Genomic DNA, 114,033 nt, shown 5'->3' with positions numbered 1-114,033 from the left:
GAAACCAATAACTACGTGGACATCTTTGACGGCGGGCCGACGATGCATGCCCGGGTCGCGAACATCCGCTCGATCATTCACAGCCGCTCGGCCGTCGTGCGTCCGAGCCAGCAGGTTGACGCCACGGGGCGCTACCTGGTGAGTAATGATGGCCTGGGTAATTACCGGGCCATTATCGCCGACCTGGACCTTGACGCCGCAGGCTTCGTGCGCCTGTCCCCTGACATGCTGGCAGCGCTTGAGGTTGCCGACGGTGACCGGGTCCGGGTGGTCAGCCTATGAACTGCAATCGATTGCACATCGTGCGACAGCGTCCCGCCCGGCCTGTAGAAGGAGGCGCTTCGTGGTAGTCCGCCCGGTTGCCCTGACCGACTTGCCCGCATTGATGGACCTCGCCCGTTGCGCCGGCCCTGGGTTCACCAGCCTGCCGGCCAACGAGGAGCGCCTGGCGCACCGGGTACGCTGGGCCCAGCGCACCTTCGCCGGACAGGTCGAACGGGCGGACGCCGACTATCTGTTCGTGCTCGAAGACGATGACCGTCAGGTACTGGGTATCAGCGCTCTCACTGGCGCAATCGGACTGCGCGAGCCCTGGTACAACTATCGGCTCGGGGTCACGGTCAGCTCGGCGCCCGAGCTGGGCATCCAGCGGCATATTCCGACGCTGTTCCTCAGTAACGAGATGACCGGGCAGTCGGAAATCTGCTCGTTGTTTCTTCATCCCCAGCACCGTCGCGGCCATAACGGGCGCCTGCTGTCCCTGGCGCGCCTGCTGTTCGTGGCGGAGTTTTCCGGGCTGTTTGGCGATAAGCTGATCGCCGAATTACGCGGCCACGCCGATGAACAAGGTTGCTCGCCGTTCTGGGACAGCCTGGGACGACACTTTTTCCAGAAGGACTTCAGCCACGCCGACCAGTTGTCCAGCATGGGCAATAAATCCTTCATCGCCGAGCTGATGCCCCGCCAACCGCTGTACACCTGCCTGCTCACCGAGCAGGCCCAGGCCGTGATCGGCAAGGCTCACCCCAACACCGAACCGGCCTTGAAGATCCTTGGCGATGAGGGTTTTTCCCATAAAGGGTACGTGGATATCTTTGACGCCGGCCCGGTGATCGAAGCGCCGGTATCGAACATCCGCAGCGTCCGCGACAGCCAGTCGCTGACGCTGACCATAGGCACCCCGGACGAACGGGCGCCGGTCTGGCTGATTCATAACCGGCGCCTGGAGAACTGCCGCGTCACCAGCGCCCGGGGGCACCTGCACGGCCAGGGCCTGGTGGTCGATCGCCTGACTGCCAAACGCCTGCAAGTACAACCGGGTGACACGGTGCGCGCCGTGCTGCTGTTCAAACAGGATCGCCAGGCGGTGGCGGCATAGCGGCGCGGCGCCTGCCATATCTCATGGGATCGACTTCGGCCAGCCTGTCCCTGTAAATTCGTCATCATCCTTGGCCGTCCCGCGTGATAGCTTTCCATCCTTAGGCGTTGACACTTTTGCTCAAGCCCTTCCATTCCATTGGTGGAACTCATATGTCCAGGCTTTCCCATCAAGATTTGCGTCGAAATTTCCGCCAATTGCTGGCTTCCACAAATTGCTACCACACAGCTTCAGTGTTCGATCCGATGTCGGCGCGCATTGCCGCCGACCTGGGTTTCGAGGTAGGCATCCTTGGAGGCTCGGTGGCGTCACTGCAGGTATTGGGCGCGCCGGATTTTGCCCTGATCACTCTCAGCGAATTCGCCGAGCAGGCCACCCGCATCGGACGTGTCGCGCAACTGCCGGTGATCGCCGACGCCGACCACGGCTACGGCAACGCACTGAACGTGATGCGTACCATCATCGAGCTCGAACGCGCCGGCGTGGCGGCGCTGACGATTGAAGACACCTTGCTGCCGGCACAATTTGGCCGCAAATCCACCGACCTGATCAGCGTGGCCGAAGGCGTCGGCAAGATTCGCGCGGCTCTGGAGGCGCGAGTCGACTCGGAAATGGCCATCGTCGCCCGCACTAACGCGGGGATTCTGCCGGTCCAGGAGATCATCAGTCGCACCCGGCAATACGAGCGCGCCGGCGCGGACGGCATTTGCATGGTAGGCGTGCAGGATTTCGAGCATCTGGAGCAGATCAGCGAGAACCTGAACGTACCGCTGATGCTCGTGACTTATGGCAACCCGCTGCTGCGCGACGATAAACGCCTGGCTGAACTGGGCGTGCGGATCACGATCGACGGCCACGGCGCGTATTTCGCCGCGATCAAGGCTACCTACGACAGCCTGCGGGAACAGCGTCAGATCTTCACCCAGGCGTCAGACCTCAGCGCCACGGAACTGACCCACACCTACACCCAGCCCGAGGAATATATCCGTTGGGCCGAGGAGTATATGAGCGTCAAGGAGTGAGCTGATTCATCGACCTGGAGGCCGCCATCGCGAGCAAGCTCGCTCCCACAGGGGCTTGCGGTGAGCGCCAATAATGCGTCCACCGCACAAACTCTGTGGGAGCGAGCTTGCTCGCGATAGCAGTCTCAGCGTGAACGAGCTTCAGCGCCCGCTACGCAACATCTCCTTGGGCACATACTTGCCGATCTCGAACTTGCCGATAGCCGCCCGATGGACCTCATCCGGACCATCGGCCAGGCGCAGCGTGCGCTGCATGGCATACATGTAGGCCAGCGGGAAATCGTTGGAAACCCCGGCCCCGCCGTGGATCTGGATCGCCCGATCAATGACTTTCAAGGCCACGTTCGGCGCGACGACCTTGATCTGGGCGATTTCGCTCTTGGCCACTTTATTGCCGACCGTGTCCATCATGTACGCCGCCTTCAAGGTCAGCAGGCGCGCCATGTCGATTTCCATTCGCGAGTCGGCGATCTTGTCGATGTTGCCACCCAGGCGCGCCAGCGGCTGGCCAAATGCGGTGCGACTGATAGCGCGCTTGCACATCAATTCCAAGGCACGCTCGGCCATGCCGATGGAGCGCATGCAGTGGTGAATCCGGCCCGGCCCGAGGCGACCCTGGGCAATTTCAAAGCCGCGTCCTTCGCCCAGCAAGACGTTTTCGTACGGCACCCGCACGTTATCGAACAGCACTTCGGCGTGGCCGTGAGGTGCATCGTCATAGCCGAACACCGGTAGCGGCCGGACGATTTTTACCCCGGGGGTGTCCACCGGCACCAGGATCATCGAGTGCTGGGCGTGACGAGGTGCGTCGGGATTGCTCAGGCCCATGAAGATCAGGATCTTGCAGCGTGGGTCGCAGGCGCCCGAGGTCCACCATTTCTTGCCGTTGATGACCCATTGATCGCCGTCACGCTCGGCACGGGCAGCCATGTTGGTGGCGTCCGACGAAGCAACGTCCGGTTCGGTCATGGCAAAGGCCGAACGAATCTCGCCCCGCAGCAGCGGTTCGAGCCAGCGCTGCTTTTGTTCCTCGTTGGCGTAACGCACCAGCACTTCCATGTTGCCGGTATCCGGCGCCGAACAGTTGAACGGCTCCGGGCCCAGCAGCGAACGCCCCATGATCTCCGCCAGCGGTGCATATTCCAGGTTGGTCAGGCCGGCCCCCAACTCGGACTCGGGCAGGAACAGATTCCACAACCCTTCGGCTTTGGCCTTGGCCTTGAGCTCCTCCATGATCGCAGTCGGCTGCCAACGGTCGCCTTCAGCCACTTGCCGTTCGAACACGGCCTCGGCCGGGTAGACATAGGCATCCATGAACGCCGTGACGCGCTCACGCAGTTCCTGAACCTTGGGGGAGTAGGCAAAATCCATGGCAGCACCTTCTTGGCAGAGGTTGTTTTTAGGTCATGAAATCGATGCTAGTTCAGCTACGAAAATTTACCTAACCTATTCTCAGCGTGTATTAACATTCATCACCGATATATGGTTCACTGATTCGCATCGCCTTCCGGCACCTCACAACAAGCCCAAGAACAAGAGTGCAGCGCCATGAATCTGAGCAAGGTCGACCTCAACCTTTTCATTGTCTTTGATGCGATCTACACCGAAGCCAACCTGACCCGGGCCGGGCAGATCGTCGGCATCACTCAACCGGCGGTGTCCAATGCGCTGGCGCGTTTGCGCGAGACGTTCAACGACCCGCTGTTCGTGCGTACTGCCCAAGGCATGGTGCCCACGCCGATGGCCCAGAATATTATCGGGCCGGTGCGCAACGCCCTGTCGCTGCTCCGGGTGTCGGTGCAGGAAAGCCGGATCTTCAACCCGCTGCAAGCCGTGAAGACCTATCGCATCAGCATGACCGACCTCACCGAGGGCGTGATCCTGCCGCCGCTGTTCCAGCGCCTGCGCCGCCTGGCGCCGACCGTGGCCATCGAGAGTTTCCTGTCCAAGCGTCGGGAAACCACCAAGGAGCTGGCCGCCGGGCGCCTGGATTTCGCGGTTGATGCTCCACTCAATACCGATCCGCAGGTGCGCCACGTCAAGCTGATGGAAGATCGCTACGTGTGTGCCATGCGCAAGGGCCACCCGTTGGCGGGCAAGGAAAAACTCAGCCTGGATGATTACCTGGCCCAGACCCATGTACATATCTCCAGCCGCCGCAACGGCCTCGGTTATGTCGACCTGGCATTGGGCAAGATGGGCATCCAGCGCAAGATCGCCCTGCGCTCGCAGCATTATCTGATGGCTTCCCAGGTGCTCCAGCAGACCGACATGGTCATGACCGTTCCCGAACGTTTCGCCCGTCGCCACGACCTGCATGCCTTCCTGTTGCCCGTCAACGATGTGCCGCCGGTGGAAACCCATCTCTACTGGCACGAAAGCACCGACCAGGACCCGGCCAACCGCTGGATGCGCGAGCAGATGATCGAGCTGTGCCAGCAGGTGACGGCGCATGAGAAGAAGCTTGATAAGGTTTAGCCGATCAAACGGGTCTGATCCCAAATTGTGGGAGCGAGCTTGCTCGCGATGGCGGCGGTTCATTCAACATTGATGCAAGCTGATCCACTGCTATCGCGAGCAAGCTCGCTCCCACAGGTTTGCAGGGGGCCTGCTTGACGTGAACGTCAACCTGCCATTAGCTTAGCGCCAACCCCTTTCGTTTCGAGCGCTTCCATGAGCAGCCAGACCTACAGCATCTCCGACCTCGCCCGCGAACTGGATATCACCACCCGCGCCATCCGTTTCTATGAAGAACAGGGTCTGTTGCGCCCGGAGCGCCGTGGTCAGGAACGTATCTACTCGCCGCGGGACAAGGTCAGCCTGAAACTGATCCTGCGGGGCAAGCGCATCGGTTTCTCTCTCGCCGAGTGCCGTGAGTTGATCGAACTCTACGACCCCAGCAGCGGCAATCAGAAACAACTGCACAGCATGCTGGCGAAAATCGCCGAACGGCGCGAACAGCTCGAACAGCAGTTGCTGGATATCGAACAGATGAAGCTGGAGCTCGACACCGCCGAAGAACGTTGCATCCAGGCGCTGGAACAGACGATCAAAGGCGAGGAAAACGTCCAGTAACACGACACGTCCCTTGTGGGAGCGAGCCTGCTCGCTCCCACAAGGGTTCGTCATTGGTCCCGGATAGTTGGCAACTCACCACAGGTCAATCCCCATGTCCCTCCCGTCCTTTGTACGTTTGATTGAAGTCGGCCCCCGCGACGGCCTGCAGAATGAATCCCAACCCATCAGCGTGGCGGACAAGGTGCGTCTGGTTGACGCCCTGAGCGATGCGGGCCTGGGTTACATCGAAGTCGGCAGTTTTGTCTCGCCCAAGTGGGTGCCGCAGATGGCCGGTTCGGCCGAGGTATTTGCGCAGATCCAGCGCAAGCCTGGCGTGACCTATGGCGCCCTGGCACCGAACCTGCGGGGTTTCGAGGATGCACTGGCGGCGGGGGTCAAGGAGGTCGCTGTATTCGCCGCGGCGTCCGAAGCGTTTTCCCAGCGCAACATCAATTGCTCGATCCAGGAAAGCCTGGAACGCTTCGCACCGATCATGGAGGCGGCGAAGCACAGCGGCGTCAGCGTGCGCGGCTACGTGTCCTGCGTGCTGGGCTGCCCCTATGAGGGCGAGGTCAAGCCCGAGCAGGTCGCGTGGGTCGCCCGGGAGCTGTACGCCATGGGCTGTTACGAGGTGTCCCTCGGCGACACCATCGGCACCGGCACCGCCGGTGCAACGCGCAGGATGTTCGAGGTAGTCGGCGCGGACGTGCCCCGGGACAAACTGGCGGGACATTTCCATGACACCTATGGCCAGGCCATGGCCAACGTCTACGCCAGCTTGCTGGAAGGTATCGCCGTGTTTGACAGCTCAATCGCCGGCCTGGGCGGCTGCCCTTATGCCAAGGGCGCCAGCGGTAACGTCGCCACGGAAGACGTGCTGTACCTGCTCAACGGCCTCGGCATCGAGACCGGCATTAATCTGGATGCACTCATCGCCGCGGGCCGGCAGATCTGCGACGTGCTGGGTCGCTCGACCGGTTCGCGGGTGGCCAAGGCGCGCTTGGCGCGGTGAGGTGTTACCGCCCCGCTTGTAACGGGGGCGAAACGAGTAACACGGAAACAATTTGTCTGGAATCGTCGTACCGAGTTTTCAGCCAAATAACCTAATCCATTGATTTAAAAGGATTTCTAAAAGTTGGCACGGCACCTGCTATATCTCCAGCACAACAAGAATAAAAAAAAGCGACAAACCCAATAAAAACAAGACGAAACGACTCTGACATAACAAAAACAACACGGCAGAGACGCAGCTAACAGATTTTTTTGGAGAAGATGTGCTTTTCAGGGTGCTTCCAGGAGCAACCCGCAACCGGGCAGAGAATAATAAAACTACCTCCAGGTAGCTCCCGAATCGGTTGGATCGCAAGGCGAAAAAGCAGATCAGCGCTCAAAAAAATACGTTTGCTCTTGATCCCGGATGGGGATCGCCAAAAACAGCGGTAAAGGGTCACGGCTGCCAAAAACAACAACAGGCCGCCCCTCAATAATAAAAAAAGAGCACGCGACGACAAAATTAAAGGGGAGCTTCGGCTCCCCTTTGTGCTGTCTGGGGTTTGGTTTCCTTCCATGGGCTCAGAAGGCGATGTGTCACACCATGGCAGCTTGAATGACACACCGCTTTCGCGAGCAGGCTCGCTCCCACACTAGGATTGTGGTTGGCCCTGGTGATTGCGCAGCTCTTCGATACTGATTTCGCGCATGCGAAATTTCTGGATCTTGCCGGTAACCGTCATCGGGAACTGCTCGACAAATTTGAAATGACGCGGTGTCTTGAAGTGAGCGATGCGTTCCTTGCACCACGCTTGCAACTGCTCCTCGGTGACGCTGTGGCCGGGATGGAGTTTGATCCAGGCCACGATCTCTTCACCGTAGCGCGGGCATGGAATGCCGATCACCTGCACATCTGCCACTGCGGGATGGGTGAAAAAGAACTCCTCCAGCTCCCGGGGATAAACATTCTCGCCGCCACGGATGATCATGTCCTTGTTCCGTCCGACGATACAGACGTAACCCTGCTCATCCATGCTCGCCAGGTCGCCGGTGTGCATCCAGCCCTGCGCATCGATCGCCTCGGCCGTGCCCTTGGGGTTGTTCCAGTAGCCGACCATCACGCTGTAACCGCGCGTGCACAATTCGCCGATGGTGCCGCGAGGGACAACCTCGCCGTTCCCGTCGATGATCTTGCTCTCCAGTTGCGGCTGGGTACGCCCAACGGTGGTGACGCGCAACTCCAGTTCATCCGTGGGACCGGTCTGCAACGACACCGGGCTGGTTTCCGTCATGCCGTAGGCAATCTGCACTTGGGCCATGTGCATCTCGCTGATGACCCGCCGCATCACCTCGATCGGACAGGTGGCTCCGGCCATGATCCCGGTGCGCAGGCTGGACAGGTCGAAATCCCCGCGCTGCGGCTGGTCCAGCATGGCGATGAACATGGTGGGGACGCCGTACAGCGCGGTGGCTCTTTCTTCGGCCACGGTCCGTAGCGTCAGCAACGGATCGAAGGCATCGTTGGGGTAGATCATGGTACTGCCGTGGGTCATGCACCCCAGGTTACCCATGACCATGCCGAAGCAGTGATACAACGGCACCGGGATCACCAGACGATCGCCGGCGGTCAGGCCGAGGCTTTCACCGACCATGTAACCGTTGTTGAGAATGTTCTGGTGACTGAGGGTCGCGCCCTTGGGAAATCCGGTGGTGCCGGAGGTGTACTGGATATTCACCGGCTGCTCGAAATGCAGGCTGTCCTGGCGCTCGGCCAATTGCCCAGGCGAGATGGCTGCACCGAGGTCGGCCAGCTGCGACCAGGGCAGGAAGCCTGAAGGCGGCTGGGAATCGAGGCTGATCACGCCGCGCAGATCCGGCAAGCGTTCGCTTCGCAGCTGGCCGATCGATTGCTCTGCCAGTTCCGGCGCCAATGCCTGCAACATGGCGTGGTAATCCGAAGTCTTGAAAGCCCCCGCACACACCAGCCAGCGGCATCCGGACTGCCTGAGCACATACTCCAGTTCCGAGGCCCGATAGGCCGGGTTGATGTTGACGAGGATCACGCCGATCTTCGCGCTGGCAAACTGGGTAATGCACCACTGCGCGCAATTGGGTGCCCATATGCCTAGCCGATCGCCGGTTTCCAAACCCAGCGCGAGCATGGCCCGGGCGTGCAGATCGACCGCCGCGGCCAATTCGCGCCAGCTGTAGCGCAATGATTGGTGGCGAACCACCAGCGCTTCGCCGTCAGGAAAGTCGGTCACCGTCTGGTCAAACGCCTCGCCGATGGTTTGGGCCAGCAAGGCCTTGGCCTGGGAACCGCGGGTATAGCTGAGTTGCGAATGCGAACCGGGTTGATCCATGACGCCCCCTGTTGTCTTTATTAGTGGGTGTATCGGTGGAATCTCACGACTTCGAAAGCTGTTCAAGCGGCCTTACTCTGGCCCAAGTTGACGTTAACGTAAAGAGCGATTGACAGCCATGGGGCGCGCGCTTACGTTAACGTAAAGGTGAGAGCGCTCCCGCCGCTCCCCGCACCCGACAAAAAATCCAAAAGGTGTCCCATGAGCTACCCATCCCTGAATTTTGCCCTCGGCGAAACTATCGATATGTTGCGCGACCAGGTGCAATCCTTCGTCAAGGCAGAGTTGGCGCCTCGGGCGGCGCAGATCGACATCGACAATCTGTTCCCCGCCGATATGTGGCGCAAGTTCGGCGACATGGGCCTGCTGGGCATCACAGTCCCGGAAGAATATGGCGGCGCTGGCCTGGGTTACCTGGCCCATGTGGTAGCGATGGAAGAAATCAGCCGCGGCTCGGCCTCGGTCGCCCTCTCCTACGGCGCCCACTCCAACCTGTGCGTCAACCAGATCAATCGCAACGGCAACCATGAGCAGAAAACCAAATACCTGCCCAAGCTGATCAGCGGCGAACACATCGGCGCCCTGGCCATGAGCGAACCGAACGCCGGCTCCGATGTGGTCTCGATGAAACTGCGCGCCGACAAACGCGGCGACCGCTACGTTCTCAACGGCAGCAAGACCTGGATCACCAACGGACCTGACGCCAACACCTATGTGATCTACGCCAAGACCGACCTGGAAAAAGGCGCCCACGGCATTACCGCGTTCATCGTCGAACGCGACTGGAAAGGCTTCAGCCGCAGCAACAAGTTCGACAAGCTCGGCATGCGCGGCTCCAACACCTGCGAGCTGTTTTTCGACGACGTCGAGGTGCCGGAAGAAAACATCCTCGGCGTACTCAATGGTGGCGTGAAGGTCCTGATGAGTGGCCTCGATTATGAACGCGTGGTCTTGTCCGGCGGCCCGACCGGAATCATGCAGGCCTGCATGGACCTGATCGTGCCCTATATCCATGATCGCAAGCAGTTCGGCCAGAGCATTGGCGAATTCCAGCTGATCCAGGGCAAGGTTGCGGATATGTACACCCAGCTCAACGCCAGCCGCGCCTACCTGTATGCGGTGGCCCAGGCCTGCGAGCGCGGCGAAACCACGCGCAAGGACGCCGCCGGGGTGATCCTCTACAGCGCCGAACGCGCGACGCAAATGGCCCTCGATGCCATCCAGATCCTGGGCGGCAATGGCTATATCAATGAGTTCCCGGCCGGGCGCCTGCTGCGTGACGCCAAGCTGTATGAAATCGGCGCCGGCACCAGTGAAATCCGACGGATGCTGATCGGCCGCGAACTGTTCAACGAAACCCGCTAACGGAGCTGACCATGGCCACGCTGCACACTCAGCTCAACCCACGCTCACCGGAATTCAGCGCCAACCGCAACGCAATGCTCGGCCAGGTCGAGGCGCTGCGTACCTTGCTCGCCCACGTCCAGCAAGGCGGCGGAGCCAAGGCCCAGGAACGGCATACCTCACGGGGCAAATTGTTGCCCAGGGAACGCATCAATCGCTTGCTCGACCCGGGTTCGCCGTTCCTGGAGATCAGTCCGCTGGCGGCTTACGAGGTGTACGGCGAAGACGTTCCGGCCGCCGGCGTGATCGCCGGGATCGGCCGCGTGGAAGGCGTCGAATGCATGATTGTCGCCAACGACGCGACCGTCAAAGGTGGTTCGTATTACCCGCTGACGGTGAAAAAACACCTGCGCGCCCAGACCATCGCCCAACAGAACCGTCTGCCCTGCATCTACCTGGTGGATTCCGGCGGTGCCAACCTGCCGCGCCAGGACGAGGTGTTCCCCGACCGTGAGCATTTTGGCCGGATCTTCTTCAACCAGGCCAACATGAGTGCCCAGGGCATCCCGCAAATTGCCGTGGTCATGGGTTCCTGCACCGCTGGCGGCGCGTACGTGCCGGCGATGGCGGACGAGGCGATCATGGTCCGCCAGCAGGCAACGATTTTCCTCGCCGGCCCGCCGTTGGTAAAAGCGGCGACTGGAGAAGTGGTCAGTGCCGAGGACCTGGGCGGCGCCGACGTGCATTGCAAGATTTCCGGTGTCGCCGACCATTACGCCGACAGCGATGAACACGCACTGGCGCTGGCCCGTCGCAGCGTGGCCAACCTCAACTGGCGCAAGCTCGGTGATGTGCAGCGACGCACGCCCATCGCCCCGCTGTATTCGAGTGAGGAGCTGTACGGCGTGGTTTCGGCCGACGCGAAGCAGCCATTCGACGTGCGGGAAGTGATCGCACGTCTGGTGGACGGCTCGGTGTTCGATGAGTTCAAAGCCCTGTTCGGAACGACCCTGGTGTGCGGTTTCGCCCACTTGCACGGTTACCCGGTGGCCATCCTGGCCAACAACGGCATCCTGTTCGCCGAGGCCGCACAAAAAGGCGCGCACTTTATCGAACTGGCCTGCCAGCGCGGCATACCGCTGCTCTTCCTGCAGAACATCACCGGCTTCATGGTCGGTCAGAAATACGAAGCCGGCGGCATCGCCAAGCACGGCGCAAAACTGGTGACCGCGGTGGCCTGCGCCCGAGTGCCGAAATTCACCGTGATCATCGGCGGCAGTTTCGGCGCCGGTAACTACGGCATGTGCGGCCGCGCCTATGACCCGCGCTTTTTGTGGATGTGGCCGAATGCGCGGATCGGCGTGATGGGCGCCGAACAGGCGGCCGGCGTGCTGGTGCAGGTCAAACGCGAACAGGCCGAACGCAGCGGCCAGCCGTTCAGCGCAGTTCAGGAGGCCGAGATCAAGCAACCGATCCTCGACCAGTACGAAGAACAGGGGCATCCCTACTATTCCAGCGCGCGGCTGTGGGATGACGGCGTCATTGACCCGGCGCAAACGCGCGATGTGCTGGGCCTGGCCTTGTCCGCGTCGCTGAACGCGCCCATCGAACCGAGCCGCTTCGGCGTGTTCAGGATGTAACCGGGGAACGCCCATGAATCATTACAACACGCTCCAATTGCAGATGGACCCGCGCGGCTTCGCCACCTTGTGGCTCGACCGCGAGTCGAAAAACAACGCGTTCAACGCCGAGATGATCCGCGAGCTAATCCTCGCCCTGGACCAGGTCGGCAGCGATCCGACCCTGCGTTTCCTGCTGATCCGTGGTCGTGGCAAACACTTCAGCGCCGGCGCCGACCTGACCTGGATGCAGCAATCCGCCGAACTCGATTACCACACCAACCTCGACGACGCTCGGGAACTGGCGGAGCTGATGTACAACCTGGCCAAGCTGAAGATCCCGACACTCGCCGTTGTCCAGGGCGCGGCATTCGGCGGCGCGCTGGGTTTGATCAGCGCCTGTGACATGGCCATCGGTGCCGATGATGCGCAGTTCTGCCTGTCCGAAGTACGCATCGGCCTGGCGCCGGCCGTGATCAGCCCATTCGTGGTGCAGGCCATCGGCGAACGGGCGGCACGGCGTTACGCCCTGACGGCTGAACGTTTCGGTGGGCAACGGGCGAAGGAAATCGGTTTGCTGGCGGACAGTTACCCGGCCGAGACCCTGGATGATCAGCTCGGCAAGTGGATCGACAACCTGCTGCTCAACAGTCCGGCGGCCATGCGCGCCAGCAAGGAACTGCTGCGCGAAGTCGGCAACGGTGCGTTGACCCCGGCGTTGCGGCGCTACACCGAAAATGCCATCGCGCGGATACGGGTCAGCCCTGAAGGCCAGGAAGGCCTGCGGGCGTTCTTGCAAAAAAGGCCGCCGAGCTGGCAAACCGAGTCCAATAACAAGGAGCCGCGTCGATGAGCGCCCCTGCCCTCACTACCCTGTTGGTTGCCAACCGCGGCGAAATCGCCTGCCGCGTCATGCGCACAGCCAAGGCCATGGGCCTGACCACCGTTGCGGTGCACAGCGCCACCGACCGTGACGCGCGTCATAGCCGGGAAGCCGACGTGCGTGTCGATCTGGGCGGCAGCAAGGCCGCCGACAGCTATCTGCAAATCGACAAACTGATCGCTGCGGCGCAAGCCAGTGGCGCCCAGGCTATCCACCCAGGCTACGGTTTTCTTTCCGAGAATGCCGGGTTCGCCAGGGCCATCGAAAATGCCGGGTTGATCTTTCTCGGCCCACCCGCCTCGGCCATCGAAGCCATGGGCAGCAAGTCCGCCGCCAAGGCCTTGATGGAAACCGCCGGTGTGCCACTGGTGCCCGGCTATCACGGTGAAGCCCAGGATCTGGAGACGTTCCGCGCCGCCGCCGAGCGCATCGGTTATCCGGTGCTGCTCAAGGCCACGGCAGGCGGCGGCGGCAAGGGCATGAAGGTCGTCGAGGAGGTCAGCCAACTGGCCGAGGCATTGGCCTCCGCGCAGCGCGAGGCGCAGTCGTCGTTCAGCGATGCGCGAATGCTGGTGGAAAAATACCTGCTCAAGCCACGCCACGTGGAAATCCAGGTGTTCGCCGACCGACACGGCAACTGCCTGTACCTCAACGAACGCGACTGCTCGATCCAGCGTCGCCATCAGAAGGTCGTGGAGGAGGCACCGGCGCCGGGCCTGAGCCAGGAATTGCGCCGGGCGATGGGCGAAGCCGCCGTACGGGCGGCCAAGGCGATCGGCTATGTCGGCGCGGGTACGGTGGAGTTTCTGCTGGATTCGCGAGGCGAATTCTTTTTCATGGAAATGAATACCCGGCTGCAGGTCGAGCATCCGGTGACCGAAGCGATTACCGGGCTCGACCTGGTGGCCTGGCAGATCCGCGTCGCCCAAGGCGAGCCATTGCCGATCACCCAGGAGCAGGTGCCGCTGCTGGGTCACGCCATCGAAGTACGTCTGTACGCCGAAGATCCGGCCAATGATTTTCTTCCCGCCACGGGGCGCTTGTCGCTGTATCGCGAGTCGGCCGAAGGCGCGGGTCGCCGGGTAGACAGTGGTGTTGACGAAGGTGATGAGATCTCGCCCTTCTACGACCCGATGCTCGGCAAGTTGATTGCCTGGGGGGAAAACCGTGAACAGGCACGTTTGCGGTTGTTGGCCATGCTCGACGAGTTCGCCATTGGCGGGCTGAAAACCAACATCGGTTTTCTCCGCCGTATCATCGCTCACCCCGCCTTCGCGGCGGCGGAACTGGACACCGGTTTCATCCCGCGTTACCAGGCGCAATTGCTGCCGGAGCCCGGCGAATTGGATGACGATTTCTGGCGCGCTGCGGCCCAGGGTTTCGCCTTGAGCCTGACGCCACGTGTCCGCGCCGATGACAGCAACTCGCCATGGGCCGCTACCGCCGGGCTGCGCCTGGGGCGGCCAGCGGAAATCACCCTGCACCTGAGTTGCGATGGCCAGGACCGCGCCATGACCCTGGATGCTGCTGGTCGCGGCGCCGAGCTCAGGGGCGAGCACTTGATCATCGAGCACAACGGTGTGCGCCGCGAACATCGAGCCATTCGCCACGGCGACAGTCTCTACTTGCAATGGAAGGGCGATCTGTATCGAGTCGACTCCTACGACCCGCTGGCGGCGGCCGAGGCCAGCCACAGCCAGCAGGGCGGCCTGGTCGCCCCCATGAATGGAAGCATCGTTCGGGTGCTGGTGAGCGCTGGCCAGGCGGTGGAAGCCGGCGCGCAACTGGTGGTGCTGGAGGCGATGAAAATGGAGCACAGCATCCGCGCGCCCAAGGCTGGCGTGATCAAGGCGGTGTATTGCCAGGAGGGAGAGATGGTCAGCGAGGGCAGCGCGCTGGTGGAACTGGAAGAATAGACATTCGGCCCGGTTTCCGGGCCGATCCAGTCAGAATCTGATGGTTGCCTGTACGACCACGCCGATGATGCGGCACTGGTCGGTAAACAGGGTTTTCGGATAAGTCGGATTGAGCGGAACCAGGTAACGCTGCCCGCTCTCTTCCATCAGCTTGCGGAAAGTCGCTTCGCTGCTGCCTGGCAATCGGGCAATCACCAGTTTCCCGGGCACCGCTTCGATCGCCGGATCCACCAGGATCGACATGCCCTCGGGAATGCTCAAGCCGCTTGGCGCCGTCATCGCATCCCCCATCACCACCAGCCAGAACGCGTCGCCCCGTGCATGGTAATCCGTCAGCTCATATCGCGGCTGGCCGTAGTCCGCGACATTCTCTTCGCGAACGAGACCGATGTCGCGCCAGTCACTGACCGGGTAGCGAAAGTACGGGTTGTACTTCTGCGCCAGGGCCATCCCCTCGTCGGTGGAAGTGTCCGGCTCGCGGATCACCATTGCCACCTCGAGGAACTCCAGCCCCAGCTCCTGCAGCACCCGGTTCATGTCTCCAAGACTGGGTTGTCGGCGCTTGGTCAGCCAATGGCCGACCCCACCCTGAGACATCCCCAGACGCTCTGCGAGCACCACTTGCGTGATGTGCTGCTCCTTCATCCTGGCCTTGACCAACTCTATCCATTTATCCATGAGCGGCACGATACGTGGCTGACGCCGTCCAGCAAAACACAAGTTGTAGTATTTAAATTATCGTCACAATTACGCCGAGTACTAAGCTGGGATCAGGATTTCCAAACCCGCACGGAGAAACTCGACATCATGGACAAGCCCAACAACGATGAGCCCGCAGCCCCCTCGAACAACCCATTTTTGTCGCTTCAGGATTGTCCGGCAGCCAAACGCGCCCTGGACCACTACCTGAAACCGGATATTGCCGACAACCCGGCGGAACATCGCTTCTTCGACGTCAACCGAAACATCAGTGGGGAGGAAGCCCTGGTTCATGCTTGCGACCTGCTACGTTGTGCAGCCGCTACCGCCCACGAATCCGCCAGCCGATTGAACGGCCCGAGCCGTGACCTGGCATTTTCGGTGGTGCATATGATCGATCTGGTCAAGGTCATGCTCGACCGGACCCTGGACGGCTATCCGGCACGCTAGCCGCAACGCTTGAATGACGCCGCGAACGCGGGCCACGAGAAATAATTTCCAATTGAGGCAATAAAAACATTTGACTTGCAAATGATAATGATTATTATTGCATCAGCTGGTCGCGAGATCAGTCGATAGCCCAGAGGACCTTAGGTCGGACCTCTGGAATATCTCCTCATCAGGCTAATCACGGTTTTTGACCCGGCTTTTTGCCGGGTCTTTTTTTGCCGATTTTTCGGCTTATGGCTTCAGGCTAATGAAGTCTCTGGATGTTGCTGATTCGATGACGGCGATGATAGCAAACGCACTTCGCTCGCCAAAGCACCTGCGCTGCAACAGAGTGAATGAACGACAGGCAGCACTTGAGAATCATTCAGGGACTGTCTAATCTGCTTCTGCGTCCAGGGAGGGCGCCCCCTTCTTTTCATGGCGCTAATCGTCCCGGTTCGCCCGTCCTGCGTGTAAAGTAACGGCCACAAGATCCTCTACCGGAACCGTGACCGTGGCTAAATCTTCCTTTGATATCAGCGCCAACTTCGACAGTGGCAATATTGACGTCGTGGACATCAGCAACCCGTTGCAGTCGCTGCTGAAAATCAGGCCAGACACCCGTAGCGCGCATTTCCAGTGGTTTCATTTCAAGGCCAGTGGCCTGCGCGTCGGCCAGGAATATTCCTTCCGCCTGCTCAACGCCAGCCAATCGTCCTACAACAAGGCGTGGACAGGCTACCAAGCCGTAGCGTCCTACGATCACGTCAACTGGTTCCGTATTCCTACGCAATTCGAGGGCGACGCCCTGCGCTTTCATCTGGAAGCCGAACAGCCCCACGCCTGGTTTGCCTATTTCGAACCCTACAGCCGCGGCCGTCACGACTGGCTGATCGAACAGGCGCAGCACAAGGCCGGTACCGAACTGCTGGCGACCGGCAAAAGCGTCGAGGGCCGTGATCTTCAATTGCTGCGCAAAGGCAGCGGTGCCGAGGGCCGACGCAAGATCTGGATCATTGCGCAGCAGCACCCCGGCGAGCACATGGCCGAGTGGTTCATGGAGGGAGTAATCGAACGTCTCCAGCACCAGGACGACGCCCAGCTGAACCGTTTGCTCGCCAAGGCCGATCTGTACCTGGTGCCGAACATGAATCCGGATGGCGCGTTCCACGGGCACCTGCGCACCAACGCGATGGGCCAGGACCTCAACCGGGCCTGGCAGAGCGCCAGTCCGCAAATCAGCCCCGAGGTCTATTTCGTACAGCAGCAGATGGAAAAGTACGGCGTCGATCTGTTCCTTGATGTCCATGGTGACGAAGAGATACCCCACGTCTTCACTGCCGGTTGCGAAGGCAACCCGGGCTATACGCCGCGCATCGCCGGACTCGAAGAGCGCTTTCGCAGCCACCTCAAGCACCAGACCAAGGACTTCCAGACCGCCCATGGTTACACCCGCGACGAACCGGGCCAGGCCAACATGACCTTGGCCTGCAACGCGGTTGGCCAGAAATATGATTGCCTGTCCCTGACCCTGGAAATGCCGTTCAAGGACCACGACGACCACCCGAACCCACGCACGGGCTGGTCCGGCAAACGCTCAATGCAACTGGGCAAGGACGTGCTGAGCACGGTCGAGGACATCATCGACGAATTGCGCTGATATTCCCCGGCGCCCCGCTCCCCGTGGCGAGGGAGCTTGCTCCCGCTGGGTGGCGTAGCCACCCCGAATGGATTGATGCAGTTTTTCAGACATATCGCGTCAGCCGGTTTTACGACGGCTGCGCCGCCGAGCGGGAGCAAGCTCCCTCGCCACGGGTTACGCGTCAGACCTTGCCGCGCAACATGCTGCCCAACACCTCATCCCGGCGCACCCACCCATGGAACAGCGCCGCCGCCAGATGCACCAGCACGGTCAGGAACAACAGATAGGCCAGGTAGCCATGGGCCTTGCGCAGCCACGCAAAAGTCTGGGCATCCGCTGGCAGGATGGAGGGCAACCGCAGCGATTCGCTAAGCATCACCGGGTCGCCTGCTGCCGAAATCATGCTCCAGCCCAACAGCGGCAGGATCAGCATCAAGGCGTACAGCAAGACATGCGAGGCCTTGGCCGCCAATACCTGCCACCCCGGCAGATCGGCTGGCAGCGGCGGCGTACGGCGAGTGAAGCGCACCACCAGGCGCACGATCACCAGCAACAGAATCGCGATGCCCAGAGGTTTGTGCAGTTGGAGCAACCATTCGTGGCGCTCGGACACCGAGGCGACCATGCCTGCGCCGATAAACAGCATGGCGATGATCATCAGGGCCATCAGCCAATGCAGCAGCCGAGCCAGCGGTGCGAAGTGTCGAGGGGCGTTCATTGACGGGACTCCTGGGTAGCGGGCAATTGGCTGACTTCGCTGGTGCGCCGCAGATAGGAACTGGCATAGGCTGCCGAGCGGGCGGCCAGCAGCGGATCACCCGAGCCTTCGATGCCACTGGGCAGGATCAGCGGGTCATAGTTGATGTCGCGGCAATCCCCGTTGTCCTGCGCCTGGGCGCGCTCCAGTACCAGGGTACCGGCGTTGAGCGCCTTGCGGTCGCCGGGCCAGGCCTTGCTGGCGTCGTTGACCGGGTCGCCCGGATTGGCCAGGGTAATGTTCAGCTGCCAGCGCAGTGGCCCGGCAGCCAGGCGTTTCGTCAGGTCCTGCTCAAGGAAGTCAGCGCCTTGGGGCGGCGTGGTCTGAGCCGCGTCCTGGCTCGTTGGTACTACCGCCCAGCGCACCGCCTGGCGCTCCCCCGAGGGGTTGACCAGATAGAACGCGTTAATCCCGTTATAAGTTTCGGTGGCATAGCTGGCCGAGGGTTTTGCGGTCTTGATCCATTGCAGGAACGGCATCGCCTCGGGATGCGCGGCAAAAAACGCCGGCACCGCCGCCGGGTTCGGTTTACCCGTGGCCGGATCCGGCGACTGGGCCTGTTGAAGCTGGAAGAACGCCTCGGGCGTCCCCACCGGGAAAACCGGCATGCTGTTCATGCCCGTGCGCCATTGCTGGCCATCGGACTGGGTAAAACGCAACGCCAGGCTGCGGATCGGCACGCTGCCATCGGGTGCGTAGGGGTTGCCGCTGGGCAGTGCAAAACGACCCACCACCGGCGTCCGCGCATCGTTGAACACCTGCGCGCTGGAGTAGGCTCGCGCCTCGCCGCTGTTCTCAAAATAGCCCGCAACGCAGACACCTTTGGAGTGATTGCGCCGAAAACCCGGATGAACCCCGTTATTGGTTTCCAGCACGTTGACCAAGGCCTTGGGCGTCAGTCGTTGCGGGTCCAGGGTACCGTTCACGTAAGCGAATGCCCCGGCCAGCGCGGCGACGACCGCGGCGATGCCGGTCAGGCGCAACGCCAGGCTGGCAGCGCTCAACGGCCGCCGACTCGATTCAGAAGAAGGGTCAACCATTTGCAGACTCCAGGGCACACGGCCATCTGTGGAAAGGACCCGTCAGACGAAAGCCCGACGGGTTTATTCCCACGTCGCGTATTTATTTTTCCTGCGCTGGAATAATCTCGTTCCCGGGTCGTCTTTCCAGTCCCAACTCAGCGATTGCCCAACGAAGCTGCCCGCCCATGAACGAACTCGACGACCAGTTGCGCCTGCTCATCCCACGGCTACGACGTTTTGCCGTGTCGCTGACCCGCAATCCCAGCAATGCCGATGATCTGGTGCAGGCATGCCTGGAACGGGCCTTGTCGAAATGGACCGACAAGCGCCCGGACGGCGACCTGCGGGCCTGGCTGTTTTCGATTCTCTACCGGCAGTTCCTCGATGCCCATCGCCGCTCCCGACGTTATGCGCGGATGCTCGAACTGTTCACCGGCCGCGACGATGCGCACCCTTCGGCCGAACGCAGTGTCATCGCCCAATCGTCACTCCAGGCCTTCGATCAACTGCCCATCGAGCAACGTGCGCTGCTGTTATGGGTCTCGGTGGAAGGCTTGAGCTACCAGCAAGTGGCCGACATCCTGGACGTGCCGACGGGCACCGTGATGTCGCGTCTGTCCCGTGCGCGCCAAGCGTTGCGTCAACTCAGCGAAGGCGAAATCGCCCGCCCTGCCCTGCGGATACTCAAATGATCAGCATGCCCCCCAGCGACAGCGACCTGCACGCCTATGTCGATCGCCAGCTCAGCGAAGACGACCAACGCCAGGTGCAGATCTACCTCGACAGCCATCCCGATGTCGCCGCGCGGGTCCGCGGATGGCAGCAAGACACCCAACAATTGCGCGCGGCCATGAGCGCGGCCCTGCAGCAATCACCCAACCCTGGCCTGGATCCGGCGATCATCCGGCAACGCCTCAGACATCGATCCCGACGCCAGCTGGCCAGTGCGGCGGTGCTGGTGCTGGCGGTCGGGGTCGGCGGATTCGGCGGATGGCAGGCACGGCAAATGACCCTGCTCAGCGCCGCAGCGCCCATGGCTGATGCGCTGCAGGCCTACCGCTTGATTGCCCAGCAGGGCGTCCTGCCCGCGGACTACCAGACGGGCGACGAGCAAAGCATGCAAGGCTGGCTCGACCGCTACTTCACCCAGGCCGACCGCCTGCCGGATCTCTCGGCGGCGGGCTTCAAGCCAGTCAGCGGACGATTGCTCAGTACTGACCAAGGCGCCGCGGCGATGGTGGTCTATCAGGACCCGAGCGGCCTGAAGATCAGTTTCTACGTGCGCCCACCTGGCCCGAAAAACTACCTGCTCCCCCGTGGCAGCCGGCGCGACGGTGAATTGCAGGCCGAATACTGGTCCGGGCCGGGATACAACTATGCGATGGTCATCCCGAGTGATATGCCGGCGGCGCAGAAGCTCAAGCAAACCCTGAAATTTTAACAGCGCCAATCCCTGTGGGAGCGAGCTTGCTCGCGATGACGGTGGTTCAGTTGGAAATAATCTCGACTGACCCACCGTCATCGCGAGCAAGCTCGCTCCCACAGAGGATATGGGCTGTTCTTGGGATTGTACTCACCCCTGCCTGAACACCTGCGAAGGCCTGCGCAGCAGCGGGTCGAACGGGTTGATGCGCGGGCCGATCGCCGCGGCTTCGCGCTTGAGCATCTCCACCACCGTCGGCAGGCGATCCGGCCCGAGCCGGTCGCTGATGGTCGCCACGCTCAGCGCTGCGACGGCCCGGCCTTCACGATTGAGAATGGGCACCGCGACCCCGGCCATGCCTTGCAACACACCCGTGTTGCGTCCGGCGTAGCCCAGTGTCCGCACGTTCTCGACCTCGGTGCGCAGGAAGACTTCATCGTACAAATGAAAATCCTTGAGCCGCGGCAGGTTGTAATGGATCACCGTGTCGCGCTCCTCCTCTGGCAGGAATGCCAGGATCGCCAGGCTGCCCTGCCCCACGCCCAGTGCCACGCGGCCGCCGATGTCGCCGGTGAACGTGCGAATCGGAAACGGCCCCTCGCTGCGATCCAGGCAGATGGCATCGAAACCGCAGCGCGCCAGCAGAAACAGCGAATCCCCCAGCGACGCCGACAGCCGCAACATGGCGGGCCTGGCCAGTTCACGCAGGTTACCGGTATTGCCGGCACGGGCAGCCAGGGCAAAGAAGTCCAGGCTGAGCCGATAGCGTTTGCTGCGCGCATCCTGCTCGACCATGCCCTCGTCCATCAGGTTGCGCAGCAAGCGGTGCGTGGTCGGCTGGGACAGGCCGATGCGCTGGGCCAGTTGCGTCACGCGCTCACCGCCTTCAACGGTCTCGCCCAGGCTGCGCAGCACCGCGAACAGCCGTGAGACCGAGCCGACCCCAACTTCATCTTTATCTATATTCCGCTCAGTGGAATCAGGCATGTCATTTCTCTTAAGATAATTTACTCACCGGATGAAACTGAAAATAGTCGTCGTCTCAGTGAAATAGTCCATTGAGCCCATCCTATTCTTCGTCCTACTCTGCGTCCATACAGGGGCGATTCGAACAACAGCGGCAGCCGACTTGATCTCGAGCGCCAACGCACCCCGCGACATCCTTTCGTATCTGCCCATACAAAAAAGCGCGCCTCGCGGCGACGCATAACAATCTCAGGTGGAGCGCAGTCATGGCTTTCGTGCAACTTGAAAACTTGAGCAAACGTTATGGTGACCTCGACGCTGTGGTCGCCACCAACCTCTCGGTGGAAAAAGGCGAGTTCGTCTCCCTGCTGGGGCCATCAGGTTGCGGCAAGACCACGACGCTGCAAATGATTGCCGGCTTCGTCGAAGCCAGCAGCGGGCGCATCCTCCTCGACGGTCGCGACATCACTCACGCCAAGCCGGCCAGCCGGGGCCTGGGCGTGGTGTTCCAGAGCTACGCGCTGTTCCCCCACATGACCGTCAAGGACAACGTTGCCTTCGGCTTGCGTATGCGCAAAGTGCCGAGCACCGAATTGCAGACACGGGTCGATCGGGTACTCAAGCTGGTGCGCCTCGACCAGCACGCCGAGCGCTACCCGCGTGAACTCTCCGGCGGCCAGCGCCAGCGCGTGGCTTTGGCCCGGGCGCTGGTGATCGAACCGCCGGTGCTGCTGCTCGACGAACCATTGTCCAACCTCGACGCCAACCTGCGCGAGGAGATGCAGTTCGAGATCCGCCGCATCCAGCGCGAGGTCGGCATCACTACGTTGATGGTGACGCATGACCAGTCCGAGGCGCTGTCGATCAGCGACCGGGTGGTGGTGATGCAGGCCGGTCGGATCACCCAGATCGACGCGCCCTACACGCTTTATGAACACCCGCGCACCGAGTTCATTTCCGGTTTTGTCGGCAAAGCCAACCTGCTCCCGGGCCAGCGGGACAGCGCCGGCGTCGTGCAAGTCTGTGGCGCCGGTCAAGGCGAGCTGACCCTGAGCCTGCGCCCGGAGAAAATCGATCTGTGCGCCGCCGGCGCGGGGCGGCTGCAAGGCACTGTCACCAGCCGTTTTTTCCTCGGCAGTCAATGGCTGTACGGCGTCGACACCACCCTGGGCGAGCTCAGCGTGGTGCGCCGCAACGACGGCTCGGCGCCCCTGACCGAAGGCACCGCCGTCGGCCTGGACTGGGATCCGGCGCTGCTGCGGGTGCTGAGCGTGGACGAGGTGTCGGCATGAAGCTGATCGATGCCATCAAGCGCGGCCGCCAGGGTTACCTGATGTCGGCCCCGGCCCTGGCCTTGTACCTGAGCCTGCTGGTCATTCCCCTCGGGTTGACGCTGGTGTTGTCGTTCAACGTCTTCGACTACGGCTCGGGCATCAACAGCGAGGCCTACACGTTCGAGCATTACACCAGCCTGCTGGGCGATCCGTACTTTTATGAAATCTTCCTGCGCACGTTGTGGATCAGCGCCCTGACTACCGTGCTCTGCGTGCTGATCGGCGTGCCCGAGGCCTACATCCTCAGCCGCATGGGCGCGCCCTGGCGCTCGATTTTCCTGATTCTGATCCTCACGCCGCTGTTGATCTCGGTGGTGGTGCGGGCCTTCGGCTGGAGCCTGCTGCTCGGCGCCGACGGCCTGGTCAACCAGACGTTGCAGGCCCTTGGCGGCTCGCCGATGAAGCTGCTCTATACGCCGTTTGCCGTGGTCATCGCCCTGGTCCATGTGATGTTGCCGTTCATGATCATTCCGGTGTGGACCTCGTTGCAGAAACTCGACCCGGCCGCCGAACAGGCCGCGCTGTCCCTGGGCGCGAGCCAGTTCACGGTGATCCGCAAGGTCGTGTTGCCGCAGATCATGCCCGGCGTACTGTCCGGCACCCTGATTGTGTTCGGCCTCGCCGCCAGTTCTTTCGCGATACCCGGCCTGCTCGGCGGGCGTCGCTTGAAGATGGTCGCCACGCTGATCTACGACCAGTACCTGTCGGAACTTAACTGGCCCATGGGCGCGGCCATTGCCGTCGCGCTGCTGCTGCTCAACCTGCTGATCATGCTCTCGTGGAACCGCATGATCGAAGGCCGCTACAAGAAATCATTGGGGTAATTCTTCATGTCCAGGAACGGTCCTTTCGCCCTGTTGTTTCACGCCCTGGTCGTGGTGTTCATGCTGGCGCCACTGGTGGTGGTCTGCCTGGTAGCCTTCACCCCGGAAAACACCCTGAGCCTGCCCACCACGGAGTTTTCCCTGCGCTGGTTCCGTGCCGTGTTCGAGCGCGCGGATTTTGTCGATGCGTTCTACAACAGCCTGGTCCTGGCGTTCTGCGCGGCGTCGCTGGCGGCATTGATCGCGGTGCCGGCGGCGCTGGCAATCACCCGGCTGGAGTTTCCTGGCCGGGATTTTTTCAATGGTCTGTTCCTGTCGCCGATCATCATTCCGCACCTGGTGCTGGGCGTCGCGTTACTGCGCCTGTTTGCGCTGATGGGCGTGAACGGCAGTTTTACCTGGCTGATCTTCGCCCACGTGCTGGTGATCACGCCCTATGTGCTGCGCCTGGTGCTGGCGTCGGCCATCGGCCTGGACCGCAGCGCCGAACAGGCTGCGCAATCGCTGGGCGCGGGGCGCTTCACCCTGTTCCGGCAGATCACCTTGCCGATGATTCTGCCGGGCGTGGCCGGAGGCTGGTTGCTGGCGTTCATCAACAGCTTCGATGAAGTCACGCTGTCGATCTTCGTCACCTCGCCGGCCACGCAAACCCTGCCGGTGCGCATGTATGTGTACGCCACCGAATCCATCGACCCGATGATGGCGGCAGTGTCGGCGCTGGTTATCGGGCTGACTGCATTGACGATGATTCTGCTCGACCGGGTCTATGGCCTGGATCGGGTCCTGGTGGGCAAACAATGAGGGCGCCATGGCTCTGCTGAAACGACTGGCCGAGCGCGATCGCCCGGCCCTGGACTTCACGCTCGACGGCTTGCCTGCCAGCGGTTTGCTCGGCGATACCGTGCTGACCGCCGTGCTGATCTGCGCTGAGCACTTGCGCGGCAGCGACTTCAGCGCCGAGCCCCGGGCCGGTTTCTGCCTGATGGGCGCCTGCCAGGACTGCTGGGTGCGATTGGGCGACGGCCGCCGCGTGCGCGCCTGCTCGACGCTGCTCGAAGCCGGCCAGCAGATCAGCCGCGAACCGGGGCGCAAGGTATGAATACTGCCAACCCATATGGCCCCATCGCGAGCAAGCTCGCTCCCACAGAGGGGCTGCTGCGTGCACAAAACCAATATACACAACTGATCACATGTGGGAGCGAGCTTGCTCGCGATGACGGCTTTGATAACGCAACAAATCCCCCGGCCCCGCCAGCGAGGTGGCCATGAACCCCATAGCCATCATCGGCGCCGGCCCCGCCGGCATCCGCGCTGCGCAAACCCTGGTTGCCCATGGCGTGTACCCGGTCCTGCTGGACGAGGCGGCACGCGGCGGCGGGCAGATCTACCGGCGCCAGCCGGCCAACTTCACGCGCACGCCGAACCAGCTCTATGGCTTCGAAGCGCACAAGGCCAGCGCCCTGCACCAGACCGTGGATGAATTGCGCGAGCAGATCGACTATCGCCCCGACACGCTGGTGTGGAACGCCGAGGGCGGGCTGCTGGATACCTTGCATGAAGGCCGCGCCGCGCGCCTGGCGTATGCCAGCGTGATCGTCGCGACGGGCGCCACCGACCGGATCCTGCCGGTCCCCGGCTGGACGCTGCCCGGGGTGTACAGCCTGGGCGCGGCGCAGATCGCCTTGAAGTTCCAGGGCTGCGCCATCGGCGAGCGAGTGGTGTTCGCCGGCAGCGGGCCGTTGTTGTATCTGGTGGCGTACCAATACGCCAAGGCCGGCGCCCATGTCGTCGCGGTGCTCGACAGCTCCCCCTTGAGCGCCCAGGCCCGCGCCCTGCCCGGCCTGCTCGCACAACCGGCCACCCTCGCCAAAGGCCTCTATTACCGCGCCTGGCTCACAGCCCACGGCATCGCCGTACAGCAAGGCGCCAGCCTTTCGCGCATCGATGGCGAACGCCGGGTGCAGTCGTTGTCATGGCAAAACGGAAAAGGCCAGCACCGGCTCGATTGCGATGCGGTCGCCTTCGCCCACGGCTTGCGCAGCGAAACCCAACTGGCCGACCTGCTCGGTTGTGAGTTTGCCTGGAACCCGCTCAACCGAGCGTGGCTGCCGCAGCGCGACCACGCCGGGCGCAGCAGCTCGCCAGGGGTCTACCTGGCCGGCGATGGCGCCGGGATCATGGGCGCCGATGCCGCCGAAATGGCCGGCGAACGGGCAGCCCTGGCATTGCTCGAAGATCTCGGCTACCAGGTCGACCCGCAACGCTGCGCCCAGCTGGAACAATCCCTCGAACGCATCGGCCGTTTCCGGCAAGGCCTGGAGCGCGCCTTTGCGTTTCCCGAGGACTGGGCGGACCGCGCCGCTGATGGGCTGATGATTTGCCGCTGCGAAGAAGTCAGCGTCGGTGACATCCGCCAGGTCGTCGATGAAGGCCACTGGGAGATCAACCGGGTCAAGGCCCATTGCCGGGTCGGCATGGGCCGCTGCCAGGGGCGGATGTGCGGTGCCGCGGCGGCGGAAATCATCGCTCGGGAAAGTGGACGCAACGTTCAGGAAATCGGCCGTCTGCGGGCACAGGCGCCGATCAAGCCGGTCCCGTTTGGCCTGGAGGTCGAGTCATGATCGAAGTGGATGCGCTGGTCATCGGCGGCGGTATCGTCGGCGCCTCGGCGGCGTTGTTCCTGAGCCAGGCCGGGCGGAGCGTGGCGCTACTGGAGCGGGACTTCTGCGGTTCGCATTCCAGTGGCGTGAATTACGGTGGCGTACGGCGCCAGGGGCGGCCATTGTCGCAACTGCCGTTGTCGCAACGCGCGCATGAGATCTGGGCGCGATTGCCGCAACTGATCGGCATCGACGGTGAGTATCAGCGTAGCGGTCATCTGAAGCTGGCCCGCAGCCTCGATGACCTGCGTGCGTTGCATGATTATGCCGCGAGCAGTCATGGCTTCGGCCTGGATCTGCAATTGCTCGATCGCGATGAACTGCGCAGGCGGTTTCCCTGGGTCGGCGACGTCGCGGTCGGCGCCTCGCTGTGCCCGGACGACGGTCACGCCAATCCGCGCCTGGTCTCGCCGGCATTTGCCCAGGCGGCTCGCAGGCATGGCGCAAAGGTTTACGAACAATGCCCGGTCAACCAGGTGACGCACAACGGCCAGCGCTTTGTCGTGCGCACCGAGACAGGCCTTGAACTGCGCGCGCCATGGCTGCTGAACTGCGCCGGGGCCTGGGCGAGTCGGTTCGCCGCGCAGTTTGGCGAGGCCGTACCGATGCACGCCGGGCACCCGGCCATGCTGGTCACCGAGCCGCTGCCGGTGGTGATGGACGCCAGCACTGGCGTGGAAGGCGGCGGCATTTATGCGCGCCAGGTCGCCCGGGGCAATTGCGTGTTGGGTGGCGGCCAGGGTTTCGCCCTCGATGACGCCCGCGCCCGCCCCGGCCAGAGCGCCGTCATCGAGATCCTGCGCCAGGCCGTCGAACTCTACCCGTTCCTAGAGGGCGCCCAGGCGATTCGCACCTGGAGCGGCACCGAAGGTTACCTGCCCGATCGCCAACCGGTGATCGGCCCGAGCAGTACCCAGTCCGGTCTATTGCATGCGTTCGGCTTTGCCGGCGCCGGTTTCCAGATCGGCCCGGCGGTGGGCCAGGCGCTCACTGAGATCATCTGCTGCGGCGCATCAACGACGCCGCTGGATGCGTTTTCCATCACCCGGTTCCACTCCATCTCCGTTGCTTGATAGAGGAAGGTCGCGCCAATGAATAACGTCAAACGCAGTGCACTGTTCGGTTTCTGCTCGCTGGGTTCCGCTTGCCTGGGCGCCCTGCTCCCGGTCACCCAGGCGTTGGCCGAGCCGACGCTTTACCTGGGCATGAACGGCGGCACCATGGAGCGGCTGTATGCCGACAAGGTCCTGCCGGCCTTCGAGAAAGCCAACAACGTCAAGGTAGTGATCGTGCCGGGCACCTCGGCCGACATCCTCGCCAAGGTCCAGGCCAGCAAGGGCAACCCGCAGATGCACGTGATGTTCCTCGACGACGGCATCATGTACCGCGCCATCGCCATGGGGCTGTGCGACAAGCTTGAAGACAGCCCGCCCCTGGCGCAGATTCCGGCCAAGGGCCGGATCAAGGACCAGGCCGTAGCTGTCAGCCTCGGAGTCACCGGGCTCGCGTACAACACGCGGCTGTTCAAGGAAAAAGGCTGGAGCACGCCCACCTCGTGGATGGACCTGGCCGACCCGCGGTTCAAGGACAAAGTGGTGTTCCAGTCCATGGCGTCGTCGACCTTCGGCCTGCACGGTTTCCTGATGTTCAACCGGATCCAGGGCGGCAGCGAAACCGACGTCGAACCGGGTTTCAAGGCCTGGCCGAACACGATCGGGCGCAACGTGCTGGAGTACATTCCCAGCTCGGCGAAAATCTCCGAAATGCTGCAAACCGACGAAGCCGCGCTGTTCCCGCTGACGCCGACCCAGGTGACCGCCTTGAAACTCAAGGGCATGCCAGTCGAGTACGCACAACCGAAGGAAGGCGCAGTGGTGCTCAACGTCGCGGAATGCGCGGTGGCCCACAACAGCGAACCCGAACTCGCGCAGAAACTTGCCGCGTTCCTGCTGACGCCTGAAGCCCAGGCCATTGCCCTGGAGGAAGGCGACCAGATCCCGTCCAACCCCAACACCCCGACCACTGACAAGACTCGTGGCCAGGTGGAAGCGATGAAGCAATACCTGGAAACCGCGATCGCGGTGGATTGGGACCAGGTCAATGAGCAACGTCCGGCCTGGAACGCGCGGTGGAATCGCAGCATCGAGCGCTAGGTTACGAAAACAGCCGAAACCAATTTGAATGAACCCCGCCGTAACGAGCACTCAGTAACAGAGGACCGCTTGATGCTAAATGGCGTCCTGTGAGTGCTCTGTTCTGGCGCTCCCTGGCGCCACATCCCTCAGCGCCTGGTTCAAGGGCAAATTTTCTCAACGTTTCGTGACTTGCACAATCACGGAATGTAAAACCAACAGCGTAACATCATTGAACGGATGCTCGGCTGGTTGGAGCGAAAACCGCCGCATCGTTACAATTTCCGACAAGCTTGCGATAAGTATACGGCAATGGTCTCGCTGGGCTGCGCCATGCGGTGTTTACGACATTACCTTTTGTACATCGCCTAAGCATCGTAGAGTCCAGATTTCTCTGGCTGAGACAGGAACGACTCGGCTAGAATTCCGCAGCTATAGGAAAGGACCTCGGAGCCTCAATGCAAAATATAAAAGGCGGCTATCGCTCGGATATCGATGGGCTACGAGCAGTAGCTGTAATCGCAGTGATACTGTATCACTTCAAGATCGGCTCAATCACTGGAGGGTTCGTTGGTGTAGACATCTTCTTTGTAATCAGTGGCTACTTGATAACTCGAATCATAACCGAGCAATGGAAAGAACATCAGCGGGTTAATCTCGGAGAGTTTTACCTACGTCGCGTCAGAAGACTATTACCAGCACTTATCGTTACGATTGGCGCATCCTATCTTACGGCTCTATTTTTATTCTCGCCATCAGACTTCAAGTCGATGTCGGGATCAGCCGTTTACGCACTTGCAGGCATACCTAACATATTTTTCTGGCTTGAAAGCGGATACTTTGATTCAAGCGCTTCTATAAAACCACTCCTGCACACATGGTCATTGGGCGTAGAAATTCAGTTTTACCTAATATGGCCTATCCTATTACTAGGAATACTGAGGAAAACCACACACATCAAAGTCACCCTGCTTGCACTCATAGCCCTAGGCGCGACTTCCGCCGTACTTTTTTTGAAATCAGATGCGTCCGGGGCTTTTTTCCTAACACCCTTCAGAGTTCATGAATTCCTGCTAGGTGGACTGGTGACTTTTATAGAACGACATAAGTTTAACAAGCTTGTCTCGAACGCAGTTTATGCGACAGGAATGATTTTAGTCGCCTACGCCATCTTTGTCTTTAGCAGCGAAACAACTCTATTTCCTGGTTTAGCTGCTCTCGTGCCCGCTGCTGGCGCTGCTTTGATGATCCTTGGAGGCCGAAACTCGACGTTGGCGTATCCGCTTTCATCCTGGCCGGCGGTGAAGATTGGAGAAATCAGCTATTCACTTTATCTGGTCCACTGGCCGGTTTTTGTCTTTACCAGCTACACACTCATGGGAAACGTCAGCCCCCTTCATAAACTCTGGCTTATCTGCTGCACTCTCGTTTTAGCCACCGCGCTTTACTATCTGGTCGAGAAGTTTTTCCGACATCAACAAGCTGCTCTCCTGAGCGGCCCAGCGTTTTCGTTAGCGACAGCCTTGGCCTCCATAGTACTTATTATTCCCGCTGCTAGTAGCTGGACTCAAAATGGATGGACATGGCGAATACCGGCCGAGCTTCGAGAAATCGGCAATATTGACATGCGCTCAGCCTCGATCTACGCTTTCGAACTGATCAAACGTCTCAATGAAGCAGAGGGCTTCGATACTTCCTCAAAGAAAGAAAAGATCCTTGTCATTGGAGACTCTCAAGCAGGAGATCTGATGAATATCCTCAACGAAGATGACTACCTTTCGAAATTCAACGTTATTTCACGCCTCATAGATAGCGCTTGCGGCACTCCATTACTAGAAAAAGACAAACAAGATAACTTCTTTAAAAAAATCAACCCCATAACCATGAGACTACCCGAATATATAAAACGATGCGAAACGGGTATGGCTAGAGCAGACGACCAGAAACTTCTCCTCGAGGCCGACAAGATATTTATAGCCTTTTATTGGCGCGACTTCGCGGAGCCATACTACCTGGATGCAATCAATAAACTGGCATCTCGGACCAAGGCAGAAATTTATATCTTTGGCAGGAAGGACCTACTGAAAGACAGCGCTTTCATCGCGACTACCTTGGGAAGGAGCGCGGGGCTCAGCCATTATGGGGCGACATACAAAAGCCCAGAAACAGAAAAGATCAATGCGCCGCTGAGGCTGATAAGGAACGTCAAGTACATCGACATGATGCAAGCGACCTGCCCAAGTGCCGATCAATGCCTTGTCATCGATGACAATAATAAACCCGTATTTTTCAACGCGACGCACCTTTCAAAAGAAGGGGCAAAAATGTACGGCCCCGTTACACGACGCTTGTTGGACGAGGCTATGATGAGTCCATCAGCACGAATGGCCGGCGGCTGAGTTTGCCAGGTAGCCGTACTGGCGGCCTCCCCTGGAAACGGAACCTCTGGATGTTTCAGTTCTCGGCTGCGTTGAGTACCCCCATGTTTGCATGAGGCGAAAACCCATACGTGGCGAGGCTTCGACCCATAGGTTATTGATGCCATTATACTGGCCTACAACACTTTGGCTTCTTATCACATGAGCTACAATTTCCATACAAAAACCATTGACGCGCTGCGAGGAATCGCCGCCGCCGCCGTTTTTTTTGCTCACTCAGACACGTCCGGGCTTGCAACTAATGCATGGCTTTCTGCCCACAAGGGCCTCCTCGGCGAGTTTGGAGTGTATGTTTTCTTTTGCTTAAGTGGATATCTGATTTGGCAATCGGGTACGCGCATTATCGGAACACCCGGCGGGATTAAGCTCTACGCAATCCATCGCTTTACTCGCTTAGTTCCGCTATACCTCATAAACTTACTTGTCGTTACGGTCGCAATCAGCTATATCGGCAGTCGCTGGACTCCTACTTACGATGCATGGAGCCTATTCAGACACCTCACTTTCTCTCAAGACTTATACCCTTCGGTTGCAAGAGACATCAACCCTATTCTGTGGACACTCACCCATGAAGCAATGTTCTACCTCCTGGTTCCCATAATATTAATGGCAGGTATCCGCAACAAATATATCATCCTGATTTCATCATTCGCACTGTTCGGGGCTTTCTGGGCATGCGGCTGGCTGGGATACTTCAAGTTTGCACAAATTTTTTACGCCTTTGCTCTGGGAATCTTCATTGCTGAGGCCAGCAACAGAGCAAGACTAGTTATCTGCCTTTTGGTTACTGCATTGGCGGTATACGCATGCCTGGGCGATATGCTGCATGCCCAAGCTGGACGCATCATAGCTATCGCTTTTGCGTTGTCCTGCATTTCCCTTACCAAAGACAAGGAGTGCAATCAGATATTCGCATGGTTAATCTCACCATTTGCATTCCTTGGCACAATTTCTTACAGCATATATATTTGGCACTATCAGATCATTAATGTCGTTGAATATCACTACTCATTCTTTAATCGACACATACCCGGATGGTCGCAATATGGCTTGGTCAGCGGAATAATCCTGTGCTCCATCTGTATAATCTTCTCTTACATTTCTTATAGGCTGATTGAAAAGCCTTCAATGAAAGAACTTCGAATCGCCATGGAGAAAATGATCGGCGGACGAACTGCTCTTGCTTAATGCACCCTCGTCATAGCCTTCGGTATCGGGCAGCCAATTGGCCGTTTCCGGAGGCATCGCCCAGCGCAGGGATACGCCCGGATGCTTGCATAGGTACCTGTGCTAGATCTGAACGATATCAGTAAGGCTGATAAACTGATTAACTGTCGGGCCCCAGCGCAGTGCCCGTTTCTTGGTAACAGCGACCCCGCCCATGCACACCCTCACCCAACTGCGCACCGGCCAGCTGTCAGGCATTACCCGACTGAAGCTCTCGTGCGGCCTGACGGAGTTTCCCCGGGAAATTTTCAACCTGGCGGACTCCCTCGAAATTCTCGACCTGAGCGGCAACCAGCTCGATACGCTGCCCGACGACCTGTATCGGCTGCCGCACCTGCGCGTGCTGTTCTGCTCCGACAACCGTTTCACCGAACTGCCCGAATGCCTGGGACGCTGCAGCGCGTTGACCATGATCGGCTTCAAGGCCAACCGCATCGAGCACGTGACCGCTCAGGCTTTGCCGCCACTGCTGCGCTGGCTGATCCTGACCGATAACCGCGTCAGCCAGTTGCCGGATGAACTGGGCCATCGCCCGCACCTGCAAAAGCTGATGCTGGCGGGCAATCGTCTTCAGCAACTGCCCGAGAGCCTCGCCCAATGTCATCGCCTCGAATTGCTGCGCATCGCCGCCAATCAACTGACCGAATTGCCGTCCTGGTTGTTGGAGCTGCCGAGCCTCAGTTGGCTGGCCTACGCCGGGAATCCCTTGGAAGCCCAGGCCGAGGCCGCCGCGCTGCATGCCGCCACGCCTGTCGACTGGCCGCAACTGAGATTGCAACACACTCTCGGCGAAGGTGCTTCGGGGGTGATCCATCAAGCGCTGTGGCAAGCACCGGGCCGCACCGCGCGAAACGTCGCGGTCAAGCTGTACAAAGGCCAGATGACCAGCGATGGCTCGCCACTGCATGAAATGCATGCCTGCATCACAGCCGGCAAGCATCCTAACCTGATCGAAGTATTGGGCCAGGTCAGCGGTCATCCCGGGCAACAGGCCGGGCTGGTGATGGCCCTGATCGGACCCGATTACCGCAACCTGGCCGGGCTGCCGAGCCTGGCGTCCTGCACCCGCGACGTCTACGACGACGAGCTGCGGCTGAGCGCAGCGGCGGCCTTGCGCATCGCCCAAGGCGTTGCGTCGGTGGCGGCGCACCTGCATCGCCAGGGCATCACCCATGGGGATCTGTACGGCCACAATATCCTTTGCAACGACCAGGGCGATTGCCTGCTCGGCGACTTCGGCGCGGCGTCTTTCCATGCCACGGCTGACACGCCACAAACGCGCGCCCTGCAACGCATCGAGGTGCGGGCGTTCGGGATTCTGCTGGGGGAGTTGCTGGCGCGGATCGAGCCGGCGCTCGCGGATGAGACGCTTGAGCGGTTGCGACAGCTGGAGACGCGCTGCTGTCAGCCGGACGTACTGGCGCGGCCGGGGTTTGACGAGATAGCTGGCTTGTTCGGCGACCGTGGCGAGGGAGCTGCCTCCCTTACCACAAGGTAAGTCGCTTAACCGGCCAGGCCGACAAACATGTCCTGCACATCGTCATGGTTGTCGAGGCCTTCCAGGAACGCCTCGACTTCGGCCATCTGCTCGTCGCTCAGGCCGCTGACCGGGTTTTTCGGCTGATAGCCCAATTTGGCCGACAGCACGGTGAAACCCTGCTCCGGCAATGCTTTCTGAACGGCGTCAAGGTCGGCAGGTTCGGTGATGAAAAGCGTCGCCCCGTCTTCGCCCGGCTCGAAATCCTGGGCACCGGCCTCGATGGCGGCCATTTCCGGATCGGCGTCAGGGCTGTCCGGCGCAGCTTCGATCATGCCGACATGGTTGAAATCCCAGGCGACCGAACCGGAAGCACCCAACTGGCCCTTGCGGAACGCGACACGGATTTCGGCGACGGTACGGTTGATGTTGTCGGTCACACACTCAACGATCAGCGGCACCTGATGGGGCGCGAACCCTTCGTAGGTCACGCGATGATACTGAACGGTTTCACCGAGCTGGCCGGAGCCTTTCTTGATCGCGCGCTCCAGGGTCTCGCGGGGCATCGAGGCCTTTTTCGCCTGTTCAACCACCAGGCGCAGGTGCGCATTGGTAGCGACATCGACGCCGTTACGCGCCGCGATGGTGATCTCCTTCACCAGCTTGCCGAAAATCTTGCCTTTGGCGTTGGCAGCCGCTTCTTTGTGTTTAACCTTCCACTGTGCGCCCATTACTCACTCTCTTGTCTGACGCGCCGAGACATCTGCCGGCCGGCGCTGTGGCGCCAAGTTTATACGGCCTAAACCGGCTGATCGACCAAAAAATCGCGCTGGCCGGATCGACATTTTCACAATCTGATGTAGGGGATTTCTGAAAGTGCCATTCGGATACACCGTAGTGCACAGCGGTTTCGTACCCTCAGCGCCCTCTCCCAGTAAATAAGAGCTGCGATGCGCAACGACACGGATTATTCCTTCAGCCTCACACTCACCGAAAGCAACCTGCAGCTTCACGTCCAGAGATTTGGCGGCCGAGAAGCCCTCAACCAACCTTTTCGGTTCGACCTCGACTTGCTTGGCCTGACGCCGCCGATCGACCTCGATATCATTCTCGGCCAACAGGCGTTCCTGCACCTCAGTGCCGAGTCGGGCGTGCATGGGATCATCGCCAGCGTCAGCCTGACCTCCCATGCCCGGCAATGCATAGGCTATCGCCTGACGCTGGTGCCTTACCTGCAGAGACTGGAGCAGAGTCCGCGACGCCGGGTCTTTGGCCGGCTCAGCGCAGTCCAGGTGCTGCAACACTTGCTGGAAGAACACCAACTGCCCACCCACAGTTACCGGTTTGAATTGCCACACGGGCACTACCCATGCCGGCCGTTCTGTGTCCAATACAACGAAAGCGATCTTGCACTGTTACAACGGCTGTGTGAGGAAGAAGGCATCCACTATCACTTCGAGCACGCCCCTACCGGCCATGTGCTGGTATTTGCCGAAGAGGCGACAAGTTTCCCTGATCAGCCGGTCGGGTTGAACCTGCATCAGGAGGAAGGCCGGCGGCCAACAATAGCGCGACTGTACCAGCGCCATCACCTCACGCCACCGGCGTTGCCGGCCAACGCCAGGGATCGGACGTCGGCCGCGATTTTTGAAACCTCGGCAGCTAACCACCCTTTCATCGGCCCCCCGCAGGAAGCCGCCTGGCACAACGTTGCACATACCCAGCAGGCGGGTCGCCGGACCCTTGAGCGGCTGCGCTGCACATACAGCGACATCCACGGCCAGAGCAGCCAGCCAACCCTGCGCAGCGCCGTCATCGTACAGATCGAAGGCCATCCGATATCAACGTTCAACGATCAATGGTTGGTTACCGAGATCACGCATCGCGGGCGGCAGCCTTCGATCCTCGACGCCCCGTCTTCCTTCCTTCCTGCGTCCCGACACTATCGCAATCGGTTCCTGGCGATCCCATGGTCGACGGTGTTCAGGCCAGCCCTCAAGCACCCGAAACCGCGAATCGCCGGCAGTCATCTTGCCTATGTGCACGGCCAGCATGGGCATGGCCAGGTTAACGTCAGCCTTTGGACCCGGGAGGGCGAAGTCATCACATTGCCTCTGTCGCGGTTGACCTTGCATGACAGCCAGGTGCCGCTGGCTGGCAGCCAGGTACTGGTGACTTTTCTCGACGGCGATCCCGACAGGCCAGTGCTATGCCCCGGAATATTCAGCCTCCCGGGCTCCGGCGCCGGCGACCTCGGCGGGTCAATCGTCGGCCCTTCCACACCGCCCGCTCGTGATACTGGATTATTGCTGGATTGGCTGCTGAGCCCTCCTGATCCGACCCCTTGAACGTCCGGGCCGTTGGCAGCCGCGCCCTTCGGTAATGCCAACTCGACGCGCCAGTACCGCCCCGGCTCAGTCGCTAAAAGTCATGACTGCATCAATTGATTTTGTGGCCGTCTTTATCCAGCCAATCTCCATCGGAATACAACACGCTGCCATCCGGATATTCAGTTTGGCCGTTGGCAAAAACAACACGTCCGTCAGGATATTTCACTGTTCCGTCATCGTACTGAATAATTCCATCCGGTCGCGTCACCGAATTGTTTTCTGCATTAATGACACTGCCATCGGTTAAAGAAGTTGTTCCGTCGTTGTTCTGGACACTTCCAGGTGCTTTGATGAGGGTATAGATGGCAAGAGGATCAACAGCGACATTAAAAACAGGCCAAGGGATTGGTGCGGGTGTCGGCTGGGGGTTTGGATTAGGCTTGGGCTGGGAAGGCGCTGGTGGTGCGTCGTTTGGCTTGGGCCTGGGTATTGGCCGGGGGGCCGGCTTGGGTTTGGGTTTTGGCACCGGCTTCGGGGTTGGTTCGGGCACCGGCTTCGGGGTCGGTTTAGGCACTGGTTTAGGCACTGGTTTAGGCGTCGGCGGAACGACCGGCTTGGGGGCTGGTTTCGGTCTCGGCTTCAAGGGCGGCCCTATTGCCATCAACTTTCTTGCGATGCCTTTGCAGCCGTCTCTACCACATGACTTATTCATCTTTAAATTCCCTTTAAGAAACAAATACGATCCGGCCAAGCCGAATCGTTAGTTCGCCAATCCAGCGAACTTGCGGACAACAATAAATAAATCCCCCGCCCCCTACAAATTATAAAAAGCGTACAAATATGATTTCAGCCAAAACCGGCACTCCTCAACAGCATTTGCTACCGATGATGCCCATATGTAATTGACGGTCGATCACTCAAACCCGCGGCGACCTTGCAAGCCACCGGTATGAACAAAAATCAAGCGAGTGCCGGCGCCAAAGACTCCGGCCTCGACCCGGGCCTTGAGCAGCATCAGCGCCTTGCCGGTATATAGCGGCTCCAACTCGATAGCGCTGGTAGTCTCGATGAACTCGCTGAGCCCGGCATCCACCCGGGCAAAACCGCCACGGCTGCCGTCAAGCAACTCATAAGCTGGATTGCCCAGCCCCGCCTCCACCAGAATGCTTTCAACATGTTGCAGCACCCCATGGTCTCCAGGCACCGCCAGGACACCATGAACCGGATGCTCGCCCGCTTCAGCCAGAACCAGCCCCGCCAGCGACGTCCCGGTGCCGCAGGCCAACCACCAACCGTCATAATCCTCCCAACCCAACGTGGCCAATTGGCTGCGAGCGGTCGCTACCCAGGACATGCAGCCTTGCGCGCCGGGCAACCCCGAGCCCCCTTCAGCTATCGGCCATAAATGCGGGTACTGTGCCTGCCAGAGAGCCCAGAACCCCGGCTCATGCCGCTCTCGATACCCGCCGTAACCCAACCAGTGCAAGGTCATGCCGAACGTCTGTAGATCAAGCGTCGTAGGCGTCTCCCGGGGATGGCCGCGCAATAACCCCACCGTCTGGAAACCGAATCGCTGCCCCGCCGCAGCCAACGCATGCAAATGATTGGAATAGGCGCCGCCGAGGCTCATCACGCCCTCCGCACCGTTGGCATGGGCAGCACGCAGATGATGAAGCAGCTTGAACCATTTATTGCCGCTGATGAGCGGATCGATACGGTCCAGGCGCAAGACCGCCACCTCGATACCGGCCCGCGCCAGCCAGTCGAGGTGAAGGGGTTCGAGGCGCGGTTGAGGATGCCAGTCGAGGGCAGACAAAAGCATTGCAGCAGACCGGATGGGAAGGTGCCGGGATCTTATCAGCTTGGTGGCGGGCGGTATGAGGATCCGGATACACCCCCGTCACCCTGTGGGAGCGAGCTTGCTCGCGATAGCGCCAGGTCAGTCGACACTCATACAAATGACTGACCGCTATCGCGAGCAAGCTCGCTCCCACAAGGGCAAACCTTTCCCGGAAGGCTGAGCGCTACAACTGCGCCGCCAACCGCGAGCCCTGGTTGATCGCGCGTTTGGCATCCAGCTCCGCCGCCACATCCGCGCCGCCGATGAGGTGGACAGTCTGCCCCGCCGCCTCCAGGCCTTCCTGCAACTCGCGCAACGGATCCTGGCCGGCACAAATGACCACGTTGTCGACGGCCAGCACTTGTGGCTCGCCCGTTTCGCCAATGCGAATGTGCAGGCCTTCGTCATCGATCTTCAGGTATTCGACGCTGTTGAGCATCTGCACCTGTTTGTTCTTCAGGCCGGTGCGATGAATCCAGCCGGTGGTCTTGCCCAGCCCGTCGCCGACCTTGGATTTCTTGCGCTGCAACAGGAACACCTGCCGCGCCGGTGCATGAGGTTCGGGCTTGATTCCAGCCACGCCGCCGCGAGCCTGCAGCTGGGTGTCGATGCCCCACTCCTTCCAGAACGCCTCACGGTCCTGGCTGGTGGCAACCCCCTGATGAACGAGAAACTCCGACACATCGAAACCGATCCCGCCGGCCCCGATCACGGCGACACTGCGGCCCACCGGCTTGCGTTCAAGGATCACGTCCAGGTAGCTCAGCACCTTGGGATGCTCGACACCCGGGATCGCCGGTAAGCGCGGGGCGATGCCGGTGGCCAGGATGATCTCGTCAAAACCGCCGGCCACCAGTTGCGCCACATCGACCCGGGTATCGAGGCACAACTCGACGTGGGTAGTCTGCAACTTGCGTTTGAAATAACGCAGGGTTTCGAAGAACTCCTCCTTGCCCGGAACGCGCTTGGCGACGTTGAACTGGCCGCCAATTTCGCTGGCCGAATCAAACAGCGTCACTTGATGACCGCGTTCGGCCGCCACGGTGGCCGCGGACAATCCGGCAGGACCGGCGCCCACCACGGCGATTTTCTTCGCCTGGGTTACGGGCAGGTAATTGAGTTCGGTTTCATGGCAGGCCCGCGGGTTCACCAGGCAACTGGTGAGCTTGCCCCCGAACGTATGGTCGAGGCAGGCCTGGTTGCAGCCGATGCAGGTGTTGATTTCGTCTGCGCGGCCAGCGGCGGCCTTGTTGACGAACTCCGGGTCCGCAAGGAACGGCCGCGCCATGGACACCATGTCGGCGTCGCCTTCGGCGAGGATCTGCTCGGCCACCTCAGGGGTGTTGATGCGGTTGGTGGTAATCAACGGAATACTCACCGAGCCGCGCAGCTTGGCGGTGACTTTACTGAACGCCGCCCGCGGGACCTTGGTGGCGATAGTGGGAATACGCGCCTCATGCCAACCGATACCGGTATTGATGATAGTTGCGCCGGCCTGTTCGATGGCCTTGGCCAACTGGACGATTTCATCCCAGGTGCTGCCACCTTCAACCAGGTCGAGCATGGACAGGCGAAAGATAATGATGAAGTTCGGCCCCACCGCTTCGCGTACGCGGCGCACGATTTCCACCGGCAGACGCATGCGGTTTTCGTAGCTCCCACCCCAGCGGTCGGTACGGTGGTTGGTATGCGCAGCCAGGAACTGGTTGATGAAATAGCCTTCCGAGCCCATGATTTCGACACCGTCGTACTCGGCCTTTTGAGCCAATACCGAACAGGTGACAAAATCGCGGATCTGTTTCTCGATGCCCTCTTCGTCCAGCTCCTTGGGCTTGAACGGGTTGATCGGCGCCTGGATCGCGCTTGGCGCCACCTGCTTGGGGCTGTAGGCATAACGTCCCGCGTGGAGGATCTGCATGCAGATCTTGCCCCCCGCTTCGTGCACGGCCCGCGTGACGACCTGATGCTTGAGGGCCTCTTCCTCGGTGGTCAGCTTGGCCGCGCCGGAGTACACGCCACCTTCATCGTTCGGCCCGATTCCACCGGTGACCATCAGGCCGACCCCACCCCGGGCCCGCTCGGCGAAGTACGCCGCCATGCGCTCGAAGCCGCCGGGCTTTTCTTCAAGGCCGGTGTGCATCGATCCCATCAGGGTACGGTTGCGCAACGTGGTGAAACCCAGGTCCAACGGGGCGAGCAAATGCGGGTAATGAGGGGCGGTCATCGATAACTCCACGGGCGATCACGGAAAAATGCGGAAGCTCTGCGGCTTCCATCAGTCATGACCGACAGCGTAAGAGTCGGGATGCGAGCGCTCAATGGCCGTAACTGACAACTTGATGATCGAAATGCACAGAGGCCGCGCCGGCAGACGGGTCCCGAAGTGCACGCACGCGCCCTTTCGCTAAACCGTTGTTTTACCGTACCCTGCCGCGTGACTTCTGATGAAAATCACGAACCTGTACGCGGCCATCGACTGTCCCCATGCGCAAATTTCTGTACCTGCTGTTCTCATTGGCCCTGACGGCCGTCCTGATCACTTATGCACTGTGGACAGCAGACCGTCCGGCGGGCCATTACCTGTCAGACCTGCGGATCAACCTGGCGGTCGACCGGGGCACGCCGGCCGACCGAGGCAACCTGCTGGGCATCCAGCCGGAATTGTTCCCCACCGACTACCAGAGCCCCGAACGCCTGCATCGCAAGCTGGCAGCGTACCTGCAGACTGCCCGCGACCAAGGGTTCGTCAACGAAAAAACCGTCGTGGTCCTGCCCGAGCATATCGGCACCTGGCTGATGGTCAGCGGCGAAAAGGACGAGGTGTACCAGGCCACTACCTTCAAACAGGCCATGAACTGGCTCGCCATCAGCAATCCGCTGGCCTTTATCCGCGCATTGGCGGACGCCCAGGGCGACAGCCGGCTGGACGATGCGTACCTGCGCATGAAGGCGGACAGCATGGCCCATGACTACCAGGCGCTGTTCGGTGGGCTGGCCAAGGAGTTCGGCGTAACGCTCGTGGCCGGCTCCATCGTACTGCCCGAGCCCAGCGTCAGCGAAGGCGAGCTGAAAATCGGTCGTGGCGCGTTGTACAACAGCAGCCTGGTGTTCGGTCGTGACGGCCGGCCGATCGGCCAACCACAACGCCAGCGACATCCGGTGTTTGACCAGCAGGACGTGCTTGGGGCCGAACGGCCGGACGTCACCCACGTCATTGACACGCCGGCCGGGCGCCTGGGCGTGCTGATCGGCAGCGACAGTTGGTATCCGCTTCATTATCGACAACTTGACGAACAAGGGGCCCAACTGATCGCCGTGCCCGCCTTTGTCATCGGCCGCGACGCCTGGAACAAGCCTTGGGCCGGCTACAAAGGCCTGTCCACGCCAAGCGAAGTGAGCCTCAAGCCCGGTGAGGTGAGCGAGGGGCAGGCCTGGCGTCGACTGACGTTGACCAGCCGGTTGCCCATCAGCCAGGCCCGCGGCGGCGTCAGCGTATTCTTGCGTGGGCAGTTCTGGGACAACGGCAGCGCTGGCCAGAGCTTCATCAGCCACAACGGCGAGCAATTCACCGATGGTGAAGCCCGTGGCGCACGCCTGCTGAACTTGTGGCTTTAGATATGCAAAAGCCTATGCGCCTGGGTAACCTGTCCGTAGGTTTCGTCCATAGCCTGGCGGACGCAGTGGCCAGTCACGGCCATGACCCACAGCCATTGCTCGAACAATACGGCCTCGATGCCGCGCGCCTGGCTGAGCCCGGGGCGCGCCTATCGATCCCGCGCTACATGCGCCTGGGCCATGCCGCCATCCAACTGACACAGGATCCGGCCCTGGGCCTGCGCATGGGCCAGCTCAGTCGCCTGAGCCAGGCCGGGCTGGCCGGCGTCACCGCGGCCCAGGCGCCCACCGTACGCGAAGCCGCACGCTGCATGATCCGCTTCGAGCCGCTGTATGGTTCCAATTACCGTGGTCAATCGAGTCTTCACGAGGACGCCCGGGGCGCGTGGCTGCGGTTCTACTCCATCAGCCCGTATAACGCCTACAACCGCTTCGTCGTGGATTCGATCATTGCGGGCTGGCTCCAGCAACTGTCCAGCGTCTGCGACGTGGTGTTGCGGGCCGAACGTATCGAAATCGAATTCGAGGAGCCAACTTACCTCGAAGCCTACCGCAGCCTCGGCGAAGGCCCGATCCAGTTCGCAGCCGAGCAGAACCAATTGCGCCTGGGGCTGGAAAGCCTCGCCCTGCGCAACCCACAGCATTGCCCAAGCACCTGGCGCCATCTGGTTCAGTTATGTGAACGGGAACTGGAACAGCTGACTCGCACCCGCACCCTGCGCGAGCGCATCATTCAATTGCTGGGGCCGTTGCTCAACGGCGGACGGGAGCCGGATCTGGAAGAAGTGGCGATGCGCCTGAAGCTGCCAACCTGGACACTGCGCCGCAAGCTGGCGGAAGAAGGTACGCAGTTCCGGGCGATCCTCAACGACACTCGCCGAGACCTCGCCATGACGTACATCCGCGACACGGAGCTGGCCTTTGGCGAAATCGCTTACCTGCTGGGGTTCGCCTCGGCCGAGGCATTCCAACGGGCTTTCAAGCGCTGGAACAACCAGACGCCGGGAGAATTCCGGCGTAGCCGTAGAGCGACTTGAAGACCAGGCTCCCGGCCTGCACTGTAATGTCTGCTACCTACAGTTCCGTGGCGTCTTCGGCAGGTTCCAGGGGGTCCAGTTCATAAGCCTGATATTCGAGCAGCTCTTCCTGATAATCGTCCATTGCCTGTCCTTCCCAATAATCGTTGAAACCGGTGCCTGATGGCCTTGGAATCAGCATAAAGCTGCTTGATGAACAAAACATGAAGCCAAGGCTTCATAAATTAAACGTAGCACAGCATTGGGAATTTAATCAGCGCAGGTGTGGCAAGGCGTTACCGCCCCACCACAGGCTCAGGATGCAGGAAGCGGCTGGATCGGCTCGGTTGGCGCCGGCAAGGAACTGGGCGGTGGCGGAGTAATGCTCTCTGTCGACGGGGGTGCGTAGGACTCCGGCTCGCTGGGAGCGATTGGCGCAGGCTCGGCAGGCGGCGCGACCGGCTCGGAAGCGGCCGGCGCGGTTTCGACAGGTGCTGGAGCAGCCTCTTCGACCGGCGCAACGGGAGCAGGAGTCGGCTCGGGTGCCGGGATTGTCGCAGGCGCTGGAGTTGCGGCGGGAGCCAGGGCAGCCGGCTCCACCTTCGGCTCTGGAATGCCCAGTTCGGCTTTCGGTTTGTCGACGTTTCCAGCGGCTTTTTTCGCTTCGGGAGGCAGGAACACCTCCACCAGCGCAAAGAAACGCTCATAGAATTTAGCTGCGGACACCGTTTCGCTGGCGACCTTGACCATCGAATCGTCCGACGAGCCAATCGGCATCGACACCGACCCCAATACACCCACGCCCAGGCTGGCGGAGTTATTGGTCTTCTTCAGGGCATACCGGTCCTGTAGAGCGTTGGCAAAGATCGTGGCGCGGTGGCCCGGACCGCCATCTTCGGCACAGACCAAGTTGAAACTAATCTCCATGTGCGTGTCGCCGGTCTGCTGGAAACTCTTGTGGCCGCTGACCAGCTTCGGATCGCTGCTGGTGATGATGTACCCCTGGCTCAGCAGCGCACGACGTCCTGCTTCACAAGTCGCCACGTCAGTCACCGGATAGGTACGCGAGAACGTGCCCGAATCATCGAAGTTCTCGTGCTCGTAAATGGCCGCTTTCTTTGAAGAGCAACCGGTCGCGACGACCAGCAGCAATGCCAGCCCAACGGTGCGCATGTGAAATGATCTGAACATTGAACATCCTGAGGAAAACAGTCCGGGGCGTATTGTGCAACAGAATGCGGCCGGACAGCTTGGGTAATCTTGTCTCAAAGGGCTTACAAGTCTACGGGCGGATGCCAGCGGGAAAAAGAAGCAATCCTGATGAATCGACGAACATCGCCGTCCTGGCAATACACGGATACAAAAAGACCCCGACCTTTCGGCCAGGGTCTTCAGGGTCACGCATCAAGTCAGAAGCGCTTGATGTCTGCCTCGCTTTCCAATTGCTTGCGATAAGCCGCGAAGTCCTGCTGGCCGACACGGGACGCCAGGTACCGACGGTATTCGGCCTTTTCTTCCTCGGTCGGAGCAGCACCTTCGTTGACGCCGTTCAAGCGCAGGACCGTCACGCCGCCGTCAGGCAGGGTCACGCTGGCGAACGTCGGCTTGTCCTTCGACTCAGGCTTGGACATGCGGAACAGCGCCTGCAGTACCGCAGGGTCGATACCTTCCTGGCTGCGGGTCGCCGCTTCGACGACTTTCCAGCCTTGACCGTTGACAGGCTTGTCCAGCGCCGTCTTGCCATCGCGCAGGCTGGCAATCAACTCATCGGCCTGAGTCTTGGCGGCAGCGCTGGCGTGTTCCTTGGCCAATTGGGCGCGGATCGGCCCGGCCACGTTTTCCAGCGGAAGCTGCTGAGGCTTGCGATGCTCCTTGGCGCGCAGCACCACGACGGTTTCCGGATCCAGCTCGATGGCGGTACTGTTGGCCCCCTCCTCCAGCACTTCCGGGCTGAACGCAGCGGTGATCACGGCACGGTTTGCCGCGATTCCTTCGCCGCCTTCACGACCGAACGGTGCCGACGTATGGACGGTCAGCTTAAGGTCCTGGGCTGGCTGGGCCAGGTCGGAAGCCTCGAACGAAGCGTCTTCCAGTTGCTTGGTCGCCTCGACGAACCGCTGCTCCACTTGCTGGGTCTTCAGATCGCGGGTCAGCTTGTCCTTCAGGCTCGCAAAACTCGGAACCTCAGGCGCTTCGACACCCAGCAGCTTGATCAGGTGCAGGCCGAAATCGGTTCGCACCGGTGCCGAGACCTGATCCTTGTTCAACGCATACAGCGCCTTTTCGAACTCCGGATCATAGACACCTGGACCGGCATAACCGAGATCGCCGCCGTTGTTGGCTGAGCCCGGATCCTGGGAGAATTCCTTCGCCAGCGCCTCAAACGACTCGCCTTTGGCCAGTCGAGCCTGGATTTCCTCGATCTTGGCCTTGGCCTGGGCTTCGGTGACCTTGTCGTTCACTTCAATCAGGATGTGCGCAGCACGACGCTGTTCGGAAAGATTGGCGATCTCTTTCTGGTAAGCCGCCTGCAGATCTTCATCCTTGACGCTGACCTGATCGAAGAACGAAGCCTTCTTCAGCTCGAGATAGTCGATGACTACCTGATCAGGCGTCATGAACTCCTTGGCGTGCTGATCGTAGTAAGCCTTAACCTCATCGTCGGTCAGCTTCACGGCCGCCGGATCCGCCTTGACGGTGAGCGTAGCGAAATCACGGGTCTGCTTTTCCAGGCGGGCGAATGCCAACACCTGGGCATCGGTGACAAAACCGCTGCCAGCGAGACCGGCACGCAATTGGCCAATGAGCATTTCCTGCGCCAGCATCTCGCGGAACTGCAGTCGGCCATAACCCAACTGGCGAATCACCTGGTCGAAACGCTCAGGACTGAATTTACCATCGACCTGGAATTCCGGCGTTTGCAGGATCACCTGGTCCAGCGCGGCTTCGGAGAAAGCGAATTTCGCATCATGCGCGCCTTGCAGCAGCAGCTTGCGATCGATCAGCCCTTTGAGCGCCGAGTCACGCAGCATCTTCTCGTCCAGCAGGGAGGCGTCGAAATCCTTGCCCAGCTGTTGCATGAGCTGACGGCGTTGCATATCGACCGCCTGGCTCAGCTCGTTCTGGCTGATTTTTTCGCCGTTGACCTTGGCCGCGTCATTGCTGTTGGTGGTGGCTTGAAAAATAGCCTCGAAACCGGTCAACGCCATCAATGCGACGATGATTCCGATGATGGTCTTGGCAATCCAGCCTTGTGAATTGTCCCTGATATTCTGCAGCATGCGTCCCCCAGAAACGGTTGAACTTCAAAATTAGGCAACCGTGGAGCGTGGGTAGAATCCGGATAGAAGAAAGGCGCATCCGAGGATGCGCCTTCTCGTAACTGGCGGAGCGGACCGGGCTCGAACCCGCGAGCCCTGGCGTGACAGCCCGTATGTGCCGGCTGCATTACCGCTCCGCTGCCAAGCCAGGCATGACCCCGACCCGGATAAACTCAATGAAACCTTAGTTGACGGCTTCTTTCAGCGCTTTACCAGCTTTGAAGCCTGGCTTTTTGGCAGCGGCGATTTGCAGCGTCTTGCCAGTCTGCGGGTTGCGACCAACACGAGCTGGACGATCGGTAACGGAGAAAGTACCGAAACCCACCAGAACAACAGAGTCGCCAGCCTTGAGAGCGCCAGTGACGGATTCGATTACAGCGTCCAGCGCACGGCCAGCAGCAGCTTTCGGGATATCAGCGGATGCAGCGATAGCATCAATCAGTTCCGACTTGTTCACTCTAAGTCCCCTTATATCTATTTGAGATGATTCTAAGTTTTTTTGGTGAAAGCAAAAACGAGTGCTGAATGGCCTGCAGACACTTAAGAGCCGCTTTATAACAAGGGCTCTAAAAAACTGTCAAGGAAGCCCCCCAGGCAAATGCGTATTAATGCGTGCTAATTCTTTCCTTAGAATCAGACTCTCGCTTTTCTTCCTTTGCGACAATCTCCGGAGCCACATCCGGCAAGGGCTCCGGCGCGTATTGCAGCGCAATTTGCAGGACTTCGTCAATCCATTTAACCGGTTTGATCTGAAGATCCTGCTTGATGTTGTCGGGAATTTCCTTGAGATCACGGACATTCTCTTCCGGAATGATCACGATCTTGATCCCGCCACGGTGAGCTGCCAGAAGTTTTTCTTTCAGGCCGCCAATCGCCAGGACCTGGCCACGCAGGGTGATTTCACCGGTCATGGCGACATCCGCACGCACCGGAATGCCGGTCAATGCAGAAACCAGGGCGGTGCACATGCCCACGCCGGCGCTCGGTCCATCCTTGGGTGTAGCCCCCTCCGGCATGTGGATATGCGTGTCCCGCTTCTCATGGAAATCCAGGGGAATGCCCAGGCTGCGCGCACGGCTGCGCACAACTGTCAGCGCCGCGGTGATCGACTCCACCATGACATCGCCGAGGGAACCGGTCTTGATCAATTGGCCCTTGCCCGGAACCACGGCGGCTTCAATGGTCAGCAACTCGCCGCCGACCTGCGTCCACGCGAGGCCGGTCACCTGACCGATCTGGTCCTGTTGCTCGGCGAGCCCGTAGCGGAACTTGCGCACACCGAGGAAGTGCTCCAGCAGATCGGATGTCACCTTGACCGCGAAGCGTTTTTCCAGCGCGTGCTCCTTGACCGCCTTGCGGCAGACCTTGGCAATCTGCCGCTCGAGACCACGCACACCGGCTTCACGGGTGTAGTAACGAATGATGTCGCGAATCGCCTCCTCGTCAAATTCCAGCTCACCCTTTTTCAAGCCGTTGGCCTGGATCTGCTTGGGCGAAAGGTACTTGACGGCGATGTTGATTTTCTCGTCTTCGGTGTAGCCCGGCAGACGAATCACCTCCATCCGGTCCAGCAACGCTGGCGGGATATTCATTGAGTTGGAGGTGCACAGGAACATCACGTCGGAGAGGTCGTAGTCGACTTCCAGATAGTGATCGTTGAAATTGTGATTCTGCTCGGGATCGAGCACCTCAAGCAACGCAGACGCAGGATCACCGCGCATATCGCTGCCCATCTTGTCGATTTCATCCAAAAGGAACAGCGGGTTGCGTACACCCACCTTCGTCATCTTTTGAATCAATCTTCCTGGCATGGAACCGATGTACGTGCGGCGATGACCGCGAATTTCCGCCTCGTCACGCACCCCGCCAAGCGCCATTCGCACAAATTTGCGGTTGGTGGCGTGGGCGATCGATTCCGCCAGGGAAGTCTTACCGACACCCGGAGGACCGACCAGGCACAGGACCGGGCCACGAATCTTCTTCACGCGTTTCTGCACGGCGAGGTATTCAAGGATGCGTTCCTTGACCTCTTCCAGGCCGTAATGGTCCGCATCGAGGATGTCCTCGGCACGCGCCAGGTCCAGGCGGACTTTGCTCTGGGCTTTCCACGGCACCTGGACCAGCCAGTCGATGTAGGAACGCACCACGGTGGCTTCGGCAGACATCGGCGACATTTGCTTGAGCTTGTTCAGCTCGGCCTGGGCCTTGGCGAGCGCATCCTTTGGCAGGCCAGCGGCATCGATGCGCTTCTTCAGCTCTTCGATTTCGTTGTGACCTTCGTCGCCATCGCCGAGCTCTTTCTGAATGGCCTTCATCTGCTCATTCAGATAGTACTCACGCTGACTGCGCTCCATCTGCTTCTTGACGCGACCACGAATGCGTTTTTCAACCTGCAGCAGGTCGATTTCGCCGTCGAGCAATGCCAGTACGTGCTCGACACGCGCCGACAACTCGATAATCTCGAGGATTTCCTGCTTCTGCTCGATCTTGAGGGCCATGTGGGCCGCCATCGTATCGACCAGGCGTCCTGGCTCGTCGATGCTGTTGAGCGACGACAGGACCTCGGCAGGCACCTTCTTGCCCAACTGCACATACTGTTCGAACTGCGACAGCAGGCTGCGGACAAAAACCTCCGACTCACGCTCAGGCGCCTCGACTTCGTCGATCAGCGACACCTCGGCACGGCAATGCCCGTCCACTTCGCTGAAACGCTCGACCGCCCCGCGCTGTTCGCCCTCGACCAGGACCTTGACGGTGCCGTCAGGAAGCTTGAGCAGTTGCAGGACCGTTGCAATCGTACCTACGCGATAAAGTGCGTCTTCACCGGGATCATCGTCGGCAGGGTTTCTCTGAGCAATCAGAAGAATCTGCTTATCACCCGTCATCGCGGCCTCGAGGGCTTCGATGGACTTCTCGCGCCCCACGAACAGCGGGATAACCATGTGCGGATATACCACGACATCGCGCAATGGCAGGAGAGGCAATTCGATGGTTGTCTTCATGATTTCGCCTCTACGGCGGCCGTAAGGCCGTGAACAGATGGAAGTAAGCTTGAAACCAAGATGGGGGCAGCCTTCAAAAAAAACAAGCGCTAAGACACGTCTAAAACGCGCTAATAGCAAAGGGGCCCGAAGGCCCCTCCTTTATTCCGACAGCGGGACACTTATGCGTCCGGCGCAGCCTTGGCAGCCGGCTCACTGTTTTCGTAGATATACAGTGGCTTGGACTTGCCTTCTATGACGCTTTCATCGATGACGACTTTACTCACCTCGGACTGCGAGGGAATTTCGTACATCGTATCGAGCAATACGCCTTCGAGAATCGAACGCAACCCACGGGCACCGGTTTTACGCTCCAGGGCACGCTTGGCGACGGATTTCAGCGCGTCGGAACGGAATTCGAGGTCTACGCCTTCCATTTCGAACAGCTTGGCATATTGCTTGGTCAGGGCGTTTTTGGGCTCGGTCAGAATCTGCATCAACGCAGCTTCATCCAGCTCGTCCAGTGTCGCCAGGACCGGCAGACGACCGACGAACTCCGGAATCAAACCGAACTTGACCAGATCGTCAGGCTCGACTTCACGCAGGGATTCACCGACCTTCTTGCCCTCTTCCTTGCTGCGAACCTCGGCGTTGAAGCCGATGCCGCCGCGGGTGGAACGGTTCTGGATGACCTTTTCCAGGCCGGAGAACGCACCACCGCAGATGAACAGGATGTTACGCGTGTCGACCTGCAGGAATTCCTGCTGCGGGTGCTTGCGACCGCCTTGGGGCGGAACGGAAGCGACCGTGCCTTCGATCAACTTGAGCAACGCCTGCTGCACGCCCTCGCCGGAAACATCCCGGGTAATGGACGGGTTGTCGGACTTGCGGGAAATCTTGTCGATTTCATCGATGTAGACAATGCCCATCTGGGCCTTTTCCACGTCGTAGTCGCACTTCTGCAGCAATTTCTGAATGATGTTCTCGACGTCCTCACCCACATAACCCGCCTCGGTGAGGGTGGTTGCGTCGGCGATGGTGAACGGAACGTTCAGCAAACGGGCCAGGGTTTCGGCAAGCAGGGTCTTACCCGAGCCTGTCGGGCCGATCAGCAGGATGTTGCTCTTGCCGAGTTCGACTTCGTCATTCTTCTTGTCACGCTGGTTCAGGCGCTTGTAGTGGTTGTACACCGCTACGGCCAGTACCTTTTTCGCGCGCTCCTGACCGATTACATACTGGTCAAGGATGCCGCTGATTTCTTTGGGCGAAGGCAACTTATGCGCGCTGCTTTCGGCCTGGGCTTCCTGCACCTCCTCGCGGATGATGTCATTGCACAGGTCGACGCACTCGTCGCAAATGAAGACCGAGGGGCCGGCAATCAATTTGCGTACTTCATGCTGGCTTTTGCCACAGAAGGAGCAATAGAGCAGTTTGCCGTTGTCCTCGCCGTTGCGGGTGTCAGTCATTCGATCGATCCAAATCCGATAGGCTTGCAACACAAGATGAAGGCAATTGCGGGCTTTTTCAAGCCCGCAGATGATCGGACCTGCCGATCAACCTTATTTTGAGCTGCTTATTTTAAGCGGGGCGCTGGCTGATCACTTCATCGATCAGACCATATTCACGTGCGGCTTCAGCGCTCATGAAATTGTCGCGATTGGTATCGCGCTCGATTTCTTCAAGCGTGCGCCCGCTGTGCTTGGCCATCAACGTGTTGAGGCGCTCGCGGATGAAGAGGATTTCCTTGGCATGGATTTCGATATCAGATGCCTGGCCCTGGAAACCGCCCAAAGGCTGGTGAATCATCACGCGGGAATTCGGCAGGCAGTAACGCTTGCCTTGGGCACCGGCGGTCAGCAAAAACGCACCCATGCTGCACGCCTGACCGATGCAGGTCGTCGAAACGTTAGGCTTGATGAACTGCATGGTGTCGTAGATCGACATTCCCGCCGTCACCGAACCGCCCGGGGAGTTGATATAGAGATGGATGTCCTTGTCCGGGTTTTCGGCTTCAAGGAACAGCAGTTGTGCACAGATCAGGTTGGCCATGTAGTCCTCTACCGGACCTACCAAAAAGATCACTCGCTCCTTGAGCAGACGCGAATAGATGTCATAGGCACGTTCGCCACGGGCGGACTGCTCGATAACCATAGGGACCAGGCCGCCTGCGGCCTGGATGTCAGAGCTCTGCTGATAAAAAGAATTGCGGGACATGTCTCGCAGTCACTCCCAAATAGTTATGTCTTGAATACGCATAAGCCAGCGCGAAGGCTGGCTTATGGTGTGTATTTCTTACCGCAGAACCATCAATCGGCTTGTGGAGCTTCCACCGGCTTGACCGCTTCTTCGTAAGAGACCGCTTTGTCGGTCACGCTAGCTTTCTGCAGAACAGTATCCACAACTTGCTCTTCCAGCACAACCGAACGGACTTCGTTCAGCTGCTGCTCGTTCTTATAGTACCAGGACACCACCTGCTCAGGCTCTTGGTAAGCCGAGGCCATTTCCTGGATCAGCTCGCGAACGCGGGCTTCGTCAGGCTTGAGTTCGAACTGCTTGACCACTTCAGCGACGATCAGGCCCAGCACGACGCGGCGCTTGGCTTGCTCTTCGAAGAGTTCGGCCGGCAGTTGGTCAGGCTTGATGTTGCCACCGAACTGCTGAACGGCCTGCACGCGCAGACGGTTCACTTCGTTGTCCAGCAGAGCCTTCGGCACTTCGATCGGATTGGAGGCCAGCAGACCGTCCATGACCTGGTTCTTGACCTTGGACTTGATGGCCTGACGCAGCTCGCGCTCCATGTTCTTGCGAACTTCGGCGCGGAAACCTTCCAGACCGGTTTCCTTGATACCGAACTGGGCGAAGAACTCTTCGTTCAGCTCAGGCAGCTTAGGCTCGGAAATGCTGTTGACGGTCACGGTGAATTCGGCGGCTTTGCCGGCCAGATCCAGGTTCTGATAGTCCTCTGGGAAGGTCACGTTCAGAACGCGCTCTTCGCCAGCCTTGGCGCCAACCAGGCCGTCTTCGAAGCCCGGGATCATGCGACCGGAGCCCAGCACCAGCTGGGTAGCCTTGGCGGAACCGCCAGCGAACACTTCACCGTCGACCTTGCCGACGAAATCGATGTTCAGCTGGTCTTCGTTCTGGGCGGCACGATCAGTGGCTTCGAAACGGGTGTTCTGCTTGCGCAGGATGTCGAGCATCTTGTCCAGGTCGGCATCCGAAACGTCAGCGCTCAGGCGCTCGACGGCAATGGACTCGAAACCGGCGACGGTGAACTCGGGGAACACTTCAAACGTGGCAACGAACTCGAGGTCCTTGCCTTTTTCCAGCACTTTAGGCTCGACGGAAGGAGCGCCAGCCGGGTTCAGCTTCTGCTCGACCACCGCTTCGTAGAACGAAGACTGGATCACGTCGCCCACGGCTTCCTGGCGCGCATCAGCTTCGTAACGCTGACGGATCACGCTCATTGGCACTTTGCCTGGGCGGAAACCTGGGATTTTGGCCTTTTGGGCAGTCTGCTGCAGACGCTTGTTGACCTGAGTCTCGATACGCTCAGCTGGCACGGTGATGCTCATGCGGCGCTCAAGAGCAGAAGTATTTTCAACAGAAACTTGCATGGATATTCCTCGTTGCACAGACGTTGGCCGGGCGTTTCCGACCCCAGAATCAAGGGCATGCATTCTAGTAGGTCAAACTCAAGAAGTCACCCTACTGAAAACACGCAGGAAACAGACGCCGAATTTATAAGCAGGGCCATGGTTCATGCCCCGCCCGGTTTGCTAATACAGTCGATCACCGCCAAGGCTCTGCGCAGCACCTTCCTATATAGAAGCACCGCAACCGCGCGCTTGGCATGCGGCCTTCTATAAAAAGACCGACGGGCATGCCGAGTATCATCGCGAAACACAATCGCGAACACTGCCGCCGCGCGCCCGCCCCAAGGAGCGACGCCGACACGTAACCGGTGAAAACAAAAACGGCGCAGCCCCTTCTCAGGTTCTGCGCCGTTCTCTGCTAATTAAATAGCGACTTGTATGGTGCGGACGGAGAGACTCGAACTCTCACACCTTGCGGCGCTGGAACCTAAATCCAGTGTGTCTACCAATTCCACCACATCCGCGTATCAAGCTTTTAAAGCAAAGGCGCCAGATTGTTAGATCTGGCGCCTTTCTAGAATATGGGGTGGACGATGGGGATCGAACCCACGACAACGGGAGTCACAATCCCGTGCTCTACCAACTGAGCTACGCCCACCATATTGCCTTGTAGCGTTACTTGTGCCAAAGCTGCCTAATTGGCGCACCCGGCAGGACTCGAACCTGCGACCATCCGCTTAGAAGGCGGATGCTCTATCCAGCTGAGCTACGGGCGCCTTTTTAATCTGTATTCTTGGACGATTACAAACTAAGTGCTTTCAGTTTTGCCGAGTTTAAACTACCAACTCCGCTCAACCTTCTTAACCAGTGCTAGGCTGTGCCCGACAAGTGCGACGAATGTTATAGACGGCCCGATAGGTCGTCAACTCTTTTTTAAAAAAATTCATTTAATTAAAGGGGTTAGGGGAATTTGCAGACCAAGCGCCTTTGCCCTCACGCCTCGGCATGCGAGAATGCGATCTCTTTTTTTCCCCTCTCGATGGTTAACCACGCGCAATGACTGCACAACTTATCGACGGCAAATCGATCGCCGCCAGCCTGCGCCAGCAGATCGCCCAACGAGTCACCGAGCGCCGCCAGCAAGGCCTGCGCACGCCCGGCCTTGCGGTGATCCTGGTCGGCAGCGATCCTGCCTCTCAGGTTTATGTCTCGCACAAGCGTAAAGACTGTGAAGAGGTCGGCTTCCTTTCCCAGGCCTACGACCTGCCTTCCGAAACCACTCAGCAAGCGCTGGCCGATCTCATCGACCGCCTCAATGACGATCCGAACATCGATGGCGTGCTGCTCCAGCTACCGCTGCCCGAACACCTTGACGCCTCTAAACTGCTGGAGCGTATCCGCCCGGACAAGGACGTCGACGGTTTCCATCCTTATAACGTCGGTCGGCTCGCCCAACGCATCCCATTGCTGCGCCCTTGCACGCCCAAGGGCATCATGACCTTGCTGGAAAGCACTGGCGTGGATCTTTACGGGCTCGATGCCGTGGTCGTGGGCGCCTCCAACATCGTTGGCCGGCCGATGGCGATGGAATTGCTGCTCGCTGGCTGTACCGTCACCGTGACCCATCGCTTCACCAAGGACCTGGCAGGCCACGTCGGTCGGGCTGACCTAGTGGTGGTGGCCGCCGGCAAGCCGGGCCTGGTCAAAGGCGAATGGATCAAGGAAGGCGCCATCGTCATCGACGTCGGCATCAACCGCCAGGACGACGGCAAGCTGGTGGGCGATGTGGTCTATGAGACCGCCCTGCCCCGCGCCGGCTGGATCACGCCGGTACCCGGCGGCGTAGGACCGATGACCCGGGCCTGCCTGCTGGAAAACACCCTTTATGCGGCCGAGACGCTGCATAGCTGATTAGCCGTTTCAACTCAGCCACAAACCCTGTGGGAGCGAGCCTGCTCGCGATAGCTTGGGATCAGCCGACATCAATGCCGGCGGAGACACCGTTATCGCGAGCAGGCTCGCTCCCACAGTATTTTGTCATCTGATCCCTGATCGGCGGACGTTGGCCCGTGCAGAGCGCCCCCCGACTCTGCCAATTTACAAATTTTTCAGATTCGATTCGCCAGAATCGCCTTCATTAAACTTTATTTATTGATGCGCCCCGACGGCACAGGCATATAGCGCTGACGTCGCCCATACTCCTAAAATGCGGCGCTTTTTAACAAGCCGCTGCTCGACAGCACCTTCAACTCCATCGAGTCTACTCGCGTGAAAATCCGTCTTTCGATCCTCAGCCTGTTTTTCCTTTTCACGGGCACCTTCATCACGCAGAACATCAGCGCGCAGGAAACCATTGCCCCGCCACGAGACACTTCAAAACTGCAGGTCGCCTCCGGCAGTGCGATCCTGCTGGACCTGCAGACGGACAAGGTGGTCTATTCGAGCAATCCGGATGTCGTGGTGCCGATCGCATCGGTGACCAAGTTGATGACCGGCCTAATCGTGCTGGACGCCAAGCAGAACCTGGACGAATACATTTCCATGACCATCGCCAACACGCCGGAAATGAAAGGTGTGTTTTCCCGGGTCAAGCTCAACAGCGAACTGTCACGCCGGGACACGCTGCTGATCGCCCTGATGTCGTCGGAGAACCGCGCCGCCGCCAGCCTCGCCCATCATTATCCGGGCGGCTACGCGGCGTTCATTGCGGCGATGAACGCCAAGGCCAAGGCGCTGGGCATGTCCAGCACCCACTATGTCGAGCCCACCGGCCTGTCCATTCACAACGTCTCGACCGCCAGGGACCTGACCAAGCTGTTGATCGCCGCTCGCAAGTATCCATTGCTGAGCGAATTGAGTACCACCAAGGAAAAGACCGTGACGTTCCGCAAGCCGGCCTACAGCCTGGGCTTTCGCAACACCGATCATCTGGTCCACAAGGCCAACTGGGACATTCAGTTGACCAAGACCGGCTTCACCAACCAGGCCGGTCATTGCCTGGTGCTGGTGACAAAAATGGGTAATCGTCCGATGGCGCTGGTGATTCTCGACGCGTTCGGCAAATACACTCATTTTGCCGATGCCAGCCGTATTCGCAGCTGGGTCGAGACAGGCAAAAGCGCCAGTGTCCCGGCCGTGGCCTTGCAATACAAGGCCGCCAAGAACCTCAAGAGCCGCCAGAGTGGCGTGGTAGAAGCGTCAAAATAATTCGGCCAGGCGCAAACAGATAGCCCCGACTCGTCGGGGCTATTTTTGTCAGGGCTTAAGGTTACCCAGTGGGTCATACGCTCTCGAGGAAGGTGGTTCCTCATCCTCCTCGTCCCGGGGCGCCTTGGCCGGCCCTACCGGGTCCACTTGCGGATCGTCGAGATCCGGCGAGTCCGGATCGAACCCCAAGTCATCATCACCGGATGAATGCTCGGAAGAATGCGGCCCTGAAGGTGTTTTCGACTGTGCCATGGTTGCCTCCTTGAATCATGGCCCGGAGATTCCAGGCCTTGACGATAAGAACCCGAGGCATGCGAGGTCGTGCCCGAAAGCTGACGAACGGGGACGCGACTCAGCGTGCGGAGCCCAACGCCTTGGTGGCCCGCGCGGCGGCCTGCTCCTGCCCTGCCCCGGCTAACTCGTCGGCCGCCTTCAACCAGCGCTGGGAGTCAACGCTGGCCGGAAGTTGCGTGGGCTGCTGTATCAACACCGCCCAACCGCCCGCGTCCTTGAACGCCGATTCGAATGCATCGAAACTCATCAACGACCGCCGGTTCATCCCCGACCGCAGCAGCACGGTGCGTTTTTGTCGGTTGTAGCCAGCCAGGATCGCGTAGCGCGGCCCGGACCAGAACGCCGAACCTTCGGTGTAGCGCAACAGCACGGGATAACCCGCCGCCACCTGTTCGAGCAACGCCGCGAGCTCCTGGTCGAGGGGATAGACGACCAGTCCGTATTCACGTGCCAGGATTTGCAGACTCTGCTGCAAACGCGCCTCGCCACCGGGCAGGTGTAACGGTTTCTCCAGCAACCCGGGCGTGATGACCGTTCCTTGCAAGGTCAACAGGGCGGCCAATGATTGCGGCGCGCCCTGATACATCTCGCCGCGAAAGAACGGCACGCTGTTGAGTTCGACCCGCTCGGGCAGACGCTTTATCTGCGGCGATACGCCCCCCGCGCACCCAACCAGGACAGCGGCACAGGTCAGCGCCACTACCAGTGATCGAAAAGATGAAATTACCGGCACCATTAATGACTCTCTTGTTCAGGCAGACCCGGCATCCGGGCCGGGCTTGGGCCGACGATCATAAAGTGCGCGCCCGCCTGGGTATAGCCACAAGCAAGAGTTTCACAACCGCGATAGAACGAACCGATCCGTCGCCAATGCCGGCGATCGACTGCTCGTAACACTCGAGCGGCTAGACTGTCCATTGTAATGAGTGCATTGCCCGAGTCCGGGCTGAAGGAGGCACAGATGAGCCTGACGACGACTATTCTGATGCTGGTATTTGGCTGGCTGAGCGTAGCGACGGCCATGTTGTGGGGCGTACTGCGGATCGCCCGGCGCCATCACCACGCACCTCCCCCTCAAGCGAAACAGCCCTCCAAACCCGCCAGGCGCCACGCCACCGCACACTGAGATTATCGCCGCGCATGAAAAAGCCGCCCGGGCCTTGGACCCGGGCGGCTTTTGTCTGCCTGGTATCAGGCTTTGTCGACGAGCGCTTTCTCCCTGGCGCGTCGGGACAACATGTTCAACACCTCGATCGCCGCCGAGAAGGCCATGGCCGCGTAGATGTAGCCCTTGGGCACATGAGCACCGAAACCTTCAGCAATCAGTGTCATGCCGATCATGATCAGGAAGCCCAGGGCCAACATGACCACGGTAGGGTTGTCATTGATGAACTTCGCCAACGGCTCGGCGGCCAGCAGCATCACCAGCACCGAAACCACCACGGCGATGATCATGATCGGCAAGTGTTCGGTCATACCCACCGCGGTAATGATGCTGTCGATGGAAAACACCAGGTCGAGCATCAGGATCTGACCGATCGCAGCAGCGAACCCGAGGGTCACGCCCGATGTGGCCGACTTGGGATCGTTCGGCGCCGGGTCCATGCTGTGATGGATCTCGGTGGTCGCCTTCCACAACAGGAACAGGCCACCGGCGATGAGGATCATGTCCTTCCAGGAAAAGGCCTGGCCAAGGATTTCGATCACCGGTTCCGTCAACTGCACAATGAACGCGATGGTGCTCAGCAGGCCCAGGCGCAGGATCAGCGCCATGCCGATACCGATCCGCCGCGCCTTGGCGCGATGCTGTTCGGGCAGCTTGTTGGTCAAGATCGAAATGAAGATCAGGTTGTCGATGCCAAGCACGATTTCCATGACGACCAGGGTGGCCAAGGCAATCCAGGCGGTGGGGCTGGCGGCAAGCTGTAACAGATAATCCATGGGTCAGTCCTGACTCGATATGACGGGGTTAGATGGTCTTGGTGGAGGATTCGGATTCTTCAGCGTCTTTCTCCGGCTCTTTTTTGGGGCTTATCAGCCCACCAGTAGCCTCGCTGATGGCCTGCTCGGCAGCTTTGTGAGTATCGTCGATTGCCTGCTTGGCCGTCTCGACTGCTTGTTCCTTAAGTTGCTCGGCCAACTGCTGGGCGCTCTTTTCCGCTTGTTCACAACCCACGAGCGCTATCGATGACAGCGACAGGAAGGCTGCAAGACCCAAGGATTTATACGTCATGGACAGTGCCTCTTCAGAAATGGATGGAGCACAAAGATGGCTCACCGATGGCCCGGCATTCTAGAGAGGCTGATACTTCAGGAAAATTCGTATTTTCAGCGGCTATACTTCGGTTTTTACGAACCGGCGAAAACCATGCTCAATTATCGACAGCTGCATTATTTCTGGGTGGTGGCAAAAACCGGCAGCATCGTGCGCGCCTGTGAGCAATTGAACCTGACCCCGCAAACCATCAGCGGGCAGATCTCCCTGTTCGAACAGACCTACAACATCAAATTGTTCCAGCGCGTCGGGCGCCAGTTGGAGCTGACAGAAGCCGGTCGCCAGACGTTGCCTTACGCCGAACACATGTTCCAACTTGGCGGTGAACTGGAATTGATATTGCGCGCCCAGCCCAACGAGCAGCAGACACTGTTTCGGGTCGGGGTGGCGGATGTCGTGCCCAAGTCCATCGTCTATCGGCTGCTGGCCCCGACCATGGAACTGAGCGAGCCACTGCGTATCACCTGTCGCGAGGACAAGCTCGAACGGCTGCTGGCGGACCTGGCAATCCAACGCCTGGACCTGGTGATTTCCGACAGCCCGATGCCGACTCACCTGGATATCAAGGGCTACAGCCAGAAGCTTGGAGAATGCGGGATCAGCTTTTTTGCCACCGCCGCGCTGGCCGATCGTCATGGGCAGAATTTTCCCCATGGCCTGCATGACGCCCCGCTGCTGATCCCGGGACCGGAAACCGTCGTACGCAGCCGCCTGCAACGCTGGTTCGCCGAACAGCAGATCCAGCCGCGGATTGTCGGCGAGTTCGACGACAGCGCGTTGATGCAGGCATTCGGCCAGTCAGGCAGCGGGATTTTTATCGGTCCCAGCGTGATTGCCGAAGAGGTCAAGCGGCAATATGGGGTGCAGGTCATCGGCCAGACCGAGGCAGTGAGCGAGTCGTTCTACGCCATTTCCGTGGAACGCAAGGTCAGCCACCCTGGCATCGTCGCAATTGCCGAAGGGGCACGCCGCGAGCTGTTCAGCGCCTAGCAATCAGCGCAGGCGTTGCGGGGCTTGAACGTCATCAGCAACAGCGCCAGCAGGATCGATACCAGGATGAATCCGGCCGCGGCGAAACCGACGCTGCCCAGGCCCAGCGTATCGATGACTCGACCGCCCACCAACGCCCCCAGGCCAATGCCCAGGTTGGCCCCGGCGATGTTCAGCGAAGCAGCAAACGCCGGCGCTTCAGGGGCCGCTTTCATCAGCCGCACATGGCTGACCAGGAACAGCGCCGCCTGGGTCACGCCCCAGATACCCATCGCGGCGGCCAACCCCAGCGTCGAATGAATGCTCGGCACCAGCGCCACCATGCCGCCGATCATGAACAGGCAGAACACCATTGAGGCGATCAGCGGATGCCGGTCTACCGCGCGACCACCCAGGGAGTTGCCGAGCAGGCCCACGGCCCCGAAGCCCATCAGGCACCAACCCACGAGCGTACCGTCGAACCCGGCCAGGCGTTCGAGGATATCCGCCAGATAGGTATAGGCGGTAAACATGCCGCTGAATACCAGGATCGACAGCAGCACATGCCCCTGCATCAGGGGGCTGCGCAGGATCTTGAATTGCGAGCGAAAGCTCACTTGATGCTGGTGCAGATTGGTTTTCGGCAGGTAGATAAACAGCAGCAGCGCCTTGGCAAACGCGATGACCGCCAGGATTGCAAAAGCGCTGCGCCAGCCGAATGCGTCGGAGATCAGGGTGCCGACCGGAATGCCGAATACCGTGGCGCAGACGATACCGAAGCCGATCCGCGCGATGGCTCGCCCGGCAAACTGAGGCCCGACGATGTCCACTGCGGTTTCACTGGCCAACGCCCAGAATACCGGCAGACCCAAAGCCGGGACCAACCGGGCAATGGCCATGACCCAGATGTTCGGCGCCAGCGCCGCCAAAGTGTTGGCCAGGCCGAACATCACCAGCACGCTGATAAACAGCCGACGCCGCTCGACACGGGCAAACCACGCGGTCAGGAACGGCCCGAACGCCGCGACAGTAAATGCGAACAAAGTCACCAGCAGTCCAGCCTGAGGGATGGTGACTTGCAGGTCCCGGGCGATGGCTGGCAACAGGCCGACAATGATGAATTCCGTGGTCAGCACCGTGAAGCCGGCGGCGGACAACAGGAAGATGGGCAACAGCATGCAGAACTCCAACAAAACGACGACACCAGCGTTAGCCCAAGGGCCCGCTGGAAAACAAATGAGGTGAGAGTGGCAAAGCCTAACAGATTGGGGCCGTTAGAAAAAAGCAGATAAACAGGCAGGTGACGGATCGTCACAGGTCCGTCAGATTTTTCGCCGGGCTGTGATAAAGTCCGCGGCCTGCAAATGCTCCACACTCTTTTCGGTCCCGATCATGCGGCCTGCCCGCTTGTTGCCCTGATTGACGGACCGTTGCACATAAAAAATCAGAGATACCGTCATGACTGCTGTGTCCTCTTCCCTTCTGCACCGCTTCAAACGCACCAGCCTGGTGACGCAAATTGTCATCGGCCTGATCGCCGGCATTGTCCTGGCGTGGCTGGCCCCTGACGTGGCGAAATCCACGGCGTTCATCGGCAAGGTCTTTGTGTCGGCGCTCAAGGCCGTGGCGCCGATCCTGGTGTTCGTGCTGGTCATGGCGTCGATCGCCAACCATAAGCACGGCCAGGAAACCCATATCCGTCCAATCCTCTTCCTTTATCTGCTGGGCACTTTCGCTGCGGCCGTGGTCGCGGTCATTGCCAGCACGCTGTTTCCCTCGAGCCTGGTGTTGAGCGCCCAGGACGTTGCCGTTACCGCGCCCGGCGGGATCAGTGAAGTGCTGCAGAGCCTGTTGCTCAGCGTGGTGGACAACCCCGTTCGAGCGCTGATGGACGGTAACTTCATTGGCATCCTGGCCTGGGCCATCGGCATGGGTATTGCCATTCGCCATGCCGGCGAAACCACGCGCACCGTACTCGAAGACTTGTCCAATGGCGTGACCGTGATTGTGCGGCTGGTCATCCGCTTCGCCCCGCTGGGTATTTTCGGCCTGGTAGCCTCGACCCTGGCCACCTCCGGCTTCGGTGCGCTGCTCGGTTACCTGCACCTGTTGACCGTGCTGATCGGCTGCATGCTGTTCGTGGCACTGGTGGTCAACCCGCTCATCGTGCTCTGGAAACTGCGTCGCAACCCCTTCCCGCTGGTGTTCACCTGCCTGCGTGAAAGCGGCATCACCGCGTTCTTCACGCGCAGCTCGGCGGCGAACATTCCCGTGAACCTGGAGCTGAGCAAGCGCCTCGGCCTGCACGAAGACACCTACTCGGTCTCGATCCCGCTGGGCGCCACCATCAACATGGCCGGGGCCGCCATTACGATCACCGTACTGACGCTGGCGGCCGTACATACCCTAGGCATCGTGGTGGATGTGCCCACGGCCGTGCTGCTCAGTGTCGTCGCCGCCATCTGCGCCTGCGGCGCTTCCGGGGTCGCCGGCGGTTCGCTGTTGTTGATTCCCCTGGCGTGCAGCCTGTTTGGCATCCCCAGCGAAATCGCCATGCAAGTGGTCGCGGTAGGGTTCATCATCGGCGTGCTGCAGGATTCAGCTGAAACCGCGCTCAACTCGTCCACGGATGTGCTGTTCACGGCGGCGGCTTGCCTGGGTGAAGAAGAGCGGGCGCGGCGTACTGCATAAACCGTGCGTCTTCATCGCGAGCAGGCTCGCTCCCACAGGATTCTTGCGACAAACATCAATCCAGTGTGGGAGCGGGCTTGCTCGCGATAGCGATGGAACAGACGCTGCGGAACTGACAGCCACAAAAAAGCCCGGAACAGCTCACACCGTCCCGGGCTTTTTCATGCTCGCGGGTTTAGAACGCGCCCATGTAATCGCGCTTGCCTACTTCCACGCCGTTGTGACGCAGGAGTGCATAAGTGGTGGTGACATGGAAGAAGAACTGCGGCAGGCCGTAGGTCAGCAGGTAGGTTTGACCGCTGAAGCGTTTTTCCTTCGGGGTGCCCGGACGGGTGACAATTTCAATGCCTTCCTTGCCATCGATCTGCTCGGGGCTGATGCCGTCGATGAAGGCCAGCACCTTGGCGATCAGCGCTTGCAGCTCAGCGAAGGTGGTCTCGCTGTCGTCGTATTTTGGCACTTCGATCTCGGCCAGGCGCGCGGACACGCCCTTGGCGAAGTCGACGGCGATCTGCACCTGACGCACCAGCGGGAACATGTCCGGGAACAGGCGTGCTTGCAGGAAAGCGTTCGGATCGATGTTTTTCGCGGTGGCGTGGGCTTCGGCCTTGTTCAGCACATCACTCAGGGCGTTGAGCATCTGTTTGAAAACCGGGACGGAGGCGGCGTACAGGGAAATGGTCATGGCGATCTCATGCGGGTGGTAGGAGGAAACAAATCAAACGTCGGCGATTATAGCCACGGCTTGTTGCGCTCCTTGTCTTTTATTACGCAAGGATTAGGCTAGGCGGCTTCCACGGCATAGGGAAACGCGCAATGAGCATCGAAGAACAAAGCCAGGCCGAAGAACCACGGCTCAACAGCACGGAAATCCGCATCCTTGGTGCCCTGATCGAAAAACAGGCCACCAACCCCGAGACCTACCCTCTCACCCTCAACGCGCTAGTGCTGGCCTGCAACCAGAAGACCAGTCGCGAACCGGTGACGAATCTCAGTCCGGGCCAGGTCGGCCAGAGCTCGCGGGCCCTGGAAGGCCGCGGTTTTACCCGGCTGGTCATGGGCAGCCGCGCCGACCGCTGGGAGCACCGGGTCGACAAGGCGCTGGAATTGGTGCCGGCCCAGGTGATCCTGATGGGATTGCTGTTCCTGCGCGGCCCACAGACCGTCAATGAACTGCTGACCCGCAGCGGCCGCATGCATGATTTCGAAGACACCGAGCAGGTCGTGCATCAGCTTGAGCGCCTGATCGCCCGAGGCCTGGCGCTGCTGGTGCCGCGCCAGGCCGGCCAGCGTGAAGACCGCTACGTGCACGCCATGGGCGACCCCGCGGACATCGAGGCCATCCTCGCCGCCCGCCAGTACCCGGTAGAACGCAGTGGCGCCGGCAGCGGCGTGTCACTGGAACGCCTTGAAGAGCTCGAAGCGCGGATAGCGGCGCTGGAGGAGCGTCTGGCGCGCCTGGAGTAATCAGGACCGGGCGAAAGCCACGGCCTTGTCGAATTGCTCCAGGTTGGGCCGCACGCCCGTGTACAGCACAAACTGCTCCAAGGCCTGGATCGCGATCACCTCCAGCCCGGTGATGACCCGCTTGCCTTCTGCCCGGGCCCGGACGATCAACGGCGTTTCCGACGGAATCGCCACCACGTCGAATACCGTCTCGGCTGCCACGAGGGCATCGGGCTCGAACGCCAGGTGGTCCGCTTCAGGACCGCCGGCCATGCCGATCGGCGTCACGTTGATCAGCATTTGTGGCCGGCGATCGCCCAGCTCGGCTTGCCATTCATATCCCAGGGAGTCGGCCAGGGCTCGGCCGGTGGTTTCGTTGCGGGCGACGATCAGGCCATTTTTATAGCCGCCATCGCGCAAGGCACTGGCGACCGCCTTGGCCATGCCGCCGCTGCCACGCAGGGCGAAAGTCGAATCCTTGGGTACGGCATGGGTCTGCAGCAATTGGGCGACGGCAATGTAGTCGGTGTTGTAGGCCTTCAAATGGCCGTCAGTGTTGACGATGGTGTTGATCGACTGGATCGCGGCGGCGGAAGGATCCAACTCATCGACCAGGGCGATGCAGGCCTCCTTGAACGGCATCGACACGCCACACCCACGGATGCCCAGGGCGCGAATGCCACGCACCGCACCCGGAAGGTCGCGACTGCTGAACGCCTTGTAGTAGAAATTCAGGCCCAGTTGTTCATAGAGGTGATTATGAAAGCGCAGGCCGAAGTTGCCCGGGCGCCCCGATAGTGACATGCACAGCTGGGTATCTTTGTTGGGGTTCATCTGCATGCTCGTCTCCTTGAAACACTTTCGGATAAACGCGATCGCCGTACCGACCGGTCCTGTTCGATGCTCAGACCTCGGGCACAGCGCAGCGACTCGCCATCCGCTGTAAAAAAATCAGCCACAGACCTTACACAATATTTACCCAACGGCGGTGCAAATCCTGGGAAAATCGCTGTCAGAGCAAGTATCCCCGCGCCCTAATCGGGTCTGTCGCAGGCCACAGGCGCCGGGGCCGGAACGAGGAATCGCCATGAAACGCAAACTTCCCATTATCGCCCTGCTCGTGGGGGCACTCGCGGTCACCGGCCAGGCATCCGCCCATGGTCGCGGTGGTTGGGAGGGTCCCGCGGTGTTTGGTGCTATCGTCGGCTCGGCCATTGTCGGCTCCGCGCTCATCAGCCGCGACCGACCGGTTTATGTCCAGCAACCGGTGTATGTCCAGCCACAACCGGTCTACGTGCAACAACCTGTCTATGTGCAGCAACCGCCACCGGTCTATTACGCGCCGCAACCGGTATACATCGAGCGCCCGGTCTACTATCGCCCGGCGCCGGTGTATTACGGGCCGCCACGGGGCTATTACGATGGCCCGCCGCGCGGCCATTACGGTCGCTGGTAGTCCGTTCAGGGTCATAAAAAAGCAGCCGGTGATCGATGATCACCGGCTGCTTTTGTTTCCACTCCTTGGCGATCGCCAGATCAGACGTGCTCGCTGCTCTTCAGCCGCACCGGGCCGTGCTCTTCCGGCGAGTGGGCGGGTTCCGCCACCACTGGAATCTCGTTGCCGTCGCAGTCATGCAATTTTCCGTCGCTGAAATAATCGCCTTCACGCAGTGCAGCCAGGTCCTGGTAGCGCAGCACCCGCTCGGTACCGGCGGCAAAAACTGACTGCTGGTCGGAGTTGCCGGTGGTGAAATGGTTGAACGCCAGGTTCAGGATAATTGCCATGATTGCCGAAGAACTGATCCCCGAATGGAAGATCGTCGCGAACCAGCTGGGGAATTGGTCGTAGAAGTTCGGTGCGGCGATCGGGATCATGCCGAAGCCAATGGAAGTGGCGACGATGATCAGGTTGACGTTGTTGCGGTAGTCAACCTTCGACAGGGTTCGGATACCACTGGCGGCAACCGTACCGAACAGCACGATACCAGCACCACCGAGCACCGAGGTCGGTACGGCGGCGATCACCCGCCCCATGAATGGCAGCAGCCCGAGCACCACCAGGAATATCCCGCCAGTCGCCACGACGAAACGGCTCTTGATGCCGGTCACCGCCACCAGCCCGACGTTCTGGGCAAAGGCACTCTGGGTGAAGGAGCCAAAGATCGGGGCGATCATGCTCGACAGCATATCGGCTCGCAGACCATTGCCCAGACGCCGGGAGTCGACCTTGGTGTCGATGATTTCCCCCACCGCCAGGATGTCAGCGGAGGTTTCCACCAGCGTCACCATGATCACGATGCACATCGACAGGATCGCGGCGATATGGAAAGTCGGCATGCCGAAGTGGAACGGCGTTGGAAACCCGAACATCGGGCCTTCGCTGACGGACGAAAAATCCGCCATGCCGAGGAATACCGCGATGACGGTGCCGATGACCATCGCCAGCAGGATCGACAGGCGGGAAATCGTCGCACTGCCCATTTTGCTCAGTACCAGCACCAGTACCAGGGTCAGCGCAGCCAGGCCGATGTTCGCCATGCTGCCGAAATCCGCAGCGTGGCTGTTGCCGCCCATGGCCCAGCGCGCCGCCACCGGCATCAGCGTCAGGCCTATGGTGGTGATGACGATGCCGGTGACCAGTGGCGGGAAGAACCGGGTAATGCGCGAGAATACCGGAGTGATCAGCAAACCGATCAGGGACGCCGCGATTACCGCGCCAAGGATGGCCTGGAAGCCCCCTTCCCCGCCGGTTCCGACGATCGCCACCATGGTCGCGACGCCGGAGAACGAAACGCCCTGCACCAGCGGCAGCTGGCAGCCAAAGAACGGCAGGCCAAGCGTTTGCAGCAACGTCGCCAGCCCTCCCGCGAACAATGACGCGGCGATCAGCAGACCGATGTCCGCCGGCGACAAGCCGGCCGCCTGGCCGATGATCAAGGGTACCGCGACGATGCCGCCGTACATGGTCAACACATGTTGCAGGCCGTAAGCCATATTCGCGCCGACGCCAAGGTTTTCGTCCTCGGGCCGTGGGAGTGAAACATGGGGCGTTTTCATGGTTCGGGGGTTCCCTGTTTTTTGTTATGCGCACACTGTATTCAAAATTCAGGACAAATGTCCATAGAGTTGTATACAACTTGTTGCGCACGGATCGCAGACCAGGTTGCAAATCCCGAACCAGATTGCATTCAACTTCGCACTATCAGTCCTTCCAGCGCCGGCCGCAGCAGTTCCCGTGGCGGCACCCGCAGCCCGAACTCCGTCTCCAGCAGGCCGATCAACTCGTCGGCGTCCATGATTGTGCGTCGCTCACTTTCCTGCCCGATCTGGTGCACGGCATAGCTGTTGCCGTTGAGGGTCTTGCGCCAACCGTCACCCGTGCGGGCGACCATCAACCGGTCCTTGAACGGGGAATCCGGATGACTGCAGACGTACCAATTGCCGACGATGTAATCGATTTCTTCCTGGCGCTGCAGGTCGAACAGGTACATGGGCCGCCATTCGCCCCCTACGTTGGCGCGCAGCATGTAGCCGTCTTCAGTGGTCTCGATGCGGTATGGCTCGTGAGGAGTGGCCTGGACCTCGCGACTGTCCAGCAACAGTGGCGCGGTCGGCACCATGCCACCGAAGCCGACGTCGGTTACATAGCGCACGCCGTCAAGCGTCACCAGGCTCAAGCGATGGGTGCGTGCGGTCCAGGCGCCTTCAGGTGCGTTCATCACTACTCGCCCGGTAATGCCGCGGGCCTCGAAGCCCAGGTCCTGCAAAAGGGCCAGGAATAACTGATTGAGCTCGTAGCAATAACCGCCGCGCCCTTGCTCGAAGATTTTTCGTTCCACCGACTCAAGGTCGATCGGCACCGGCTGCCCCAGCAGCGTCGCGAGGGTTTCGAAGGGGAACTCGGCCGTATGACGCCACTGCAACTGGCGCAACGAATCGAGCGTCGGGGGTGGCGCCGTGTCGAAACCCAGGCGCCGCAGATAACGACCGCAATCACTCAGTCGAGGTTGGTTCATGGGGTGTCCTTTCCTGTTCAGGTGCAGGGCTTGTGCAGGCACCCCGCCATTGGCACAGGTATAAGGCATTTCCCCTGGGTGGACAATGATCCGGCGGCTTCAACGGCGCTTGCGCGAAGACAGACGAATCCACGTCGGGGCATGGTCGCTGGGGTGTGGCTGGTTTCTGACCCAGGCATCCACCCCCGCCTCGCTCAGGTAGGCACTGGCGGCAGGGTTGAGCAACAGGTGGTCGATACGTAGCCCGGAGTTTTTTTGCCAGTGCTGGCGAAAATAGTCCCAGAATGTATAGATCCGTTCTTGCGGGTAGAGATGTCGCAGCGCATCCGTCCAGCCCTGGTCCAGCAGGCGCTGGTATCGCTCGCGACTTTCCGGCTGCAACAGGGCATCCTTGAGCCAGGAGCGTGGGTTGTAGATGTCGAAGTCGGTGGGCACGACATTGTAGTCGCCCGCCAGCACCACCGGGTGATCGCTGGCTTGTAGTCCCTGGGCATAATCGATCAGCCGCTCGAACCATGCCAGCTTGTAGTCGAACTTCGGACCAGGCTGCGGATTGCCGTTGGGCAGATAGAGGCAACCTACCAGGACGCCATGCACGGCTGCCTCGATATACCGACTGTGACTGTCTTCCTCTCCGCCCGGCAGGCCGCGCCGACTTTCCAGCGGTTGCGCATCGCGGGCCAGGATCGCGACGCCATTCCAGGAAGCCTGGCCGTGCCAGATCGCCCCGTACCCGGCCGACTCAAGCTCCGCCGCCGGGAAATCCTTGTCCGCCGCCTTCAACTCCTGCAAGCAGGCGATGTCGGGTTTCTCCCGCTCCAGCCACTCCAGCAGGTTGGGCAGCCGAGCCCGGATACCGTTGATATTGAAGGTCGCGATTCGCAGCTTTTTCATGGGCAGGCAACTCGAAAAACCAAAGTACTAGCTGTGACCGATGACAAGCCGCGGAGGTTGCAACAACCGCTCAGGAGCCGGTTTTCGACAGGGGCGGAGCGCTTTCCAGCAGATGCGCGAACGCCTGCTTGTCGATGGGGCGGCTGAGAAAATACCCTTGCACTTCGTGGCATTCATCCGAGCCCAGCGTGCCCAGTTGGGCCAGGGTTTCAACACCTTCGGCGGTGACCGTCAGGCCCATGGCCTTGCCCAGGTTGATGATCGCCTGGACCACGGCGCGGTCGTTGCTGCTGTTGCTCATGGAGGCGATGAAGCGCTTGTCGATCTTGATGCCATCAAACGGATAGGTGCGCAAATAACCGAGCGACGAATAGCCGGTACCAAAATCATCCATGTTCAGGCGCACCCCCAGTTCCTTGAGCGCATTCATGACCTGGAGCGCACCGTCCACATCGTTCAGCATGACGTTCTCGGTGATTTCCAGCTCCAGGCGACTCGCCGGGAAGTGGGTTTCGATCAATACCTGGCGCACGTCCTCGACCACATCGCTGCGTTCGAATTGCGCAGGCGAGAGGTTGACCGAGACCATCAGCTCGCCCGGCCAGGTCAACGCGGTTTCGCAGGCCTCGCGTAACACCCAACGCCCAAGCGGGACAATCAGGTCGGTTTGCTCGGCCAGCGGGATAAACGCGTCGGGCCCCAGCAAGCCTTGGGTCGGATGTTGCCAACGGACCAGCGCCTCGACAGCGACGATGGTCTTGCCATCCACGGTATAGCGAGGCTGAAAATGCAGGACGAATTCGTTTTTCTTCAATGCCTGGCGAAGGTCGCTTTCCAGCTGGCGACGATGCTGGATCTGATCGTTCATGTGCGAGGCGAAGTAGCACCAGGTCTTCTTGCCCTCGGATTTGGCCTGGTACAGGGCGATGTCGGCGCAACGGATCAACTCGCCCGGCACATAACCTTGGCGCCGGCTTACGGCAATGCCGATGCTGGCGCCAATGTGCAATAAATGGGTCTCGTAATGGATCGGTTGCTGCAGGCTGTCGATCAGCCGTGCGCAAAACCGGTCGATTTCGGTGGAGTGCTCCACTCCGCTGAGCACCACCACGAACTCATCCCCACCCAGGCGCGCCACCAGATCGTGCTCTCGGGTGCAGTCGCGCAGGCGCTGTGCCACTTCCAGCAGCACCGCATCGCCGGCCGGGTGGCCCAGTGAATCGTTGATCGGCTTGAAGTTATCCAGATCCACCATCAGCAAGGCCAGCGGTACGGAATGCTCCTTGGCAAGCAATGCATCGTCCAGGTGCCGGGCCAACTTGTTTCGATTCGGCAAGCCGGTCAGCGCATCGTGCATCGACAGATGCTGGACCTGGGCATGGGCGGCCACTTCATCGGTGATGTCGCTGGCGGTGCCGCGATAGCCCGTTACCACGGCCTTGTCATAGATCGGCCGCGCCGATACCCGACAAAATCGCAACTGTCCGGAATGGTCGCGGTAGGAACACCGCAGGTTGCTGGCATTCTGTTCTTCGACCAGTTTGCCCAGCCACAAGGCAATCGGCGTGGTGTCGCAATACAGCAACTGTTCGATGTCCTGTCCCAGCCATTGCTGATCGGAAAAATCGGTAACGGTGTTGAAGCGCCCCGAGAGATAGGTGATGCGCTGCTGGCTGTCGATTTCCCATATCCAGTCCGACGCCGCCTCCGCCACGGCACGGAAGCGCTCTTCGCTCGCCTGGAGCGCCTGCTTTGAGGTTTCCAGACTGTCGTAGCTGGCGTCCACCTGCCGAGCGGTACGCATGGCATAGCGGAAAAAATAAGCGGTGAGCAACGCCAGGATCAGCAACGCCCCGCCCAATGGCGGAACCAGGGACCACAACAATTGGTGGCCTGGCCGCTCCAGTCGGGATACCAGGCTGTAGCCGGTGCTATCCAGCGGTACGGCTGGCTGACCGGGCGCCAGCGCCGTATCTTTCACCAGGTTCAACTCGTTCAGGCCGTAGCTCTTGCCTACCTTGCGAAGCTTGACCGGCGTCATCTGGTCGACAAAAAGCAGCACCGACGTCCCCTTGGCCTCGACCTGAGGACGTTCGTCGTTGGGCAGGATCACCGAAGCCGTGACGATGGCCGGCCAGCCTTCGAACAAGGTGTAGCGGATCATGGGCCTGGTCAGGTCCGGTTGCGCCTGGAGCTGATCGACAAGGTCCCTCAGCGGTGTATCGATGTAGGCTGTCGCCTCTGCCTGGACATTTTGTCCCCGCACCACCGCATATTTGGTGCGTTCACGGTCGATGACGAACACCCCTTCGTATTCATCGTTGGTGAACAGGGTCTTGCCGATGTTCTGTTCGGCATAGGCCCATTGCACATCGACCTCGCCGTTAAGACGCTCATAGCCGGTGGTCCAGTAGGCGTAACTGGCCATGTAGTTTTTCGACGCGGTGATGCGATTCTCGAGCGCGCGCTCAATGTAGAAGTGGGTCTTGCCCACGTCGTCCGCGTCCAGCTTTTGCGCAATGTTGAACAGCGCGGCGACAGCCATCAGGACACCCATTACGAACAGCACGCCGACCGCCACCACCAGGCGACGGGTAATCGGCGTGTGACGCGTGACGTCAGGGGGGATATCGGCAGCGGTGTCCATTGACCTGCTCCTGTCCTTCGGCGTTGGCTTCGCCGTGCAAACTTCACTGCATGAACTGCGTTTGACCCTTGGGTTTTCTTAACCTTAGCAGCCGCTGCCGCGTCAGTTGGCGAGCCTACAGAGTTTGGCGAAAAGGGCTACGCGTCGCCTATGCGTTGAACAATGGACCTTGATCCGCCGCCGATGATTCCGACGAATCTCAGCGATCGGAACGCTCCAGCGCATCGAACGCGTCTTCCCTGGACAACGCCGCGACACAGTTGCGACCGCTGTGTTTGGCCTGATACAGCGCCGCATCGGCTCGCTGGATGAAGACTTCCGTACTGTCCAGGCTGCTGGGCACGAAGGCATGGCAACCCAGGCTCACCGTCAGGTAGCCGGAGGGGGCAGCCGAATGGGTAATCTGCCTGTCGATGACGCGGCGGCGGATCTGTTCGGCCAATGCCATGGCGCCGTGCAGGTTGGTATCGGGCAGCAGGACAGCAAACTCTTCGCCACCATAACGCACCGCCAGGTCGGCCTTGCGATGACAGCAGTCCTTGAGTACCTTCGCGACCTCCGCCAGGCAATGATCACCCGCGACATGCCCGTAGGTATCGTTGTAGCGCTTGAAAAAATCGATGTCGAGCATGATCAGGCTCAGGGGGCTGCGCTGGCGGGCGCCTCGGCCGAACTCGATGCCCAGGGCCCGCTCGAACAGCCGGCGGTTCGCCAGCCCGGTCAGGCTGTCATGAGTGGCGATCAGCTCCAGCGCTTGTTGGGCCTTGCGCAGGTCCGCTTCAATCCGCTCGCTGTTACGCACCTGATGCACGAAAACCCAGCCAAACAGACAAATACCCAGCACCACCAAGGCCACGATCAGGCTCGATTGCACCGCCCGGTCATACCAGCCCGCCAGGATCGCTGACTCGGACATCGCGGCAACGACTACCAATGGGTAGGCTTGCAGATGCCGATGGCCATAGAGCCTGACGATATTATCGGTGCCGGAGCGAATCATTTCATCGCCGGAAGCCCCCACCACCGGATCGTGCTGGAAAATATGATGCCGCGCCATGGACGCACCAATCAGCGCCTCGTCGAAGGGCCGGCGCGCCAGCAAAGTCCCATCGGACAACGCCAGGGCCATCTCGCCTTGATCATCGAGATTGAAACTCTTCAGGAACTGGTCGAAATACGACATCTTGATCCCCGCCATCAGCACGCCCTGGAAATTGCCTTTGCGGTCATTCAGCCGACGGGAAACGGGGATGATCCATTCGCCGTTCTGCCGGCTGCGGATCGCCGGGCCGATATGGGCGACGAGCGAGGCATTCTCCTGGTGAAACTGGAAATACTCGCGATCCGCGATACCGGATCCCCGGTGCAGCTTTTCAAACGAGGTGATGATCCACTGGCCGCTCTTGTCGAACAGAAACAGGCCATGCAGTTGTTCCAGAGACTGCACGCGCCGGGCGAATGTCTGTTGCAGGCGCGCGCGCACGGCCGGGCCGTAGCCATCGATCTGGATCCCGTCTGCCAGGCTGCCGAGCACGAGATCGGCCTGCAGGAAAGTATCCTGGGCCTGCTGGGCCATGGCACGGGTAAGGTTGGCCGAAGCAATCCGCGCCGACTCCAGGTCGTGACGACGAGATTGCTCAAGTTGCAGATAGAGCAAACCGCAGAGGCACAGGCACACCGTCGCGATAAACGCCACCGCAGCCTTGAGCAACGGCAGGCGCTTGAGGGTGCCGCCGGGCGCATGGAGCGGATCGTTGATGGGGATAGGCAAGCGAATTCCTGAAGAGGGCAAAGCATGAGCAAAACGCTCAAAGCCCCTAATATTCGTGAGCTTAGCGTACCGCTTGGAGGCCGGCAATTTGCCAGTGGGGCGAAGTCGATGGATGGCGCAGTGGATCCAAAATCCCCCTCATCATTTGGCAATTCCGCCGCCCCTTGGCGCGTTTTTTTTACACGCGAACCTTACCGGGGGCTATCTAAAACGTGTCTCGCCCCATAACGTAGGTGGCCTTTATATCAAGGCCCCGCGGACCATGAGCACTCCGAACCCGAGCACTGTAGAACAGGTACAGACCAGACCGTCGACCGTCAGCCTGCGAGAGGCCTTCTGGTTCTGGCTGAAACTGGGTTTCATCAGCTTCGGCGGACCGGCGGGCCAGATCTCGATCATGCACCAGGAATTGGTGGAGCGTCGGCGCTGGATCTCCGAGCGTCGCTTCCTCCACGCCTTGAACTACTGCATGCTGCTGCCCGGCCCCGAGGCCCAGCAACTGGCGACGTACCTGGGCTGGCTGATGCATCGAACCTGGGGCGGAATAATCGCCGGGGCGTTGTTTGTCCTGCCCTCGCTGTTCATTCTCATCACATTATCCTGGCTATACGTCGCCTTTGGCGAAGTGCCGGTGGTGGCCGGCATTTTTTATGGCATCAAGCCCGCCGTGACGGCGATCGTCGTGCATGCCGCGCACCGGATAGGCTCGCGCGCGCTCAAGAACAACTGGCTGTGGGCAATCGCCGCCGCGTCGTTTACGGCGATTTTCGCCTTCAACGTACCCTTCCCGCTAATCGTACTGGGGGCGGCGGTCGTCGGTTACTTCGGCGGTCGCTGGGCACCGGCAAAGTTCAGCCTGGGCGGCCACGATGCCAGGCACAAGTCGTTCGGCCCGGCCCTGATCGATGACGATACACCGACCCCGGAACACGCTCGTTTCAGTGCCACCCGCCTGGCCCGACTGCTGATCGTCGGGGCGCTGCTGTGGACTCTGCCGATAGGCCTGTTGACCGCGATGTTTGGTTGGGAAGGAACCTTGACGCAGATGGCCTGGTTCTTTACCAAGGCGGCACTGCTGACTTTCGGCGGCGCCTATGCGGTTCTGCCCTACGTGTATCAAGGCGCCGTCGGACATTTCGGCTGGCTGACACCGACCCAGATGATTGACGGCCTGGCCCTGGGCGAAACCACTCCGGGACCGCTGATCATGGTAGTCGCGTTCGTCGGTTTCGTCGGGGGTTACGTGACGCAGGTGTTCGGCCCCGAACAGGCGATTCTGGCGGGCGCGGTTGCGGCCACGCTGGTGACCTGGTTCACCTTCCTACCCTCGTTCCTGTTCATCCTGGCCGGCGGTCCGCTGGTGGAATCGACCCATGACGAGTTGAAATTCACCGCGCCGCTCACAGCGATCACCGCGGCGGTGGTGGGGGTGATTCTCAACCTCGCCTGCTTCTTTGGTTATCACGTGCTCTGGCCCAAGGGCTTCAACGCAGCACTGGACTGGCCATCGGCAATTCTTGCAGTCGCGGCGTTCATTGCACTGTTCCGCTATAAACGCGGCGTCATCCAGGTATTGCTGGCCTGCGGCCTGGCCGGGCTGGCGGTGCATCTGCTGCGCTAAGAGAGACACTTGAGTCAGATCAGCGGCCCATGCCCGAGGCCGCTGACGGCAAGAAAATTGAACGGGCCTCTGCCACCTGCGAACTAAGCAAGTTCATGGCCCGGCCGGTGCGGCCAGGGCACAACCTGAACAGAAATGGCACAGGTGATCCATCCATGGACTCAAGCTCCCTCGATATTTTTACCGACACCCAGGTACTGGGCATTTCCATCGCCAATTGGCTGCTGGCACTGAGCGTGATGACGGTGAGTTTCATCATCGCCAGGGCTGGCGTCGGTTTTCTGTTGAAAAACGTGCGTGCCCGGGCACAAAAACCCGACGCTTATGTCAGCCACATCGCCGTCGAAGTACTGTCCAGTACCAGCAATACCTTGTTATTGCTGGCCTCGATCCTGATCGGCGTTGGCGTACTGGACTTACCGGAACGCTGGCTGAGTCGAGTCAGCAGCCTCTGGTTCGTGGTGGCGGCCCTGCAAGTGGGATTATGGGCAAACCGAGCGATCGCCTTGGCGCTGATGCATTATTTCGCCCGCCACAGCCACTCTGACATCCATCAGAAAAGCGCCTTGGCCACCCTGAGCCTGTGGGGTGCGAAAGTATTTCTCTGGGCGGTGGTGCTCTTGGCGATGCTTTCCAACCTGGGCGTGAACATCACGGCGTTCGTTGCCAGCCTCGGCGTGGGCGGCATCGCCGTGGCGCTCGCGGTGCAGAATATCCTCGGGGACCTGTTCGCTTCGCTGTCGATTGCCGTGGACAAACCTTTCGAAGTCGGCGACTTCATCGTCGTCGGCTCCCTGGCCGGGACCGTGGAACATGTCGGCCTGAAGACCACGCGAATCCGCAGCCTGGGTGGCGAGCAGATCGTCATGGCGAACGCCGGCATGATCAGCACCACCATCCAGAACTATAAACGCCTGCAGGAGCGCCGCATCGTCTTCGAATTCGCCCTGCCTCAGGAATGCTCGACAGAACAACTGCGGCAAGTGCCGGTCATCGTCGAGAAGATCATCAAGGCCCAGGAAAAAACCCGCTTCGACCGCGCGCATTTTCGTGGTTTCGGCGAAAGCGCACTGGAGTTCGAAACGGTCTATATCGTGCTGGACCCCAGCTACAACGTCTACATGGACATCCAGCAGGCGATCAATCTGGGCATGATGGAAGAGTTCGCCAGGATCGGCGTGCGCTTCGCCATGCCGTCGCGCGCGGTGCATGTGGCTTCGTTGCCGGATGCGGTCGAGCGGATGGCCAGCAGCGACAAGAACAGGATGCAGTCGCGAACCGCTGCCTCGTCCGGCGCGCAGCACTGACTTCAACCGCGCAGCCATGACCCAGCGCAACTGAGCCCCCCACTCCTTCAGCTACGCTCAACCTATCACCACGACAGGGAATCGACATGAGCAAGGCAGACGAACTCGCGGCGAAGCTGAGGCAGGCCCAACGAACCCCAGCCGGCGTCGACAACTGCGCCGACCTGGCCATCGAACACTGGCCCGGCCAGGTCTACGACTTGTACCGTCAGATCGAAACGTGGCTGGCGCCGGTGTGTGAGGCGGGCCTGGTTATCCGGCGCAATCCGACCCACGTCTTCGAGCGCCACTCCAGCGGTTCGACGTACAACTACGCCATTGACCAATTGGTGATCGAGGGCAACCACCGGCGCATCTCGCTCGATCCGATCGCCCGCTTCTCCACCAGCGCAGAGGGATGCATCGAAATCCATATGCAAGGCGTGAAGCACTGCATCCTGCGCACCGTGGGCGAGCATGGCGAATCACTTTGGCAGCTGCGGCCGGCCGGGCAACACACCGAACCCGTAGCGCTGGATGAAGATGCTCTTCTCTTGATCATCGAAGAAGGGTTGGGGCTTTAAAGCAAATGGGCGACCTATCGAGTCGCCCATTTCTGAAGACAGGAGGATCAGCCGGCAGCCGATTCAAATGCAGCATCGGGCCCGCTTTGCACGGGATTGCCAGGCGTAGCCGTATACCGGCCGACCAGGACTGCCAAGGCGTTATCGATCTCGTCAGCTGCGCCTTGAGCGTGCTGGGCATCCGCCCAGCTCCAGTAGCGCTCGGACACCAGCCCGCCCACAGCCTGCGCGCAAAGTTCATCACAACTGACGCCCATCTTGCCCGCGGCCGCAATGACCGCCAGGAGCGCCTGCTCCAATTGGGAAATTCTTTCAGTAGACACAACTAACCAACTCGGTAGGTAACGAGCTTGAAGCTTACCAAGATATCAATATGCCACCAAACTGCAGGCGCCCAACGGTCTCGTCCAGCTTCGGTTGCCCGATAACATCAGGGATTTTTTCCCCTGCTTATGGATCAACGAAGCCTGCATTGGTTTCGATCAGTTTGACTCTCGCACCGCGCCATATGTCGCGTCGCTCGACGCTTGCGAAGACTTGCGAGCCGCGGCACGGGCCGCCAGCATGGTCAGCACCGCCGCAACGACCAACACGGCCGCGCTGGTTTCAAACGTCGCCCGATAACCGCTCAGGTCGAACAGGACGCCACCCACCGTGGCACCAGACGCAATGGCGAGCTGGACGATCGCCACCATCAATCCGCCGCCTGCCTCGGCATTTTCCGGCAACGTCCTGGCCAGCCAGGTCCACCAGCCAACAGGCGCCGCCGTTGCCACCAGCCCCCAGACACCCAGCAGCACCGCGGTCATTACCGCTGACCCGCCGAACGCAACCAGCGCAAGAGCGATTGCAGCCATCAACAACGGGATGACGATTAGGGTCCGATACAGGCCGTTCCTCAAGAACGAACCGATCAGGAAGGTTCCGAACAAACCGGCCAAGCCAATCACCAACAACATGAACGACAACAGCGACACGCTCACCTGCGTCACCGTTTCGAGGAAGGGACGCAGATAGGTGAACAACATGAACTGGCCCATGAAGAACGTGCTGACGGCCAGCATGCCCAACGCAACCGGTGCCTGGGTCATCAGTTTGAAAGGATTGCCGCTGTCCTGCTTCACCCGCGAGGGCAGCGAGGGCAGGCTCAACAGCAACCACGCCAGGGCGAGCGCGGCGACAGGCACGATGCAGAAGAACGCGCCACGCCAACCGATGATTGCGCCCAGGAAGCTGCCCAATGGCGCAGCGACTACCGTCGCCAAGGCATTGCCGCCGTTGACGATGGCCAATGCGCGGGGGACCTTGTCCTCCGGCACCAGGCGCATGGCCGTAGCCGCCGACAGCGACCAGAAGCCGCCAATCGCAACGCCGATCAAGGCGCGGCCGACCATGAACGTCACGTAGTCGGGGGCCAGCGCAGCCACTGTGCCGGAAACGATCATCAGCAGTGTCAATGCCGAGAGCAGCCATTTGCGATCGACCCGGGCGGCAATCGAGGCGACGAACAGGCTGGTGACCAGGGCGAAGGCGCCGGAGACGGCGATGCCTTGGCCGGCCTGCCCTTCGCTGACATGAAGGTCCGCCGCTACCGGTGTCAGCAGGCTGACCGGCATGAATTCCGAGGCGACCAGCGCGAAGGCAGCCAACGACATGGCCAGCACCGCGCCCCACGCAGGCTTACCCTGCGGGGTGGGCGATAAAGTATGGGTCATGGCTAACAACCTGAAATTTATGGAAGGGCTCGAAACCCTTGGGCGAGCGAGCTCGCTCGCGATGACGACGGCACAATCCACGCACAGGCGACTGGAACACCGCGATCGCGAGCAGGCCCGCTCCCGCATCAATCGGGCCTGAACGCTTTGAGACTTACATTCAACCGGCCAACGTAGCGTTGTCGATCACGAAGCGATACTTGACGTCGCCCTTGAGCATCCGCTCGTAGGACGCGTTGATCTGATCGGCACGAACCAGCTCGATGTCGGCAACGATGCCGTGCTCAGCGCAGAAATCCAGCATTTCCTGGGTTTCGGCAATCCCACCGATCATCGAGCCGGCAATGGTTCGACGCTTCAGGATCAAGTTGAAGACATTGGGCGACGAATGAGGCGTCGCCGGAGCGCCCACCAGGGTCATCGCGCCGTCGCGCTTGAGCAATACCAGGAAAACGTCGAGGTCGTGGGGCGCCGCCACGGTGTTGAGGATGAAGTCGAAGCTCTTGGCGTGGGCGGCCATTTCATCAGCATTGCGCGACACGATGACTTCATCGGCGCCCAACTGCCGGGCGGCCTCGCGCTTGGATTCTGATGTGGTGAACGCCACGACATGCGCGCCCATCGCGTGAGCGAGCTTGATGCCCATATGCCCCAGGCCACCGATCCCGACCACGCCGACTTTCTTGCCCGGCCCGGCGTTCCAGTGACGCAATGGCGAATAGGTGGTGATGCCTGCACAAAGCAGTGGCGCGACGGCGGCCAATTGCTCTTCGGGGTGACGGATGCGCAGCACATAACGCTCATGCACCACGATGTTCTGCGAGTAGCCACCCAGGGTCCAGCCCGGTTCATCCGGCGTCGGGAAGTTGTAGGTACCGATCATGCCGTCGCAGTAGTTTTCCAGGCCGCTTTCGCAGTCCTCGCAGTGCTTGCAGCTGTCGACAATGCAGCCGACGCCGACCAGATCACCGGTCTTGAACGCGGAAACATGGGCGCCCACCGCCGACACGCGGCCGACGATTTCGTGGCCAGGGACGCAAGGGAACTGAGTGCCTGCCCACTCGGCGCGCACCTGGTGCAGGTCCGAGTGGCAGATCCCACAAAAGGCGATGTCGATCTGCACGTCGTGCGCGCCGGGTGCGCGGCGATTGATCTGCATCGGTTCAAGGGGTTTGTCGCCCGCGTGGGCGCCGTAGGCTTGTACACGCATGAGATGACTCCTTGTTGAGTTGAATTCGACTGGCAGTTTCAGGGACCGGCGTCATTGGCCGGTAGAACATTTCGCTGGAGTTCTTGCCCGATCCTGTGAGCCTGCTTATTTGCCGTAGGCAGCGCTTCGCTTGGCGAGTTAAGGCTCTGCCTATAACTATCACCCCGACAGACAATCGACATGACCAGCCACGGCAAATCGCCGCAAAAGATGCTCGCGGACCTCATCGCTCCCCGGACCACAGAATCGGGGGACGTCGAAACGTCGATGCCCGGCCTCTGCCTCTTCCGGCGCGACGCCCCTGCCCCGCCCGCGACCTGCATGATCGAACCGAGCATCGTCCTCGTCGCCCAAGGGATGAAGCAGGTCTGGATTGGTGGCCAGGCGTATGGTTACGACACCGGGCGATTCCTGATGACTTCACTGGATATGCCGGCGAACTCCGAAGTGATGGTCGCGAGCCCGGAACAGCCATGCCTGGGCCTGGTCCTGCGGCTGGATTTGCGCATGGTTGCCGATCTGGTCGCCCAGGGTGGGCTGGCGCCGCGTCTTGAGCGCCCAGTCGGGATTGGTGCGGGCATCGGCACCAGCACAGCGGACTTCCTGGCGCCGTTCGTACGCCTGCTGGCATTGCTGGATGAACCCGAGGCGATCCCCATCCTGGCGCCGCTGATCCAGCGCGAGATCCATTACCGGCTACTGATGAGCGACCAGGCGGCGCGGCTGCGCCAGATCGCGTCCGTCGACAGCCAGGGCTACCGGATCGCCAAGGCCATCGACTGGCTGAAGTTGAACTACGCCGCGCCAATCCGCGTGGATGACCTGGCGGCGCGGGTGCAGATGAGCGCCCCGACCTTTCACCATCACTTCCGCCAACTCACGGCGATGAGCCCTCTGCAATACCAGAAGTGGCTGCGGCTGAACGAAGCAAAACGGCTGATGCTCAACGAACACCTGGACGTGGCCAGCACCGCCTACCGAGTGGGTTACGAAAGCCCCTCGCAGTTCAGCCGCGAATACGCCCGCCTGTTCGGTGCATCGCCCAAGCGGGACATTGCGGCGTTGCGCAGGCCGATTACATCCGGCAGATAAAGCCACTGATGAGCGCATGGACTGATCTTGAAATGAATGAATCTCAAAACCCTGAAACGAGGACACGCACTTCGCCGTATGGTTGAGGCAATCGCCTTGGCTGACCAGACGAAAGAGCTGACGCGGGGTCTTTTTTATACATATAGAATATGCATAATGAAAACATTCAGAGTTCAGTATGACCCAGCGAAAAACTTTGCGAACAAACGGAAACACAAAGTAAGCCTGGCGGACGCCGAAGCCGTATTTTATGACGATATGGCCCTTGAACGTGAGGACAACGATCATGATGAAAAACGGTGGATTATCATCGGGCAAGACGCAACTGGTCGTGTCCTCGTCATTGCGTACACCTACCGCGAGCCGGATTTCGTTCGCGTCATCAGCGCCCGCGTAGCATCCAAAAATGAACTTCATCAGTACCTGGGGGGTGACCTATGAAAGAAGAATATGATTTCAGCACCGCCAAGCGCGGGCCCGTTGCGAGCAGTAAAGGCAAGACTCGCATCACTATCATGCTTGACGACGACGTGATCGAAGCGGCTCGCGAGTGCGCCGAAAGCGCTGGCACTGGGTATCAAACCCTCATTAACAATCTGCTGCGTCAGGCCCTGGTGTCTGAAACTGCCCACAACCTGGCACCAGCAGCTCGGAAGCGGGAGCGGACAGTCAACCCCTATGCAAACGGTATCACCCGGTCCGACGTGAAGGATCTGGAGAAAAGGCTAACCGCCATGACTGAAGAACTGCATAAGATGATGGATGCACCTAAGCCCCGCAAAACCAAGGCATCGGTATGATCTGAGAACACCGGTTCACTCGGAACAAGGCGCCGCCTTAACCCGGTGCCTCTACCACGCCTCCTACGACAATCCTCTTACCCATCTTCTCTCCCACCTCCAACGCCTGCCCATCCCTCTGCTTCCCCTGCCGCGCCTGCCCCACCAGTAAAGGAATCAACTCCCCCTCAGGCAAATGCTTCCAGAACCGCCCGGGCATGTGCTGGCGCAACGCGGTGGGATTGAGCCTCGCCGGGTTGAAGATGTGCCTGTAATAGGTGCGCCACAACTCGGCGCCGGGGTCTTCGGCGTGGCGGGCCCATTGTTGCCATTGCGCAGGGCAGTGGCGCTGGTAATCCAGCGATTGGCCGTCGAAACGAATACCGTCGCGAGGCGTTGCAATCAGCCAGCGTTGCCGACCGAGCCGCTCGGCAAAATGACCGCTCGCGCTCTCGAGGATGTCGTGTGCCGGCTGGTGGAACGCCACCAGGTCCAACTGCAATTGTTCTGCCACGGCTGGCGGCAAGGGGATGAAGCGCACGAAGGCGTGCAAGTGATGAGCCTCGCGACTGACCTGTTTGATGCGCCGTTGCAACTCGCTGCCCAGGCGATCTCCCGCGAGCATGGCGGTGCGGTCGCCATGGGCTACGCGCCAGAGCACTTCGTACAACAGGTTCCAGCGCTGTTCGCCGTGATAACGACTGGCCTGTTGCAACTGGCTCAACAACGCTGCCGGGACGCGAGTGCGGAACGGACCCGGGCCTTGCGGCAAGGGCGTCGGCATTGCCAACAGATCGGCCATGGGGCCCTGAGCCCAAGTCACGTCACAGGGGTCTATTCCGTGACCAAGCAAAATCCGGGCTTGGTCGCGCCAGATGGCGAAATCGTCATCGCAATCCAGCGCGATCATCCCCACAGCCCCATTTGCACAGGCCTTTGCGGATCGCGCAAACGTGCCCGCAGCAAGCCGCTGCGCGTTTGCGCGTCAGCGGGCCGGTAATCGCTGGTCACAATGAAGGGGCGGGCCTTTTCCAGCACGCAGCGCAACTGCACCAGATCGTCATAACGAATCCGCCGCTCCCTGCGCAGCATCACCAGGCGCTGCACGCTACGCAGGCCGATCCCGGGAATGCGCGCCAGCAGGGCCGGCTCGGCACGGTTGAGGTCGAGTGGAAACACATCGCGATTAGCCAGCGCCCAGGCCAGCTTCGGGTCAATGTCCAGGTCCAGGTTGCTGGACGTGTTCAACAGTTCACCCGCCTTGTAGCCGTAGCCACGCATCAGGAAGTCGGCTTGATACAGCCGATGCTCACGCAGTAACGGCGGCGCGGCGAGCGGCACACTGGCGGGGCTGTCGGGAATCGGACTGAAGGCGGAATAGTAGACCCGCCGCAAACCATAACCCTGGTAGAGCGACTCGGCGTTGCTCAGGATGGCATGGTCGTCGGTGGCATCCGCTCCCACGATCACCTGGGTGCTCTGCCCGGCCGGCGCAAAGCGCGGCGCCCGCGGCTCGCCGGCCACCGCCTGCTGACCGTCATGGATGGTGCCCATGGCCTGACGAATCGTGATCAATTGCTTTTCCGGCGCGAGGCGCTTGAGGCTCACCTCGGAGGACAGTTCGATGTTCACACTCAGGCGATCCGCTAGCCGACCCGCCTCCTCGATCAATAGCGGATCGGCATCGGGAATGGTCTTGAGGTGAATGTAGCCTCGGAATTGATGCTCCTCGCGCAGCAAGCGCGCCACGCGAACCAGTTGCTCCATGGTGTAGTCGGCCGAGCGAATGATGCCGGAACTCAGGAACAGCCCGCTGATACAATTGCGACGATAGAAATCCAGCGTCAACCGCACCACTTCCTCCGGCGTAAAGCGCGCCCTCGGCACGTTGCTGGAACGACGGTTGACGCAATACTGGCAGTCGTATAGACAGAAATTGGTCAGCAACACCTTGAGCAGCGAGACACAGCGCCCATCCGGCGTGTAGCTGTGGCAGATCCCCATGCCATCGGTGGCCCCAAGCCCATCGCGACCACGCGAACTGCGCTTGGGCGCCCCACTGCTGGCACACGACGCGTCATATTTGGCGGCGTCTGCAAGAATGCCGAGCTTGGCGATGAGCTGCATGGAGAATTCCCGAATACTGGATGCATGAACAGTATTTGGAGATACACCGATATGCAAGCCCCGTTGGTCAATCCGTTTGCCGATGGACCGACTGAGCCCGACCGCGACATAGGCCTTGTCGGGGCGATGGGCTATAATTCGCCAACCAACGCGATTCGAGGTCCACCCCGATGGGCACTGTCAGCCTGGAAACAAAAAAGGCCTACGCGGCCAGGACTCGCCGGTCCAACTACGCGGCCAGCCTTCGCCTGGAAGGGTTCAAGGTGTCTGCGCAAGACAGCGAAGACAAGCTGCCTTCCCGTGAGGAAGTGTTGAAGACCTTCACCAAGACCCGAGCCTGATGCCCGACAAATACGGCGTCGGCGAAGACGCCTATTGTTACCCGGGCTCCACGGTCCTGCGCAATAAACTCGATATCCGCGACGAACCGACCCTGAGCGAAGCCGAACAACAGCTCTCGGCCATTGCTGCGGGCAACGTCGAATTCAGCCCTCCACCCTACAACCTGGCTTATCTCCAAGATATTCATCGAGCATTGTTCTCGGACCTTTTCGAATGGGCCGGAGAGCTGCGGACCGTTGGCATGGCCAAACAAGCCACGCGTTTTTGCCAACCTGAATACATGGAGAAGGAAGCCAACAAGATATTCGCCAACCTGGCGGCGTCGAACTGGTTCGAGGGACTGAGCAGAACAGAACTGATCATCGCCGTGGCAGACGCCTATTCCGATATCAACATCATCCACCCATTCCGCGAAGGCAACGGCCGCGCCCAGCGCATCCTGTTTGAACACCTCATCATGAATGCCGGATTCGAGATCAGTTGGTGGGGGATCGATAAGGACGAATGGATCGACGCCAATATCGCGGCTTATAACTGTGTGCAGGCCCCCATGGAGGCGGTTTTTGAGAAGTGCATTGGGGAAATGATTCAGACCTGAGCCGCGGACAGTTGCACTTCATCACTGATAAACTGCGCCGATCCGCCCTTCTGATCCAAATTCCCCAATGCCTTTACACGCCGCTCCGCTGTCCCGCCGCTTTTCCGTTGCCCCCATGATGGATTGGACTGACCCCCATTGCCGGTACTTCCTGCGCATCCTCTCCAAACATGCCCTGCTCTACACCGAGATGGTCACCACCGGCGCCCTGCTCAACGGTGATCACGAGCGTTTCCTGCGTCACCACGAAACCGAGCACCCGCTGGCCCTGCAATTGGGCGGCAGCGTTCCCGCCGACTTGGCCGCCTGCGCCCGAATGGCCGAGGAACATGGCTACGATGAGGTCAACCTGAATGTAGGTTGTCCGAGCGACCGGGTGCAGAACAACATGATCGGCGCCTGCCTGATGGGCCATCCCGGGCTGGTGGCCGATTGTGTGAAGGCCATGCGTGATGCGGTGTCGATTCCAGTGACGGTGAAGCATCGGATTGGAATAAATGGTCGAGACAGCTACGAACAATTGTGCGATTTCGTCGGGACAGTGCGTGAGGCCGGGTGTGGCAGTTTTACCGTGCATGCGCGAATCGCCATTCTGGAGGGGTTGTCGCCCAAGGAGAACCGCGACATTCCACCGCTACGTTATGACGTGGTGGCGCAGCTGAAAGCTGACTTCCCTGAGCTGGAAATCGTCCTCAACGGCGGCATCAAGACGCTGCAGGCGTGTCATGAACACCTGCGGACGTTCGACGGGGTGATGCTCGGACGCGAGGCATACCACAACCCTTATCTGCTGGCCGAAGTGGACCAGCAATTGTTCGGCAGCACTGCGCCAGTCATCAGCCGCGCCGAGGCCTTGGCGCAACTGCGGCCTTATATCGCCGCGCACTTGGCGGCTGGCGGCGCCATGCATCACATCACCCGGCATGTGCTGGGGCTGGGTACGGGGTTTGCGGGGGCGCGGCGGTTCCGGCAGTTGTTGTCGGTGGACATTCACAAGACCAAGGATCCGTTGGCGCTCCTGGATCAGGCCGGGCAGTTGCTTGAAGGGCGTTAACCATCACTTGCTTTGAACCTGCGCGCTGTTTTGGCATCGTATCTACCGATAGTTGCCCCGGCCTTTCAAACAGCCGTTTCCGGGTTGTTGCCGCTGGGGCCATCGATACCTCTCCACGCCCTTGAGTGGCTGCCGGCCCTCGGGTAATGTCAACGGACCCATAGGACAGAGCACGCTCATGACTTCCAAGCTGGAACAACTCAAGCAGTTCACTACCGTCGTGGCCGATACTGGCGACTTCGAAGCCATCGCCCGCATCAAACCGGTGGACGCCACCACCAACCCTTCCCTGCTGCTCAAGGCTTCGGCCATTCACGGTTATGCCGAGCTGCTGAACGCCTGCGTGGCGGATTGCAAGGGTGACGTGGGCCTGGCCAGCGACCGTTTTGGTGTAGCGGTCGGGCAAGAAATCCTCAAGGTGATCCCGGGGCGCATCTCCACCGAAGTGGATGCACGCCTGTCGTTCGACACCGAGGCCATGTTGAAGCGCGCCCATCGCCTGGTCGACCTGTACGAAAAGGCCGGTGTGGGCCGGGATCGCGTGCTGATCAAGATCGCCTCCACCTGGGAAGGCATCCGCGCCGCCGAGCAATTGGAGCGCGAAGGCATCCAGTGCAACCTGACGCTGCTGTTCTCCTTCGCCCAGGCCGCGGCCTGCGCCGACGCCGGTGTGTTCCTGATTTCGCCATTCGTGGGCCGTATCTATGACTGGTACAAAAAGGCCAACGGCAATGACTACACCGGGGCCGACGATCCCGGCGTGCAGTCGGTGACGCGCATCTACAACTACTACAAGGCCAATGACTACAAGACCGTGGTCATGGGCGCCAGCTTCCGTAATCTCAATCAGATCGAGCAACTGGCCGGCTGCGACCGCTTGACCGTCAGCCCCGAACTGCTGGAAAAACTGGCCGCCGACGAGGGCAAGCTGGAACGCAAGCTGGCGCCTGGCCAGGCCGGGGAAGCGCGTCTGAGCCTCAATGAGGCGCAGTTCCGCTGGTTGTCCAACGAGGATGCCATGGCAACCGAGAAACTGGCTGAAGGCATTCGTCAGTTCGCTCGGGACCAGGAGAAGCTGGAAGCGTTGCTGCAAGCCAAGCTCTGAGCTGAACCGGCGGCATGCAAAAGGGCGAACCTGGATGGGTTCGCCCTTTTTTTGTTCTGTTTGGCTCAAGAGATATGGCGGATCGACAAACGCCATCGCGAGCAAGCTCGCTCCCACAGTTTCTGACCGAGTCCAACCTTGATCCCTGTGGGAGCGAGCCTGCTCGCGAAGGCCTCAGCTCGGTCTACAACACCCAGGATCAGGGCCGCTCCAACGCACTCACCAGGTCATGGAACGCTTCACGATTGGAGTCGTTCAGCCCCATGAGGATCTTGTGCGCTTCAAGCACCTTGATCCGCACGTCCTCTTCGGACTGGTCCTGATCAGGCAGATCATCCAGGCATTCCGGGCATGGCACCGGATCGCCGACGATGTTGAACACCTGATCGAAGCCCATCGACTGCAGCAAACGGGTAATGTCGTTGTGGGTGGTGACAACGGTCGGCAGCAGGCCGACCTTTTGCCGCGACAGGATCGACAATTTGGCCAGCAGGCCCAGGGTGGTGCTGTCGATGCTGCGGGTTTCGGTCAGGTCGATCACGATGGCGTTGAAGTTCAACGCGGTGAAGATCTTCTCGATTGTCGCATCCAGCGCCGAACACAGGGTCAGGCGCACTTCACCGACAAACTTCAGGACGAAGGTGCCGTCCTGCTCGGCGAACTGGATTCTACCGGTACTCATCAAAGATTCCTGCTCAACACTAACAGGGCGATATCATCCGGCATCTCCCCTAGCGTGGCTAATCCAAACACTTGCCGCAGGCCTTCCAGGCTGCCGCCCGCCGCACTTACCCGTTCAGGCAAGGCCGCTTCTTTCTCTTTGAGTGTAGGTTCCGACAAAAGGTCCAGAATGCCATCAGACATCAGCGTCAGGCTGAAAGCCGGAGGCAGTTCCAGCACGTGATCTTCATAGGTGGCCTCGTTGAACAGGCCTACCGGCAAGCCACGCCCTTCCAGGTAACGAACACTGTCAGGTGTGTACAACACGGGCAACGGCAGGTGACCGCCGATGCTATACGTCAACAAACCAGTCTCCTCGTCGATGACTCCACCGACCATCGTGACGTGTTTGCCCAGCTTACAACTGATCAGGCCTCGGTTGATATGCCCAAGGACCTCCGAAGGCTTGAATTCGGGCAACGTACCATTGCGCTTGGATTCGAACAGCAGGCGCGTGGTCATGAACTTCAGCAGTACGGTCACGAATGCCGACGAAGCACCGTGTCCGGAAACATCCGCCAGGTAGAAAGCCACTCGGCGCTCATCGACCCGGAAATAATCGACAAAATCCCCCGACAGGTACAACGACGGGATGATCTGGTGGGCAAAACGGAAACCGTCGACGGTCCAGGGGCTGACTGGCAGCATGTTCATCTGCACCTGACGCCCGGCGTTCTGGTCTTCCTGCAACAGGTTCAGGCTGGCTTCCAGCTCACGGTTGGCCGTTTCCAGCTTCTCGCGATAGCGCTGATTCTCGACCAACAGGCGCGAGCGGTCCAGGGCTCGACGCACCGAATGCTCGAGCACGGCAAGGTCTTCGAGGGGCTTGATCAGGTAATCCGCCGCGCCCAGGCGCAATGCCTCGACCGCGTCGTTCATCACCCCCGCGCCCGACACCACGATCACCGGAGTCTGTGACGATAGCTCGGTGACCTGGCGAATGAGTTCGAGTCCGCCCATCTGCGGCATGCGCAGGTCGCAGATGACCAGGTCGGGCTTGTCCTGCTCGAATACCTGAAGACCCTGCTGGCCGTTGCTGGCCTGCAGGACGCTGAAACCACTGTCTTCCAAGTAGGCTGCGAGGCTGGCTCGCACCACTTCGTCATCATCGATTATCAGCAGCGTGGCACTGGTTTTTGGCATGTGGGCAAACGGCGCCAGAATTAGGTTGGCGTAGGGGGCTGGGCAACTGGGCCTGGCACGCACTACTGGATTCGCTTTCTAGCCTCTCTGTCGTACAGGTTTCAGGCGTTTGCCCTACACGCATATACATCAGAGGTGCCCTTCTAAGGCGCAGACGGTACTCCCATCCGCGGGGCGTTTCAAGCTCATGCAGATAGCCCGCTCGAGCTCTTTATTTGTCAAAGCACAGAGAGTTATAAGAACCGAGCGAAGCGTAACTCAATGGAAGGTTGATTCCGGCCCTGGACAGAAGCCAAAGCACGAAAGGCGGCCTTTCGGGCCGCCTTTCGCATTCAACCGGCCGAAATCAGAAATCGTCTTCGACCTGGCCATCCTTGACCTTGAATTCACGGTTCTGCAGGAAGGCGTTGCGCAGGAACACATACTTGTCGCCACTGACCATTTTCTCGGCCGACAACAGGCTGGCGCGGGTATCGACGATGTTCAGGCCCCAGATCGAATTACGCACCGAGACGTTGTCGATGTAGGGGTATGGGGTGGCGTAGCTGTCGACCAGTTTGGCCGGCGCGTCACGCAGAGTGCTCGGCCCCAGCAGTGGCAGCATCAGGTAGGGGCCGCTGCCCAGCCCCCAATATCCCAGGGTCTGGCCGAAATCTTCATCGTTGCGCTGCAGCCCCATCTGGGTCCCGACATCGAAGAAGCCCAGCAGGCCGAACGTCGTGTTGAAGATCAACCGGGCAGTATCGACCCCCGCGGCAGCCGGCTTGGCTTGCAGCACATCGTTGGCCAGGTTGCCGACGTCACCGATGTTGCGAAACATGTTGTGGATGCCGTCTTCGAGGAACTGCGGCGTCACGTACTGGTAACCCTGGGCCAGCGGCTTCAGCGCGTAGGTGTCGATGGTGTCATTGAAGGTGAATATCGGACGGTTGACGCTTTCCCAAGGATCTTCTTCCGTGGCGGCGTGAGCGGCGAACGGCACCAGCAGAACGCTGGCAGATAGACACAGCTGAGCTAGACGATGGCTCCAGCGCATAGGGAAAAACTCCTTGGATTATTCAGGCAAGGGCGCCGAGCCCAGGCGGTAAGGTGGCTAGTATAAGGCGGAACGCGTGGATAGGCAGCAGAGAAAAAGGAAGCTCTCCGTAGGAATTTTCCATACGGGTCGCCTTCATCCCACTGTAACCGGACTGTCATCGTGCCTCGTTAGGCTGCGGGTTATTTCAAGGACGTCCACATGCCCCGCGCCGAAACCAAGCCGCTCCCCGCCCCCAGCCTGACGGCCGTCCTGTTTGGCCTCAGTGGATGCCTGGTTGATTTCGGCTCGCGTGCTCGCCAGCCAGGGATTATGCCGGCCGAGCACACGCAACTTACACCCGGGGCGTTGGAAAGCCTGCAACGCCTGCGGCAGCTCGACATCCCCTGCGCCTGGCTTGACGAATTGCCACCCGCCATCAGCCACGGGTTGGCGGCCTCACTGCCGGCATGGGTGAAATCTCCGCAACTTCCTGCAACAAATAATCCGTGGCCAGCGCCCCATGCCTGTTGGCAAGCCCTCATGGCGCTGGATGTCAGGCAACTGGATGGCTGCGTATTGGTCAGCGGCGAACCGAAGCTGTTGCAGTCGGGGCTAAACGCCGGTCTATGGACCATCGGGCTGGCATCCTGCGGCTCGCTGTGCGGCCTTACGCCCGCCGAATGGCAAGCCTTGAGCCAGCAGGAACGAGAAATCAAACGGGCCAAGGCCACCGTGCAGTTGTTCGGCCTGGGCGTGCATTCGGTGATCGATCACCTGGGCGAACTCGATACCTGCCTGGCCGATATCAGCCTGCGTCGCCTCAAAGGCGAGAAGCCGTGACCAGGATCATGCAGGGCGCTTGAGTGTGGATTACTCTTAAGGCAAGCCATGGACTTCTGACGCTGCGTCGCGGTCCATGGCAGTGCCTATCAACAAAGGGAGTACGCCAATGCCTGCCCGCGAATTGCAAGAACAGCTCAACAAACTGCGCGAGCAATTGGAACAGAATCCACCTCTTTCCGAAGTCGAGCGCGACGACCTGCACGCGCTGATGCAACAGATAGAACTTGAGCTTGAGTTGGAAACCCAAACATCGGACACCAACCTCGCTGACAATGTGAACCTGGCCGTCGAACGCTTCGAGCTGGAGCATCCGACGCTGGCCGGGACCTTGCGCAACATCGTGCAAGCGTTGGGCAATATGGGAATCTGACTCCCGTCAAACGCAAAAAGCCCCGCTATCGCCAGCAGGGCTTTTTAGTAATCTGCATATTGAAATGCAATCCACTGTGGGAGCGAGCCTGCTCGCGAAAGCGGCGTGAAAGTCAGCACATGTGTTGAATGTACGACCGCCTTAGCGAGCAGGCTTGCTCCCACAAAAGTCCTCCCACAAGGTCTCTTCCACAAGAACTCTTCAGGAAGGAAATTTTATTGCCGAACCAGACGCTGGTTCGGCAGTTGCACATCCTCGGTGCTGCGGTACGGATTGATATCCAACCCACCCCGGCGCACATACCGCGCATATACCGTCAATTTCTCCGGCTTGAGCAAGCGTTGCAGGTCGAGGAAGATCCGCTCGACGCACTGCTCATGGAAGTCCGAATGCTGGCGGAAGCTGACGATGTAAGCCAGCAGGCTGGCGTGGTCCAGCGCCGCCCCGCGATATTCCACCGCCACGCTGCCCCAGTCCGGCTGGCTGGTTACCGGGCAGTTGGACTTGAGCAGATGGCTGTGCAGGCTTTCCTCGACGATACGCGATGCATCGCAACGCAGCAGCTCCGGACGCGGGTGCTCGTAGGAGTCGACAGTGATGTCCAGGTCGTCAACGCAGACGCCGGGTAATGCAACGATGCCTTCGCTCTCGACATCCTTGAGGCTGCGAATCCGCACACCTACCGGCTTGCCCGCCGCGGTCGAAAGGTCCTGGCGCAGCGTGGCTTCCAGGCTCGCGCTGTCGCTGAACGCCGTCTGGTTCAAGGAGTTCAGGTACAGCTTGAAGGATTTGGATTCGATGATATTTGGCGAATCCGCCGGGATCGCGAATTCACCGATGGCGACAACCGGCTTGCCGGACGGCAGCAGCCATGACAGCTCGAAACAGTTCCAGAAATCCACGCCCTTGTACGGCAGGGTCTCGGCCGTCAGGCCCAGTTCCGCCCATTTCGCGGTGCGCGGGATCGGAAACAGCAATGACGGCGTGTACGTGGCGATGTATTCGCTGGATTTGCCCAGCGGCGAGTGTTCGGCTGCGGGATGCATGACGGAAACCTGACTGAAGAATCAGCGGATTCTACCAGCCTTTATGGTTTCCTTGAGCGCTTGCTCCGCCAACTGGCTTACAGTTGCATTACAACTTTGTCAGCTTGCCCCATGACACCATGCACCACGGTATAACGCCCACGTTCAAACACAGCCTTGAGCCCGACCATGAAACTGCTGATCGTCGAAGACCAACTGAAAACCGGCCAGTACCTGCGCCAAGGCTTGAGCGAAGCCGGGTTCAACGCCGATCTGGTGGCTGATGGCAGCACCGGCCAGCAACTGGCCGTGAGCGGTGAATATGCGCTGTTGATTCTTGACGTGATGCTACCCGGCCGCGATGGCTGGCAGATTCTGCAAGCGGTGCGCGGCGCCGGGCTGGACACGCCGGTGCTGTTTCTCACCGCGCGGGATGCGATAGAGGATCGTGTGCATGGCCTGGAATTGGGTGCCGATGATTACCTGATCAAGCCCTTCGCCTTTTCCGAACTGCTGGCCCGGGTGCGCAGCCTGCTGCGCCGAGGCAGTTCGGCGGCCCAGGAAACCAGCCTGCAACTGGCGGACCTGCGGCTGGACTTGATCCGGCGCCGGGTAGAGCGCGGTGGCAAACGCATCGACCTGACCGCCAAGGAATTCGCCCTGCTGGAGATGCTGCTGCGGCGCCAAGGCGAAGTATTGCCAAAGTCGTTGATTGCCTCACAAGTCTGGGACATGAATTTCGACAGTGACACCAATGTCATCGAGGTGGCGATCCGGCGTCTGCGGATCAAGATCGACGACGAGTTTCCCGACAAGCTGATCCACACCGTGCGCGGCATGGGCTATGTCCTTGAAGAGCGCAACCTGTGAGTCGCCGATGGTCGCTGAGCAATCGGTTGGCGCTGCTTTTCGCCGCCTGCACCGCCATCGTGTCGTTGTTTGCCGGCGTGCTGTTCAGCCGCGGCAGTGAGGCACACTTCATCGAACTGGACCAGCAGTTGCTCGAAGCCAAATTGACTGGCGTGCGCCGCGCCCTGCAAGATGGCCCCAACCCCCAGGCGCGCCTGGCGGACGAGTTGAGCCGCCAGCCGGACCTTGCCTTGCGCATCAAGGACCGCGATGGCGTGCGCTGGCATGACAGCTCGATCCGCCTGCCGGTCCAGGTGCCTGAACGGCCCGGCCTGTCGACCCTCAACGACACCGACAATGACTACCGCGTATTAAACGCGCCGCTGGATCCCAATCGTGCGGATTCGCCCCAACTGACACTGCTGCTGGACATCACCCACCACCAGCATTTCCTGCAACGCATGCAGCGCCTGATCTGGCTGACCGTCGGCCTCTCGGCGCTGGCGACCGCCCTGCTTGGCGCCTGGGCCGCCCGGCGTGGCTTGCGCCCCCTGCGCCGCATGGGCGCCATTGCCAGCAGCGTCTCGGCACGTTCGCTCAATGCTCGACTGCCAGAACAACACATGCCCGCCGAACTGGCGGAACTGGCCCACAGCATCAACGACATGCTTGGACGCCTCGACGATGCCTTCCAGCGCCTCTCCGCATTCTCCGCCGACATCGCCCACGAACTGCGTACGCCGTTGTCGAATCTGCTGACCCATACCCAGGTCACGCTCACCCGCGAACGCTCGTTGGGCGACTATCGCGAAGCCCTGCACAGCAATCTCGAAGAGCTGCAATGGATGGCACAACTGGTCAACGACATGCTTTACCTGGCCAAGGCCGACCATGGCTTGCTGGCCGTCCAGCGCGAACCACTGGAGCTGGCGCTGGAAACGGACCTGCTGCTGGAGTTTTTCGCGCCGCTGGCCGAAGACGCCGAGGTAAAGCTGAGCCGCGAAGGGAACGCACGTATCGAGGGCGACCGCAGCATGCTGCGCCGCGCGCTGTCCAATCTGCTGGACAACGCCCTGCGCTTCAGCCCCGGTGGTGGCGAGGTGCGGATACGGATTGTCGACGGGCCGCAGACTGTGCGCATCGATGTGGAAAACAGTGGCGGGGAAATTCCGGCGGCGCTGCTGCCGCGCCTGTTCGACCGTTTTTACCGCGCCGACCCGGCTCGCCAGGAAGGCAGCAGTGAGCACGCCGGGCTGGGGCTGGCCATTACCCGCTCCATCATCCGCGCCCATGACGGGGATATCCGCTGTGAATCGGCCGATGGCTGGACGCGGTTCGTGGTCGAGTTGCCCAAGGCCGGTCAGCCCTGACACAAAACCCTGTGGCGAGGGAGCTTGCTCCCGCTGGAGTGCGAAGCGCTCCCAAAAAATCTGAAAGTCTGCACATCATCCATAATAAGCCCGCCGCTTTTGGGGCTGCTGCGCAGCCCAGCGGGAGCAAGCTCCCTCGCCACGGGGGCTTCCCGCGTTATCAGGAATACCGCAACGCCTGCGCAGGTTCGATCTTCGCCGCGCGCCAGGCCGGGTATACGGTGGCGAGGAAGCTGAGGATGAACCCGGCGGAGCAGATCAGCAGCACGTCGCCACGCTGCAGTTCCGACGGCAGGTTGCTGACGAAGTACACATCGGAACTGAAAATGTGCTGGCCGCTGACCCTTTCCAGCCAACCCACCAGCGCGCTGACATTCAACGCCGCAATCACCCCCAGCACCCCGCCGATCAACGTGCCCACCACGCCGATCACCGTGCCCTGGACCATGAAGATTGCCATGATCTGCCGCGGCGTGGCGCCGATGGTGCGCAGGATCGCGATGTCCGCGCCCTTGTCGTTCACCACCATGATCAACGTGGCGATGATGTTGAAAGCCGCCACCGCGACGATCATCAACAGCAGCAGGCCGATCATGGTTTTTTCCATTTTCATGGCGCTGAACAGGCTGCCCTGGGTGTGGGTCCAGTCGTCGGCCTTGTAGGCCGTGCCAAGCCCGCTGGCGATGTCACCGGAGACTTTCGGCGCTGCGTACAAATCTTTCACCGCCAGACGCACGCTCTGTACCTGGTTCGGTTGCCAATGCTGCATCTGCGCGGCGTCGGCCAGGTGAATCAGCGCCATGGAACCGTCCAGCTCGGCGCCGACCTTGAACACCCCCACCACATTCAGCCGCTGCATCCGCGGGGTGATGCCCCCCGGCGCAGTGCTGACTTCCGGCACGATCAGGGTCACCTTGTCGCCGACATTCAAGCGAAAGCGCCGCGCGGTGATCTCACCGATCACCACGCCGAACTCGCCGGGCTTCAAGGCGTCGAGACGCCCCTGGACGATGTGCTGGGCGACAATCGAGACCTTGCCTTCCTGGGCCGGATCGACGCCGCTGATCTGGATCGGCTGCATCGAACCTTTATGGCTCAGCATCCCTTCCATCTCGGTGAACGGCACCGCAGCCGTCACTTCAGGATTTTTTAATGCCGCGGCGGCCACCGGTTGCCAATCGTCGATCGGGTTGACGCCGACGATAGTGGCGTGAGGCACCATGCCGAGGATGCGCGAGCTCATTTCGCGCTGGAAGCCGTTCATCACCGACAACACGACAATCATCGCCAACACGCCAAGGGCGAGGCCGATCATCGAAGTCATGGAAATGAACGAGACAAAACGATTGCGGCGCTTGGCGCGGGTATAGCGCGTGCCGATGAAAATCGATAACGGTCTGAACATTCGCTGGGCACCGTATGAAAATAAAAGACCCGGCGCCGTATCAGCTACCGGGTTTCGGTCGGTCAGATCGGCGTCAGGCAACCTTCCTGCAAATGCAGGACGCGGTCCATCTGCCGGGCCAGGTTCATGTCGTGGGTCACCACCAGGAACGCCGTGCGCATCGAGGTGCTGAGTTCCAGCATCAAGTCCTGGATGCCTTGCGCGGTATGGGAGTCGAGGTTGCCGGTCGGCTCGTCGAGCATCACCAGCCCAGGCTTGTTCACCAGGGCCCGGGCAATCGCCACGCGCTGGCGCTCGCCGCCGGACAGCTCGGCCGGCTTGTGCTCCAGACGATGGCCCAGTCCAACCCGCTCCAGCAACGCCGTAGCTCGCTGGCGGGCTTCGGGAATTGCGGTGCGGCCGATCAACAGCGGCATGCAGACGTTTTCCAGCGCGGTGAACTCGGGCAGCAGATGGTGGAACTGATAAACGAAGCCAAGGGAGCGGTTACGCAACAGGCCGCGGGCCTTTTCGTTCAGCGCCGAAAGCTCTTCGCCCGCCAGCCAGACGCTGCCGGCGGTCGGCGTATCGAGGCCACCGAGCAAGTTCAACAAGGTACTTTTGCCCGATCCGGAAGTCCCGACGATCGCCACGCGCTCACCGGGATGCAGCTCCAGTTGCAGGCCCGACAACACCACCACCGATTCCGGGCCTTCCTCGTAGGACTTGCCCAGGTTGCGGCAGCTCAAGATTGCTTTTTCACTCATGCCCGACTCACTCATAACGTAACGCCTCCGCCGGCTGGGTGCGCGCGGCACGCCAGGCTGGATACAGGGTGGCGAGGAAACTCAGGACCAACGCGGCGCCGCAGACCATCAACACGTCATCGGCCTGCAACTGCGAGGGTAGGTAGTCGATGAAGTACACGTCGGCGTTGAGAAACTTGTGCCCGATCAGCCCTTCGAGGGCGGCAATCGCGGCGCTGACATTCAGTGCGGCGAACATCCCGACCAAGGCGCCTACAAACGTGCCGATGACGCCGATGACGGTGCCCTGGACCATGAAGATCCGCATGATCTGCCCCGGCGTGGCGCCGAGGGTGCGCAGGATGGCGATGTCGCCTTTCTTGTCGTTCACCACCATCACCAGCGTGGAAATGATGTTGAACGCCGCCACGGCGACGATCAGCAACAGGAGCAAGCCGATCATGGCTTTTTCCATGCGGATCGCCTGATACAGGTTGCCGTGGGTGCGGGTCCAGTCGCGGGCGTAATAACGGTCTTCGCCGAGCTGCTGGGCGATGTTCCACGCCACGCGCGGCGCCTGGAACAGATCATCGAACTTCAACCGCAGGCCCTGGACCTGATCCGGCTTCCAGCGATGCAGACGCGCGAGATCCTGAAGGTTGGTCACCCCCAGGTAACCGTCCAGCTCGCCGGCGCCGACATGGAAGATGCCGACCACGGTGAAGCGCTTCATGCGCGGGAACATGCCGCCTGGAGTGACAGTGACTTCCGGCGCGACAAACGTCAGCTTGTCGCCGATTGCCACGCCGAGCTTGGTCGCCGCCTTGTCGCCGATCACGATACCGAAGCTGCCCGGCGCGAGGTCGTCGAGTTTGCCCTGCCGCATGAAGTTGTCGATGATCGACACCTGCCGCTCCAGCCCGGGATCGATGCCATTGAGCAAGACCTTGGAGACCTTGCCGTCGTTGGTCAGCAACCCCTGCATCTGGGTGAAAGGCGCAACGGCCAACACCTGCGGGTTCTGCTTGACCTTGGCGGCCAGGCTTGGCCAGTCGCTGATGGCTTCGCCGGTTTCGAGGGTCGCGTGGGGCACCATGCCCAGCACGCGGGTGCGCATTTCATGGTCGAAGCCGTTCATGACCGACAGCACGACGATCATCACGACCACGCCGAGGGCCAGGCCGATGATGGACGTCAGGGAAATGAACGATACGAAATGATTGCGACGCTTTGCACGGGTATAACGCGTGCCGATGAATACGAAGAGAGGTCTGAACATGTCGGGGCTTGTTCGGAGGGAAAAGGAACGTCCTTGTGGCGGGGGTCACAAACCAGCTTTACACTCAGACCACCGCCGCTACCATGGGTTCGCCATGTCGACATTAGATGAAGAAGATCGCCGCGAATACTACCGTATCGAGGACACGATCGCACTGGAAATTCGGCCCCTGTCCATTCCTGAAGCAGCCAGCCAGGAAGTGTTGCAGGATGAGTCCCCACTGTTCAACCTGCTCAGCGAGCTGCACCTGAGCGAGTTCGAATCACAACACCTGTTGCGCCAGATCAGCGAGCGCGAGCGCAGCATCGCGGCCTACCTCAAGGCCATGAACAAACGCATCGACCTGCTCAGCCAGGTCATCGCCGTAACGGTGCTCGGCGAAATCGGCGATCCCCAGCCGGTGATCATTTCCGAAGGCGGCATCGATTTCCAATACCCCAGCGCCATTGCCGTCGGCGCGCACCTTTCGGTCAAGCTGGTGCTGATGCCCCAGGCCCTGGGGCTGTTGTTGCGCGCACGCGTCACCCATTGCGACCCCAAGGGCAACGGTTATGACGTAGGCACCGAGTTTGAGCACCCGACCGACGCCCAGCGCCAATTGCTGGCCCGCTACATCCTGCAGAAGCAGGCGCAGGAACGGCGCCTGGCCCGGGAACTGAACGAATCTGGCATCGATAAGGAATAACCGTGACCCTCATTTATGGCCACCGCGGCGCCAAGGGCGAAGCACCGGAAAACACCCTCACCGGTTTCCAGGAATGCCTCAAGCACGGCGTACGCCGTTGCGAGCTGGACCTGCACCTGTCCATGGACGGCGAGCTGATGGTGATCCATGACCCGACCCTCAAGCGCACCACCGATCGCCGGGGCAAGGTGGTCGAACACACCGCCGCTGAACTGGTGACTTATGACGCGCGCAAGGGTGGCCCGGGCTGGATCAAGCCGTGCCCGATTCCACGCCTGGAAGAGTTGTTCGAGAAGTGTGATTTCGAGCACTGGCAACTGGAGGTGAAAAGCGCCTCACGCACGCGCGCCGCCGCCACCGTGCTGGGTATCCGTGAAATGGCCCAGCGCTTCGGCCTGCTGGACAAGATCACCATCACTTCCAGTTCCCGGGAAGTGCTCAAGGCCGCGCTGGACCTGACTCCGGACATTTCCCGTGGACTGGTCGCCGAATACGCCTGGCTCGACCCGTTGAAGGTCGCCCAGAGCTATGGCTGTGAGATTCTGGCGCTGAACTGGACCCTGTGCACGCCGGAACGCCTGATCAAGGCGCAGCGCCAGGGGCTGCATGTGTCGGTGTGGACGGTCAACGAGCCCGCGCTGATGCGCAGGCTCGCCGACTTTGGCGCTGACAGCCTGATTACAGACTTTCCCGGTTTGGCCACTGCCACCCTCGAGAATTGCTGAAATCGGTCTCCCCGGCCGGCTCAGGCCACCGGCCGGAGCCGCTCAAAAAAGCCGGTTGAGCCCGTCGTAGGCCGCTACCCGATAGGCTTCGGCCATGGTCGGGTAGTTGAACGTGGTGTTGACGAAGTACTTCAACGTGTTCAGCTCGCCCGGCTGGTTCATGATCGCCTGGCCGATGTGGACGATTTCCGAGGCCTGGTAGCCGAAGCAGTGCACGCCCAGCACCTCCAGGGTCTCGCGGTGGAACAGGATTTTCAGCATGCCTTGCGGCTCGCCGGCGATCTGCGCCCGCGCCATGCTCTTGAAGAATGCCTTGCCGACCTCGTACGGCACCTTGGCCTGGGTCAGCTCCTGCTCGTTCTTGCCGATCGAGCTGATCTCCGGAATGGTGTAGATGCCGGTCGGCACGTCATTGACGAAACGCCAGCTGCCGTTGTCGACGATGCTGCCGGCGGCCGAACGGCCCTGGTCGTGGGCGGCACTGGCCAGGCTCGGCCAGCCGATCACGTCACCGGCACCGTAGATGTTCGGCACGCAGGTGCGGTAGTTCTCGTCGACCTCGATCTGGCCCCGGCTGTTGACCTTCACCCCGATGTTTTCCAGACCCAGGGTGTCGGTGTTGCCGGTGCGGCCGTTGCACCAGAGCAAGGCGTCGGCCTTGATCTTCTTGCCGGACTTGAGGTGCAGGATCACACCGTTGTCCACGCCTTCGACGCGCTCGTAATCTTCGTTGTGGCGCACGGTGATGTTGTTGTTGCTGAAGTGGTAGCTCAGGGCCTGGGAAATCTCCGAGTCCAGGAAGCTCAGCAACTGCCCACGGTTGTCCACCAGTTCCACCAGCACGCCCAGGCCGCTGAAGATCGAGGCGTATTCGCAACCGATCACGCCGGCACCGTAGACGATAAGTTTGCGCGGGGTATGCCCCAGGCTCAGGATCGTGTCGCTATCGTAGATACGTGCGTGGTTGAAATCGATGTCCGCCGGGCGATACGGACGCGAGCCGGTGGCGATGATGATGTGCTTGGCCACCAGTTTCTCGACTACGCCATTGCCGCAGACCACTTCGACCGTTTGCTCGTCGGCGAAGCTGCCAGTGCCGAAAAACACGTCCACACGGTTGCGGGCGTAATAGCCGGTACGCGAAGCCACTTGCTTGGAAATCACCTTCTCGGCGCTCTTGAGCACGTCCGGGAAGGAGAACCAGCGCGGCTCGCCGATTGCCCGGAACATCGGGTTGGTGTTGAACTGCATGATCTGCCGGACCGAGTGACGCAAGGCCTTGGACGGGATGGTACCCAAGTGGGTGCAGTTGCCGCCGACCTGCCGACGGCTGTCGACCATCGCCACCTTGCGCCCTGCCTTGGCGGCGTTCATTGCCGCACCTTCCCCCGCCGGGCCGGAACCCAGTACCACCACGTCGTAGTTGTAGACAGCCATGCGTACTCCTCAGAACAGGCCGCGATGCCAACGTTGGCACCGACGGCTAAATCATGCCGGCCGGCGGCATGAAGGAACAATTTGGGACCGGTTCACGCGCCCGGCCACAGTCTATAGAAGCGTCAACGCCGCGCACATTACCCCTTGGTCGCGTCGTAGGCTAGGGGGCGCTCCCCTTTACCTGCGCTATTTCGCCACAGGTAACCTTTCATGGCGCTGTCATGCATATACAAAAACCTGCCTGCATCATCGTGGCGAGGGAGCTTGCTCCCGCTTGAGTGCGAAGCGCTCACAAAAGGGGCCGCTACGCAGCCCAGCGGGAGCAAGCTCCCTCGCCACGGATTCATTGCTGGACGATCTATTGGGTTTTTCCGCCGACCATCCGTTCAAACGCATCGTTTGTGCGTACGACGAAACGCTCCCCATCCCGCAACACAAAAAATACTCCGATGCCGTGCTCCTGGGCATAGTCCCAACCCTCTTCGGGACCGAGAATCAGCAACAGCGTCGATAGTCCATCGGCCAACATCGCTGAAGGATGAATTACCGTGACTGACGCCAGGTTGTGTAGGACCGGCGCCCCGGTGCGCGCATCAAAGGTGTGGGAGTAACGCTTGCCGCCCTGCTCGAAATATTTACGATAGTCGCCCGACGTTGAAACCCCGTAGCCGTTGACCTCGATGACACGCTCAGCCATTTGCCGATCGTTCCGAGGCTCTTCCAGGGCGATGCGCCAGGCCGATCCATCCGGCTTGTGCCCGACAGCCTTGAGCTCCCCGGTGGCTTCGGCCAGGTAGCTGTCGATGCCCAAGGCCTGGAGCTTCGCGGCGATGCGGCCGACGGCATAACCCGCCGCGATGCTGTTGAAATCGACTTCTACCGCGGCGTCCTTGCATAACCGGTCGCCTTCGATCCGCAAGTAGCCATGGCCAACCTGTCGTCGCGCCAGGGCCAGGGCCTCGGCGCTGGGCACCGCCTCTCGCCGGGATTGCGGGCCGAAGCCCCACAGGTTTAGCAAAGGCTCCACCGTCAGATCGAATGCGCCATGGCTTTGCGAAGATAGTTGCTCACCCACCCGGACAAGTTCAAGCACAGGTCCCGGCATGGCCAGGCAACTGCCGCCAGGCAGGGCATTGAAGCGTTCGATTTCCGAATCGCTGCGATAGGTGGAAAACAGCCGATCCACTTCAGCGAGAATTTTTTCCACCTCGGCCTGCACCACGTTCGGACCGGGCGTGGCGGCATGCCTGACGTACTGGACGGAATAACGGCTGCCCATGGTCGGGCCATCGAAGCGTTCCAAGGTATCGCCCCGGCCGCAGCCAGACACAACGCCGGCCAGCATCACAAGCCCAATCCATCGTCCAGTTAACAAATCTTCATCTCCCCACAAAACCACGCCGGCCATTATGGGCTACAGCGCATGCAAAAAAACCCTGTGGGATTGCAGCGCTTTCATACAAGATTGCCAGAGTGAGTACCTACACATGCCTTCCAACACGAGCAACGGCAAGGCGATTTTTCGCGTTGTCAGCGGCAACTTCCTGGAGATGTTCGACTTCATGGTCTACGGCTTCTACGCCACGGCCATCGCCAAGACGTTCTTCCCGACCGACAGTGCCTTCGCCTCGCTGATGCTGTCCCTGGCCACGTTCGGCGCCGGGTTCCTGATGCGTCCGCTGGGCGCGATCTTCCTCGGCGCCTACATCGACCGTCACGGCCGGCGCAAAGGCCTGATCATCACCCTCGCGATGATGGCCGCCGGCACGGTGCTGATCGCCTGTGTACCGGGTTACGCCACGTTGGGCGTGGCGGCGCCGCTGCTGGTATTGCTGGGCCGATTGCTGCAGGGCTTTTCCGCAGGCGTGGAACTCGGTGGGGTCTCGGTGTACCTGGCGGAAATCTCTATGCCGGGGCGCAAGGGCTTTTTTGTCAGTTGGCAGTCCGCCAGCCAACAGGCCGCCGTGGTCTTCGCCGGTCTGCTGGGGGTTGGCCTCAATCACTGGCTGAGCCCGCAGGAAATGGGCGAATGGGGCTGGCGCGTGCCGTTCCTGATCGGTTGCCTGATCGTACCGGTCATTTTTGTAATTCGCCGTTCGCTGGAAGAAACGCCGGAATTCCAGGCGAGAAAACACCGCCCTACCCTGTCGGAAATCGTCCGCTCCATTGGCCAGAACTTCGGCATTGTCCTGGCTGGCATGGCACTGGTGGTGATGACCACGGTGTCGTTCTACCTGATCACGGCCTACACGCCGACATTTGGCAAGGCTGAGCTCAACCTGTCTGACCTGGATGCGCTGCTGGTCACGGTGTGTATCGGCTTGTCGAATTTTTTCTGGCTGCCGGTCATGGGCGCGCTTTCCGACAAGATCGGACGCAAACCCCTGCTGCTGGCTGCGACGATCCTGGCGATCCTGACCGCCTACCCGGCGCTGTCCTGGCTGGTGGCGAACCCCAGCTTCAGCCATTTACTGATCGTCGAGCTGTGGTTGTCGTTCCTGTATGGATCGTACAACGGCGCCATGGTGGTCGCCCTGACGGAAATCATGCCGGTTGAAGTGCGTACTACTGGCTTTTCCCTGGCCTATAGCCTGGCGACGGCAACGTTCGGCGGGTTCACGCCGGCGGCCTGTACTTATCTGATCCATGTGCTGGATAACAAAGCGGCGCCGGGGATCTGGCTCAGTGGTGCGGCGGTGTTGGGGTTGATTGCGACATTGGTACTGTTCAAGGGTAATCGGCATGAGCTGCGCACGGCGCAGGCCTCCGTAGTGGGCGGCGCCTGACAGATCGCCATCGTCGGATCGCCGCCCGGAGCAAGCTCGCTCCCACAGTTGACCGAGTTGTTGCTGATGTATGCGATCCAATGTGGGAGCGAGCTTGCTCGCGATGAGGCCCGCCCAAACACAGCAAAACCCAGACAAAAAAACGCCCCGACAAGTCGGGGCGCTTTCATTTGCAGCTAAGGCTTAGCGCGGGAACGCAGGCGGATTCACATCAGCCATGTCTTCCATTACGCGAACTACCTGGCAGCTGTAGCCGAACTCGTTGTCATACCAGACGTACAGGACAACACGATTGTCCTGGACGATGGTCGCTTCGGCGTCGACAACGCCAGCGTGGCGCGAACCGACGAAGTCAGTGGACACCACTTCCTGCGAGTTGACGAAATCGATCTGCTTGTGCAGGTCGGAGTGCAGCGCCATGTAGCGCAGGTACTCGTTCATCTCTTCACGGGTGGCGGCTTTCTCAAGGTTCAGGTTGAGAATGGCCATCGACACGTTCGGCGTCGGCACACGGATCGCGTTGCCGGTCAGCTTGCCAGCGAGCTCAGGCAAGGCCTTGGCAGCAGCAGTGGCGGCACCGGTTTCGGTGATGACCATGTTCAACGCGGCGCTACGACCACGGCGATCGCCCTTGTGGAAGTTGTCGATCAGGTTCTGGTCGTTGGTGTACGAGTGAACGGTTTCGACGTGACCGTTGATGATGCCGAACTTGTCATTCACGGCTTTGAGCACCGGCACGATGGCGTTGGTGGTGCAGGAAGCGGCAGAGATGATCTTGTCGTCAGCGGTGATTTCGGTGTGGTTGATACCGTGAACGATGTTCTTCAGCTTGCCCTTGCCAGGTGCAGTCAGGACAACGCGGTCGATACCCGGGCAGGCCAGGTGCTGGCCAAGGCCATCGGCATCACGCCATACACCGGTGTTATCCACCAGCAGGGCGTCCTTGATGCCGTACTGGGTGTAGTCCACCTCGGTCGGGTTCTTCGCGTAGATCACCTGGATCAGGTTACCGTTGGCGGTGATGGTGTTGTTTTCTTCGTCGATGGTAATGGTGCCGTTGAAGGAACCATGCACCGAGTCGCGGCGCAGCAGGCTGGCACGCTTGGTCAGGTCGTTCTCGGCGCCCTTGCGCACGACGATGGCGCGCAGGCGCAGGCCGTCGCCACCACCGGTTTTCTCGATCAGGATACGCGCCAGCAGACGGCCGATACGACCGAAGCCGTACAGGACCACGTCGGTACCTTTACGAGCCGAAGCGTTCTGCTGACCAACCACGTCAGCCATTTCTTCGCGCACGAACTGTTCGGCGCTACGGCCATTGGCTTCGTTACGGAATTTGAACGCCAGCTTGCCCAGGTCCACCGAGGCCGCGCCGAGCTTGAGCTCGCTCATCGCCTTGAGCAGGGGGAATGTTTCGTGGACGGAGAGTTCGCTGTCGTCGGAAGAACGGTGGCGAGCAAAGCGGTGGGCCTTGAGGATCGCGATGACAGACTGGTTGATCAGGCTGCGGCCATAGATCGAGCTCACCACGTTGTTATTGCGGTAGAGCTGACCGATGAGAGGGATCATCGCTTCTGCGAGTGCTTCACGATCAATCCATTCACCAAGACACTGGTCGGGCTTCTGAGTCACGGTAACCTTCCACATGTAGGGGCTGAAAAAAGGGGCTACATTATGCCGCCGAGTCATCGGCGGAGCAATGCGCGCCCGTCGCGCCGTGGTTTTGCGTTCCTGCAGCATAGTCCGCGACTGACAGCAGCCCCCTTCCCCCGCTACAATTGTCGACTTTGTCGCAACGCTGGAGCTCAACCTTCCGTGCCCGTTCTGCGTCTTCCGCTTCTCCCTGCCGCGGCAGGTAAACAGCACTGGGGCAACCTGCCCGGTGCCGCCCTGAGCCTGGCCATCGCCGAGGCTGCCAGCGCTGCAAAGCGCTTTACCCTGCTGCTGACCGCCGACAGCCAAAGCGCCGAACGGCTGGAACAGGAGCTGGCTTTCTTCGCCCCGGATTTGCCAGTGCTGCATTTCCCGGACTGGGAAACCCTGCCCTACGACCTTTTTTCGCCGCACCAGGACATCATTTCCCAGCGCATCGCCAGCCTTTACCGGCTGCCGGAGCTCAGTCATGGCGTTTTGGTAGTGCCGATTACCACAGCCCTACATCGCCTGGCGCCGACCCAATTCCTGCTGGGCAGCAGCCTGGTGCTGGACATCGGCCAGAAGCTCGACGTCGAGCAAATGCGCACCCGGCTTGAGGCCAGCGGCTACCGCTACGTCGATACCGTGTACGAGCACGGCGAGTTCACGGTCCGCGGCGCGTTGATAGACCTGTTTCCGATGGGCAGCAAACTGCCCTATCGCATCGACCTGTTCGATGACGAGATCGAGACCTTGCGCACCTTTGATCCGGAAAACCAGCGTTCCATCGACAAAGTGCAGTCGATCCGCCTGTTGCCGGCCAAGGAATTCCCTCTGCAAAAAGACGCGGTGACGCGTTTCAAGGCGCGGTTTCGCGAACGCTTCGACGTGGACTTCCGGCGCTGCCCGATCTTCCAGGACCTCAGCAGCGGCATCACCCCGGCCGGTATCGAGTATTACCTGCCGCTGTTCTTCGAAGAAACCTCCACCCTGTTCGATTACCTGCCCCAGGATACCCAGGTATTTTCCCTGCCCGGCATCGAGCAAGCGGCGGAAAACTTCTGGAATGACGTGCGCAACCGCTACGAAGAGCGGCGTGTCGACCCATCCCGTCCTCTATTGCCGCCCGCCGAGTTGTTCCTGCCGGTTGAAGACTGCTTCGCCCGCCTCAAGAGCTGGCCGCGCGTGGTGGCGAGCCAACAGGATGTGGAAACCGGCGTCGGTCGCGAACGCTTCCCCGCCAGAGCGCTGCCGGACCTGGCGATCGAAGCCAAGGCCACGCAACCGTTGGCGGCCCTGGCCGGTTTCCTCGACCAATTCCCTGGCCGCGTGCTGTTCACCGCCGAGTCCGCCGGCCGTCGCGAAGTATTGCTGGAGCTGCTCGAACGCCTGAAGCTGCGACCGAAGACTGTCGACAGCTGGCCGGATTTCGTCGCCGGCAAGGAGCGCCTGGCAATCACCATCGCGCCGCTCAATGACGGGCTGGTCCTGGATGATCCCGCCCTGGCACTGGTCGCCGAGAGCCCGTTGTTCGGCCAGCGGGTGATGCAGCGTCGCCGTCGCGAGAAGCGCGCAGACGCTGCCAACGACGCGGTCATCAAGAACCTTACCGAGTTGCGCGAGGGCGCGCCGGTGGTGCACATCGACCATGGCGTGGGCCGCTACTTGGGCCTGGCGACCCTGGAGATCGAAAACCAGGTCGCCGAATTCCTCACTCTGCAATACGCCGAGGGCGCCAAACTTTATGTGCCGGTGGCGAACCTGCACCTGATCGCCCGCTACACCGGCAGCGACGATGCGCTGGCGCCGCTGCATCGCCTGGGCTCGGAAACCTGGCAGAAAGCCAAGCGCAAGGCCGCCGAACAGGTGCGCGACGTGGCCGCCGAATTGCTTGACATCTACGCCCGTCGCGCCGCGCGCGAAGGCTACGCGTTCGCCGACCCGAAAGCCGATTACGAAACCTTCAGCGCCGGCTTCCCGTTCGAGGAAACCGTCGACCAGCAGACCACCATCGAAGCCGTGCGCGCCGACATGCTCGCGCCCAAGCCGATGGACCGACTGGTCTGCGGCGACGTCGGCTTCGGCAAGACCGAAGTGGCGATGCGCGCCGCGTTCATCGCCGTGCATGGCGGCAAGCAGGTGGCGATCCTGGTGCCGACCACCCTGCTCGCCCAGCAGCACTACAACAGTTTCCGCGACCGCTTCGCCGACTGGCCGGTGACCGTGGAAGTGATGAGCCGCTTCAAGTCGACCAAGGAAGTGAATGCCGCCGTGGCCGACCTGGCCGAGGGCAAGATCGACATCGTCATCGGCACGCACAAACTGCTCCAGGACGACGTGAAATTCAAAAGCCTCGGGCTGGTGATCATCGACGAAGAACACCGCTTCGGCGTGCGCCAGAAAGAACAACTCAAGGCCCTGCGTAGCGAAGTCGACATCCTGACCCTCACCGCCACGCCGATCCCGCGTACGCTGAACATGGCGGTGTCGGGCATGCGTGACCTGTCGATCATCGCCACTCCGCCGGCCCGCCGCCTGTCGGTGCGTACGTTCGTGATGGAGCAGAACAAAAGCACGGTCAAGGAGGCGCTGCTGCGGGAGTTGCTGCGCGGCGGCCAGGTCTATTACCTGCACAACGACGTGAAGACCATCGAGAAATGTGCCGCCGACCTCGCCGAGCTGGTGCCGGAAGCCCGTATCGGCATCGGCCACGGACAGATGCGCGAGCGCGAACTCGAACAGGTGATGAGCGACTTCTATCACAAGCGCTTCAACGTGCTGATCGCCTCGACCATCATCGAGACCGGCATCGACGTGCCGAGCGCCAACACCATCATCATCGAGCGCGCCGACAAGTTCGGCCTGGCCCAGTTGCACCAGTTGCGCGGCCGGGTCGGCCGCAGCCACCACCAGGCCTATGCCTACCTGCTGACGCCGCCGCGCCAGCAGATCACCCCAGACGCGGAAAAGCGCCTGGAGGCCATCGCCAACACCCAGGACCTCGGCGCCGGCTTCGTGCTGGCCACCAATGACCTGGAAATCCGTGGTGCCGGCGAATTGCTCGGCGACGGCCAGAGCGGCCAGATCCAGGCCGTCGGCTTCACGCTGTACATGGAAATGCTCGAACGCGCGGTCAAGTCGATTCGCAAGGGCGAGCAACCGAACCTCGACCAGCCTCTGGGCGGTGGGCCGGAGATCAATCTGCGGGTGCCGGCACTGATCCCGGAAGACTACCTGCCAGACGTCCATGCGCGGCTGATTCTCTACAAACGCATCGCCTCGGCCACCGACGAGGAAGGCCTGAAAGACTTGCAGGTGGAGATGATCGACCGCTTCGGGCTGCTGCCGGAGCCGACCAAGAACCTGGTGCGCACCACGCTGCTCAAGCTCAAGGCCGAGCAGCTGGGCATCAAGAAAGTCGACGGTGGGCCCAACGGCGGCCGCATCGAATTCGAAGCCCAGACGCCGGTCGATCCGCTGGTATTGATCAAGCTGATCCAGGGCCAGCCCAAACGCTACAAGTTCGAAGGCGCCACGATGTTTAAGTTCATGGTGCCCATGGAACGCCCGGAAGAGCGTTTTAATACCGTGGAGGCGCTGTTCGAGCGCCTCACTCCGACCACTGCTTGAAGGACGCCCAATGCGCCTGTTTCGCTCCTTGACGTTGTTGATGACCCTGGTCGCCCCCCTGGCCTTCGCCGACGACCTGTATCAGGTGGAAATGATCCTGGTTCGCCAGAATGCCGAGCCGGCGATTCTCAGTCGCGCCGCGCCGGAAGACTGGGACGCCGGCGCACAACGCCTGCCCCCGGACAGCCAGCGCACGCCAGCATTGGGCAATATCGTCGAAAAACTCAACGCCAGCGGCCAATACAGCGTACTGATGCACAAGGCCTGGCAACAGAACCTGGGCGAACAGGGCAGCAAGGTCGCCGTCAGCGACGGCACCGAACAGTTCGGCCAGTTTCCCATCGAGGGCACCCTGGAGCTGAAACTGGGCCGCTTTACCGACGTCGACGCCGACTTCTGGGTCAACCAGATCGACGCCAATGGCCTGGTCACCGCCAGCGAACGTCTCAAGCAACAGAGCCACACCAAGAACGGCCAGCTGAATTTCCTCGATAACGGTCACCTCGGCCTGCTGATCAAGATCACCTCGCTGACCGCGCCCGCGCCACGGCAGGCGCCCGAAGCGATTCCGGACTGACCGGCGCGCCTATGCCCTCGCCCCTGAGCAAACCCCTGGCACCCTCCTGGGTCAATCGATTCAAGGAACAAAGCCTGGAGCGCGGACGCCGATACGCGCTGGAAAATCGCGTCAGGATCGTCGAGACCGGAGACAGCACCATCATCGCCAGTTGCGAAGGCTCTGGCGGCAGCGTCTATCGTCAGACCATTCGCCTCAAGGAGTCAGCCAAGGGCACGCTGATCCTGCTCGAAGCGGCCTGCTCCTGCCCGGTGCGCATCAACTGCAAACATTGCGCGGCGGTCTTGTTGCAGGTCCAGGAAACCCTGGCCTACCCAGCCGCCGAGAAAGACGCGCATCTGCTGGAAAAACTCCAGACCGTGCTCGACAACCGCAGCCCCAAGGCCCCGCCGCAGGTGCTCGTGGACAACGTGCAACCGGTGCCGCGCCTGTGGCTGGCGAGTATCGAGTTCAGCGCCTTCGAGCCGCGCAACGGCAAGATGCAGCGCTACATCCAGCACCGCGCAGCCCTGTCCTTCAGCTATCTGGACGAATACGTCAGCGGCCAGCGCAACACCGACGTACTGATTCGCCAGGAAACCCAGACGCTGCGAATCAAACGCCAGACCGATGTGGAACAGTCCTACCGCGAACAACTGCGGATCCTCGGTTTCAAGGTCGCCACCCGGCAAAGCAAGGCGCTGCCGGAAAGCGCCGGCGAGCTTTATGAGATGGTCAACGACAGTGCCTGGTTGACCTTTACCCTCAATGACCTGCCAAAACTGCGCAACCAAGGCTGGGAGCTGCAGATCGACGAAGACTTCGGCTTCGACCTGACGGCTGTGGACGAGTGGTACGCCAGCGTCGAGGAAACTCCGGAGCGAGACTGGTTTGATCTGGAACTGGGGATCATCGTCAACGGCGAGCGCTTGAGCCTGCTGCCGATCCTGCTGAACCTGATGCGCTCGCACATCGAGCTGTTCAACCCGGAACGCCTGGCCCGGCGCCGCGACGACGAACTCATCCTGGTCAACCTGCCGCACCGTCCCAATTCGGAATTCGGCCCGCAGCAAGTCGCCCTGCCCTATGGACGCTTGAAGCCGGTGCTGGCGACCCTTGGCGAGTTTTACCTGCAAGAACCCGGCACCAGCAAACTGCGCCTGAACAGCGCGGACGCCCTGCGCCTGAACCCACTGCAAGACATGCCGCTGCGCTGGGAAGGGGGCGAACACATCCGTGGCCTGGCCCAGCGGCTGCGCGACATCAAGGACTACACCGCGGCGGCACCGGAAGGCTTGAACGCAACGCTGCGGCCCTATCAGCTCGAAGGCCTGAGCTGGATGCAATCGCTACGACAACTGGAGGTTGGCGGCATTCTCGCGGATGACATGGGCCTGGGCAAAACCCTACAGACCCTGGCGCACATTCTCAGCGAAAAGAACGCCGGCCGCCTCGACAGGCCGTGCATGGTGGTGATGCCGACGAGCCTGATTCCCAACTGGCTCGATGAAGCCAGCCACTTCACCCCGCAGCTCAAGGTATTGGCCCTGTACGGTGCCGGACGCAAGAAACATTTCGAGCGGTTGGCCGATTACGACCTGATCCTGACCACCTATGCATTGCTGCCCAAGGATGTCGAGCGCCTTAAAGCGCAACCGCTGCACGTATTGATCCTGGATGAAGCCCAGTACATCAAGAACCCCACCAGCAAGGCCGCCCAGGCCGCCCGTGAGCTCGATGCCCGGCAGCGGTTGTGCCTGTCCGGGACACCGCTGGAAAACCACCTGGGTGAATTGTGGTCGCTGTTTCATTTCCTGTTGCCGGGCTGGCTCGGCGACATCAAGGATTTCAACCGCGACTACCGCGTGCCGATCGAAAAACGCGGGAGCGCCGTACGATTGCAGCACCTTAACGGTCGGATAAAACCGTTTCTGCTGCGCAGGACCAAGGAACAGGTCGCAACCGAATTGCCGCCCAAGACCGAGATCATCCATTGGGTCGAACTCAGCGACGCCCAACGGGATGTCTATGAAACCATGCGCCTGGCGATGGACAAGAAGGTGCGTGACGAAATCACCCGCAAAGGCGTGGCGCGCAGCCAGATCATCATCCTCGAGGCGCTGCTCAAGCTGCGCCAGGTGTGCTGCGACCTGCGCCTGATCAGCGACGCCGCCCTGCCAGCCCGCGGCAGTGCTTCGGGCAAGCTCGACAGCCTGATGGAGATGCTCGAGGAGTTGTTTGAAGAAGGTCGGCGGGTGCTGCTGTTTTCCCAGTTCACGTCCATGCTGGCGCTGATCGAAGACGAACTGAAAAAGCGCGGTGTGGAATACGCCATCCTGACCGGCCAGACCCGGGACCGACGCACGCCTGTGAAGGAATTCCAGAGCGGCAAGCGTCAGATCTTCCTGATCAGCCTGAAGGCCGGCGGCGTGGGTCTGAACCTGACGGAAGCGGACACGGTGATTCACTACGACCCGTGGTGGAACCCGGCCACCGAAAACCAGGCGACCGACCGCGCTTATCGCATCGGCCAGGAAAAGCCGGTGTTCGTCTACAAGCTGATAGCCCGGGGAACAGTGGAAGAAAAGATCCAACTGCTGCAGAAGGAAAAGTCCGATCTCGCGGCCGGCGTGCTGGATGGGCGCGTGGCCGGGGACTGGAAACTGCAGAACGAAGACATCGAGGCGTTGTTCGCACCGCTGCCGGATAAGCTGGAGAAGCGCTGAGGTTCGTTTATGCCTGTGGGAGCGAGCCCGCTCGCGATAGCTACTTCACAGCCGCCCTCGTAACAACGGATAACCGCTTCGCGAGCAGGCTCGCTCCCACCCTGTGTCAAGATGACCGGATCAGCCTGCCGCCAACACCCGCGCCAGGGTCGACTTCACCTTCCCCATCCCGTCATGCAGCGCCTGCTCGATCTCGGCCATGGTGATCACCGCCGTGGATTTGCCTGCCGCCGGATTGACCACCAGGGCGAGGCACGCATAGTCCAAATCCAGCTCACGAGCCAACGCCGCTTCCGGCATGCCCGTCATGCCGACGATGTCGCAGCCATCGCGTTCCAGGCGGGCGATTTCAGCCACCGTTTCCAGGCGCGGCCCCTGCGTGCAGGCATAGACGCCGTGGCTGCTGTAGCCGCAGCCCTCGGCGGCCAGGGCGGCAATCAACTTCTGGCGCAGCGTCTCCGCGTAGGGATAGCTGAAATCGATATGGGTAACCGCTTCCAGCTCATCGGCAAAATACGTGTGCTGGCGGCCACTGGTGTAATCAATCAACTGATGGGGCACGCAAAAATGTCCGGTGCCCATCGCCGCGTGGATCCCGCCCACGGCGTTGACCGCCAGGATCGCCTCGGCACCCGCCTGCTTCAGGGCCCAGAGATTGGCGCGATAGTTGACCTGGTGCGGCGGAAAACGATGAGGATGGCCATGACGGGCCAGGAACAGCACCTCACGCCCGGCATACTCGCCAATCTGCACGTCGGCCGATGGCGCGCCATAGGGCGTTTCCACCGCCAGGGATTGGCGAATGGTCAGGCCTTCCAGCTGGGTCAGGCCAGTGCCGCCGATAATTGCGTAAACGGTCATAACAAACGTCCTTAATCGATCAGTTGGGCAGCTTTTAATGCGCCGATCGCTGTCAGCCAGCGTGGATCCTGGCGATACTCGGTACTGGCGAAGGCTTGGCCACGCATGCGGGCGATCCGCGCCGACGGCTTGATCTTCAAGCGTTGGGCGGCGCTCAATGCCAACTCTGCAGCAGCGCGGTCGTTGCACACCAACCCCATGTCGCAACCGGCGGTCAATGCGGCCTCGATACGACTCGCGGCATCACCCACCACATGGGCACCGGCCATTGACAGGTCATCACTGAAGATCACCCCGTCGAACTGCAACTCGCCCCGCAGGATGTCCTGCAGCCAACGTCGGGAAAACCCGGCCGGGCTGGCATCGACCTGCGGATAGATCACATGGGCCGGCATCACGGCGGCAAGCTGCTTGCTCAGCCTGGCAAACGGCAGCAGATCGTTGGCGCGGATCTGTTCCAGGCTGCGCTCATCATTGGGAATGGCCACATGGGAATCCGCCTCGGCCCAGCCGTGGCCCGGGAAATGCTTGCCTGTGGCGGCCATTCCCGCGGCGTTCATGCCCCGGATAAAGGCACCGGCCAGCAACGCGGCGCGTTCGGGATCGCCCTCGAATGAACGACTGCCGACGACGGCGCTGCGCTGATAGTCGAGATCCAGCACCGGGGCGAAACTCAGATCGAGGCCGACCGCCAGCACCTCGGCGGCCATGATCCAGCCGCATTGTTCGGCCAGGTATTCGGCATTCGGGTTATCGGCAATGGCCCGCATCGCCGGCAGACGCACGAACCCTTGGCGCAGGCGCTGGACACGCCCGCCCTCCTGATCGACCGCCAGCAACAGGTCGGGACGAATGGCGCGGATCGCCGCACTCAGCTCGCGCACCTGGCGCGGATGCTCGATGTTACGAGCGAAGATGATCAAGCCGCCCACTTCGGGCTGACGCAACAGATGGCGATCCTCGGCCGTCAGCCAGGTACCGGCGACGTCCACCATCAACGAGCCTTGCAGGCCAGCAGTCATAGCAATTCCTTAATAACGATGGATGCGCACGGCGACGCATGCACGATGACGCCGCCAGGCTCCAGGCCTGGCAGGTCGCGCATCGGCGATGAAATTTGATACGAACTCAAAGGGAGAATCGGCATGGGCGGCTAGCTTAGCGGATGTAAGCAGCCGCGCCCACCCGTGACCTTACGCCTTGGCGAGCGCCGGGGCGGTTTTGCTGCGAGGACGCAGTTGCGCTGCGGCCATTGCCTCATCGGTGACGCCGCTTTCGGCACGCATGCCGGCGGCCAGGAATGGCACCATCAGACGCATAACCTGTTCGATGGATGTATTCACGCCGAAATCGGTTTCGGCGATGGCCCGTAGCGCCTTGATCCCAGACATGCTGAACGCAGCGGCGCCAAGCATGAAGTGCACGCGCCAGAACAATTCGATCGGTGGTATGCGTGGCGCGGCTTCATTGACCAGCAGCATGTAGCGACGGAACACCTTGCCGTACATGTCTTCCAGATAACGCCGCAGGTGACCCTGGCTTTGACTGAAGGCCAGGCCCAAAAGGCGCATGAAGATGGAAAGATCATTGCCGCTGCGTGGCTGGACCACGAGGGCCTGCTCGACCAGGATCTCGAGCAGCTCTTCCAGGGTGGGCTTGACGTCAGGCTTGGCCTGACGACGCTCCAGTTCACGGTCGAGACTGATACAGAACGGCCCGAGGAAACGCGAGAAAACCGCCTGGATCAACGCTTTCTTGGAACCGAAGTGATAGTTCACCGCAGCCAGGTTTACCCCGGCCTTGCTGGTGATCAGACGCAAAGAGGTTTCGGCAAAACCTTTTTCCGCGAACAACTGCTCGGCAGCATCGAGAATGCGTTCAACGGTTTCCGACTGGGCCATGGCTACTCCGCCTGACAAACACTTGTTTGAAACATACGTTTCAGCCCTGGGCTTGTCAAGCCTGCCGGGACGTTTTGCGAACGCTCGGTCAGCTATTTAACCACACCTTCATCCGGGCTGTAGCCCTGCCCTTCATAGCGGCCGAAACGACCGTCGAGCGGCGCACGAAAAAAGGGGCATTGCCAAGCGGCTCGCACTGTATATAATCCCAGTCACTGTATAAAAAGACAGAGCGATCAATATGCTAAAGCTGACGCCACGCCAAGCAGAGATTCTGGCCTTCATCAAACGTTGCCTCGAAGACAATGGCTACCCGCCGAC

104 protein-coding genes and 3 tRNA genes (2 of these 107 only partly in view) are annotated in these 114,033 nt (G+C 60.6%); 55 read left to right on the top strand and 52 right to left on the bottom strand.

Annotated features, from left to right (window positions below; translation table 11 throughout):
- From J3P96_RS10375 to J3P96_RS10365, 3 genes are all read left to right on the top strand, one after another.
- On the top strand, positions 1 to 282 hold the end of the coding sequence (locus tag J3P96_RS10375) for an arginine N-succinyltransferase (RefSeq protein WP_434656876.1). The gene continues 735 nt to the left of window position 1, outside the view; 282 of the gene's 1,017 nt are visible here — the last part of the coding sequence; its start codon lies off the left edge, out of view; it ends in the stop codon at positions 280 to 282.
- Between the two features lie 61 nt (positions 283 to 343).
- Complete coding sequence (astA, locus tag J3P96_RS10370) at positions 344 to 1,378, top strand: arginine N-succinyltransferase (protein WP_434656873.1); 1,035 nt, start codon at positions 344 to 346, stop codon at positions 1,376 to 1,378.
- 152 nt (positions 1,379 to 1,530) lie between these two features.
- A complete protein-coding gene (locus J3P96_RS10365; protein WP_434601241.1) occupies positions 1,531 to 2,400 on the top strand; it encodes an isocitrate lyase/PEP mutase family protein in 870 nt (289 codons plus the stop codon).
- A 141-nt stretch (positions 2,401 to 2,541) separates the two neighbouring features.
- Here J3P96_RS10365 and J3P96_RS10360 read toward each other — a convergent pair whose 3' ends face one another.
- Positions 2,542 to 3,771, bottom strand: coding sequence for an acyl-CoA dehydrogenase (locus tag J3P96_RS10360; protein WP_434656871.1), 1,230 nt, complete (start codon positions 3,769 to 3,771; stop codon positions 2,542 to 2,544).
- 177 nt (positions 3,772 to 3,948) lie between these two features.
- On the opposite strand from J3P96_RS10360, the gene J3P96_RS10355 reads away from it, so the two are divergent.
- The 3 genes from J3P96_RS10355 to J3P96_RS10345 all read left to right on the top strand — a co-directional run bounded on the left by J3P96_RS10355 (position 3,949) and on the right by J3P96_RS10345 (position 6,469).
- On the top strand, positions 3,949 to 4,878 hold the full coding sequence (locus tag J3P96_RS10355; RefSeq protein WP_434573242.1) for a LysR family transcriptional regulator: 930 nt from the start codon (positions 3,949 to 3,951) through the stop codon (positions 4,876 to 4,878).
- Between the two features lie 195 nt (positions 4,879 to 5,073).
- Positions 5,074 to 5,475 (top strand): MerR family transcriptional regulator, encoded by a 402-nt coding sequence (locus J3P96_RS10350; RefSeq protein WP_434656869.1) that lies wholly within the window; start codon positions 5,074 to 5,076, stop codon positions 5,473 to 5,475.
- Between the two features lie 94 nt (positions 5,476 to 5,569).
- On the top strand, positions 5,570 to 6,469 hold the full coding sequence (locus J3P96_RS10345) for a hydroxymethylglutaryl-CoA lyase (protein WP_434656867.1): 900 nt from the start codon (positions 5,570 to 5,572) through the stop codon (positions 6,467 to 6,469).
- 631 nt (positions 6,470 to 7,100) lie between these two features.
- On the opposite strand, the gene J3P96_RS10340 is transcribed toward J3P96_RS10345, so the two are convergent.
- Complete coding sequence (locus J3P96_RS10340) at positions 7,101 to 8,810, bottom strand: AMP-binding protein (RefSeq protein ID WP_434656866.1); 1,710 nt, start codon at positions 8,808 to 8,810, stop codon at positions 7,101 to 7,103.
- A 201-nt stretch (positions 8,811 to 9,011) separates the two neighbouring features.
- Here J3P96_RS10340 and J3P96_RS10335 point away from each other — a divergent pair, with 201 nt between their 5' ends.
- Genes J3P96_RS10335 through J3P96_RS10320 form a run of 4 tightly spaced genes read left to right on the top strand, consistent with a single transcriptional unit; the run spans position 9,012 to position 14,572 of the window.
- Positions 9,012 to 10,175, top strand: a complete 1,164-nt coding sequence (locus J3P96_RS10335; protein WP_434629996.1) for an isovaleryl-CoA dehydrogenase — start codon at positions 9,012 to 9,014, stop codon at positions 10,173 to 10,175.
- An 11-nt stretch (positions 10,176 to 10,186) separates the two neighbouring features.
- Positions 10,187 to 11,794: a carboxyl transferase domain-containing protein gene (locus J3P96_RS10330; protein WP_434656864.1), complete on the top strand. Its 1,608-nt coding sequence runs from the start codon at positions 10,187 to 10,189 to the stop codon at positions 11,792 to 11,794.
- Between the two features lie 13 nt (positions 11,795 to 11,807).
- Entirely contained in the window at positions 11,808 to 12,626 is an 819-nt protein-coding gene (locus tag J3P96_RS10325; RefSeq protein ID WP_434656862.1) for a gamma-carboxygeranoyl-CoA hydratase, read from the top strand.
- Positions 12,623 to 14,572, top strand: a complete 1,950-nt coding sequence (locus J3P96_RS10320; RefSeq protein ID WP_434656859.1) for an acetyl/propionyl/methylcrotonyl-CoA carboxylase subunit alpha — start codon at positions 12,623 to 12,625, stop codon at positions 14,570 to 14,572. Before J3P96_RS10325 ends, J3P96_RS10320 begins: the two co-directional genes overlap by 4 nt.
- 30 nt (positions 14,573 to 14,602) lie before the next feature.
- Here J3P96_RS10320 and J3P96_RS10315 read toward each other — a convergent pair whose 3' ends face one another.
- A complete protein-coding gene (locus J3P96_RS10315; RefSeq protein ID WP_434573230.1) occupies positions 14,603 to 15,250 on the bottom strand; it encodes a LexA family protein in 648 nt (215 codons plus the stop codon).
- A gap of 129 nt (positions 15,251 to 15,379) precedes the next feature.
- Between J3P96_RS10315 and J3P96_RS10310 the strand changes: the two genes are divergently transcribed.
- On the top strand, positions 15,380 to 15,721 hold the full coding sequence (locus J3P96_RS10310; RefSeq protein ID WP_434629988.1) for a DUF6124 family protein: 342 nt from the start codon (positions 15,380 to 15,382) through the stop codon (positions 15,719 to 15,721).
- 487 nt (positions 15,722 to 16,208) lie between these two features.
- Positions 16,209 to 17,360, top strand: a complete 1,152-nt coding sequence (locus tag J3P96_RS10305) for a M14 family metallopeptidase (protein ID WP_434656857.1) — start codon at positions 16,209 to 16,211, stop codon at positions 17,358 to 17,360.
- 163 nt (positions 17,361 to 17,523) lie between these two features.
- Here the strand turns inward: J3P96_RS10305 and J3P96_RS10300 are convergent, their stop codons facing one another.
- Positions 17,524 to 18,060, bottom strand: a complete 537-nt coding sequence (locus tag J3P96_RS10300) for a cytochrome b (protein ID WP_434656855.1) — start codon at positions 18,058 to 18,060, stop codon at positions 17,524 to 17,526.
- Positions 18,057 to 19,139: a catalase family peroxidase gene (locus J3P96_RS10295; protein WP_434656853.1), complete on the bottom strand. Its 1,083-nt coding sequence runs from the start codon at positions 19,137 to 19,139 to the stop codon at positions 18,057 to 18,059. Before J3P96_RS10295 ends, J3P96_RS10300 begins: the two co-directional genes overlap by 4 nt.
- A 167-nt stretch (positions 19,140 to 19,306) precedes the next feature.
- Here J3P96_RS10295 and J3P96_RS10290 point away from each other — a divergent pair, with 167 nt between their 5' ends.
- On the top strand, positions 19,307 to 19,813 hold the full coding sequence (locus J3P96_RS10290; RefSeq protein WP_434656851.1) for a sigma-70 family RNA polymerase sigma factor: 507 nt from the start codon (positions 19,307 to 19,309) through the stop codon (positions 19,811 to 19,813).
- Positions 19,810 to 20,562, top strand: coding sequence for an anti-sigma factor family protein (locus J3P96_RS10285; protein ID WP_434656849.1), 753 nt, complete (start codon positions 19,810 to 19,812; stop codon positions 20,560 to 20,562). The genes J3P96_RS10290 and J3P96_RS10285 overlap by 4 nt, the downstream gene beginning before the upstream one ends.
- 132 nt (positions 20,563 to 20,694) lie before the next feature.
- Here J3P96_RS10285 and J3P96_RS10280 read toward each other — a convergent pair whose 3' ends face one another.
- Positions 20,695 to 21,531, bottom strand: coding sequence for an IclR family transcriptional regulator (locus J3P96_RS10280; RefSeq protein ID WP_434656846.1), 837 nt, complete (start codon positions 21,529 to 21,531; stop codon positions 20,695 to 20,697).
- 245 nt (positions 21,532 to 21,776) lie between these two features.
- Between J3P96_RS10280 and J3P96_RS10275 the strand changes: the two genes are divergently transcribed.
- The 10 genes from J3P96_RS10275 to J3P96_RS10230 all read left to right on the top strand — a co-directional run bounded on the left by J3P96_RS10275 (position 21,777) and on the right by J3P96_RS10230 (position 33,623).
- Positions 21,777 to 22,802 (top strand): ABC transporter ATP-binding protein, encoded by a 1,026-nt coding sequence (locus J3P96_RS10275; RefSeq protein WP_434656843.1) that lies wholly within the window; start codon positions 21,777 to 21,779, stop codon positions 22,800 to 22,802.
- Entirely contained in the window at positions 22,799 to 23,668 is an 870-nt protein-coding gene (locus J3P96_RS10270) for an ABC transporter permease (protein ID WP_434573215.1), read from the top strand. Before J3P96_RS10275 ends, J3P96_RS10270 begins: the two co-directional genes overlap by 4 nt.
- A 6-nt stretch (positions 23,669 to 23,674) precedes the next feature.
- On the top strand, positions 23,675 to 24,469 hold the full coding sequence (locus tag J3P96_RS10265; RefSeq protein ID WP_434656841.1) for an ABC transporter permease: 795 nt from the start codon (positions 23,675 to 23,677) through the stop codon (positions 24,467 to 24,469).
- A gap of 7 nt (positions 24,470 to 24,476) precedes the next feature.
- Entirely contained in the window at positions 24,477 to 24,767 is a 291-nt protein-coding gene (locus tag J3P96_RS10260; protein ID WP_434656838.1) for a (2Fe-2S)-binding protein, read from the top strand.
- 166 nt (positions 24,768 to 24,933) lie between these two features.
- Positions 24,934 to 26,289 carry an FAD-dependent oxidoreductase gene (locus tag J3P96_RS10255; protein WP_434656835.1) on the top strand — a complete coding sequence of 452 codons (1,356 nt, stop codon included), beginning with the start codon at positions 24,934 to 24,936 and terminating at the stop codon, positions 26,287 to 26,289.
- Entirely contained in the window at positions 26,286 to 27,401 is a 1,116-nt protein-coding gene (locus tag J3P96_RS10250) for an NAD(P)/FAD-dependent oxidoreductase (protein WP_434656833.1), read from the top strand. Before J3P96_RS10255 ends, J3P96_RS10250 begins: the two co-directional genes overlap by 4 nt.
- 18 nt (positions 27,402 to 27,419) lie before the next feature.
- A complete protein-coding gene (locus J3P96_RS10245; RefSeq protein WP_434656831.1) occupies positions 27,420 to 28,481 on the top strand; it encodes an ABC transporter substrate-binding protein in 1,062 nt (353 codons plus the stop codon).
- 437 nt (positions 28,482 to 28,918) lie between these two features.
- Positions 28,919 to 30,859: an acyltransferase family protein gene (locus J3P96_RS10240; protein WP_434656829.1), complete on the top strand. Its 1,941-nt coding sequence runs from the start codon at positions 28,919 to 28,921 to the stop codon at positions 30,857 to 30,859.
- 180 nt (positions 30,860 to 31,039) lie between these two features.
- Positions 31,040 to 32,086 (top strand): acyltransferase family protein, encoded by a 1,047-nt coding sequence (locus tag J3P96_RS10235; RefSeq protein ID WP_434656826.1) that lies wholly within the window; start codon positions 31,040 to 31,042, stop codon positions 32,084 to 32,086.
- A gap of 193 nt (positions 32,087 to 32,279) precedes the next feature.
- Positions 32,280 to 33,623, top strand: a complete 1,344-nt coding sequence (locus J3P96_RS10230; RefSeq protein WP_434656823.1) for a leucine-rich repeat-containing protein kinase family protein — start codon at positions 32,280 to 32,282, stop codon at positions 33,621 to 33,623.
- A 5-nt stretch (positions 33,624 to 33,628) separates the two neighbouring features.
- Here the strand turns inward: J3P96_RS10230 and J3P96_RS10225 are convergent, their stop codons facing one another.
- Entirely contained in the window at positions 33,629 to 34,333 is a 705-nt protein-coding gene (locus tag J3P96_RS10225; protein ID WP_434656820.1) for a YebC/PmpR family DNA-binding transcriptional regulator, read from the bottom strand.
- A gap of 219 nt (positions 34,334 to 34,552) precedes the next feature.
- Between J3P96_RS10225 and J3P96_RS10220 the strand changes: the two genes are divergently transcribed.
- Positions 34,553 to 35,950, top strand: coding sequence for a type VI secretion system Vgr family protein (locus J3P96_RS10220; RefSeq protein WP_434656818.1), 1,398 nt, complete (start codon positions 34,553 to 34,555; stop codon positions 35,948 to 35,950).
- Positions 35,951 to 36,041: 91 nt separating this feature from the next.
- On the opposite strand, the gene J3P96_RS10215 is transcribed toward J3P96_RS10220, so the two are convergent.
- The 3 genes from J3P96_RS10215 to J3P96_RS10205 form a co-directional block, all read right to left on the bottom strand.
- Complete coding sequence (locus J3P96_RS10215; protein WP_434656816.1) at positions 36,042 to 36,644, bottom strand: hypothetical protein; 603 nt, start codon at positions 36,642 to 36,644, stop codon at positions 36,042 to 36,044.
- A gap of 201 nt (positions 36,645 to 36,845) precedes the next feature.
- A complete protein-coding gene (locus J3P96_RS10210) occupies positions 36,846 to 37,754 on the bottom strand; it encodes a 1-aminocyclopropane-1-carboxylate deaminase/D-cysteine desulfhydrase (protein WP_434656813.1) in 909 nt (302 codons plus the stop codon).
- Positions 37,755 to 37,956: 202 nt separating this feature from the next.
- Positions 37,957 to 39,996 carry an FAD-dependent oxidoreductase gene (locus tag J3P96_RS10205; RefSeq protein ID WP_434656811.1) on the bottom strand — a complete coding sequence of 680 codons (2,040 nt, stop codon included), beginning with the start codon at positions 39,994 to 39,996 and terminating at the stop codon, positions 37,957 to 37,959.
- A gap of 260 nt (positions 39,997 to 40,256) precedes the next feature.
- Between J3P96_RS10205 and J3P96_RS10200 the strand changes: the two genes are divergently transcribed.
- Positions 40,257 to 41,387, top strand: a complete 1,131-nt coding sequence (locus tag J3P96_RS10200; protein WP_434656809.1) for a carbon-nitrogen hydrolase family protein — start codon at positions 40,257 to 40,259, stop codon at positions 41,385 to 41,387.
- 2 nt (positions 41,388 to 41,389) lie between these two features.
- Positions 41,390 to 42,424: an AraC family transcriptional regulator gene (locus tag J3P96_RS10195; RefSeq protein ID WP_434656807.1), complete on the top strand. Its 1,035-nt coding sequence runs from the start codon at positions 41,390 to 41,392 to the stop codon at positions 42,422 to 42,424.
- Between the two features lie 37 nt (positions 42,425 to 42,461).
- On the opposite strand, the gene J3P96_RS10190 is transcribed toward J3P96_RS10195, so the two are convergent.
- The 11 genes from J3P96_RS10190 to J3P96_RS10140 all read right to left on the bottom strand — a co-directional run bounded on the left by J3P96_RS10190 (position 42,462) and on the right by J3P96_RS10140 (position 53,076).
- Entirely contained in the window at positions 42,462 to 42,605 is a 144-nt protein-coding gene (locus J3P96_RS10190; RefSeq protein WP_434656805.1) for a hypothetical protein, read from the bottom strand.
- Between the two features lie 113 nt (positions 42,606 to 42,718).
- On the bottom strand, positions 42,719 to 43,594 hold the full coding sequence (locus tag J3P96_RS10185) for a DUF2242 domain-containing protein (RefSeq protein ID WP_434573191.1): 876 nt from the start codon (positions 43,592 to 43,594) through the stop codon (positions 42,719 to 42,721).
- A 218-nt stretch (positions 43,595 to 43,812) separates the two neighbouring features.
- Entirely contained in the window at positions 43,813 to 45,684 is a 1,872-nt protein-coding gene (locus J3P96_RS10180; protein WP_434629948.1) for a SurA N-terminal domain-containing protein, read from the bottom strand.
- A 223-nt stretch (positions 45,685 to 45,907) separates the two neighbouring features.
- Complete coding sequence (locus J3P96_RS10175) at positions 45,908 to 46,180, bottom strand: HU family DNA-binding protein (protein WP_008077714.1); 273 nt, start codon at positions 46,178 to 46,180, stop codon at positions 45,908 to 45,910.
- Between the two features lie 148 nt (positions 46,181 to 46,328).
- On the bottom strand, positions 46,329 to 48,725 hold the full coding sequence (gene lon, locus J3P96_RS10170) for an endopeptidase La (RefSeq protein ID WP_305500081.1): 2,397 nt from the start codon (positions 48,723 to 48,725) through the stop codon (positions 46,329 to 46,331).
- A 161-nt stretch (positions 48,726 to 48,886) separates the two neighbouring features.
- The gene (gene clpX, locus J3P96_RS10165; RefSeq protein WP_024778305.1) at positions 48,887 to 50,170 is read right to left on the bottom strand and encodes an ATP-dependent Clp protease ATP-binding subunit ClpX; all 1,284 of its coding nucleotides are present in this window, start codon (positions 50,168 to 50,170) and stop codon (positions 48,887 to 48,889) included.
- Positions 50,171 to 50,282: 112 nt separating this feature from the next.
- Positions 50,283 to 50,918: an ATP-dependent Clp endopeptidase proteolytic subunit ClpP gene (gene clpP, locus J3P96_RS10160; RefSeq protein ID WP_030140021.1), complete on the bottom strand. Its 636-nt coding sequence runs from the start codon at positions 50,916 to 50,918 to the stop codon at positions 50,283 to 50,285.
- A 92-nt stretch (positions 50,919 to 51,010) separates the two neighbouring features.
- Positions 51,011 to 52,321, bottom strand: a complete 1,311-nt coding sequence (tig, locus tag J3P96_RS10155) for a trigger factor (RefSeq protein ID WP_434573186.1) — start codon at positions 52,319 to 52,321, stop codon at positions 51,011 to 51,013.
- A gap of 418 nt (positions 52,322 to 52,739) precedes the next feature.
- Positions 52,740 to 52,824 (bottom strand) — tRNA-Leu (locus J3P96_RS10150).
- 58 nt (positions 52,825 to 52,882) lie between these two features.
- Positions 52,883 to 52,958 (bottom strand) — tRNA-His (locus J3P96_RS10145).
- Positions 52,959 to 52,999: 41 nt separating this feature from the next.
- Positions 53,000 to 53,076: transfer RNA gene (locus J3P96_RS10140), tRNA-Arg, on the bottom strand.
- A 280-nt stretch (positions 53,077 to 53,356) separates the two neighbouring features.
- Here J3P96_RS10140 and folD point away from each other — a divergent pair.
- Complete coding sequence (gene folD / locus J3P96_RS10135) at positions 53,357 to 54,211, top strand: bifunctional methylenetetrahydrofolate dehydrogenase/methenyltetrahydrofolate cyclohydrolase FolD (protein ID WP_039589132.1); 855 nt, start codon at positions 53,357 to 53,359, stop codon at positions 54,209 to 54,211.
- A 357-nt stretch (positions 54,212 to 54,568) separates the two neighbouring features.
- Positions 54,569 to 55,507, top strand: coding sequence for a D-alanyl-D-alanine endopeptidase (gene pbpG, locus J3P96_RS10130; RefSeq protein WP_434656803.1), 939 nt, complete (start codon positions 54,569 to 54,571; stop codon positions 55,505 to 55,507).
- Between the two features lie 48 nt (positions 55,508 to 55,555).
- Here the strand turns inward: pbpG and J3P96_RS10125 are convergent, their stop codons facing one another.
- The 4 genes from J3P96_RS10125 to J3P96_RS10110 form a co-directional block, all read right to left on the bottom strand.
- Entirely contained in the window at positions 55,556 to 55,759 is a 204-nt protein-coding gene (locus J3P96_RS10125) for a DUF6021 family protein (RefSeq protein WP_305500075.1), read from the bottom strand.
- Between the two features lie 100 nt (positions 55,760 to 55,859).
- Complete coding sequence (locus tag J3P96_RS10120) at positions 55,860 to 56,537, bottom strand: peptidase C39 family protein (RefSeq protein ID WP_434656801.1); 678 nt, start codon at positions 56,535 to 56,537, stop codon at positions 55,860 to 55,862.
- Between the two features lie 455 nt (positions 56,538 to 56,992).
- Complete coding sequence (locus J3P96_RS10115) at positions 56,993 to 57,742, bottom strand: TerC family protein (protein WP_434573180.1); 750 nt, start codon at positions 57,740 to 57,742, stop codon at positions 56,993 to 56,995.
- Positions 57,743 to 57,770: 28 nt separating this feature from the next.
- Complete coding sequence (locus tag J3P96_RS10110; RefSeq protein ID WP_434656798.1) at positions 57,771 to 58,034, bottom strand: hypothetical protein; 264 nt, start codon at positions 58,032 to 58,034, stop codon at positions 57,771 to 57,773.
- Between the two features lie 135 nt (positions 58,035 to 58,169).
- Between J3P96_RS10110 and nhaR the strand changes: the two genes are divergently transcribed.
- Positions 58,170 to 59,066 (top strand): transcriptional activator NhaR, encoded by an 897-nt coding sequence (gene nhaR / locus J3P96_RS10105; RefSeq protein WP_434629942.1) that lies wholly within the window; start codon positions 58,170 to 58,172, stop codon positions 59,064 to 59,066.
- Here nhaR and J3P96_RS10100 read toward each other — a convergent pair.
- Both J3P96_RS10100 and J3P96_RS10095 read right to left on the bottom strand, forming a co-directional pair.
- Complete coding sequence (locus J3P96_RS10100) at positions 59,063 to 60,223, bottom strand: MFS transporter (protein WP_305500068.1); 1,161 nt, start codon at positions 60,221 to 60,223, stop codon at positions 59,063 to 59,065. The two genes, nhaR and J3P96_RS10100, sit on opposite strands and share 4 nt — an antisense overlap.
- A gap of 144 nt (positions 60,224 to 60,367) precedes the next feature.
- Positions 60,368 to 60,505 carry a hypothetical protein gene (locus tag J3P96_RS10095; RefSeq protein WP_434656796.1) on the bottom strand — a complete coding sequence of 46 codons (138 nt, stop codon included), beginning with the start codon at positions 60,503 to 60,505 and terminating at the stop codon, positions 60,368 to 60,370.
- Here J3P96_RS10095 and sstT point away from each other — a divergent pair.
- Complete coding sequence (sstT, locus tag J3P96_RS10090; protein ID WP_434601272.1) at positions 60,504 to 61,736, top strand: serine/threonine transporter SstT; 1,233 nt, start codon at positions 60,504 to 60,506, stop codon at positions 61,734 to 61,736. The two genes, J3P96_RS10095 and sstT, sit on opposite strands and share 2 nt — an antisense overlap.
- Before the next feature lie 175 nt (positions 61,737 to 61,911).
- On the opposite strand, the gene J3P96_RS10085 is transcribed toward sstT, so the two are convergent.
- Positions 61,912 to 62,421, bottom strand: a complete 510-nt coding sequence (locus J3P96_RS10085; protein ID WP_434573173.1) for a DUF1993 domain-containing protein — start codon at positions 62,419 to 62,421, stop codon at positions 61,912 to 61,914.
- A gap of 131 nt (positions 62,422 to 62,552) precedes the next feature.
- On the opposite strand from J3P96_RS10085, the gene J3P96_RS10080 reads away from it, so the two are divergent.
- Positions 62,553 to 63,203, top strand: a complete 651-nt coding sequence (locus J3P96_RS10080) for a YceH family protein (protein ID WP_434656794.1) — start codon at positions 62,553 to 62,555, stop codon at positions 63,201 to 63,203.
- On the opposite strand, the gene J3P96_RS10075 is transcribed toward J3P96_RS10080, so the two are convergent.
- Positions 63,204 to 64,022: a shikimate 5-dehydrogenase gene (locus tag J3P96_RS10075; RefSeq protein ID WP_434656791.1), complete on the bottom strand. Its 819-nt coding sequence runs from the start codon at positions 64,020 to 64,022 to the stop codon at positions 63,204 to 63,206. It lies immediately after the preceding gene.
- A 247-nt stretch (positions 64,023 to 64,269) separates the two neighbouring features.
- Between J3P96_RS10075 and J3P96_RS10070 the strand changes: the two genes are divergently transcribed.
- Positions 64,270 to 64,638 carry a hypothetical protein gene (locus J3P96_RS10070; protein WP_434629937.1) on the top strand — a complete coding sequence of 123 codons (369 nt, stop codon included), beginning with the start codon at positions 64,270 to 64,272 and terminating at the stop codon, positions 64,636 to 64,638.
- An 80-nt stretch (positions 64,639 to 64,718) separates the two neighbouring features.
- On the opposite strand, the gene J3P96_RS10065 is transcribed toward J3P96_RS10070, so the two are convergent.
- The 5 genes from J3P96_RS10065 to J3P96_RS10045 all read right to left on the bottom strand — a co-directional run bounded on the left by J3P96_RS10065 (position 64,719) and on the right by J3P96_RS10045 (position 72,510).
- On the bottom strand, positions 64,719 to 66,239 hold the full coding sequence (locus J3P96_RS10065) for a nucleobase:cation symporter-2 family protein (protein WP_434656789.1): 1,521 nt from the start codon (positions 66,237 to 66,239) through the stop codon (positions 64,719 to 64,721).
- A gap of 131 nt (positions 66,240 to 66,370) precedes the next feature.
- Positions 66,371 to 67,198: an arylamine N-acetyltransferase family protein gene (locus tag J3P96_RS10060; RefSeq protein ID WP_434656787.1), complete on the bottom strand. Its 828-nt coding sequence runs from the start codon at positions 67,196 to 67,198 to the stop codon at positions 66,371 to 66,373.
- 99 nt (positions 67,199 to 67,297) lie between these two features.
- Positions 67,298 to 68,092: an exodeoxyribonuclease III gene (xth, locus tag J3P96_RS10055; RefSeq protein WP_434601276.1), complete on the bottom strand. Its 795-nt coding sequence runs from the start codon at positions 68,090 to 68,092 to the stop codon at positions 67,298 to 67,300.
- A 70-nt stretch (positions 68,093 to 68,162) separates the two neighbouring features.
- Positions 68,163 to 70,739, bottom strand: coding sequence for a bifunctional diguanylate cyclase/phosphodiesterase (locus tag J3P96_RS10050; RefSeq protein ID WP_434656784.1), 2,577 nt, complete (start codon positions 70,737 to 70,739; stop codon positions 68,163 to 68,165).
- 199 nt (positions 70,740 to 70,938) lie between these two features.
- Positions 70,939 to 72,510, bottom strand: a complete 1,572-nt coding sequence (locus J3P96_RS10045; protein ID WP_434656781.1) for a diguanylate cyclase — start codon at positions 72,508 to 72,510, stop codon at positions 70,939 to 70,941.
- 262 nt (positions 72,511 to 72,772) lie between these two features.
- On the opposite strand from J3P96_RS10045, the gene chrA reads away from it, so the two are divergent.
- From chrA to J3P96_RS10030, 3 genes are all read left to right on the top strand, one after another.
- Positions 72,773 to 74,131, top strand: coding sequence for a chromate efflux transporter (gene chrA, locus J3P96_RS10040; protein WP_434656778.1), 1,359 nt, complete (start codon positions 72,773 to 72,775; stop codon positions 74,129 to 74,131).
- Between the two features lie 155 nt (positions 74,132 to 74,286).
- Positions 74,287 to 75,438 carry a mechanosensitive ion channel family protein gene (locus J3P96_RS10035; protein ID WP_434656776.1) on the top strand — a complete coding sequence of 384 codons (1,152 nt, stop codon included), beginning with the start codon at positions 74,287 to 74,289 and terminating at the stop codon, positions 75,436 to 75,438.
- 86 nt (positions 75,439 to 75,524) lie between these two features.
- Positions 75,525 to 76,001 (top strand): hypothetical protein, encoded by a 477-nt coding sequence (locus J3P96_RS10030; RefSeq protein ID WP_434656774.1) that lies wholly within the window; start codon positions 75,525 to 75,527, stop codon positions 75,999 to 76,001.
- Between the two features lie 47 nt (positions 76,002 to 76,048).
- Here the strand turns inward: J3P96_RS10030 and J3P96_RS10025 are convergent, their stop codons facing one another.
- A complete protein-coding gene (locus tag J3P96_RS10025) occupies positions 76,049 to 76,300 on the bottom strand; it encodes a hypothetical protein (protein ID WP_434656772.1) in 252 nt (83 codons plus the stop codon).
- 183 nt (positions 76,301 to 76,483) lie between these two features.
- A complete protein-coding gene (locus J3P96_RS10020) occupies positions 76,484 to 77,716 on the bottom strand; it encodes an MFS transporter (protein WP_434656769.1) in 1,233 nt (410 codons plus the stop codon).
- Here J3P96_RS10020 and J3P96_RS10015 point away from each other — a divergent pair.
- Positions 77,715 to 77,858: a hypothetical protein gene (locus J3P96_RS10015; protein WP_434656767.1), complete on the top strand. Its 144-nt coding sequence runs from the start codon at positions 77,715 to 77,717 to the stop codon at positions 77,856 to 77,858. The two genes, J3P96_RS10020 and J3P96_RS10015, sit on opposite strands and share 2 nt — an antisense overlap.
- A gap of 18 nt (positions 77,859 to 77,876) precedes the next feature.
- On the opposite strand, the gene J3P96_RS10010 is transcribed toward J3P96_RS10015, so the two are convergent.
- Positions 77,877 to 78,926, bottom strand: a complete 1,050-nt coding sequence (locus tag J3P96_RS10010) for an NAD(P)-dependent alcohol dehydrogenase (RefSeq protein ID WP_434573146.1) — start codon at positions 78,924 to 78,926, stop codon at positions 77,877 to 77,879.
- Between the two features lie 180 nt (positions 78,927 to 79,106).
- Between J3P96_RS10010 and J3P96_RS10005 the strand changes: the two genes are divergently transcribed.
- The 3 genes from J3P96_RS10005 (at position 79,107) to J3P96_RS09995 (ending at position 80,818) form a co-directional block, all read left to right on the top strand.
- A complete protein-coding gene (locus J3P96_RS10005) occupies positions 79,107 to 80,018 on the top strand; it encodes an AraC family transcriptional regulator N-terminal domain-containing protein (RefSeq protein WP_434656765.1) in 912 nt (303 codons plus the stop codon).
- A 156-nt stretch (positions 80,019 to 80,174) separates the two neighbouring features.
- Positions 80,175 to 80,459, top strand: coding sequence for a BrnT family toxin (locus tag J3P96_RS10000; protein WP_434658148.1), 285 nt, complete (start codon positions 80,175 to 80,177; stop codon positions 80,457 to 80,459).
- Positions 80,456 to 80,818, top strand: coding sequence for a BrnA antitoxin family protein (locus J3P96_RS09995; protein ID WP_434656762.1), 363 nt, complete (start codon positions 80,456 to 80,458; stop codon positions 80,816 to 80,818). The genes J3P96_RS10000 and J3P96_RS09995 overlap by 4 nt, the downstream gene beginning before the upstream one ends.
- 37 nt (positions 80,819 to 80,855) lie before the next feature.
- Here J3P96_RS09995 and J3P96_RS09990 read toward each other — a convergent pair whose 3' ends face one another.
- Together J3P96_RS09990 and J3P96_RS09985 are read right to left on the bottom strand one after the other, a co-directional pair.
- Positions 80,856 to 81,707, bottom strand: coding sequence for a TIGR03915 family putative DNA repair protein (locus tag J3P96_RS09990; RefSeq protein WP_434656760.1), 852 nt, complete (start codon positions 81,705 to 81,707; stop codon positions 80,856 to 80,858).
- Positions 81,704 to 82,924 carry a putative DNA modification/repair radical SAM protein gene (locus tag J3P96_RS09985; RefSeq protein ID WP_434656758.1) on the bottom strand — a complete coding sequence of 407 codons (1,221 nt, stop codon included), beginning with the start codon at positions 82,922 to 82,924 and terminating at the stop codon, positions 81,704 to 81,706. Before J3P96_RS09985 ends, J3P96_RS09990 begins: the two co-directional genes overlap by 4 nt.
- Positions 82,925 to 83,094: 170 nt before the next feature.
- Here J3P96_RS09985 and J3P96_RS09980 point away from each other — a divergent pair, with 170 nt between their 5' ends.
- The 4 genes from J3P96_RS09980 to tal all read left to right on the top strand — a co-directional run bounded on the left by J3P96_RS09980 (position 83,095) and on the right by tal (position 86,023).
- Complete coding sequence (locus tag J3P96_RS09980; RefSeq protein ID WP_434601288.1) at positions 83,095 to 83,265, top strand: YhfG family protein; 171 nt, start codon at positions 83,095 to 83,097, stop codon at positions 83,263 to 83,265.
- A complete protein-coding gene (locus tag J3P96_RS09975; RefSeq protein ID WP_434656756.1) occupies positions 83,265 to 83,864 on the top strand; it encodes a putative adenosine monophosphate-protein transferase Fic in 600 nt (199 codons plus the stop codon). Before J3P96_RS09980 ends, J3P96_RS09975 begins: the two co-directional genes overlap by 1 nt.
- Positions 83,865 to 83,931: 67 nt before the next feature.
- Complete coding sequence (gene dusA, locus J3P96_RS09970) at positions 83,932 to 84,918, top strand: tRNA dihydrouridine(20/20a) synthase DusA (protein ID WP_434656754.1); 987 nt, start codon at positions 83,932 to 83,934, stop codon at positions 84,916 to 84,918.
- Between the two features lie 178 nt (positions 84,919 to 85,096).
- A complete protein-coding gene (gene tal, locus J3P96_RS09965; protein ID WP_305500037.1) occupies positions 85,097 to 86,023 on the top strand; it encodes a transaldolase in 927 nt (308 codons plus the stop codon).
- A gap of 199 nt (positions 86,024 to 86,222) precedes the next feature.
- On the opposite strand, the gene rssC is transcribed toward tal, so the two are convergent.
- From rssC to J3P96_RS09950, 3 genes are all read right to left on the bottom strand, one after another.
- Positions 86,223 to 86,705, bottom strand: a complete 483-nt coding sequence (gene rssC / locus J3P96_RS09960; protein WP_305500035.1) for an anti-sigma factor antagonist RssC — start codon at positions 86,703 to 86,705, stop codon at positions 86,223 to 86,225.
- Positions 86,705 to 87,886, bottom strand: coding sequence for a two-component system response regulator RssB (rssB, locus tag J3P96_RS09955; RefSeq protein WP_434573055.1), 1,182 nt, complete (start codon positions 87,884 to 87,886; stop codon positions 86,705 to 86,707). The genes rssC and rssB overlap by 1 nt, the downstream gene beginning before the upstream one ends.
- A gap of 346 nt (positions 87,887 to 88,232) precedes the next feature.
- Positions 88,233 to 88,922: an MlaA family lipoprotein gene (locus J3P96_RS09950; protein ID WP_434629786.1), complete on the bottom strand. Its 690-nt coding sequence runs from the start codon at positions 88,920 to 88,922 to the stop codon at positions 88,233 to 88,235.
- 201 nt (positions 88,923 to 89,123) lie between these two features.
- Here J3P96_RS09950 and J3P96_RS09945 point away from each other — a divergent pair, with 201 nt between their 5' ends.
- A complete protein-coding gene (locus tag J3P96_RS09945; protein ID WP_434629783.1) occupies positions 89,124 to 89,744 on the top strand; it encodes an HAD family phosphatase in 621 nt (206 codons plus the stop codon).
- 109 nt (positions 89,745 to 89,853) lie between these two features.
- Positions 89,854 to 90,117, top strand: a complete 264-nt coding sequence (locus J3P96_RS09940) for a DUF4404 family protein (protein WP_434656753.1) — start codon at positions 89,854 to 89,856, stop codon at positions 90,115 to 90,117.
- 215 nt (positions 90,118 to 90,332) lie between these two features.
- On the opposite strand, the gene queF is transcribed toward J3P96_RS09940, so the two are convergent.
- Positions 90,333 to 91,163, bottom strand: coding sequence for an NADPH-dependent 7-cyano-7-deazaguanine reductase QueF (gene queF, locus J3P96_RS09935; RefSeq protein ID WP_434656752.1), 831 nt, complete (start codon positions 91,161 to 91,163; stop codon positions 90,333 to 90,335).
- Between the two features lie 168 nt (positions 91,164 to 91,331).
- Here queF and J3P96_RS09930 point away from each other — a divergent pair, with 168 nt between their 5' ends.
- Positions 91,332 to 92,012 carry a heavy metal response regulator transcription factor gene (locus J3P96_RS09930; RefSeq protein WP_434629774.1) on the top strand — a complete coding sequence of 227 codons (681 nt, stop codon included), beginning with the start codon at positions 91,332 to 91,334 and terminating at the stop codon, positions 92,010 to 92,012.
- Entirely contained in the window at positions 92,009 to 93,361 is a 1,353-nt protein-coding gene (locus J3P96_RS09925; protein ID WP_434656751.1) for a heavy metal sensor histidine kinase, read from the top strand. Before J3P96_RS09930 ends, J3P96_RS09925 begins: the two co-directional genes overlap by 4 nt.
- 160 nt (positions 93,362 to 93,521) lie before the next feature.
- Here J3P96_RS09925 and J3P96_RS09920 read toward each other — a convergent pair whose 3' ends face one another.
- From J3P96_RS09920 to J3P96_RS09910, 3 genes are all read right to left on the bottom strand, one after another.
- Positions 93,522 to 94,766 carry a lipoprotein-releasing ABC transporter permease subunit gene (locus J3P96_RS09920; RefSeq protein ID WP_434656748.1) on the bottom strand — a complete coding sequence of 415 codons (1,245 nt, stop codon included), beginning with the start codon at positions 94,764 to 94,766 and terminating at the stop codon, positions 93,522 to 93,524.
- A 62-nt stretch (positions 94,767 to 94,828) separates the two neighbouring features.
- Positions 94,829 to 95,512, bottom strand: a complete 684-nt coding sequence (lolD, locus tag J3P96_RS09915; RefSeq protein ID WP_162843734.1) for a lipoprotein-releasing ABC transporter ATP-binding protein LolD — start codon at positions 95,510 to 95,512, stop codon at positions 94,829 to 94,831.
- A gap of 7 nt (positions 95,513 to 95,519) precedes the next feature.
- Positions 95,520 to 96,770 (bottom strand): lipoprotein-releasing ABC transporter permease subunit, encoded by a 1,251-nt coding sequence (locus J3P96_RS09910; RefSeq protein WP_434656746.1) that lies wholly within the window; start codon positions 96,768 to 96,770, stop codon positions 95,520 to 95,522.
- Between the two features lie 94 nt (positions 96,771 to 96,864).
- On the opposite strand from J3P96_RS09910, the gene J3P96_RS09905 reads away from it, so the two are divergent.
- Together J3P96_RS09905 and J3P96_RS09900 are read left to right on the top strand one after the other, a co-directional pair.
- The gene (locus J3P96_RS09905) at positions 96,865 to 97,455 is read left to right on the top strand and encodes a PilZ domain-containing protein (RefSeq protein ID WP_305500019.1); all 591 of its coding nucleotides are present in this window, start codon (positions 96,865 to 96,867) and stop codon (positions 97,453 to 97,455) included.
- A gap of 2 nt (positions 97,456 to 97,457) precedes the next feature.
- The gene (locus J3P96_RS09900) at positions 97,458 to 98,180 is read left to right on the top strand and encodes a glycerophosphodiester phosphodiesterase (RefSeq protein WP_003199672.1); all 723 of its coding nucleotides are present in this window, start codon (positions 97,458 to 97,460) and stop codon (positions 98,178 to 98,180) included.
- A gap of 42 nt (positions 98,181 to 98,222) precedes the next feature.
- On the opposite strand, the gene sthA is transcribed toward J3P96_RS09900, so the two are convergent.
- Both sthA and J3P96_RS09890 read right to left on the bottom strand, forming a co-directional pair.
- Positions 98,223 to 99,617 (bottom strand): Si-specific NAD(P)(+) transhydrogenase, encoded by a 1,395-nt coding sequence (sthA, locus tag J3P96_RS09895; RefSeq protein WP_245142796.1) that lies wholly within the window; start codon positions 99,615 to 99,617, stop codon positions 98,223 to 98,225.
- 358 nt (positions 99,618 to 99,975) lie between these two features.
- Positions 99,976 to 100,962 (bottom strand): FAD:protein FMN transferase, encoded by a 987-nt coding sequence (locus tag J3P96_RS09890; protein ID WP_434656744.1) that lies wholly within the window; start codon positions 100,960 to 100,962, stop codon positions 99,976 to 99,978.
- A gap of 142 nt (positions 100,963 to 101,104) precedes the next feature.
- On the opposite strand from J3P96_RS09890, the gene J3P96_RS09885 reads away from it, so the two are divergent.
- Complete coding sequence (locus J3P96_RS09885) at positions 101,105 to 102,403, top strand: MFS transporter (protein WP_434656743.1); 1,299 nt, start codon at positions 101,105 to 101,107, stop codon at positions 102,401 to 102,403.
- A 183-nt stretch (positions 102,404 to 102,586) separates the two neighbouring features.
- Here the strand turns inward: J3P96_RS09885 and J3P96_RS09880 are convergent, their stop codons facing one another.
- The gene (locus tag J3P96_RS09880) at positions 102,587 to 104,050 is read right to left on the bottom strand and encodes a glyceraldehyde-3-phosphate dehydrogenase (protein WP_305500011.1); all 1,464 of its coding nucleotides are present in this window, start codon (positions 104,048 to 104,050) and stop codon (positions 102,587 to 102,589) included.
- Positions 104,051 to 104,218: 168 nt separating this feature from the next.
- Here J3P96_RS09880 and mfd point away from each other — a divergent pair, with 168 nt between their 5' ends.
- The 3 genes from mfd to J3P96_RS09865 are packed head-to-tail and all read left to right on the top strand — an operon-like array spanning position 104,219 to position 110,950.
- On the top strand, positions 104,219 to 107,668 hold the full coding sequence (gene mfd / locus J3P96_RS09875; protein WP_434629756.1) for a transcription-repair coupling factor: 3,450 nt from the start codon (positions 104,219 to 104,221) through the stop codon (positions 107,666 to 107,668).
- Positions 107,669 to 107,678: 10 nt separating this feature from the next.
- The gene (locus tag J3P96_RS09870; protein WP_434656742.1) at positions 107,679 to 108,245 is read left to right on the top strand and encodes a CsiV family protein; all 567 of its coding nucleotides are present in this window, start codon (positions 107,679 to 107,681) and stop codon (positions 108,243 to 108,245) included.
- Positions 108,246 to 108,256: 11 nt separating this feature from the next.
- Positions 108,257 to 110,950, top strand: a complete 2,694-nt coding sequence (locus tag J3P96_RS09865; RefSeq protein ID WP_434573034.1) for a DEAD/DEAH box helicase — start codon at positions 108,257 to 108,259, stop codon at positions 110,948 to 110,950.
- A 120-nt stretch (positions 110,951 to 111,070) separates the two neighbouring features.
- On the opposite strand, the gene J3P96_RS09860 is transcribed toward J3P96_RS09865, so the two are convergent.
- From J3P96_RS09860 to J3P96_RS09850, 3 genes are all read right to left on the bottom strand, one after another.
- On the bottom strand, positions 111,071 to 111,811 hold the full coding sequence (locus J3P96_RS09860) for an S-methyl-5'-thioinosine phosphorylase (protein WP_434656740.1): 741 nt from the start codon (positions 111,809 to 111,811) through the stop codon (positions 111,071 to 111,073).
- 11 nt (positions 111,812 to 111,822) lie between these two features.
- A complete protein-coding gene (gene nagZ, locus J3P96_RS09855; protein WP_434656739.1) occupies positions 111,823 to 112,833 on the bottom strand; it encodes a beta-N-acetylhexosaminidase in 1,011 nt (336 codons plus the stop codon).
- Positions 112,834 to 113,004: 171 nt separating this feature from the next.
- Complete coding sequence (locus J3P96_RS09850) at positions 113,005 to 113,712, bottom strand: TetR family transcriptional regulator (protein WP_434573029.1); 708 nt, start codon at positions 113,710 to 113,712, stop codon at positions 113,005 to 113,007.
- A 241-nt stretch (positions 113,713 to 113,953) separates the two neighbouring features.
- On the opposite strand from J3P96_RS09850, the gene lexA reads away from it, so the two are divergent.
- Positions 113,954 to 114,033: the 5' end (the start) of a transcriptional repressor LexA gene (lexA, locus tag J3P96_RS09845; protein WP_186609823.1), read on the top strand. Its footprint extends 529 nt past the window's final position; 80 of the gene's 609 nt are visible here — the first part of the coding sequence; the start codon lies at positions 113,954 to 113,956; the stop codon falls past the right edge of the window.

This window comes from Pseudomonas sp. R3-56 (assembly GCF_051132075.1).
Taxonomy (GTDB): Bacteria; Pseudomonadota; Gammaproteobacteria; order Pseudomonadales; family Pseudomonadaceae; genus Aquipseudomonas.
This window is presented reverse-complemented; position numbering and strand designations above follow the sequence as displayed.

Excerpts from the sequence above, each read along its gene's own strand:
- J3P96_RS10365 (WP_434601241.1), top strand. The coding sequence starts at position 1,531 with ATGTCCAGGCTTTCCCATCAAGATTTGCGTCGAAATTTCCGCCAATTG.
- J3P96_RS10360 (WP_434656871.1), bottom strand. The coding sequence starts at position 3,771 with ATGGATTTTGCCTACTCCCCCAAGGTTCAGGAACTGCGTGAGCGCGTC.
- J3P96_RS10355 (WP_434573242.1), top strand. The coding sequence starts at position 3,949 with ATGAATCTGAGCAAGGTCGACCTCAACCTTTTCATTGTCTTTGATGCG.
- J3P96_RS10350 (WP_434656869.1), top strand. The coding sequence starts at position 5,074 with ATGAGCAGCCAGACCTACAGCATCTCCGACCTCGCCCGCGAACTGGAT.
- J3P96_RS10345 (WP_434656867.1), top strand. The coding sequence starts at position 5,570 with ATGTCCCTCCCGTCCTTTGTACGTTTGATTGAAGTCGGCCCCCGCGAC.
- J3P96_RS10340 (WP_434656866.1), bottom strand. The coding sequence starts at position 8,810 with ATGGATCAACCCGGTTCGCATTCGCAACTCAGCTATACCCGCGGTTCC.
- J3P96_RS10335 (WP_434629996.1), top strand. The coding sequence starts at position 9,012 with ATGAGCTACCCATCCCTGAATTTTGCCCTCGGCGAAACTATCGATATG.
- J3P96_RS10330 (WP_434656864.1), top strand. The coding sequence starts at position 10,187 with ATGGCCACGCTGCACACTCAGCTCAACCCACGCTCACCGGAATTCAGC.
- J3P96_RS10325 (WP_434656862.1), top strand. The coding sequence starts at position 11,808 with ATGAATCATTACAACACGCTCCAATTGCAGATGGACCCGCGCGGCTTC.
- J3P96_RS10320 (WP_434656859.1), top strand. The coding sequence starts at position 12,623 with ATGAGCGCCCCTGCCCTCACTACCCTGTTGGTTGCCAACCGCGGCGAA.
- J3P96_RS10315 (WP_434573230.1), bottom strand. The coding sequence starts at position 15,250 with ATGGATAAATGGATAGAGTTGGTCAAGGCCAGGATGAAGGAGCAGCAC.
- J3P96_RS10310 (WP_434629988.1), top strand. The coding sequence starts at position 15,380 with ATGGACAAGCCCAACAACGATGAGCCCGCAGCCCCCTCGAACAACCCA.
- J3P96_RS10300 (WP_434656855.1), bottom strand. The coding sequence starts at position 18,060 with ATGAACGCCCCTCGACACTTCGCACCGCTGGCTCGGCTGCTGCATTGG.
- J3P96_RS10295 (WP_434656853.1), bottom strand. The coding sequence starts at position 19,139 with ATGGTTGACCCTTCTTCTGAATCGAGTCGGCGGCCGTTGAGCGCTGCC.
- J3P96_RS10290 (WP_434656851.1), top strand. The coding sequence starts at position 19,307 with ATGAACGAACTCGACGACCAGTTGCGCCTGCTCATCCCACGGCTACGA.
- J3P96_RS10285 (WP_434656849.1), top strand. The coding sequence starts at position 19,810 with ATGATCAGCATGCCCCCCAGCGACAGCGACCTGCACGCCTATGTCGAT.
- J3P96_RS10280 (WP_434656846.1), bottom strand. The coding sequence starts at position 21,531 with ATGCCTGATTCCACTGAGCGGAATATAGATAAAGATGAAGTTGGGGTC.
- J3P96_RS10275 (WP_434656843.1), top strand. The coding sequence starts at position 21,777 with ATGGCTTTCGTGCAACTTGAAAACTTGAGCAAACGTTATGGTGACCTC.
- J3P96_RS10270 (WP_434573215.1), top strand. The coding sequence starts at position 22,799 with ATGAAGCTGATCGATGCCATCAAGCGCGGCCGCCAGGGTTACCTGATG.
- J3P96_RS10265 (WP_434656841.1), top strand. The coding sequence starts at position 23,675 with ATGTCCAGGAACGGTCCTTTCGCCCTGTTGTTTCACGCCCTGGTCGTG.
- J3P96_RS10260 (WP_434656838.1), top strand. The coding sequence starts at position 24,477 with ATGGCTCTGCTGAAACGACTGGCCGAGCGCGATCGCCCGGCCCTGGAC.
- J3P96_RS10255 (WP_434656835.1), top strand. The coding sequence starts at position 24,934 with ATGAACCCCATAGCCATCATCGGCGCCGGCCCCGCCGGCATCCGCGCT.
- J3P96_RS10250 (WP_434656833.1), top strand. The coding sequence starts at position 26,286 with ATGATCGAAGTGGATGCGCTGGTCATCGGCGGCGGTATCGTCGGCGCC.
- J3P96_RS10245 (WP_434656831.1), top strand. The coding sequence starts at position 27,420 with ATGAATAACGTCAAACGCAGTGCACTGTTCGGTTTCTGCTCGCTGGGT.
- J3P96_RS10240 (WP_434656829.1), top strand. The coding sequence starts at position 28,919 with ATGCAAAATATAAAAGGCGGCTATCGCTCGGATATCGATGGGCTACGA.
- J3P96_RS10235 (WP_434656826.1), top strand. The coding sequence starts at position 31,040 with ATGAGCTACAATTTCCATACAAAAACCATTGACGCGCTGCGAGGAATC.
- J3P96_RS10230 (WP_434656823.1), top strand. The coding sequence starts at position 32,280 with ATGCACACCCTCACCCAACTGCGCACCGGCCAGCTGTCAGGCATTACC.
- J3P96_RS10225 (WP_434656820.1), bottom strand. The coding sequence starts at position 34,333 with ATGGGCGCACAGTGGAAGGTTAAACACAAAGAAGCGGCTGCCAACGCC.
- J3P96_RS10220 (WP_434656818.1), top strand. The coding sequence starts at position 34,553 with ATGCGCAACGACACGGATTATTCCTTCAGCCTCACACTCACCGAAAGC.
- J3P96_RS10215 (WP_434656816.1), bottom strand. The coding sequence starts at position 36,644 with ATGAATAAGTCATGTGGTAGAGACGGCTGCAAAGGCATCGCAAGAAAG.
- J3P96_RS10210 (WP_434656813.1), bottom strand. The coding sequence starts at position 37,754 with ATGCTTTTGTCTGCCCTCGACTGGCATCCTCAACCGCGCCTCGAACCC.
- J3P96_RS10205 (WP_434656811.1), bottom strand. The coding sequence starts at position 39,996 with ATGACCGCCCCTCATTACCCGCATTTGCTCGCCCCGTTGGACCTGGGT.
- J3P96_RS10200 (WP_434656809.1), top strand. The coding sequence starts at position 40,257 with ATGCGCAAATTTCTGTACCTGCTGTTCTCATTGGCCCTGACGGCCGTC.
- J3P96_RS10195 (WP_434656807.1), top strand. The coding sequence starts at position 41,390 with ATGCAAAAGCCTATGCGCCTGGGTAACCTGTCCGTAGGTTTCGTCCAT.
- J3P96_RS10190 (WP_434656805.1), bottom strand. The coding sequence starts at position 42,605 with ATGCTGATTCCAAGGCCATCAGGCACCGGTTTCAACGATTATTGGGAA.
- J3P96_RS10185 (WP_434573191.1), bottom strand. The coding sequence starts at position 43,594 with ATGTTCAGATCATTTCACATGCGCACCGTTGGGCTGGCATTGCTGCTG.
- J3P96_RS10180 (WP_434629948.1), bottom strand. The coding sequence starts at position 45,684 with ATGCTGCAGAATATCAGGGACAATTCACAAGGCTGGATTGCCAAGACC.
- lon (WP_305500081.1), bottom strand. The coding sequence starts at position 48,725 with ATGAAGACAACCATCGAATTGCCTCTCCTGCCATTGCGCGATGTCGTG.
- clpX (WP_024778305.1), bottom strand. The coding sequence starts at position 50,170 with ATGACTGACACCCGCAACGGCGAGGACAACGGCAAACTGCTCTATTGC.
- clpP (WP_030140021.1), bottom strand. The coding sequence starts at position 50,918 with ATGTCCCGCAATTCTTTTTATCAGCAGAGCTCTGACATCCAGGCCGCA.
- tig (WP_434573186.1), bottom strand. The coding sequence starts at position 52,321 with ATGCAAGTTTCTGTTGAAAATACTTCTGCTCTTGAGCGCCGCATGAGC.
- folD (WP_039589132.1), top strand. The coding sequence starts at position 53,357 with ATGACTGCACAACTTATCGACGGCAAATCGATCGCCGCCAGCCTGCGC.
- J3P96_RS10125 (WP_305500075.1), bottom strand. The coding sequence starts at position 55,759 with ATGGCACAGTCGAAAACACCTTCAGGGCCGCATTCTTCCGAGCATTCA.
- J3P96_RS10120 (WP_434656801.1), bottom strand. The coding sequence starts at position 56,537 with ATGGTGCCGGTAATTTCATCTTTTCGATCACTGGTAGTGGCGCTGACC.
- J3P96_RS10115 (WP_434573180.1), bottom strand. The coding sequence starts at position 57,742 with ATGGATTATCTGTTACAGCTTGCCGCCAGCCCCACCGCCTGGATTGCC.
- J3P96_RS10110 (WP_434656798.1), bottom strand. The coding sequence starts at position 58,034 with ATGACGTATAAATCCTTGGGTCTTGCAGCCTTCCTGTCGCTGTCATCG.
- nhaR (WP_434629942.1), top strand. The coding sequence starts at position 58,170 with ATGCTCAATTATCGACAGCTGCATTATTTCTGGGTGGTGGCAAAAACC.
- J3P96_RS10100 (WP_305500068.1), bottom strand. The coding sequence starts at position 60,223 with ATGCTGTTGCCCATCTTCCTGTTGTCCGCCGCCGGCTTCACGGTGCTG.
- sstT (WP_434601272.1), top strand. The coding sequence starts at position 60,504 with ATGACTGCTGTGTCCTCTTCCCTTCTGCACCGCTTCAAACGCACCAGC.
- J3P96_RS10095 (WP_434656796.1), bottom strand. The coding sequence starts at position 60,505 with ATGACGGTATCTCTGATTTTTTATGTGCAACGGTCCGTCAATCAGGGC.
- J3P96_RS10085 (WP_434573173.1), bottom strand. The coding sequence starts at position 62,421 with ATGACCATTTCCCTGTACGCCGCCTCCGTCCCGGTTTTCAAACAGATG.
- J3P96_RS10080 (WP_434656794.1), top strand. The coding sequence starts at position 62,553 with ATGAGCATCGAAGAACAAAGCCAGGCCGAAGAACCACGGCTCAACAGC.
- J3P96_RS10075 (WP_434656791.1), bottom strand. The coding sequence starts at position 64,022 with ATGCAGATGAACCCCAACAAAGATACCCAGCTGTGCATGTCACTATCG.
- J3P96_RS10070 (WP_434629937.1), top strand. The coding sequence starts at position 64,270 with ATGAAACGCAAACTTCCCATTATCGCCCTGCTCGTGGGGGCACTCGCG.
- J3P96_RS10065 (WP_434656789.1), bottom strand. The coding sequence starts at position 66,239 with ATGAAAACGCCCCATGTTTCACTCCCACGGCCCGAGGACGAAAACCTT.
- J3P96_RS10060 (WP_434656787.1), bottom strand. The coding sequence starts at position 67,198 with ATGAACCAACCTCGACTGAGTGATTGCGGTCGTTATCTGCGGCGCCTG.
- xth (WP_434601276.1), bottom strand. The coding sequence starts at position 68,092 with ATGAAAAAGCTGCGAATCGCGACCTTCAATATCAACGGTATCCGGGCT.
- J3P96_RS10050 (WP_434656784.1), bottom strand. The coding sequence starts at position 70,739 with ATGGACACCGCTGCCGATATCCCCCCTGACGTCACGCGTCACACGCCG.
- chrA (WP_434656778.1), top strand. The coding sequence starts at position 72,773 with ATGAGCACTCCGAACCCGAGCACTGTAGAACAGGTACAGACCAGACCG.
- J3P96_RS10035 (WP_434656776.1), top strand. The coding sequence starts at position 74,287 with ATGGACTCAAGCTCCCTCGATATTTTTACCGACACCCAGGTACTGGGC.
- J3P96_RS10030 (WP_434656774.1), top strand. The coding sequence starts at position 75,525 with ATGAGCAAGGCAGACGAACTCGCGGCGAAGCTGAGGCAGGCCCAACGA.
- J3P96_RS10015 (WP_434656767.1), top strand. The coding sequence starts at position 77,715 with ATGGCTAACAACCTGAAATTTATGGAAGGGCTCGAAACCCTTGGGCGA.
- J3P96_RS10020 (WP_434656769.1), bottom strand. The coding sequence starts at position 77,716 with ATGACCCATACTTTATCGCCCACCCCGCAGGGTAAGCCTGCGTGGGGC.
- J3P96_RS10010 (WP_434573146.1), bottom strand. The coding sequence starts at position 78,926 with ATGCGTGTACAAGCCTACGGCGCCCACGCGGGCGACAAACCCCTTGAA.
- J3P96_RS10005 (WP_434656765.1), top strand. The coding sequence starts at position 79,107 with ATGACCAGCCACGGCAAATCGCCGCAAAAGATGCTCGCGGACCTCATC.
- J3P96_RS10000 (WP_434658148.1), top strand. The coding sequence starts at position 80,175 with ATGAAAACATTCAGAGTTCAGTATGACCCAGCGAAAAACTTTGCGAAC.
- J3P96_RS09995 (WP_434656762.1), top strand. The coding sequence starts at position 80,456 with ATGAAAGAAGAATATGATTTCAGCACCGCCAAGCGCGGGCCCGTTGCG.
- J3P96_RS09990 (WP_434656760.1), bottom strand. The coding sequence starts at position 81,707 with ATGATCGCGCTGGATTGCGATGACGATTTCGCCATCTGGCGCGACCAA.
- J3P96_RS09985 (WP_434656758.1), bottom strand. The coding sequence starts at position 82,924 with ATGCAGCTCATCGCCAAGCTCGGCATTCTTGCAGACGCCGCCAAATAT.
- J3P96_RS09980 (WP_434601288.1), top strand. The coding sequence starts at position 83,095 with ATGGGCACTGTCAGCCTGGAAACAAAAAAGGCCTACGCGGCCAGGACT.
- J3P96_RS09975 (WP_434656756.1), top strand. The coding sequence starts at position 83,265 with ATGCCCGACAAATACGGCGTCGGCGAAGACGCCTATTGTTACCCGGGC.
- dusA (WP_434656754.1), top strand. The coding sequence starts at position 83,932 with ATGCCTTTACACGCCGCTCCGCTGTCCCGCCGCTTTTCCGTTGCCCCC.
- tal (WP_305500037.1), top strand. The coding sequence starts at position 85,097 with ATGACTTCCAAGCTGGAACAACTCAAGCAGTTCACTACCGTCGTGGCC.
- rssC (WP_305500035.1), bottom strand. The coding sequence starts at position 86,705 with ATGAGTACCGGTAGAATCCAGTTCGCCGAGCAGGACGGCACCTTCGTC.
- rssB (WP_434573055.1), bottom strand. The coding sequence starts at position 87,886 with ATGCCAAAAACCAGTGCCACGCTGCTGATAATCGATGATGACGAAGTG.
- J3P96_RS09950 (WP_434629786.1), bottom strand. The coding sequence starts at position 88,922 with ATGCGCTGGAGCCATCGTCTAGCTCAGCTGTGTCTATCTGCCAGCGTT.
- J3P96_RS09945 (WP_434629783.1), top strand. The coding sequence starts at position 89,124 with ATGCCCCGCGCCGAAACCAAGCCGCTCCCCGCCCCCAGCCTGACGGCC.
- J3P96_RS09940 (WP_434656753.1), top strand. The coding sequence starts at position 89,854 with ATGCCTGCCCGCGAATTGCAAGAACAGCTCAACAAACTGCGCGAGCAA.
- queF (WP_434656752.1), bottom strand. The coding sequence starts at position 91,163 with ATGCATCCCGCAGCCGAACACTCGCCGCTGGGCAAATCCAGCGAATAC.
- J3P96_RS09930 (WP_434629774.1), top strand. The coding sequence starts at position 91,332 with ATGAAACTGCTGATCGTCGAAGACCAACTGAAAACCGGCCAGTACCTG.
- J3P96_RS09920 (WP_434656748.1), bottom strand. The coding sequence starts at position 94,766 with ATGTTCAGACCGTTATCGATTTTCATCGGCACGCGCTATACCCGCGCC.
- lolD (WP_162843734.1), bottom strand. The coding sequence starts at position 95,512 with ATGAGTGAAAAAGCAATCTTGAGCTGCCGCAACCTGGGCAAGTCCTAC.
- J3P96_RS09910 (WP_434656746.1), bottom strand. The coding sequence starts at position 96,770 with ATGTTCAGACCTCTCTTCGTATTCATCGGCACGCGTTATACCCGTGCA.
- J3P96_RS09905 (WP_305500019.1), top strand. The coding sequence starts at position 96,865 with ATGTCGACATTAGATGAAGAAGATCGCCGCGAATACTACCGTATCGAG.
- sthA (WP_245142796.1), bottom strand. The coding sequence starts at position 99,617 with ATGGCTGTCTACAACTACGACGTGGTGGTACTGGGTTCCGGCCCGGCG.
- J3P96_RS09890 (WP_434656744.1), bottom strand. The coding sequence starts at position 100,962 with ATGCTGGCCGGCGTTGTGTCTGGCTGCGGCCGGGGCGATACCTTGGAA.
- J3P96_RS09885 (WP_434656743.1), top strand. The coding sequence starts at position 101,105 with ATGCCTTCCAACACGAGCAACGGCAAGGCGATTTTTCGCGTTGTCAGC.
- J3P96_RS09880 (WP_305500011.1), bottom strand. The coding sequence starts at position 104,050 with ATGTGGAAGGTTACCGTGACTCAGAAGCCCGACCAGTGTCTTGGTGAA.
- J3P96_RS09870 (WP_434656742.1), top strand. The coding sequence starts at position 107,679 with ATGCGCCTGTTTCGCTCCTTGACGTTGTTGATGACCCTGGTCGCCCCC.
- J3P96_RS09865 (WP_434573034.1), top strand. The coding sequence starts at position 108,257 with ATGCCCTCGCCCCTGAGCAAACCCCTGGCACCCTCCTGGGTCAATCGA.
- J3P96_RS09860 (WP_434656740.1), bottom strand. The coding sequence starts at position 111,811 with ATGACCGTTTACGCAATTATCGGCGGCACTGGCCTGACCCAGCTGGAA.
- nagZ (WP_434656739.1), bottom strand. The coding sequence starts at position 112,833 with ATGACTGCTGGCCTGCAAGGCTCGTTGATGGTGGACGTCGCCGGTACC.
- J3P96_RS09850 (WP_434573029.1), bottom strand. The coding sequence starts at position 113,712 with ATGGCCCAGTCGGAAACCGTTGAACGCATTCTCGATGCTGCCGAGCAG.